General features: G+C 66.4%; 100 protein-coding genes, 1 tRNA gene and 2 pseudogenes (1 of these 103 cut by a window edge). 66 read left to right on the top strand and 37 right to left on the bottom strand.

The annotated features are described in order from the left end of the window. Positions 1-983, bottom strand: partial view of a malto-oligosyltrehalose trehalohydrolase gene (treZ, locus tag ACWETB_RS03840; protein ID WP_452209381.1) — the 5' portion only. Its footprint begins 859 nt before the window's first position; the window shows 983 of its 1,842 coding nt (coding positions 1-983); it begins with the start codon at positions 981-983; its stop codon lies off the left edge, out of view. A 325-nt stretch (positions 984-1,308) separates the two neighbouring features. On the opposite strand from treZ, the gene ACWETB_RS03845 reads away from it, so the two are divergent. The 9 genes from ACWETB_RS03845 to ACWETB_RS03885 all read left to right on the top strand — a co-directional run bounded on the left by ACWETB_RS03845 (position 1,309) and on the right by ACWETB_RS03885 (position 10,738). Then, positions 1,309-2,109 carry an MlaE family ABC transporter permease gene (locus tag ACWETB_RS03845; RefSeq protein WP_452209517.1) on the top strand — a complete coding sequence of 267 codons (801 nt, stop codon included), beginning with the start codon at positions 1,309-1,311 and terminating at the stop codon, positions 2,107-2,109. A gap of 1 nt (position 2,110) precedes the next feature. Next, positions 2,111-2,977 carry an ABC transporter permease gene (locus ACWETB_RS03850; protein WP_452209383.1) on the top strand — a complete coding sequence of 289 codons (867 nt, stop codon included), beginning with the start codon at positions 2,111-2,113 and terminating at the stop codon, positions 2,975-2,977. A gap of 10 nt (positions 2,978-2,987) precedes the next feature. After that, positions 2,988-4,289 carry an MlaD family protein gene (locus ACWETB_RS03855; protein ID WP_452209385.1) on the top strand — a complete coding sequence of 434 codons (1,302 nt, stop codon included), beginning with the start codon at positions 2,988-2,990 and terminating at the stop codon, positions 4,287-4,289. Then, positions 4,286-5,317, top strand: a complete 1,032-nt coding sequence (locus tag ACWETB_RS03860) for an MlaD family protein (RefSeq protein WP_452209387.1) — start codon at positions 4,286-4,288, stop codon at positions 5,315-5,317. Before ACWETB_RS03855 ends, ACWETB_RS03860 begins: the two co-directional genes overlap by 4 nt. Positions 5,318-5,325: 8 nt before the next feature. After that, positions 5,326-6,306, top strand: a complete 981-nt coding sequence (locus ACWETB_RS03865) for an MCE family protein (protein ID WP_449744015.1) — start codon at positions 5,326-5,328, stop codon at positions 6,304-6,306. A gap of 68 nt (positions 6,307-6,374) precedes the next feature. Then, a complete protein-coding gene (locus tag ACWETB_RS03870; RefSeq protein WP_449744016.1) occupies positions 6,375-7,436 on the top strand; it encodes an MCE family protein in 1,062 nt (353 codons plus the stop codon). Then, a complete protein-coding gene (locus ACWETB_RS03875) occupies positions 7,433-8,578 on the top strand; it encodes an MlaD family protein (protein WP_449743919.1) in 1,146 nt (381 codons plus the stop codon). The genes ACWETB_RS03870 and ACWETB_RS03875 overlap by 4 nt, the downstream gene beginning before the upstream one ends. Next, a complete protein-coding gene (locus tag ACWETB_RS03880) occupies positions 8,575-9,747 on the top strand; it encodes an MlaD family protein (RefSeq protein ID WP_449743920.1) in 1,173 nt (390 codons plus the stop codon). The genes ACWETB_RS03875 and ACWETB_RS03880 overlap by 4 nt, the downstream gene beginning before the upstream one ends. A 43-nt stretch (positions 9,748-9,790) precedes the next feature. After that, positions 9,791-10,738, top strand: a complete 948-nt coding sequence (locus ACWETB_RS03885) for a hypothetical protein (protein WP_452209389.1) — start codon at positions 9,791-9,793, stop codon at positions 10,736-10,738. 75 nt (positions 10,739-10,813) lie between these two features. Here the strand turns inward: ACWETB_RS03885 and treY are convergent, their stop codons facing one another. The 4 genes from treY to ACWETB_RS03905 all read right to left on the bottom strand — a co-directional run bounded on the left by treY (position 10,814) and on the right by ACWETB_RS03905 (position 18,922). Continuing rightward, a complete protein-coding gene (gene treY / locus ACWETB_RS03890) occupies positions 10,814-13,120 on the bottom strand; it encodes a malto-oligosyltrehalose synthase (RefSeq protein ID WP_449743922.1) in 2,307 nt (768 codons plus the stop codon). Between the two features lie 3 nt (positions 13,121-13,123). After that, positions 13,124-16,024 (bottom strand): glycogen debranching protein GlgX, encoded by a 2,901-nt coding sequence (glgX, locus tag ACWETB_RS03895; protein ID WP_452209391.1) that lies wholly within the window; start codon positions 16,022-16,024, stop codon positions 13,124-13,126. 100 nt (positions 16,025-16,124) lie between these two features. Further along, entirely contained in the window at positions 16,125-18,302 is a 2,178-nt protein-coding gene (locus ACWETB_RS03900) for an acyltransferase family protein (protein WP_449743924.1), read from the bottom strand. Between the two features lie 44 nt (positions 18,303-18,346). Further along, complete coding sequence (locus ACWETB_RS03905; protein WP_452209394.1) at positions 18,347-18,922, bottom strand: TetR/AcrR family transcriptional regulator; 576 nt, start codon at positions 18,920-18,922, stop codon at positions 18,347-18,349. Positions 18,923-19,063: 141 nt separating this feature from the next. On the opposite strand from ACWETB_RS03905, the gene ACWETB_RS03910 reads away from it, so the two are divergent. From ACWETB_RS03910 to ACWETB_RS03935, 6 genes are read left to right on the top strand one after another with little or no spacing between them, the layout of a single operon-like run. Next, positions 19,064-20,359 (top strand): adenosylmethionine--8-amino-7-oxononanoate transaminase, encoded by a 1,296-nt coding sequence (locus tag ACWETB_RS03910; protein WP_452209395.1) that lies wholly within the window; start codon positions 19,064-19,066, stop codon positions 20,357-20,359. After that, the gene (locus tag ACWETB_RS03915; protein ID WP_452209397.1) at positions 20,356-21,555 is read left to right on the top strand and encodes an 8-amino-7-oxononanoate synthase; all 1,200 of its coding nucleotides are present in this window, start codon (positions 20,356-20,358) and stop codon (positions 21,553-21,555) included. Before ACWETB_RS03910 ends, ACWETB_RS03915 begins: the two co-directional genes overlap by 4 nt. Further along, positions 21,552-22,337: a dethiobiotin synthase gene (gene bioD / locus ACWETB_RS03920; protein ID WP_452209399.1), complete on the top strand. Its 786-nt coding sequence runs from the start codon at positions 21,552-21,554 to the stop codon at positions 22,335-22,337. Before ACWETB_RS03915 ends, bioD begins: the two co-directional genes overlap by 4 nt. After that, entirely contained in the window at positions 22,337-23,374 is a 1,038-nt protein-coding gene (gene bioB / locus ACWETB_RS03925; protein ID WP_449743928.1) for a biotin synthase BioB, read from the top strand. The genes bioD and bioB overlap by 1 nt, the downstream gene beginning before the upstream one ends. 12 nt (positions 23,375-23,386) lie before the next feature. Beyond that, positions 23,387-23,656, top strand: a complete 270-nt coding sequence (bsaP, locus tag ACWETB_RS03930) for a biotin synthase auxiliary protein BsaP (RefSeq protein ID WP_452209401.1) — start codon at positions 23,387-23,389, stop codon at positions 23,654-23,656. Then, entirely contained in the window at positions 23,653-24,267 is a 615-nt protein-coding gene (locus ACWETB_RS03935) for a DUF2567 domain-containing protein (RefSeq protein ID WP_452209403.1), read from the top strand. Before bsaP ends, ACWETB_RS03935 begins: the two co-directional genes overlap by 4 nt. Here ACWETB_RS03935 and ACWETB_RS03940 read toward each other — a convergent pair. Together ACWETB_RS03940 and ACWETB_RS03945 are read right to left on the bottom strand one after the other, a co-directional pair. Continuing rightward, positions 24,251-24,937: an NrtR DNA-binding winged helix domain-containing protein gene (locus ACWETB_RS03940; RefSeq protein WP_449743931.1), complete on the bottom strand. Its 687-nt coding sequence runs from the start codon at positions 24,935-24,937 to the stop codon at positions 24,251-24,253. The two genes, ACWETB_RS03935 and ACWETB_RS03940, sit on opposite strands and share 17 nt — an antisense overlap. A 15-nt stretch (positions 24,938-24,952) precedes the next feature. After that, positions 24,953-25,423, bottom strand: a complete 471-nt coding sequence (locus ACWETB_RS03945; protein WP_449743932.1) for a LuxR C-terminal-related transcriptional regulator — start codon at positions 25,421-25,423, stop codon at positions 24,953-24,955. Between the two features lie 446 nt (positions 25,424-25,869). On the opposite strand from ACWETB_RS03945, the gene nadA reads away from it, so the two are divergent. Together nadA and nadC are read left to right on the top strand one after the other, a co-directional pair. Further along, positions 25,870-26,943 (top strand): quinolinate synthase NadA, encoded by a 1,074-nt coding sequence (gene nadA, locus ACWETB_RS03950; protein WP_452209406.1) that lies wholly within the window; start codon positions 25,870-25,872, stop codon positions 26,941-26,943. Positions 26,944-26,947: 4 nt separating this feature from the next. Next, entirely contained in the window at positions 26,948-27,865 is a 918-nt protein-coding gene (gene nadC, locus ACWETB_RS03955; protein WP_449743935.1) for a carboxylating nicotinate-nucleotide diphosphorylase, read from the top strand. Between the two features lie 495 nt (positions 27,866-28,360). On the opposite strand, the gene ACWETB_RS03960 is transcribed toward nadC, so the two are convergent. Continuing rightward, positions 28,361-29,620 carry a DUF4303 domain-containing protein gene (locus tag ACWETB_RS03960; RefSeq protein WP_452209408.1) on the bottom strand — a complete coding sequence of 420 codons (1,260 nt, stop codon included), beginning with the start codon at positions 29,618-29,620 and terminating at the stop codon, positions 28,361-28,363. Positions 29,621-29,833: 213 nt separating this feature from the next. Between ACWETB_RS03960 and hisD the strand changes: the two genes are divergently transcribed. The 21 genes from hisD (at position 29,834) to ACWETB_RS04065 (ending at position 55,308) form a co-directional block, all read left to right on the top strand. Further along, positions 29,834-31,180 (top strand): histidinol dehydrogenase, encoded by a 1,347-nt coding sequence (hisD, locus tag ACWETB_RS03965; protein ID WP_452209410.1) that lies wholly within the window; start codon positions 29,834-29,836, stop codon positions 31,178-31,180. Then, positions 31,177-32,316 (top strand): histidinol-phosphate transaminase, encoded by a 1,140-nt coding sequence (locus tag ACWETB_RS03970; RefSeq protein WP_452209412.1) that lies wholly within the window; start codon positions 31,177-31,179, stop codon positions 32,314-32,316. Before hisD ends, ACWETB_RS03970 begins: the two co-directional genes overlap by 4 nt. Before the next feature lie 6 nt (positions 32,317-32,322). Continuing rightward, entirely contained in the window at positions 32,323-32,970 is a 648-nt protein-coding gene (gene hisB, locus ACWETB_RS03975) for an imidazoleglycerol-phosphate dehydratase HisB (RefSeq protein WP_452209520.1), read from the top strand. Further along, entirely contained in the window at positions 32,967-33,614 is a 648-nt protein-coding gene (gene hisH / locus ACWETB_RS03980; protein WP_348804026.1) for an imidazole glycerol phosphate synthase subunit HisH, read from the top strand. The genes hisB and hisH overlap by 4 nt, the downstream gene beginning before the upstream one ends. Next, positions 33,611-33,889, top strand: a complete 279-nt coding sequence (locus ACWETB_RS03985; RefSeq protein WP_452209414.1) for a hypothetical protein — start codon at positions 33,611-33,613, stop codon at positions 33,887-33,889. The genes hisH and ACWETB_RS03985 overlap by 4 nt, the downstream gene beginning before the upstream one ends. A 74-nt stretch (positions 33,890-33,963) precedes the next feature. After that, positions 33,964-34,707 carry a bifunctional 1-(5-phosphoribosyl)-5-((5-phosphoribosylamino)methylideneamino)imidazole-4-carboxamide isomerase/phosphoribosylanthranilate isomerase PriA gene (gene priA / locus ACWETB_RS03990; RefSeq protein ID WP_348804024.1) on the top strand — a complete coding sequence of 248 codons (744 nt, stop codon included), beginning with the start codon at positions 33,964-33,966 and terminating at the stop codon, positions 34,705-34,707. Then, a complete protein-coding gene (locus ACWETB_RS03995) occupies positions 34,704-35,591 on the top strand; it encodes an inositol monophosphatase family protein (protein ID WP_348804023.1) in 888 nt (295 codons plus the stop codon). Before priA ends, ACWETB_RS03995 begins: the two co-directional genes overlap by 4 nt. Further along, the gene (gene hisF / locus ACWETB_RS04000; protein WP_348804021.1) at positions 35,588-36,388 is read left to right on the top strand and encodes an imidazole glycerol phosphate synthase subunit HisF; all 801 of its coding nucleotides are present in this window, start codon (positions 35,588-35,590) and stop codon (positions 36,386-36,388) included. Before ACWETB_RS03995 ends, hisF begins: the two co-directional genes overlap by 4 nt. 3 nt (positions 36,389-36,391) lie before the next feature. Next, the gene (gene hisI, locus ACWETB_RS04005; RefSeq protein ID WP_452209417.1) at positions 36,392-36,802 is read left to right on the top strand and encodes a phosphoribosyl-AMP cyclohydrolase; all 411 of its coding nucleotides are present in this window, start codon (positions 36,392-36,394) and stop codon (positions 36,800-36,802) included. Between the two features lie 2 nt (positions 36,803-36,804). Then, positions 36,805-36,984, top strand: a complete 180-nt coding sequence (locus ACWETB_RS04010; RefSeq protein WP_348804019.1) for a tautomerase family protein — start codon at positions 36,805-36,807, stop codon at positions 36,982-36,984. After that, positions 36,981-38,585 carry an anthranilate synthase component I gene (locus ACWETB_RS04015; protein ID WP_348804017.1) on the top strand — a complete coding sequence of 535 codons (1,605 nt, stop codon included), beginning with the start codon at positions 36,981-36,983 and terminating at the stop codon, positions 38,583-38,585. The genes ACWETB_RS04010 and ACWETB_RS04015 overlap by 4 nt, the downstream gene beginning before the upstream one ends. Next, positions 38,578-39,360, top strand: coding sequence for a TIGR02234 family membrane protein (locus ACWETB_RS04020; protein WP_452209420.1), 783 nt, complete (start codon positions 38,578-38,580; stop codon positions 39,358-39,360). The genes ACWETB_RS04015 and ACWETB_RS04020 overlap by 8 nt, the downstream gene beginning before the upstream one ends. 108 nt (positions 39,361-39,468) lie before the next feature. After that, entirely contained in the window at positions 39,469-40,287 is an 819-nt protein-coding gene (gene trpC, locus ACWETB_RS04025) for an indole-3-glycerol phosphate synthase TrpC (protein ID WP_452209422.1), read from the top strand. A 60-nt stretch (positions 40,288-40,347) separates the two neighbouring features. After that, entirely contained in the window at positions 40,348-41,628 is a 1,281-nt protein-coding gene (gene trpB / locus ACWETB_RS04030) for a tryptophan synthase subunit beta (protein ID WP_452209424.1), read from the top strand. Further along, entirely contained in the window at positions 41,625-42,446 is an 822-nt protein-coding gene (gene trpA, locus ACWETB_RS04035) for a tryptophan synthase subunit alpha (RefSeq protein ID WP_452209426.1), read from the top strand. The genes trpB and trpA overlap by 4 nt, the downstream gene beginning before the upstream one ends. A gap of 33 nt (positions 42,447-42,479) precedes the next feature. Further along, positions 42,480-44,246: a prolipoprotein diacylglyceryl transferase gene (gene lgt / locus ACWETB_RS04040; protein WP_452209428.1), complete on the top strand. Its 1,767-nt coding sequence runs from the start codon at positions 42,480-42,482 to the stop codon at positions 44,244-44,246. Between the two features lie 248 nt (positions 44,247-44,494). Beyond that, positions 44,495-49,066: a glutamate synthase large subunit gene (gene gltB, locus ACWETB_RS04045; RefSeq protein ID WP_452209430.1), complete on the top strand. Its 4,572-nt coding sequence runs from the start codon at positions 44,495-44,497 to the stop codon at positions 49,064-49,066. Then, entirely contained in the window at positions 49,059-50,564 is a 1,506-nt protein-coding gene (locus ACWETB_RS04050) for a glutamate synthase subunit beta (RefSeq protein WP_449743949.1), read from the top strand. Before gltB ends, ACWETB_RS04050 begins: the two co-directional genes overlap by 8 nt. A gap of 179 nt (positions 50,565-50,743) precedes the next feature. Further along, positions 50,744-52,177 (top strand): pyruvate kinase, encoded by a 1,434-nt coding sequence (gene pyk, locus ACWETB_RS04055; RefSeq protein WP_449743950.1) that lies wholly within the window; start codon positions 50,744-50,746, stop codon positions 52,175-52,177. A 267-nt stretch (positions 52,178-52,444) separates the two neighbouring features. Further along, the gene (locus tag ACWETB_RS04060) at positions 52,445-53,323 is read left to right on the top strand and encodes an acyl-CoA thioesterase (protein ID WP_452209432.1); all 879 of its coding nucleotides are present in this window, start codon (positions 52,445-52,447) and stop codon (positions 53,321-53,323) included. A 152-nt stretch (positions 53,324-53,475) separates the two neighbouring features. Next, complete coding sequence (locus ACWETB_RS04065) at positions 53,476-55,308, top strand: AMP-dependent synthetase/ligase (protein ID WP_452209434.1); 1,833 nt, start codon at positions 53,476-53,478, stop codon at positions 55,306-55,308. Here the strand turns inward: ACWETB_RS04065 and ACWETB_RS04070 are convergent. Together ACWETB_RS04070 and ACWETB_RS04075 are read right to left on the bottom strand one after the other, a co-directional pair. After that, complete coding sequence (locus tag ACWETB_RS04070; RefSeq protein WP_452209436.1) at positions 55,292-56,026, bottom strand: DUF998 domain-containing protein; 735 nt, start codon at positions 56,024-56,026, stop codon at positions 55,292-55,294. The two genes, ACWETB_RS04065 and ACWETB_RS04070, sit on opposite strands and share 17 nt — an antisense overlap. A 93-nt stretch (positions 56,027-56,119) precedes the next feature. Then, positions 56,120-56,437: a hypothetical protein gene (locus tag ACWETB_RS04075; protein ID WP_452209438.1), complete on the bottom strand. Its 318-nt coding sequence runs from the start codon at positions 56,435-56,437 to the stop codon at positions 56,120-56,122. Here ACWETB_RS04075 and ACWETB_RS04080 point away from each other — a divergent pair. Next, positions 56,436-56,708 carry a hypothetical protein gene (locus ACWETB_RS04080; RefSeq protein WP_452209440.1) on the top strand — a complete coding sequence of 91 codons (273 nt, stop codon included), beginning with the start codon at positions 56,436-56,438 and terminating at the stop codon, positions 56,706-56,708. The two genes, ACWETB_RS04075 and ACWETB_RS04080, sit on opposite strands and share 2 nt — an antisense overlap. Positions 56,709-56,957: 249 nt before the next feature. Here the strand turns inward: ACWETB_RS04080 and ACWETB_RS04085 are convergent, their stop codons facing one another. Together ACWETB_RS04085 and ACWETB_RS04090 are read right to left on the bottom strand one after the other, a co-directional pair. Beyond that, entirely contained in the window at positions 56,958-57,878 is a 921-nt protein-coding gene (locus ACWETB_RS04085) for an MBL fold metallo-hydrolase (RefSeq protein ID WP_452209442.1), read from the bottom strand. Between the two features lie 3 nt (positions 57,879-57,881). Then, positions 57,882-58,700, bottom strand: coding sequence for an SDR family oxidoreductase (locus tag ACWETB_RS04090; RefSeq protein ID WP_452209444.1), 819 nt, complete (start codon positions 58,698-58,700; stop codon positions 57,882-57,884). A gap of 120 nt (positions 58,701-58,820) precedes the next feature. On the opposite strand from ACWETB_RS04090, the gene ACWETB_RS04095 reads away from it, so the two are divergent. After that, a complete protein-coding gene (locus ACWETB_RS04095) occupies positions 58,821-59,216 on the top strand; it encodes a YchJ family protein (RefSeq protein ID WP_452209446.1) in 396 nt (131 codons plus the stop codon). Positions 59,217-59,231: 15 nt separating this feature from the next. Here the strand turns inward: ACWETB_RS04095 and ACWETB_RS04100 are convergent, their stop codons facing one another. From ACWETB_RS04100 to ACWETB_RS04150, 11 genes and pseudogenes are all read right to left on the bottom strand, one after another. Then, positions 59,232-60,611 (bottom strand): DUF1731 domain-containing protein, encoded by a 1,380-nt coding sequence (locus tag ACWETB_RS04100; protein ID WP_452209448.1) that lies wholly within the window; start codon positions 60,609-60,611, stop codon positions 59,232-59,234. Between the two features lie 81 nt (positions 60,612-60,692). Next, complete coding sequence (pcaC, locus tag ACWETB_RS04105) at positions 60,693-61,082, bottom strand: 4-carboxymuconolactone decarboxylase (RefSeq protein WP_452209450.1); 390 nt, start codon at positions 61,080-61,082, stop codon at positions 60,693-60,695. 234 nt (positions 61,083-61,316) lie between these two features. Continuing rightward, positions 61,317-61,610 (bottom strand): hypothetical protein, encoded by a 294-nt coding sequence (locus tag ACWETB_RS04110; protein ID WP_452209451.1) that lies wholly within the window; start codon positions 61,608-61,610, stop codon positions 61,317-61,319. 125 nt (positions 61,611-61,735) lie between these two features. After that, positions 61,736-62,368 carry a DUF2461 domain-containing protein gene (locus ACWETB_RS04115; RefSeq protein ID WP_452209453.1) on the bottom strand — a complete coding sequence of 211 codons (633 nt, stop codon included), beginning with the start codon at positions 62,366-62,368 and terminating at the stop codon, positions 61,736-61,738. A 102-nt stretch (positions 62,369-62,470) separates the two neighbouring features. Then, positions 62,471-63,208, bottom strand: a complete 738-nt coding sequence (locus ACWETB_RS04120; RefSeq protein WP_452209455.1) for a GntR family transcriptional regulator — start codon at positions 63,206-63,208, stop codon at positions 62,471-62,473. Positions 63,209-63,325: 117 nt separating this feature from the next. Further along, entirely contained in the window at positions 63,326-64,006 is a 681-nt protein-coding gene (locus ACWETB_RS04125; protein ID WP_452209457.1) for a phosphonatase-like hydrolase, read from the bottom strand. A gap of 59 nt (positions 64,007-64,065) precedes the next feature. Next, positions 64,066-65,217: a TIGR03364 family FAD-dependent oxidoreductase gene (locus ACWETB_RS04130; RefSeq protein WP_452209459.1), complete on the bottom strand. Its 1,152-nt coding sequence runs from the start codon at positions 65,215-65,217 to the stop codon at positions 64,066-64,068. 215 nt (positions 65,218-65,432) lie between these two features. After that, positions 65,433-67,674 (bottom strand): annotated as a pseudogene (locus tag ACWETB_RS04135) (molybdopterin-containing oxidoreductase family protein). Between the two features lie 73 nt (positions 67,675-67,747). Continuing rightward, complete coding sequence (locus tag ACWETB_RS04140) at positions 67,748-68,641, bottom strand: NAD(P)-dependent oxidoreductase (protein WP_452209461.1); 894 nt, start codon at positions 68,639-68,641, stop codon at positions 67,748-67,750. Positions 68,642-68,667: 26 nt separating this feature from the next. Then, positions 68,668-69,471, bottom strand: coding sequence for a hydroxypyruvate isomerase family protein (locus ACWETB_RS04145; RefSeq protein ID WP_452209463.1), 804 nt, complete (start codon positions 69,469-69,471; stop codon positions 68,668-68,670). 185 nt (positions 69,472-69,656) lie between these two features. Continuing rightward, on the bottom strand, positions 69,657-69,989 hold the full coding sequence (locus tag ACWETB_RS04150) for a hypothetical protein (protein WP_452209526.1): 333 nt from the start codon (positions 69,987-69,989) through the stop codon (positions 69,657-69,659). Here ACWETB_RS04150 and ACWETB_RS04155 point away from each other — a divergent pair. The 5 genes from ACWETB_RS04155 to ACWETB_RS04175 all read left to right on the top strand — a co-directional run bounded on the left by ACWETB_RS04155 (position 69,870) and on the right by ACWETB_RS04175 (position 73,402). Beyond that, a complete protein-coding gene (locus ACWETB_RS04155; protein WP_452209522.1) occupies positions 69,870-70,196 on the top strand; it encodes a DUF5995 family protein in 327 nt (108 codons plus the stop codon). The genes ACWETB_RS04150 and ACWETB_RS04155 overlap by 120 nt on opposite strands. Before the next feature lie 145 nt (positions 70,197-70,341). Further along, positions 70,342-71,094 (top strand): glutamine amidotransferase, encoded by a 753-nt coding sequence (locus tag ACWETB_RS04160; protein WP_452209465.1) that lies wholly within the window; start codon positions 70,342-70,344, stop codon positions 71,092-71,094. Positions 71,095-71,163: 69 nt separating this feature from the next. Next, on the top strand, positions 71,164-71,685 hold the full coding sequence (locus ACWETB_RS04165) for a flavodoxin domain-containing protein (RefSeq protein WP_452209467.1): 522 nt from the start codon (positions 71,164-71,166) through the stop codon (positions 71,683-71,685). A 168-nt stretch (positions 71,686-71,853) separates the two neighbouring features. Then, positions 71,854-73,182, top strand: coding sequence for an ammonium transporter (locus tag ACWETB_RS04170; RefSeq protein ID WP_452209469.1), 1,329 nt, complete (start codon positions 71,854-71,856; stop codon positions 73,180-73,182). A 1-nt stretch (position 73,183) separates the two neighbouring features. Continuing rightward, entirely contained in the window at positions 73,184-73,402 is a 219-nt protein-coding gene (locus ACWETB_RS04175; protein WP_348803982.1) for a hypothetical protein, read from the top strand. Positions 73,403-73,476: 74 nt separating this feature from the next. Here ACWETB_RS04175 and ACWETB_RS04180 read toward each other — a convergent pair whose 3' ends face one another. Further along, positions 73,477-75,507, bottom strand: a complete 2,031-nt coding sequence (locus ACWETB_RS04180) for an amidase (protein WP_452209471.1) — start codon at positions 75,505-75,507, stop codon at positions 73,477-73,479. Next, positions 75,504-76,541: an agmatine deiminase family protein gene (locus ACWETB_RS04185; RefSeq protein ID WP_452209473.1), complete on the bottom strand. Its 1,038-nt coding sequence runs from the start codon at positions 76,539-76,541 to the stop codon at positions 75,504-75,506. The genes ACWETB_RS04180 and ACWETB_RS04185 overlap by 4 nt, the downstream gene beginning before the upstream one ends. A 145-nt stretch (positions 76,542-76,686) precedes the next feature. Between ACWETB_RS04185 and ACWETB_RS04190 the strand changes: the two genes are divergently transcribed. Then, positions 76,687-77,349 (top strand): TetR/AcrR family transcriptional regulator, encoded by a 663-nt coding sequence (locus ACWETB_RS04190; RefSeq protein ID WP_348809960.1) that lies wholly within the window; start codon positions 76,687-76,689, stop codon positions 77,347-77,349. A 100-nt stretch (positions 77,350-77,449) separates the two neighbouring features. Next, entirely contained in the window at positions 77,450-78,100 is a 651-nt protein-coding gene (locus tag ACWETB_RS04195; RefSeq protein ID WP_452209476.1) for a phosphoribosyltransferase, read from the top strand. Between the two features lie 38 nt (positions 78,101-78,138). Here ACWETB_RS04195 and ACWETB_RS04200 read toward each other — a convergent pair. Further along, positions 78,139-78,530 (bottom strand): annotated as a pseudogene (locus ACWETB_RS04200) (long-chain fatty acid--CoA ligase); the annotation flags it as partial. A gap of 241 nt (positions 78,531-78,771) precedes the next feature. Between ACWETB_RS04200 and ACWETB_RS04205 the strand changes: the two are divergent. After that, entirely contained in the window at positions 78,772-80,337 is a 1,566-nt protein-coding gene (locus ACWETB_RS04205) for an MFS transporter (protein ID WP_452209478.1), read from the top strand. A 630-nt stretch (positions 80,338-80,967) separates the two neighbouring features. Here ACWETB_RS04205 and ACWETB_RS04210 read toward each other — a convergent pair. The 3 genes from ACWETB_RS04210 to ACWETB_RS04220 form a co-directional block, all read right to left on the bottom strand. After that, positions 80,968-81,945 carry a M56 family metallopeptidase gene (locus ACWETB_RS04210; protein WP_452209480.1) on the bottom strand — a complete coding sequence of 326 codons (978 nt, stop codon included), beginning with the start codon at positions 81,943-81,945 and terminating at the stop codon, positions 80,968-80,970. Continuing rightward, entirely contained in the window at positions 81,942-82,346 is a 405-nt protein-coding gene (locus ACWETB_RS04215) for a BlaI/MecI/CopY family transcriptional regulator (RefSeq protein ID WP_348809964.1), read from the bottom strand. Before ACWETB_RS04215 ends, ACWETB_RS04210 begins: the two co-directional genes overlap by 4 nt. A 115-nt stretch (positions 82,347-82,461) precedes the next feature. Further along, positions 82,462-82,686 (bottom strand): DsbA family protein, encoded by a 225-nt coding sequence (locus ACWETB_RS04220; protein WP_452209482.1) that lies wholly within the window; start codon positions 82,684-82,686, stop codon positions 82,462-82,464. A gap of 105 nt (positions 82,687-82,791) precedes the next feature. On the opposite strand from ACWETB_RS04220, the gene ACWETB_RS04225 reads away from it, so the two are divergent. The 4 genes from ACWETB_RS04225 to ACWETB_RS04240 are packed head-to-tail and all read left to right on the top strand — an operon-like array spanning position 82,792 to position 86,923. Further along, entirely contained in the window at positions 82,792-83,367 is a 576-nt protein-coding gene (locus tag ACWETB_RS04225) for a hypothetical protein (protein ID WP_452209484.1), read from the top strand. Positions 83,368-83,375: 8 nt separating this feature from the next. Then, positions 83,376-85,268 (top strand): hypothetical protein, encoded by a 1,893-nt coding sequence (locus ACWETB_RS04230; RefSeq protein WP_452209486.1) that lies wholly within the window; start codon positions 83,376-83,378, stop codon positions 85,266-85,268. Between the two features lie 13 nt (positions 85,269-85,281). Continuing rightward, entirely contained in the window at positions 85,282-86,259 is a 978-nt protein-coding gene (locus tag ACWETB_RS04235) for a hypothetical protein (RefSeq protein WP_452209488.1), read from the top strand. 19 nt (positions 86,260-86,278) lie between these two features. After that, a complete protein-coding gene (locus tag ACWETB_RS04240) occupies positions 86,279-86,923 on the top strand; it encodes a TetR/AcrR family transcriptional regulator (RefSeq protein ID WP_348809975.1) in 645 nt (214 codons plus the stop codon). Positions 86,924-86,990: 67 nt separating this feature from the next. On the opposite strand, the gene ACWETB_RS04245 is transcribed toward ACWETB_RS04240, so the two are convergent. Then, positions 86,991-87,064, bottom strand: a tRNA-Leu gene (locus tag ACWETB_RS04245). Between the two features lie 144 nt (positions 87,065-87,208). Between ACWETB_RS04245 and ACWETB_RS04250 the strand changes: the two genes are divergently transcribed. The 8 genes from ACWETB_RS04250 (at position 87,209) to ACWETB_RS04285 (ending at position 96,690) form a co-directional block, all read left to right on the top strand. Next, positions 87,209-87,835 (top strand): ANTAR domain-containing response regulator, encoded by a 627-nt coding sequence (locus ACWETB_RS04250; protein ID WP_348810010.1) that lies wholly within the window; start codon positions 87,209-87,211, stop codon positions 87,833-87,835. Between the two features lie 165 nt (positions 87,836-88,000). Beyond that, positions 88,001-89,221 (top strand): ABC transporter substrate-binding protein, encoded by a 1,221-nt coding sequence (locus ACWETB_RS04255; protein ID WP_452209490.1) that lies wholly within the window; start codon positions 88,001-88,003, stop codon positions 89,219-89,221. Between the two features lie 86 nt (positions 89,222-89,307). Further along, on the top strand, positions 89,308-90,354 hold the full coding sequence (locus ACWETB_RS04260) for a branched-chain amino acid ABC transporter permease (protein ID WP_348809977.1): 1,047 nt from the start codon (positions 89,308-89,310) through the stop codon (positions 90,352-90,354). Continuing rightward, positions 90,351-91,568, top strand: coding sequence for a branched-chain amino acid ABC transporter permease (locus ACWETB_RS04265; RefSeq protein WP_348809978.1), 1,218 nt, complete (start codon positions 90,351-90,353; stop codon positions 91,566-91,568). Before ACWETB_RS04260 ends, ACWETB_RS04265 begins: the two co-directional genes overlap by 4 nt. Next, positions 91,565-92,536 carry an ABC transporter ATP-binding protein gene (locus ACWETB_RS04270; protein ID WP_348809979.1) on the top strand — a complete coding sequence of 324 codons (972 nt, stop codon included), beginning with the start codon at positions 91,565-91,567 and terminating at the stop codon, positions 92,534-92,536. The genes ACWETB_RS04265 and ACWETB_RS04270 overlap by 4 nt, the downstream gene beginning before the upstream one ends. After that, positions 92,520-93,305, top strand: a complete 786-nt coding sequence (locus ACWETB_RS04275) for an ABC transporter ATP-binding protein (RefSeq protein ID WP_452209493.1) — start codon at positions 92,520-92,522, stop codon at positions 93,303-93,305. The genes ACWETB_RS04270 and ACWETB_RS04275 overlap by 17 nt, the downstream gene beginning before the upstream one ends. Before the next feature lie 150 nt (positions 93,306-93,455). Next, on the top strand, positions 93,456-96,116 hold the full coding sequence (gene polA, locus ACWETB_RS04280) for a DNA polymerase I (protein ID WP_348810011.1): 2,661 nt from the start codon (positions 93,456-93,458) through the stop codon (positions 96,114-96,116). Positions 96,117-96,174: 58 nt separating this feature from the next. After that, positions 96,175-96,690 carry a hypothetical protein gene (locus ACWETB_RS04285; RefSeq protein WP_348809981.1) on the top strand — a complete coding sequence of 172 codons (516 nt, stop codon included), beginning with the start codon at positions 96,175-96,177 and terminating at the stop codon, positions 96,688-96,690. Between the two features lie 37 nt (positions 96,691-96,727). Here ACWETB_RS04285 and ACWETB_RS04290 read toward each other — a convergent pair whose 3' ends face one another. Genes ACWETB_RS04290 through ACWETB_RS04305 form a run of 4 tightly spaced genes read right to left on the bottom strand, consistent with a single transcriptional unit; the run spans position 96,728 to position 100,509 of the window. Beyond that, positions 96,728-97,336 carry a TetR/AcrR family transcriptional regulator gene (locus ACWETB_RS04290; protein ID WP_348809982.1) on the bottom strand — a complete coding sequence of 203 codons (609 nt, stop codon included), beginning with the start codon at positions 97,334-97,336 and terminating at the stop codon, positions 96,728-96,730. A gap of 36 nt (positions 97,337-97,372) precedes the next feature. Then, positions 97,373-98,980: an amidohydrolase gene (locus ACWETB_RS04295; protein ID WP_452209495.1), complete on the bottom strand. Its 1,608-nt coding sequence runs from the start codon at positions 98,978-98,980 to the stop codon at positions 97,373-97,375. A gap of 26 nt (positions 98,981-99,006) precedes the next feature. Continuing rightward, positions 99,007-100,299: an APC family permease gene (locus tag ACWETB_RS04300; RefSeq protein ID WP_452209524.1), complete on the bottom strand. Its 1,293-nt coding sequence runs from the start codon at positions 100,297-100,299 to the stop codon at positions 99,007-99,009. Continuing rightward, entirely contained in the window at positions 100,300-100,509 is a 210-nt protein-coding gene (locus ACWETB_RS04305; RefSeq protein ID WP_452209497.1) for a hypothetical protein, read from the bottom strand. It lies immediately after the preceding gene. Between the two features lie 169 nt (positions 100,510-100,678). Here ACWETB_RS04305 and ACWETB_RS04310 point away from each other — a divergent pair, with 169 nt between their 5' ends. From ACWETB_RS04310 to ACWETB_RS04330, 5 genes are all read left to right on the top strand, one after another. Beyond that, positions 100,679-101,740 carry an isocitrate/isopropylmalate dehydrogenase family protein gene (locus tag ACWETB_RS04310; RefSeq protein WP_452209499.1) on the top strand — a complete coding sequence of 354 codons (1,062 nt, stop codon included), beginning with the start codon at positions 100,679-100,681 and terminating at the stop codon, positions 101,738-101,740. A gap of 117 nt (positions 101,741-101,857) precedes the next feature. Next, complete coding sequence (locus ACWETB_RS04315) at positions 101,858-102,790, top strand: ABC transporter substrate-binding protein (protein WP_452209501.1); 933 nt, start codon at positions 101,858-101,860, stop codon at positions 102,788-102,790. Positions 102,791-102,795: 5 nt separating this feature from the next. Then, entirely contained in the window at positions 102,796-103,761 is a 966-nt protein-coding gene (locus ACWETB_RS04320; RefSeq protein ID WP_449743984.1) for an amino acid ABC transporter permease, read from the top strand. Beyond that, positions 103,748-104,530 (top strand): amino acid ABC transporter ATP-binding protein, encoded by a 783-nt coding sequence (locus ACWETB_RS04325; protein ID WP_348809987.1) that lies wholly within the window; start codon positions 103,748-103,750, stop codon positions 104,528-104,530. Before ACWETB_RS04320 ends, ACWETB_RS04325 begins: the two co-directional genes overlap by 14 nt. 194 nt (positions 104,531-104,724) lie before the next feature. Continuing rightward, on the top strand, positions 104,725-107,124 hold the full coding sequence (locus ACWETB_RS04330) for a protein kinase domain-containing protein (protein ID WP_452209503.1): 2,400 nt from the start codon (positions 104,725-104,727) through the stop codon (positions 107,122-107,124). A gap of 13 nt (positions 107,125-107,137) precedes the next feature. Here ACWETB_RS04330 and ACWETB_RS04335 read toward each other — a convergent pair whose 3' ends face one another. The 3 genes from ACWETB_RS04335 to ACWETB_RS04345 all read right to left on the bottom strand — a co-directional run bounded on the left by ACWETB_RS04335 (position 107,138) and on the right by ACWETB_RS04345 (position 109,766). After that, positions 107,138-107,983 (bottom strand): class I SAM-dependent methyltransferase, encoded by an 846-nt coding sequence (locus tag ACWETB_RS04335; protein ID WP_348807510.1) that lies wholly within the window; start codon positions 107,981-107,983, stop codon positions 107,138-107,140. 33 nt (positions 107,984-108,016) lie between these two features. After that, a complete protein-coding gene (locus ACWETB_RS04340) occupies positions 108,017-109,126 on the bottom strand; it encodes a class I SAM-dependent methyltransferase (protein ID WP_348807509.1) in 1,110 nt (369 codons plus the stop codon). A 79-nt stretch (positions 109,127-109,205) separates the two neighbouring features. Further along, positions 109,206-109,766, bottom strand: coding sequence for a 2'-5' RNA ligase family protein (locus ACWETB_RS04345; RefSeq protein WP_452209506.1), 561 nt, complete (start codon positions 109,764-109,766; stop codon positions 109,206-109,208). 201 nt (positions 109,767-109,967) lie between these two features. Between ACWETB_RS04345 and rpsA the strand changes: the two genes are divergently transcribed. After that, positions 109,968-111,443: a 30S ribosomal protein S1 gene (gene rpsA, locus ACWETB_RS04350; protein WP_348807507.1), complete on the top strand. Its 1,476-nt coding sequence runs from the start codon at positions 109,968-109,970 to the stop codon at positions 111,441-111,443. Positions 111,444-111,515: the final 72 nt, after the last annotated feature.

The following is a 111,515-nucleotide window of genomic DNA, read 5'->3' on the forward strand; positions in this document are numbered from 1 at the left end:
GGCAGGATCATCCGGGGATCGTTGAGATCGGACTCGGCGATCAGCGACAGCGGCCGTCCCAGTTCCTCACTCAGGGCATCGGTGGAGATCGCGAGGGCCTCGAGAAGTGGAACGGCACGATGGTCGACGAGTGCGTGCACCGCGTCGAGTCGGAGCGCGTCGACGTGGAACTCGCTGAACCAGCGCAGGGCATTGCCCAGGATGTAGCGTCGCACCTCGTCCGAGTCGGGGCCGTCGAGGTTCAGTGAGGCGCCCCACCCGGTCGATCCGGCGCCCAGATAAGGCCCGAAGTCCGGCAGGTAATTCCCGGACGGTCCCAGGTGGTTGTAGACGACATCGAGGACCACCCCGAGGCCGCGGGTATGGCAGGCGTCGACGAATCGGGCGAAGGCGTCGGGGCCGCCGTAACTCTCCTGCACCGCATACCAGCCGACGCCGTCATAGCCCCAGTTGTGGGTGCCGTTGAAGGCGTTCACCGGCAACGGTTCGACGAAGTCGACGCCCAATTCCACCAGGTGATCGAGCTGGTCGATGGCCGAGTCCAGGGTGCCGTCCGACGTGAACGTACCCACATGCATCTCATAGATCACCGCCCCGCGGACGCTGCGCCCCGCCCACTGCGTGTCATGCCAGATCGACTCGTCGACGACGTGCAACGCCGACAGGCCGTGCACCCCGTCGGGCAGCCGGGTCGAGCGCGGGTCGGGGATGGGTGTCGTCGCATCGTCGACGAGGAAGCCGTACCGCAGGCCGGTCGTGTCGATGCCCGCCGTGTCGAGTCCGGCCACCGACGACGCATCCATCCGGAACCACCCGTGCCCGTCGGGCACCATCGGCACCTCCACGCGCGGCGGTGAGCCGGCATTCGTACCGGCCTCCGGCCCGGTGAATACCGCGGCCAGCCGGTCGGCGGCCGGTGCCCAGACGCGGATGTCGGCCGGAACGGGCGGGGGAGCGAACGGCGACGAGACGAACCCTGACACAAATCTGTCGGGACGTTTCGTGTGTTTCGGATGACTTTGGTCGTCCGTCCCAGTTATTGTGACGTCGTCCACATGAGGGTGACAGCTCGCCGGGCGATCGGACAGTTGTTCGTTCACCCGCTTCAAGGTATTGGGTTCGGCGGATCAACGCAGGCCAGGAGTGCTGTGACCAACTGCATAAGCGCGGCGCAGTGTGCTGTACATTACTGCGGGCCACGCCTGCCATGGGGGGCGCGATGGTATTCGGACGATGCAGGGACGGGTATTGAGCACAGAGACGCAGGCCTCGCCGCACAGCGAGGAGGCGCCGCTGAAGCGGCGGGGGATGGCGTCCTCGTGGTTTCATGACCACGTCGTCGCCAGCTTCGACACCTTCGGTCGTCAGCTCGCCATGTTCGTCGAGGTCTTCAAGGTCCTCATCGAGGACATCGTCAAGCGGCGGTTCCCCTTCGGCGAGTTCATCCGCCAATGCGCGTTCATGTCCAGCACCTCTGTCTTCCCGACGTTCCTGGTGGCCATCCCCATCGGCGTCATCGTCTCGATTCAGGTCAGCAACATCGCCGGACAGATCGGCGCGACATCGTTCTCCGGTGCGGCCACCGGCCTGGGCGTCATCCGGCAGGGTGCGCCGCTGGTGACCTCGCTGCTGCTCGCCGGTGCGGTCGGGTCGGCGATCGCCGCCGACCTCGGCTCCCGGACGATCCGCGACGAGATCGACGCGATGCGCGTGATGGGTGTCAATCCCGTACAACGCCTCATCTCCCCGCGACTGCTCGCGACCATGGTCGTCAGCTTCCTGCTCTGCGGCTTCGTCTGCTTCGTCGGATTCATCACCGGCTACGTCTTCAACGTGTACTTCCAGGGCGGCACCCCGGGCAGCTACACCGGTACCTTTGCGTCCTTCGCCGGGGTCTCGGACCTGTCGTTCGCGCTGGCCAAGTCGGTGATCTTCGGTGCGATCGTGGCCGTGGTCGCCTGCGACCGCGGCCTCAACACCAAGGGTGGTCCGGCGGGCGTGGCGAACTCGGTGAACGCCGCCGTCGTCAACTCGGTGCTGCTGCTGTTCACCGTCAACGTCGTCCTCACCCAGCTGTTCGCCATCCTCGTCCCGGCGAAGGTGGTGTGACATGGCCGCCTCCCGGTATGTACCTCCCGTGCTGCGGCCGCTCGCGGCCACCAAGGTCGTCTACGAGGGTCCGCGCGACGCGCTGGTCCAGATGGGCCACCTCATCACCTTCCTGGTGCGCTCGATCGGCGCGGTGCCGATCGCGTTCACCCACTACCGCAAGGAGGTGTGGCGGCTGCTGGCCGACGTCGCCTGGGGCAACGGCGCGATCGTGGTCGGCGGCGGCACCGTCGGCGTGATGGTGATCCTCGGCGTGATGGGCGGCGCGACCGTCGGCATCGAGGGCTACACGGCGCTGAACCTGCTGGGTATCTCGCCGGTGACCGGCGGCCTCTCGGCCTTCGCCACCACCCGCGAGATCGCCCCGCTGCTCGCCGCGACCGCCTTCACCGCCCAATCGGGATGTCGTTTCACCGCCCAGCTGGGATCGATGCGCATCAGTGAGGAGATCGACGCTCTCGAATCGATCGCGATCCGTCCGCTGCCGTACCTGGTGACCACCCGGATGTCGGCCGCGGTGCTCGCGATCGTCCCGCTCTACTCGGTCTCGCTGGCCGCCAACTACATTGCCTGCCAGGTGATGTACCAGCTGCAGAGTGGTAAGGGTGCCGGCGACTATCTCGCCTACTTCGACTCGTTCATCCTGTCCACCGACATGCTGTACTCCTTCATCAAGGTCGTGGTCTTCGTGCTGCTGACGACCTTCATCCAGTGCTATTACGGGTACTTCGCCTCGGGCGGACCCGAGGGGGTGGGGGTCGCCGCGGGACATGCGATCCGGTTGGCGATCATCGTGATCGTCTTCGCGAATCTGGTCATGACGCTGGTGTTCTGGGGAACATCGCCCGGCATCAAGATCTCGGGATGAGGGGGAACCGATGCTGATCGCCACCGATGGCCGCAACCCCTCGCTCGTGCAGTACCTGCTGCGTGGGCTGGCGTTCCTGATCGTGCTCGTCATCGTCTTCGTGCTGCTGTTCATGCGATACCAGGGCGTGTTCACCTCGACGGTGTCGGTCTCGGCCAAGCTCACCGACGTCGGCGACGGGCTGACCACCGGGGCCGACGTCCGGTACAACGGATTCATCGTCGGTCAGGTGAAAGGCGTAGCGGCCTCCGGCGAGACGGGCGCCAAAGGCATCGCGCTTCGCCAGGTCGACATCGACGTGCTGCCCGAGCAGGCCGAGGGCATCCCGGCCAATGTCACAGCCCGCACCGTCCCGTCGAATCTGTTCGGTGTGAACTCGGTGGAACTCGTGCCGCCGGCCACTGCGTCGTCGGATCACCTGTCCTCCGGTGCGTCGATCCCCGCCGACGCGTCACTGCCCACCATCAAACTGCAGGACGCGCAGAATCAGCTGCGCACATTGCTGCAGGCGGTCCCACCCGAACAGCTCGCCGGTGTCCTCGGCACCATCGCCGACGCCCTCAACGGCGGCGGCCAGACCTTCGGGCTGTTCGTCGGCGTCCTCGACAACTACTTCAAGACCCTCAACGCGCAGTTCCCGCCCGGAGCGCCGTCGGGATTCGAGAACTTCGACAACTCCGTGCGCGGCCTGTCGGAATCGGCGCCCGAATTGCTCGACACCCTGGGCCGCAGCGTGATCCCGGCGATGACGGTCACCGAGAACCGCGACAATCTGACGGCGATCCTGTCGGCCGGGCAGGGATTGACCGACCAGATCCAGGCGCTGTTCGCCGCCAACGGTGATGCCGGCAAGGCGGTCGTCGCCGACGCGAACCGGATGCTCGGTGCGGCCGTCTACGAGCCGAATTCGCTGCCCTATGCCCTGACCGCGTTGAATAATTTGGCGGCCCGGGTGCTGACCGTGTTCACCGGTGTGAACGGCCACCCTCAGCTCAACATCGGGGTGAGTTTCTCGGCCTTCCAACGCTATACGCGACAGAACTGCCCGGTGTACAACGGTGGACCGTACGGCCAGACCCGTGGCCCGGGGTGCGTCGGTCCCGGCACCGGTACCGGCCCGACGAGTTCCGGTCCGTTGATGGTGTACCCGCAGGGTGGGATGCGTCAGATGACCTTCCCGGCCTCGGTCACCACCGCCGCCGACAACCGGACCCTGAGCGCCGCGCTGAATCGCACGCCGACCGCCGCCGACACGCTGATGCTCGGGCCGCTGGTGCAGACGGTGTCCACCGAGACCGGAGGCGGGCGATGAGCGCGGGCGCTACCACCATCCGCAAACCGTTGATCGGCTTCTCGCTGTTCGCGAGCATCGCGTTGCCGCTGACCTACATCATCTATTCGACGCTGGAACGCTCGGTGCCCGGCGACACCCACGGATACACCACCTACTTCCGCGACGCCTCCGGCCTCGCCAGTGGTGACGACGTGCGCATGGCCGGAGTGCGGGTGGGCCGGGTCAGTTCGATCGACCTCGACGACGGCCGCGCCAAAGTGACCTTCGAGGTCCAGACCGATCAGCCGATGTACACCACCACCAAGGCGGCCATCCGCTACCAGAACCTGATCGGCCAGCGCTACCTCGCACTCAGTCTCGCCGACGGGGACGCACAGCCGCTGCCGGTGGGGTCGACACTGAAGCAGCCGTCGGAGGACTCCTTCGACGTCACCAAACTCCTCGCCGGATTCCAGCCGGTGTTCGAGACGCTGACGCCCGAGCAGATCAACGACCTGTCCAATGGTCTGGTCCAGGCCTTCCAGGGCGACACGGTGTCGCTGTCCTACACCGTGGCCCAGGTCGGCAAGTTCGCCTCGGACATGTCCAACCGTGACGTCGTCATCGGCGCGATCATCGACAATCTCAGCGGGGTGCTGCGTGACCTCTCCCGTCAAGGTGACCAGGTCAGCACGCTGATCGACAGCCTCAAGAATGTGATCGCCAACCTCAATTCCAACTCGTCGGCACTGGGCACCGCGGTCACCCAGATCGGCCAGACCGCATCCGGATTCGCCGATGTGCTGACGCAGACCAGTGGCAACCTCGCGGCGGCGGCGACCTCGGCCAATCAGGCGACCGCCACCCTGATCGGGGAGGGCGCCAAACTCGACGGACTGGCCACCAACCTGCCGATCTTCCTCGGACACTTCCCGCTGGTTCTCGGAGAGGGCGCCTACCTGAACATCTACGCCTGTGACCTCGACATCGCGATCGGCGACGTGCTGTTCCCGCCCGGGATCATCAACAAGATCGGCGGCACCCAACACTCGGTGGTGTGCCGATGAGAAGCCGCATGCGCCGCAGCTTCGACCGCAACCGCCGACTCTGGTACGGCCTCGGCGGTGCGATCGTCATCGTCGTGGTGATCCTTGCGATCACCGGGATCGGTGAGGCCGACCTCGGGAAGAAGACCTACACCGCAGATTTCGCCCAGGCCGGCGGAATCCGGCCCGGTGACAAGATTCGCGTCGCCGGCATCGACAAGGGTGAGGTCGCCAGCACCGAACTCGCCGGCAATCACGTCCACATCGTGATGAAGGTCGACAACGACGTCGTGGTGACCGCCAACGGCTCCGCCGAGATCAAGATGTCCACGCTCCTCGGGCAGCGCTACATCGATGTGTCCCTGGGTAATTCGCCGGACCTCGCACAGAACGGGGTGATCACGGAAACGCGCGTGCCCTATGACCTGAACAAGACCATCGAGGAGGGCACCCCGATCCTGCAGGGGGTGAACGACGAGGACTTCGCGCAAAGCATCAAAACGCTGAACACCCAACTCGCGGGTGCTCCGGCGGTCACCAAACCCACCCTCGATGCGCTCACCCAGATGTCGGAGATCATCACCAACCGCAAGGACCAGATCAATCAGCTGGTCGCCGACACCAAATCGGTCACCTCGATCGTCGAGGACTCCCAGACCCAACTCGCGGTGATCGTCGGGCAGGGGGCACAGCTGGCGCAGAAGATCGTGGCCCGGCAGGCGCTGGTGACCCAACTGCTCGACGGCATCGCCCAGATCACCGAGCAGGCCCAACTCGTCGCCGCCGACAACGCCAACCAGTTCGCGCCCATCATGGCCAACCTCAACACCATCTCGCAGGGCCTGGAGAAGAACCGCGACAACCTGCGCAAGATGCTCGAGGTGTTGCCGGTGACCGCGCGCCTGACCAACAACGTGATCGGAGACGGCCCCTACGCCAACGGCTATCTGCCCTGGGGCATCTTCCCGGACAACTGGCTCTGCCTGGCCCGGGTGGTGGACGGATGCTGACCGACACAGTTCAGACGGGCGTGAGCGCGGACGGCGCCGCACGTCGGCGCCCGGCGACCCTGATCGCGATGATCCTCGTCGCCGTCGGCGCGCTGTCGGGATGCTCGCTGATCCCGGCGAGCTGGACCGTCGCGGCCGATCAGGCCATCGAGATCAGCGCCTACTTTCCCAACACAGCGGGTCTCTACACCAGCAATGACGTTGCGGTGCTGGGCATGCCGGTCGGCCAGATCACCAAGATCGAACAGCAGGGCAGCCGCGTCAAGGTGACCTTCACCGTCGACAAGGACGTGCCGATCCCGGCCGATGCGCAGGCCGCGATCGTCAACACCTCGATCGTGACGACCCGTCACATCGAACTCACCCCCGCCTACACCGGTGGCCCGAAACTCGCCGACGGTGCGGTGATGCGCAAGGAGGGCCTGAGCCCCGTCTCGGCCGGTGATCTGTTCGACGCCGTCGACAAGCTGGTCACCTCGCTGTCCGGCGATGCCCCCGGCAAAGGCCCGGTGGCCGACCTGATGGACATCACCACCGGCATCACCGAGGGCAACGGGCAACGCCTGCAAGAGGCCATCGACCAGTTGGGGAGTGCCTCGCAGATCGTTTCCGGCAACGGTGACGGCCTCGTCGACATCATCAAGTCGGTGCAGACACTCACCGCCGCATTGGTCGCGAACTATCCCAAGATGAAGGCGTTCTCGAGTTCCATCAACGACGTGAGCGAGATGCTGGGTCGGCAGTCGCCGGGTCTCGTGGCCACCCTCGGCGACCTCAACCAGGCGCTGCTCAACACCTCGGAATTCCTGCGCAACAACAGCGGGACCATCAGCGCATCGTCGGCGCGGTTGGCTGCACTCGCCGAGAACCTCAGCGACTTCTCCCGACAGGTGGTCGAGACCATCGACCTCGGGCCGCTGCTGTTCCAGAACCTGAGCAATTCGGTGTCGGCGGAGCAGGGGGCCTGGCGCGCCCAGGTGCTGTTGGACAAGTCGCTGATCGACACCCAGCTGCTGTCCCAGTTCTGCCGGGCCATCAATCTGCAGAAGAACGGATGTCAGACCGGCCAGCTCCAGGACTTCGGTCCGGACCTGGGGATCTTCAACGGGCTTCTGGAGTTGAGCAAATGAGCCGCCGTCTCTGGTCGCCCGACGTCGCGCGTCCCCGTCGCTGGGCCCGAAATTCCCTGCTCGCCGGCATCGTCGCGGCGATGCTGGCGGTGTCGGGTTGCGGTGTGCTTCCCGGCCTCACCGTCGAACAGATCCCACTGCCCGCACCGGGTAACCTCGGCGAGACCATCGAGTTGACCGCGAGTTTCGACAACGCGCTCAATCTGCCGACCCGGGCCAAGGTGAAGCTCTACGGCAGTGACGTCGGTCAGGTCACCGGGATCCGCGCCGACAACTACCAGGCCATCGTGACGATGGAGGTGAGCACCAGCGCCAAGGTCCCGGTCGGCACCGGAGCCGAACTGCGCCAGGCGACTCCGCTCGGTGACGTCTTCGTCGCGTTGCTGCCGCCCGCGGCGGCGCAGGGCCGCTACATGGCCGACGGGGACACCCTCACCGGCCCACGGTCGGCGGCCGCGACGGTGGAGGACCTCTTGATCAGCATCAGTGGACTCGTCGACAGTGGATCGCTCGGGTCGACCCAACAGATCCTCACCGAGCTCAGTGCGGCCGTCTCGACGAGTCCCGATGACCCGCAGGAGCTCAACGGCGCCATCGAGGGGATGACCACCGCGATCGTGAAGCTGAACCAGAACGCCGCGGCCGTCGACCGGTCGATGGCCAACACGCGGGTCCTCACCACCGAGTTGGCCGACGGCCGCGCCCAGATCATGGCGTCGATCAACAAGTTGGCACCGGCCTTCAACGTCATCAACGATCAGATGCAGCTCATCCTGACGACGCTGGACAAGACCAACACCGTCACGGCGGCGACCAACGACTTCCTCACCAACGATCGTCAGAACCTGATCGAATTGGTCGATCATCTCGCCAACGTCCTGGCCCAGTTGAACACCGCCGCACCGACGCTCGGCGGTCTCGCCGACAACCTCGCGGCATTGACCCCGAAGTGGGTGAAGGCGACCAGTTCCAGTGCGGCGGCACTGTCGGCGAAGGTGTACTACCTCAATCCGGGCGCCGGATTCGATTCGGCCAGTAGACTTCCCGAACTCGGCGATCTCGACTCGGCCGGTCAGTCGCTGCAGCAGACGCTGCAACGTCTGATCGCCCGGCTCACCGCCACACAGGGGTGCTGCGGATGAGCGGGATCTTCGGTTTTCTCCGTAAGCACTCGGTGCTGCTGGGCAACCTCGCCCTCATCGGGGTGATGTTGCTGGGGCTGTCCTACCTGGCCTTCGGCGCTCTGCGGTGGCAGCCTTTCCAGGGGCACTACGGCCTCACGATCAACTTCCCGGTCTCCGGCGGTCTGCAGGACACCTCGCGGGTCACCCTGCGCGGAGTGGAGATCGGTGACATCGAATCCATTCACGTGCAACCGGATTCGGTGCAGGTGAAGGTGTCCATCGATGACGACGTGAAGATCAACCGCAACACGATCGTTGCGGCGCTGGGACTCTCGGCCGCGGGTGAGCAGTACGTCGACTTCCAGCCGGCCACCGCCGACGGCCCGTATCTGGCCGACGGGGACACCATCAACGTCAATCAGACGCAGACGACGGTGCCGTTCCCGCGGTTGCTGGAGACCTCGCTGGGGGTGATCGACCAGATCGACCCGGCACAGTTGACCGCCGTCGTCGACAACCTCGACGTCGCCCTCAACCCCGACAGCGAGACCAATGATCTGCGTGTGCTTTTCGACGCGGGCGGCACCATCTTCGCCGACCTGTACCGGGTGCTGCCCCAGACCACCAAGCTGATCCAACAGACCGGCACGATCTTGCAGACGACGGCACAGATCCAGCCGGACCTCGCCGGCACCGTCAACGCCGCCAGCGAGATCGTCAACGCCGCGGTGGCCTCCGACCGGGAGATCCGCACCTTGCTGGGCAAGGGCCCGCAGCAACTGACCAGTCTCACCGGGTCATTCAACGAGATGCAGGACCCGCTCACCGATCTGCTCGGCCAGTTCCGCGACATCGCCCATCAGGGTGCGCTGCGGGCGCCGGCGATCGTCAATCTGCTGCCCTCGATCCGGGACGCATCGATCAAGAGCCTGACCATGTTCCACGACGGTGCCTGGTGGGCATTCGGGTCGATTTATCCGCGGCCCTACTGCGACTACCCGATCACGCCGACGCGGCCGACCAAGATCCTCGAACTCACCGTTCCGACGAATCTGTACTGTGTCACCGAGGATCCCAACCAGCAGATCCGTGGCTCGGCGAACGCACCGCGACCGCCGGGTGACGACACCGCCGGGCCGCCACCGAACTACGACCCGAATGCGCGCACGGTTCCGCTGGACAAGTAATTGGCAGACGAGTGACATCCATCGTGCGGACGGAAAGCTGTGCATGACAGGCGAGAAGAACGACGGCGAGAACAACGACGGGGACCCCACCATCGACACCACCACCAGTGACGCCGACACCGGTGACGCCGACGGCTCGTCGACACAGCAGGTCTCGAAGGCGACGGCATCCCTGACGAAGGCGCAGGGTAAACCCGTTCCGCGGTCCAAGACCGCCAAGGCCAAGCGGACGTCGCCGGTCGCCGAGGGCGCCGAGGCGGCGGCCGAGGCCGTCGATGAGGACGTTGCCGCCGATGACCTCGAGACCTCGACTGCCGACACGGTCCCGTCGTCGGCGCCCGCCGACCGGGACACGAGCAAGGGCAAGGGCAAGGAATTCTCGATCACCTTGTCCTCGCGCTCGCTGCTGCGCGTGCTCGGGGCGATCGTGGTGGTCGCCCTGATCGCGGGGGTGGCGGTACTCGGGTGGTTGTATTACTCGGATCAACAGCGACTCAAGGCTTTTGACGCGTCCAAGCAGGTGTCCGAGCAGTTCGTGACGCGGCTGGTGACGACGATCAACCCGGGCAACACCGACAAATACAAGGAGATCCTGGGTCCGTTGTCGACCGGGGCGCTGCGGTCCCGATTGGAACAGGATCGCGCCGCCACCGAGCAGAACAGTCAGGCCCTCGCCATCGAGGCGACCTCAAAAATCGTGTCGTCGTCGGTGGCGTCGTTCGACACCGACAGCGCCAAGACCACGGTGATGGCCGAGGTGACCGCACGCTCGGCGCAGATCCCGAACGGCGAGACCCGCCTGATGATCTTCATCCTCGACCTCCAGAAGGTCGACGGCAATTGGCTGGTGTCGGACTTCAGCGGGCCGCCCGGAAGTGAGAAGAGTGGCGTCGTCGATCCGTCGCAGTCCCTGCCGGGGCAATCCACGCCGAGCTCGAGCGCACCGGCACCTGCCCCGACCGAGACGCCTGCCCCGACCCCGGCCGGGTAGAGGGCGCGCCGCGGCCGGCGAGCAACGGGTCAGCGGCGAGTAACGGGTCAGCGAAGAGCAACGGGTCAGGGACGATCAGCGGGTCAGGATCGCCACCGGCGCGACGGCACGGAGATCTGCGACGCTGACCGAGCCGGAGTGGGTGGCGCCCGACACCGCATCGAGCCAGTCGCCCGGCGGCAGTGTCAGCATCGTCTTGGCGCCGTCGGGGGGCAGCAGACTGTGGGTGAATCGACTCGTCGCGACGATCACGCGAGGGTCGACCTCCCCGGTGACACCGCGGCCGAACGCGACCACGTGGTCCGATGCCGGGCCCTCGGCCAGGATCGGCCGGTAGTCGCCATCCGGTCCGAACGCGGCGGCATGGGTCGACCGGACACCGAGCGCGGCCTGTACGAGTCGGACCTTGGGGTGGTCGGTCGAGCGGCGGTAGTCCACGGGGCGTCGATTGTCGGGGTCGACCAGTGAGTCCTCGAACCACTCGGTGCCCTGATAGATGTCCGGCACTCCGGGGCCGAGAAGGGCGATGGCCTTGCGCGCCAAGGACTCCTGTTCCCACGCCGGCGCCAGCCGGGAGACCAGCCCGGTGATCACCTCGGCGGGCTCGCCGGTGGTGATCGTGTCGATCCAGGTGGACAGCGCCGACTCGAACTGCTCGTCGACCTCGGTCCAGGTGGTTTTCAGAGCGGCCTCGCGTGACGCCTTGCGGGCGTAGTCGACGAGTCGGGTCCGCAGTTCATCGGTCACCGCGCCGTCGGTCGGCCAGACGCCGAGGATGTTCTGCAGCAGGAAGTATCCGGTGAAGTCGTCGGGAGGCGGGGTCGCGGCCCAGATCCGGCGGATGGTCATCGACCATCGCTCCGGGACCTGAGCCAGCAGCGCGACGCGTGCACGGACATCCTCGCCACGCTTGGTGTCGTGGGTGGAGCTCGCGGTCATGGCGCGGGGCCACTGCCGCGCACGGATCACGTTGTGCCGGTGGAAATCGTGCAGGGACAACGCCGGATCGGCGGGATCGGCGCCCACCTCCTGTGCGGACACCAGCCGGGCGGTGCGATAGAACAGGCTGTCCTCGACGCTCTTGGCGGTGACCGCACCACAGGTCTGGGCCAACCTCGACGTCGCCGCACCCGGGGTTTCGGTGGTGCGGATGATCAGCGCCATCGAGTCGGCGAGGTCCGGGCGGCGGGCGACGATCGCGTCGGCCGCGGTGACCAGGCGGGACCGCAACGACGGATAGTCGGCGCGATAGACGCCGAGGTCGGCGATGAGTTCGCCGACCGCATCGGCCACCGACGCCGCATCGACACTCGGATCGGAATGGGTGAGGGCACGAACGAGACGTCGGTGCTCGGCGGGAAACATGGTCTGCAGGGTGGTGATCTTGCGACTGCGTTCGGTCGCATGCAGCCAACGGGCATCACCGGCCACCCCGGTGACGTGTTCGTGGATCTCGCTGAGTTCGACGATGCCCGACGGGGCGGTGAACAGCGCCTCGATGACCCGCAACTGGTCGTAGCCGGTGGTGCCGTCGACGGGCAGCGTCGGCTCGAGTGCCTCGTCGGCGGCGAGGATCTTCTCGATGTAGAGCAGTCGATCGGCGCCGATCTCGCCGCGGAGGCGTTCGAGGTAGCCCATCGGATCCCACAGGCCATCGGGATGATCGACGCGGACACCGTCGATCAGATCGGCATCGAGGAGATCCCGAAGCCACGCATGCGTGGCGTCGTACACCGCGGGGTCCTCCTGGCGGAGACCGGCGAGTTCGTTGACGGTGAAGAACCGTCGGTACCCGATGAGGCCCGAGTCCCACGGGACGAGCCGATAGTGTTGGCGCGCATGCACTTCTTCGGGTGTTCCGCCCAGGGTGCCGGGGGCGGTGGGGAAGGCGTGGTCGTGATATCGCAGGATGCCGTGGGCGTCGACGGTCAGCGGTGTCAGGTCGCCGTCGGAGGCGAGCACCGGAAGTGCGAGTGCCCCGTCGGCGCCGTTGTCGGAGGAGAAATCGGCGTCGAAGTACGTCGCATAGCGTGATCCCGGGCCGTGGCGCAGCAGATCGGCGAACCACGGATTGCGCAGGGCCACCGCAACTCCGGTGTGATTGGGGACGATATCGATGATGATTCCGAGCCCGAGTACCGACGCGGCCGCCCGTAGTGCCCGAAGCCCCTCGCGCCCACCGAGTTCCGGTGCCACCTGGGGTGGTGGAACCCAGTCGTAGCCGTGCGTCGAGCCGGGCATCGCCGTGCCGATCGGTGACAGGTACACGTGACTGACGCCGAGGTCGGCGATGTGCTCGAGGATTCCGACGACGTCGGCGAACCCGAAATCGGGCGTCAGTTGGACACGGTAGGTGGCGATCGGTTCCGGGCGCGTGACCATCGATCAGCGTTTGTTTCGCAGGACGACGAGTGATCGGGCACGCACCGCGAACCTGCTTCCGCCGCCGACCGACTCCAGATCCGACACGCCGGTCGGGCTGGCGGTGTTGAGTACGCCGTGCCAGCCGGGGCGCAGGATCGAAGGCAGGGTGAACTCGATGTCCTCGTAGTGGGCGTTGAGGCAGATCACGAAGTGGTCATCGAGGATCCGCTCACCCCGCTCGTCCTTCTCTGCAATCCCGTTGCCGTTGAGGAAGACTGCGAGACTCTTGCCGAATCCGCTGTCCCAGTCGGCGGTGGTCATCTCCTGACCCGACGGCGTCAGCCAAGCGATGTCGAGCGACTGATGACCCCAGCGGATGGGTTTGCCGGCGAAGAACCGGCGGCGCCGGAACACCGGATGGGCCGTCCGCAACGCGATCGCCCGCCGGGTGAATTCGAGCAGGTCCGCGTTCTCCTCCGCGAGACTCCAGTCCATCCACGACAATTCACTGTCCTGGCAGTAGACGTTGTTGTTGCCCAACTGGGTTCGGCCGATCTCGTCGCCGTGGGCGAGCATCGGCGTGCCCTGCGACAGGAACAGGGTGGCCAGGATGTTGCGTTGCTGCCGGGCGCGCAACTCGAGGATTTCCGGATCGTCGGTGGGTCCCTCCACACCACAGTTCCAGGATCGGTTGTGGCTCTCTCCGTCGCGATTGCCCTCACCGTTGGCCTCATTGTGTTTCTCGTTGTATGACACCAGGTCCCGCAGCGTGAAGCCGTCGTGGGCGATGACGAAGTTGATGCTGGCCAGTGGTCGGCGTCCGGTGGCCTCGTACAGATCCGATGATCCGGTCAGGCGGGAGGCGAACTCGCCCAGGGTGGCCGGCTCACCCCGCCAGTAGTCGCGGACGGTGTCACGGTACTTGCCGTTCCACTCGGTCCACAGCGGTGGGAAGTTGCCGACCTGATAGCCGCCCTCCCCGACGTCCCACGGCTCGGCGATGAGCTTGACCTGACTGACCACCGGATCCTGCTGCACGAGATCGAAGAACGCCGACAGGCGGTCGACGTCGTGCAGTTCTCGGGCCAGTGTCGACGCCAGGTCGAAGCGGAAACCGTCGACGTGCATCTCCAGCACCCAGTATCGCAGCGAGTCCATGATCAGCTGCAGGGTATGCGGATGACGTCCGTTGAGGCTGTTGCCGGTTCCGGTGTAGTCCATGTACATCTCGGCGTTGCCGTCGACGAGGCGGTAGTAGGCGGCGTTGTCGATCCCGCGGAATGCGATGGTGGGGCCGAGGTGGTTGCCTTCGGCGGTGTGGTTGTACACCACGTCGAGGATCACCTCGATGCCGGCTTTGTGGAACGCCCGTACCATCGCCTTGAACTCGGTCACCGCGCTGCCCGGCTGTGCGTGATTCGAGGCGTAGTCGGCATGCGGGGCGAAGAACCCGAAGGTGTTGTACCCCCAGTAGTTTCGCAGCCCCTGATCGAGCAGCACGAAGTCCTGCATGAACTGATGGACCGGCATCAGTTCGATGGCGGTGACACCCAGCGACTTGAGATGGTCGATGATCACCGGATGTGACAGGCCCGCGTAGGTGCCGCGGAGGTTCTCCGGGATGCCCGGATGGGTCGCCGTCATCCCCTTGACGTGGGCTTCGTAGATGACGGTCTGATGGTAGGGCAGGCGTGGCGCGCGATCGTTCTGCCAGTCGAAGAACGGGTTGATGACCACCGACAGCATCGTGTGACCGAGCGAATCGAGTTGCGGCATCGATGGACTCGGCTCGGGGTCGTGGTATTCCGGCGTCGGCGGGATGGCGGGCTCGGGTTCGACGATCTCCTCGTGTGCCACCGGTGGATCCACCGTCTCGATCACCACGTCGGGCGCGGTCACCTCGTCGGCGGTGGTGTCGTCGTCTGTCGCGTCATCGGTGTTGCCGTCGACCGCCGGGTCGTCGACTTCCGTTGCAGCCGAATCGGTGTCGTCGCCAGTGGTGCTCAGCGTCTCGGCCGGGGCGTCGCCCGCGTCGTCTCCTGCGGAAGTCGCGACGTCCGCCTCGTCGCCCACGCTCAACGGTCCCCCGACCTCCGCGGCCTCGTCGGAGGCGGGTGGCTGATCGGCGTCCACCGACTCCGGTGTTCCGGGGTCGTAGACGGGGATCTCCTCGGTCGTCGAGGGGTCGGTGCCGGGCAACGGATAGGAGAACAGCGATGCGTCACCGTCGAACTCGCCGTGAAAAGCCTTGCCGTACGGGTCGAGCAGCAATTTGCTCGGATCGCACCGCATGCCGTTGGCCGGATCGTAGGGACCGTGTACCCGGTATCCGTAGAACTGGCCGGGGCCGACGTTGGGCAGGTAGCAATGCCAGCAGTACCCGTCGACCTCCTCGAGTCGGATGCGGCGCTCGTTGCCGTCGCGGTCGATGAGACACAGGTCGACCGCCGTCGCGATCTCGGAGAACAACGAGAAATTGGTGCCGACCCCGTCGTAGGTGGCGCCGAGCGGGTAGGCCTGCCCCGGCCAGACGTCGATCGGATCGGGTTCGGGGGCGACCAGCGGCTCGGCCTGCTCCGGTGCCTTGACCGGACTCTCGGTCGGATGGGGTGCGGTGCTGGTGCTCAGCGGTGCGGCCGTCGTCGGGCTGTCTGTGATGACGGCGGCGGGTTCGGGGGATGGTGCGGAGGCGGGTTCGGCGTCCGGGACCGCGGTTTCTGCTGGGGCGGCGGTTTCTTCCGGGGCGGATTCCGACTCGGGCCGGGTCGATTCGGTCGGGGTCTCGTCCTCGGTCGGCGGGGTGACCTGCTCGGCGTCGAGCGCGTCGCCCGTGGGATCCTCGGCTGCGGCGGCCTGCCCGGTCGTCGCTGCCTGGTCATCGCCGGTGGATGGTGCGGACGTCTCCACCTTCGGTGAGTTCATTCCACGACAGTAGTCGCGATGGTGTCGGCGTTCATCTCGGAACGGTCTGCGTCCGGGCGTACGTGATACCCGTCCCAATCGGGAGTCCCGAGTTGCGCGATCAGGGATCGTGATCGGTCGTCCAGGGCAGAACGCGGCCCAACTGGCGGCCCAGACCGTCGGTGAGGCTGCGGACGTATGTGGCGCTGAGATGATGCCAGTCCTTGTAGACGATGATGTTGCCGACGATCGCGGGACACCGGTTCGCGTCGCACAGTCCGTCGGAGAGGTCGAGGGCGTGAAAACGGCGGTTGCGCTGTGCGTATCCCGCCGCCGGGTCAATCCGGTCGAGTGCCTCGGCACGGTCGGTCCCACACGTGTCGGCGGTCCCGCCGTCGGACAGACAGGTCGGGGTGTCGATAGCACCGTCGGGGCCGTGCGGCCAAGGGGTGTCGCGGATTCCGATCACCTCGATGCCGGCGTCGGTGAAACGCTCGAACACCGGTGAGTAGGTGGACGGCATAACGTCTCCGGGGGCGCCCACACGCGGCCTGGTCGATGTGGTGACCACCGCGTCCGGGCGGTCGGCGACGATCCGGTCGACCACGCGCCGCGACCAGTCGCGGCACTGCGGGTAGGGCACCCCGTTCTGGAGTCGGGGTGTCCGCTCCGTCGACAGAGGGCATCCCATCTTCAGGTACGTCGTGACTTTGAAGTGGTGCCGTGACCCCAGCAGATCCAGGGCGGTGATCCACATCTCCGCGTGCGATCCACCGGCCAGTGCGATGGTCCGCGAGGCGGTGGGATCGCCGTATACCCCCACATGGATACGTGGATCCTCGAAATCGCTCATGACGCCGTCGGTCGAGGTCGCCGGAAAGTCCTCGATGACCTCCAGCGGGCTGGGTTGCGGCTCGACGGCCGGCACCGGAACGCCGTCGAGCAGGGCCCGGGCTCCCGGATACAGCCGTGGGTCGAGATCGGCGGTGTCGACGTGGACGGCGGCGACGTGCTGCGACCACAGGCGCACGCCGACTCCGCCGGCGACGGTGAGGATCACCAGGACCGTCGCCAGCACCGGGGCGTAGCCGAGAGGGCGACGTCGCGCGGGGGTGGCGCGACGCGACGGGTCACCGTGCCCCGGTCGTTCGTTCCGCAGTGGACCTTCACGCAGTGGATCCTCGATGTATCGCTTGGTCAGCCACGCCAGCATCACCGAGGCGGTCAGCACGGCGGCGCCGGCGAGGATCGACGCGTGATCGGTGCCGCGCCACGAGAGATAGAAGATCAGCAGCGGCCAATGCCACAGGTACAGCGAGTAGGCGATGGCGCCCAGCCACACCGGCCAGGGTGAGGCGAGCACCCGGTTGAGGAGGGGCGGTGAGTCGTCCACGCGGGCGTGCCGTCCGCGTGGTGGGCGCTGCGCGGTACCCGCCCAGATGATCACCAGTGTCGAGCCGACCGGAACGAGTGCCCACGGGCCGGGGTAGGAGGCGACGCCGTCGATCCACCACCCGCAGGTCAGGATCAGTGTGAGCGCGGCGGTCGCGGCGACGGTCCGCAGCCATCGCGAGACCCGCCAGGTCGGCATCCACACCGCCAACAGTCCGCCGGCCAGCGGCTCCCACAGCCTCGAGAGGGTGTCGAAGTAGTTCCACTGCTGATTGACGTCCATCCGCACCGTCGCCCACCAGAACGACACGACCGCCATCGTGAGCACGGCGACGCCCGCGATCGCCCGAATTGTCGCCGGTCGTGCCGGCGATGCGAACAGGCGCGCACCGAGGCCGATCGCGCCGGTGTAGGCCAGCGCGACGAGCAGGGTCGCCAGGAAGAACTGGCCCTGCACCGACATCGACCAGATGTGTTGCAGCGGACTGTTCGCCGAGCTCGCCGCGAGATAGTCCTGGGAGTTCAGGGCGAGATACCAGTTCTGGTAATAGAGCGCACTCGCGGTCAGTTCCTGCCCGATCGCGTTCCACCGGGTCTGCGGGAGGACCACGATCGTCAGGACGAGGACGGCGAGGAGCACCGTCGCCAACGCCGGGAGCAACCGCCGCCCCAGGCGCACCAGCCGTGGCCACGGGTTGACCGCGGCGCCGATCGAGACGTGGGGTTGTTGTGCGTCGATGGCATGGCGCAGCAGGGAGCCCACGAAGAAGTAGCCCGACAGGGTCAGGAAGACGTCGACACCGCCGGACACCCGGCCGAACCAGATGTGGAACACCGCAACAAGGGCGATCGCGATGCCCCGGAGGCCATCGAGATCGGTGCGGTGAGCAGGGGTGGTGCGAGCCACGGTGGGCGGAACGGCTTTCGTCGAGACGGTGTCGCCTCTCGACGCTAGCGGTCCGCGGGCACCTGCGCTCCGGATCGGCGGCGCGCGCCGTCGAGGATCACCTCGAGGCCGTCGCCGAACTCGGTGTCGAATTCGCGGCCGGACGGGCCGGTGACGCCGAGCCGTTCCATCTGGGCGCGGGTCTGTTCCTCGATGGTCAAGCCGATGACGAGCTGGCAGATGGCGGTGGCGACCGCGCGTGCATCTCGTTCGTGCAGGTCGCCGCCGGCGGCCGCGGCCGCGATGTCGTCGGCGACCGCGCGGTCGGACAGGCCGCTGGCCCAGCTCGAGGAGACCACCTCGGCGCTGTCGGGCACGCGCAGGAGGGCCGCGCGCATTCCGACGGCCAGGGCCCGCAGGCGCTGGTCCCACGGCTGCGCCGGATCGGGGCGGGCAACCTCCGACAACAGATCGTCGGCCAGCGCGGCCAGGAGCGTCTGCTTGTTGGGGAAGTGCCAGTACAGCGCGTTGGGTCGGACGCCGACCTCCGAGGCGAGGCGGCGCATCGTCAGATCCGCCAGGCTGTGGTGGATGAGCACGTCACGGGCGGCGGCGAGGATGTCGGCGCGGGAGTTGCTCACAGGCACAGGGTAGAGGGCGCGTCGAAGCGGGCCCACGGCGGCCTGTACACCGTCCAGGAAAAGTCCTGTACAGTGTTCAGGCAGTCGAGCGGTGTCGCCCATCACACCGCGTCCAGCACCCGTCACCAGAGGAACTCCACCGTGGACCAGGCAAGCATCAGTCGCATCGATGCGCAGCACATCTGGCATCCCTACGGGGCCATCCCGGCCGCCTCGGAGCCGCTCGTGGTGCGTGCCGCCGACGGCGTTCACCTGCATCTCGCCGACGGTCGCAGCGTCGTCGACGGCATGAGCTCCTGGTGGGCCGCGATCCACGGGTACCGCCATCCGGTCCTCGACGACGCCGCGCGCCGACAACTCGACTCGATGTCACACGTGATGTTCGGCGGCCTCACCCACGAACCCGCCGCTCGTCTGGCACAACTGCTCGTCGACATCACCCCCAGTGGGCTGCAGAAGGTCTTCTTCTGCGATTCCGGGTCGGTGTCGGTGGAGGTCGCCATCAAGATGGCCCTGCAGTTCTGGCGTGGCCGCGGTGAACCGGGGCGCACGAAACTGCTCACCTGGCGCGGCGGATACCACGGTGACACCTTCGCGCCGATGAGCGTCTGCGACCCCGACGGCGGCATGCACTCGATGTGGACTGACGTTCTCGCACAACAACTTTTCGTTCCCGCGCCACCGGCCGACCACGATGCCGCGTATGTGGCCGCCGTCGCGGAGACGGTACGCGCCCACCGTGACGAGCTCGCCGCGATCATCGTCGAACCGGTCGTGCAGGGCGCCGGCGGAATGCGTTTCCACGACCCCGGATACCTCGCCGACCTGCGCCGCATCTGTGACGATCACGATGTCCTGCTGATCTTCGACGAGATCGCCACCGGTTTCGGGCGCACCGGGGAGATGTTCGCCGCCGACCATGCCGGGGTCGTGCCCGACATCATGTGCGTCGGCAAGGCGCTGACCGGCGGATACCTCACCTTGGCAGCGGCCCTGTGCACCGACGAACTCGCCGCGGTCATCAGCGCCGGTGAGGCCGGGGGACTGGCCCACGGCCCGACCTTCATGGCCAATCCGCTCGCCTGCGCCATCGCGGTGGCCTCCACCGAACTGCTGCTCGCCGGCGCGTGGCGCGTCGACGTCGCGCGCATCGGCGACAGCCTGCGTACCGGCCTGGAACCGCTGCGTGGAATCACCGGCGTCGCCGACGTGCGCGTGCGCGGCGCGATCGGCGTCGTCGAACTCGACCACCCCGTCGACCTGGCCGCGGCGACGACGGCGGCCGTGAACGCCGGGGCCTGGCTACGCCCGTTCCGCAACCTGATCTACGCGATGCCGCCCTTCATCTGCACCGCCGACGACGTCGAGGTGATCACCCGCGGCATGCGGGCCGCCGTCGACGCCAGTCTCGCCGTACCCGCCGGAGGTCACCCGTGACGACGCTGAACCCCACCACGACCGCCGCCACCGGCGAATCGGTCGCCCTGTCCTGGCTGCACAACGCCGCCCGTGCCACGAAAGAGGCCGGGCTGCACCGCGAACCGATCGTGCGGACCGCCGGCGCGGGCCTGCTCAACCTCGCCTCCAACGACTATCTCGGGCTCTCGACTCATCCGCACGTGATCGATGCCGCTCGGTCCGCGGTAACGCAATGGGGCGCCGGCTCGACCGCATCGCGACTGGTCGTCGGCACCACCGCGGCGCACGTCGACTTCGAGCACGAGATCGCCGACTTCCTCGGATTCCCTGCCGCGCTGATGTTCTCGTCCGGCTACCTCGCCAACGTCGGGGCGATCACCGCCCTCGTCGGACGCGGCGATCTCATCGTCTCCGACACCGGAACCCACGCCTCGCTCATCGACGGCTGCCGGCTGTCGCGGGCACGGGTCGCGGTGGTCGACCGCGGCGACGTCGCGGCTGTGCGCGCGGCACTGGCCGACCGTGCCGAAGAGCGTGCCCTCGTCGTCACCGACTCGATCTACAGCGTCGACGGAGCCGCCGCCCCGGTGTCCGAGTTATACACCGCTGCACGTGAATTCGGTGCCGCACTGCTCGTCGACGAGGCTCACGGCCTCGGTGTGCGCGGCCCGGGCGGTCGGGGAGTGATCGCCGAGGTCGGCCTGTCCGGCGCACCCGACCTCGTCGCCACGACCGTCGCGTCGAAGTCCCTGGGCGCACAGGGTGGTGTGGTGCTCGGGCCGGCGGTGTTGCGTGATCACCTGACCGACCGCGCCCGCACCTTCATCTTCGACACCGGTCTCAACCCCGCCGCCGTTGGCGCGGCCCACGCCGCACTGCACATCCTGCGGGCGCAACCGGATATGCCGCAGCAGCTGCGCCACAACATGATTCGCATGGCCGATCTTCTCGACGTGGCATTGCCCATCGGCCCGGACGGCGCGGTAGAGACCTCGGCGGTGCTCTCGATCATCATCGGTGACCCGCAGCCCGCGGTCGCCGCGGCCGCCGCCTGCCGGAACGCCGGGGTGCTGGTGGGGTGCTTCCGCCCGCCGTCGGTGCCGCCGGGTACCTCCCGCTTGCGGCTGACCCTGCGCGCCGATCTCGACGACGCCGACATCGACCACGCCGCCGACGTGGTACGCGCGGCGCTGCACGAGGTGGGTGCGCGATGACCCTCGATCCGTGGTGGAAGCCCACCCGGCCGGTCGCCGGCCGGAGCCTGGTGATCACCGGCACCTCCACCGACGTCGGCAAGACCATCGTCTCCGCGGCACTCGCCGCGACCCTCGACGCCGCCGGCACCGACGTCGCCGTCTGCAAACCCGCGCAGACCGGTGTCGGACCCGACGAGCCGGGCGATCTGGCGAGGATCACCGCCCTCGCGGGCGACCTGCCGACGTGGGAGGGGGCGCGGTTTCCGGATCCGCTCGCCCCGGAAACCGCCGCGCACCGCGCCGGATTACCGCAACTCGACATCAACGACGTGGTGCCCGGGGTGGCCGACGTCGTCGGCAACCATCGGCTCACCCTCATCGAGGGCGCCGGCGGTGTACTGGTGCGACTCGCCCCCGGGTTCACGATCCTCGACGTGGCACGCGCTCTTGGTTCGTCGGTCCTCGTCGTCACCCAACCGGGACTCGGAGCGCTCAACCACGCCGAGCTGACCGTGGCGGCCGTCCGCGCGGCCGGCGTCGACGTCGCCGGCCTCGTCATCGGATCCTGGCCCGCCGCTCCCGATCTCGCGATGCGCTGCAATCGACACGACCTCCCGCGCCTGACCGGTGTACCGGTCGTCGGCGTCCTGCCCGAGGGCGCCGGCGCGATGTCGGGTGAGGCATTCCGCTCCGCGGCACCCACCTGGTTCGACGCCGATTGGATCACCGCGATCCGCACCCAAGCGACTTCCCCGCAGACCACCCTGACCGACGACAGCCACCTCGAAGGAATCTTCTGATGACCCAGGCCCCGATAGCCCCCGCCACCGTCGACGCCGACACCGCCGACATCCTCACCGTCGCCCGCGAGCAGGTCCTCGAACGCGGCGAGGGCCTGACCCGGGAGCAGGTGCTCACCGTGCTCCGGTTGGGTGACGACCGCCTCACCGAACTATTGCAGCTCGCGCACGACGTGCGGATGCGCTGGTGCGGCCCCGAGGTCGAGGTCGAGGGCATCATCTCGCTGAAAACCGGTGGCTGCCCGGAGGATTGCCACTTCTGCTCACAGTCGGGGTTGTTCGCCTCGCCGGTGCGCAGCGCCTGGATCGACATCCCGTCGCTGGTCGAGGCGGCCAAGCAGACGGCGAAGACCGGCGCCACCGAGTTCTGCATCGTCGCCGCGGTCCGCGGCCCGGACAAGCGGCTGCTGAGCCAGGTCGCCGCGGGCATCGAGGCGATCCGCAACGAGGTCGACATCCAGATCGCCTGCAGCCTGGGCATGTTGACCCAGGAGCAGGTCGACCAACTCCGCGACATGGGCGTGCACCGCTACAACCACAACCTGGAGACCGCGCGCAGCCACTTCCCGAACGTCGTCACCACCCACACCTGGGAAGAGCGTTGGGACACCCTGCGGATGGTGCGCGACGCCGGCATGGAGGTCTGCTGCGGCGGCATCCTCGGCATGGGGGAAACCCTCGAGCAGCGTGCCGAGTTCGCCGCCGACCTCGCCTCGCTCGATCCCGACGAGGTGCCGCTGAACTTCCTCAACCCGCGGCCGGGTACCCCGTTCGGTGACCTCGACGTGTTGCCGGCCGCCGAGGCGCTCAAGTCGGTCGCGGCGTTCCGTCTGGCATTGCCGCGCACCATCCTGCGTTTCGCCGGCGGTCGCGAGATCACCCTCGGCGACCTCGGCGCCAAGCAGGGCATCCTCGGCGGTATCAACGCCGTGATCGTCGGCAATTACCTGACCACGCTCGGTCGTCCTGCCGAGGACGATCTGGACCTGCTCAGCGATTTGTCGATGCCGATCAAGGCACTCAACGACAGCATCTGATTACCTGGTGAGATGAGAGCAACCACGATGAGTGCCGCCGCGGCGGCGACCGACATTCCCGGTCCGCTCGACGAGCCGCATCGCTACGGCGTCTACACCGGCATCGAACTGGAGATCCAGGCGCCCGACGCGGTGCCGACCGCGGCACGCCTCGGCCTGGAACCGCCACGGTTCTGTGGCCGGTGCGGTCGGCGGATGGTGGTGCAGGTCCGTCCCGACGGCTGGGATGCGCGGTGTTCGCGCCACGGCACGGTCGACTCCAGTGAGTTGGGACGCCGGTGAGCGAGGTGGCCGGCGCTGCAACCGTCGCGCCCGCGATCGAGACGCGCCCGCGCATCCGGCATCGAACACCTGCGACCCTGCTGGCCGCCGTCGGGGTCGTCGTGCTGTTCGGCGTCATCGCGGGTGCCGTGTGGGCGGTCGCCACACCCGGGGCCTCCGCGGTGAAGGGCCGCACCCAGGTGTTCATGGTCGACAGCATCGCCGGGGTCGCGACATTCGCGTTCGTGATGTTCGGCTTCGGTGTCGTCGCCGCGATCGTGACGTGGTTCGTCGCGTCGGGCTGGCGCGGCCTGCCCGGTTACGCCGCGATGCTGGCGTCGACGGTCTTCGGTGGCGCGCTGGCCGGTGTCGTCGGTTCGGCTTTCGCCGCGCGACGCTTCCCGAATCCGGATTCGTTCGGAGTCGGGGACGTGTTCACCGCCGTCCCACAGCTCTGGCTCGACGGCGTGACCCGCGGATCACCCAGTGGCCCTTGGATTCTGCTGATCTGTGCGCCGCTCACCGCGACAGTGGTGTACCTACTGGCCGCCATCGTGAGCCGACGCGGTGACCTCGGGGTCGGCGACGGCCGGATCGAGCAGTCCGACGATGCGATCACATCGGTGGTTTGAGGGTCGCGAACTCGTCGGTGACGCGCAACTGCGTGTCGGCGAATGCGTAGAGCGCCGGCGGGCGACCTCCGGAGCGGCCAGTGCGGCCCAACGTTCCGGTGGCCACCACCACACCGCGGCGGCTCAGGATGCGCAGCAGGTTTGTGGTGTCGACGCGATACCCGAGTGCGGCGCCGTAGATCTCGGAGAGTTCCGACATCGGAAACCCCGAGGGCGCCAACGCGAATGCGATGTTGGTGTAGGACAGCTTGGCCGCCAGGCGGTGCCGGCCTGCGTCGATGATGGCGGCGTGGTCGTAGGCCAGGGACTGCTCGGCAAGAGTGTCGACCCGGTGCCACGCGGCCGTCGGCGGGAGCCGGGTTGCCGCGTCGGTCGGCACCAGACCCAGATAGGTCGACGCGATCGTCCGCACCTCGGGGACCCGCCCGGGATCGGAGAACACCGACAACTGCTCGAGGTGCGCGACCGTGGTGACGTCGAGGTTCTCGGTGAGAAAGCGACGAGCGCTGGCCGACAGGGTTTCGGCGGCACCGGCAACGTCACCGCCCGGCAGCGACCACGGTGAATTCTCGTCGGTCCGCCACAGCAGGACAAACAGGTCGGGCTGGCCACCGGGGGAGATCGGGCGCACCTGGAAGACGACAGAGAGCACCTCGACCCGCAGCGACATGCGCTCGATAGTAGGTCAGAGGTCGTCGAGGACCACGAGTCCGTCCTGGATGGCCCGTGCGACGAGCGACGCCTTGGTGCGTGCGGTGCGGCCGGCTTCGGCGTACTTGACGCGGATGCGGGCGAGGTGGGTGTTGACGGTGCCCACCGAGATCATCAACTGGGTGGCGGCCTCCGACTTCGAGTCCACGAGCAGCCAGGTGCGCAGCACCTCGACCTCCCGTGTGGTCAACGGGACCGGGGTGTACTGCGGGGACGTCGGCTCACTGGGGACCGCCCGCAATGCCGCCGGTGGCGCCATCAGATCGGCGGCTGACCCAGGCCGACGGGCGGCGAGGCGGTCGAGGGCCTCCTGACGACGGCGCATCGCCTGCAACGGCGTCGAGTACGCGCGGCGGACACCGAGGACCGGGCGCGGCGGAACCGCGGTCGGGATCTGTCGATGACTCGGGCCGTCGGAGGTGTTGGCATTGCGCGAAGCGGTCATGATGATCATGTCTCCTGGGGCAGGTGAGCGGGGGTTTCTTCTGCTACTGCGGTGCGTTATGAACGCTACGGAGCGAAACGATCGCGCAAACGCGTAGTGGACTACTTGGAATGCGCTTGGAACTACTCGACCCCGCGTTCGCACCCGCGCGACCAGCCGGATCCCGCCACGGCACAGACGGCGCTCGCCACGGCACTGACGGCGCTCGCCACGACGTTGACATCGCCGTCCGCCACGTCGACAGCGCTCTCCACGACACCCCGTGTTGTCGCTGTTCGGGCGCTTCGTCACCGTGAAGCGGCGCGGCGGCATCGGGCCGGAATGTCCGCGCGCGTGCCGGTGTTACGATCATCACCAGGTTTTCGATCACTAGTCGAAAACCGGCTCGAGGCGCAGACCGCGCCGAGACCACGCCGCCGCCCGGCGGCAGGGAGATGGAGTGGCAGATGAGCATCACCAGCGACCGCGCCGCGGTGACTGACGCGACCCTGATAGACGCACCGGGTCTCATCGATGCGCAATGGGTCGACGGCCCCGGTGGCTACTCGGGTGTCGAGCCGACCCCGGAGTGGGCAGAGGAGATCCGTCGCCTCGCACGCGCGCGCAACGCGACCCTGCTGGCGCACAACTACGAACTGCCGGCGATCCAGGACGTCGCCGACCACGTCGGTGACTCCCTCGCTCTCTCACGCATCGCGGCCGAGGTCGACTCCGACGAGATCGTCTTCTGTGGGGTGCACTTCATGGCCGAGACCGCCAAGATCCTGAGCCCCGACAAGCGGGTTCTGATTCCCGACGCCCGCGCCGGGTGCTCGCTCGCCGACTCGATCACCGCCGACGAACTGCGCGAGTGGAAGGACGAGTTCCCCGACGCCGTCGTGGTGTCCTATGTGAACACCACCGCAGAGGTGAAGGGACTCACCGACATCTGCTGCACCTCGTCCAACGCCGTCGACGTCGTCGCCTCCATCGACCCCGACCGTGACGTCCTATTCCTGCCGGATCAGTTCCTCGGCGCACACGTTAAGCGCGAGACCGGCCGCGACAACATCCACATCTGGGCCGGCGAATGTCACGTCCACGCCGGCATCAACGGCGACGAGCTCACCGAGCAGGCGGCCGCCCATCCCGATGCCGATCTGTTCATCCACCCCGAATGTGGTTGTGCCACTTCGGCTCTCTATCTGGCCGGTGAGGGTGCGGTGCCCGATGACCGCGTCCAGATCCTCTCCACCGGCGGAATGATCGACGCCGCCCGCGAGACCGGCGCCAAGCAGGTTCTCGTCGCGACAGAGATCGGCATGCTGCACCAGTTGCGCAAGGCGGCCCCGGGTATCGACTTCCAGGCGGTCAACGATCGCGCATCGTGCCCGTACATGAAGATGATCACGCCGGCCGCGCTGCTGCGCGCGCTGCGTGAGGGTCGCGACGAGGTGTTCGTCGCCGACGACGTCGCCGAGCGCGCTCGTCGCAGCGTCGAGCGGATGATCGCCATCGGTAATCCCGGTTCGGGTGAATAGGGCTGTGTCGCAAAATAGTTCATCGTCGCAGGGATTCGTCGGCCAACTCGTCGCCGACGACAACCTCGACCTCGCCATCACCGACGAGGTCCGTGCACTGATCCGCACGGCGCTCGACGAGGACCTGCGCTACGGCCCGGACGTCACCACCGCGGCGACGGTCCCCGCCGATGCGGTGACCGACGCCGCGGTCGTCAGTCGCGCCCACGGCGTGGTGGCAGGCCTACCGGTGGTGGTGGCGGTACTCGACGAGGTCATCGGGTTCGGTGCCTACGAGGTCACCGCGCAGGTGGCCGATGGCACTCGGGTCGCGCCCGGCGACACCGTCCTTGCCGTTCGTGCGCCCACCGCACCGTTGCTGACCGCAGAGCGCACGGCACTGAATCTGGCGTGTCACCTGTCCGGTATCGCCACCGCGACCGCCCACTGGGTCGACGCCATCGCCGGAACCGCCGCCAGGGTTCGCGACTCGCGAAAGACACTGCCCGGCTTGCGTTATCTGCAGAAGTACGCGGTGCGCGCAGGCGGGGGAGTCAATCACCGGATGGGTCTCGGCGATGCCGCCCTCATCAAGGACAACCACGTCGCCGCCGCGGGATCGGTGAGTGCGGCGCTGGCCGCCGTGCGATCGGCCGCCCCGGATCTGCCGGTGGAGGTCGAGGTCGATTCGCTCGACCAACTCGACGAGGTGCTCGCATTCGAGCCGCAGTTGGTGCTGTTGGACAACTTCGAGTTGTGGGCGACCCAGATGGCGGTGTCCCGCCGCAACAACCGGTCACCGCAGACGAAGCTGGAGTCGTCAGGAGGCCTGACGCTCGATCAGGCCGCCGACTATGCCCGTACCGGCGTCGACTATCTGGCGGTCGGTGGGCTCACCCACTCGGTGATCGCACTCGACCTCGGCCTCGACATCCCGAGCTGACGCCGTCGCGCGTCGATCAACGGCAAGGGCGCAGAACATCGGCGGTGTCGTGGCCGACTTCGACGACATGTGGCGTTCGAGACGAGGAGACCTGGAGCCGATCAGGTATCTGCTTCGATACCGGGTTGGGGACACCTGGGTGCGGTTCCACACGTTGCCGGGCGCCAAACGGTCCCCGCGCAACGACGCCGAGCGTCCGCGACACGACCACCGAAGATCAGGTACGCGAGCGTCGCATCCGTAGTGGCGGCAACCCACGCAACAGCCGAATCAAACGAGTCCAGGCCGGCGGCCGGATCCACGACCGTCTCGACACCTCCTGAACCAGGCCGCCCACCGGACCGGCCGGGCCGCGCCTGCCGCAGAAACGTTGTGGCAGTGGGGAGTTCCAGATTTACCTTACGAGGGTCCCGACACGGTCCTCCGCTATCGCTCCGGACCGGCTCGACCAGCGGGTCGGTCGCCTCGACCAGCCGGAAGCCGGTTCGTCCTTTGTCACGTCCGGCGGTCGGCAAAGATGCTTCGGAGCAACGGCACTTGGGCGGTGATCTCCGGGTCGGGATCGTTCTCCAACTCGGCGAGGGAATCGAGAAAGCGTTGGCGTCCGGCACCGTCGAGCGGTGCGTGCAACAGGGTGAAGGCAGCGTGGCGTCGGATGATCGCCCAAGGGGAGCGCAGACCGTCGAATAGGGCGGCGACATCGCCCACCGGCACGTCGTGATGTCGGGTCACGCCAGTGCCCATCACGCTCACGAGCGCCCGCTCGATCTCCGGGTGCGCAGTGAGAGCCGCCTCGAGCGGCCGATAGTCCAGCGGATGGTCGGGATCGAGGGCGCGGTAAGGCCCACCGAAGACGTCGTATGCGCCGGGATTGAGAGAGTCGAATTGCGTCACAACGATGTCCGTGTGACCCAGAGTCACGAGCGGGCCCGCCGACCATCGTGACGCGGACTCATCACCGCGGGCAGTGCGCATCCTCGACGTCAGATACTCGACAACGTCGGGCCGGCTGATGCGTATGCGGTCGATGACGAACATCCACCGCCACTCCGGGACGTCCGTCGTCTCGCGAACTCGGCTCATGATCGCGTCGAGAGCGAGGTCGGGTTCGGCGCGACCGAGAGCGATCAACGCTTCGCGCGACTCCTCCCAACCCAACGGGGCATCACTGCTCGTCGCATCCGCGATCAACAGATCGCACCACTCACGGACCTGTTCAGTCACCGGGAGTCCGGCAATACGATCGCGTTCCACCTGCGCGGCGTCGAGATGCGGGAAGTGGCGTCGGAGTTGAGCCTTGCTGATGCACTTGGCGACAAGTTCCTCGGCCTCGTCGACCGCGACCACGAGACACGTCTTGTCGATCACACCGGCGGCCGCGAGTTGCTTCCGCGCCGACTTACATGCCGCGATCACCGACCGATAGAAGCGGGCCTTGACCTTGTCGAAGTGATCGTCATCCCCGTCTCGGGCTGACTTCGACAACAATTCGCTCCACCGCTGGTCCACGTCGGAGGGTTCGCGGGACCAGTCCCAGTCGTAGGGGTGCCACCGTAGGTCGGCGTCGGTGGCCTGCGCGGACTTCTCGCTCGCCACTCCGATCAACGGCCAGGCGATTATCTCGCCGTGCGCGTAGAAACCGAAGACGGCCGCGCCGTAGATCGTTTCGTCTCGATGTCCATCTCGGAACTCTGATACCGCCCGCACGATCGCAAGTCGGATGTGCTCGGTCAGCCCCGCCCAATCGAATGCCACGCGGCGAGCGTAGCGGCGCGCACGGTCGGACACGTTGGTGGGCGGGACAGGAGGATGCGAACCACGTTGAGGCCGGTGGGTCGCATGTGACGAGTGACATGAAAGGTGTTCGCTATGGGTCCCCGAATCCGAGCCGCAGGTGTGGCGTGAAACCCGCTGGCCTGCGACCCGTATCCTGGTTGGGTAAATCCACCAGCCGACCAGGAGTGACCCATGCTCGCCCGAACCGACCTGCGCGGAAGCGCGCCGACGCTCGCCGAACTGCGTCGCGCGCTGCCTCGTGGGGGAACCGACGTCAACGCCGTACTCGACACGGTGGCGCCGGTGGTGCATGCGGTCGCCGATCTCGGAGCCGAGGGCGCCCTGGACTACGGGCACAAGTTCGACGGTGTGCGCCCGGCATCGGTGCGGGTGCCCGCCCAGGTGATCGCCGATGCCCTCGAACGCCTCGACCCGGCGGTCGCCGATGCCCTGCGTGAGTCCATCACCCGGGCGCGGCTCGTCCACGCCGATCAGCGTCGCGAGACCACCCGCACCCAGGTCGTCGACGGTGGCATCGTCAGCGAGAAATGGATTCCGGTCCGGCGCGTCGGCCTCTATGTCCCCGGCGGCAATGCCGTGTATCCGTCATCGGTGATCATGAACGTGGTCCCGGCGCAGGAGGCCGGAGTGGGATCGCTCGTAGTCGCCTCGCCGCCGCAGAAAGACTTCGGCGGATGGCCGCACCCGACGATCCTCGCCGCCTGTGCACTGCTCGGAGTCGACGAGGTATGGGCGGTCGGAGGCGCACAAGGCGTCGCGTTGCTGGCCTACGGTGGCACCGACACCGACGCCGCCGACGAACCCGGAGGCGTCCTCGATCCGGTCGACCTCATCACCGGACCCGGCAACATCTACGTGACCGCGGCCAAGCGTCTCTGTCGTGGTGTCGTCGGCGTCGACGCGGAGGCCGGTCCCACCGAGATCGCGATCCTGGCCGACGCCACCGCGGTCCCCGCGCTGGTCGCCGCCGACCTCATCAGTCAGGCCGAACACGACGTGCTGGCCGCCTCGGTGCTCGTCACCGACAGTGTCGAGCTCGCTGACGCCGTCGACGAGGCGCTGGAAACCCAAGTGGCGCAGACCAAGCACCGCGAGCGCGTGACAACGGCCTTGTCCGGCAAGCAATCCGGGATCGTCCTCGTCGACGACGTCGAGGCCGGTCTCGCGGTGGTCGACGCCTACGCCGCCGAACATCTGGAGATTCAGACCGCCGATGCCGCCGCGGTCGCCGATCGTGTGCACAACGCGGGAGCGATCTTTGTCGGCAACTACGCGCCGGTGAGCCTCGGCGATTACTGCGCGGGATCCAATCACGTTCTGCCGACCTCGGGTTCGGCCCGATTTGCCTCCGGGCTGTCGGTGCAGACCTTCCTGCGTAGCGTGCACGTCATCGACTACGACGAGGCCGCATTGCGTGACGTTGCCGAGAAGGTGGTCACCCTCGCGCAGGCCGAAGACCTTCCGGCGCACGGGGATGCCATCACCCGCCGGTTCGCGACCGAGAGGTCCGTGCAATGACGGCGGTCAGCGATCCGCAGACCCCGGGCGCATCGATCACCGTGGCCGATCTGCCGTTGCGTGACAATCTCCGCGGTAAAACTGCCTATGGCGCACCGCAATTGAAGGTTCCGGTCATTCTCAACACCAACGAGAATCCGCACCCGCCGTCGCCGGCCCTGATCGACGATCTCGCCGAGTCGGTACGTGCCGCAGCCACCGACCTGCACCGCTACCCCGACCGCGACGCGATCGCCCTGCGCACCGAACTGGCCGACTATCTCAGCGCCGCCACCGGTGTTCGGCTGAACGTGAACAACCTCTGGGCCGCCAACGGTTCCAACGAGATCCTGCAGCAGCTGCTGCAGGCGTTCGGTGGTCCCGGGCGCAGCGCGGTGGGTTTCGTGCCGAGTTACTCCATGCACCCGATCATCTCCGACGGCACCGATACCACCTGGCTCGAGGCCAAGCGCAACGCCGACTTCTCCCTCGACATCGACTACGCCGTCGCCGAGATCACCGGTCGGCAACCCGACGTCGTGTTCGTGACCTCACCCAACAATCCGACCGGGGCGTCCATCCCGAACCAGGGACTGCGGGCGATCGTGGCGGCCGCCCCCGGCATCGTCATCGTCGACGAGGCCTACGGAGAGTTCTCCGAACAGCCCAGCGCCACCGAACTCATCGACGAATTCCCGGCCAAGGTGGTGGTCAGCCGCACCATGAGCAAGGCGTTCGCCTTCGCCGGTGGACGTCTCGGCTATCTTGCGGCCTCGCCGGCCATCGTCGAGGCCCTGCAGTTGGTGCGCCTGCCGTATCACCTGTCGGTCCTCACCCAGGCCGCCGCCCGAGCCGCGCTGCGTCACAGCGACGACACCCTGGCCGGCGTCGAGAAGATCATCGCCGAACGCAAGCGGGTCGTCGACGACCTCGAGGCGGCCGGCTTCGACGTCATCGACTCCGATGCCAACTTCGTGCTGTTCGGCCGGTTCGCCGACGCCCCCGCGTCGTGGCAGCGTTACCTCGACGACGGAGTGTTGATCCGCGATGTGTCGATTCCGGGCTACTTGCGTGTCACCATCGGACTGCGCGACGAGAACGACGCCTTCCTCGACGTCAGTCGCCGTCTGGCCGCCACCGATCTGGAGAATGGGTAAGTGACAGTGCAGGATTCGACCACCTCGTCGGCGACGCAGTCGGCGCCGCGCATCGCACGTGTCGAGCGGGCCACCAAGGAGTCCTCGATCACCGTCGAACTCAACCTCGACGGCACCGGCAAGACCGACATCTCCACCGGGATCGCCTTCTTCGACCACATGCTGAACGCCTTTGGCCAGCACGGCAGTTTCGACCTGACCGTGGCGGCCCAGGGCGACGTCGACGTCGAGGGCCACCACACCATCGAGGACACCGCGATCGTGCTCGGTCAGGCCCTCGGCCAGGCACTCGGTGACAAGAAGGGCATCCGCCGGTTCGGTGACTGCTTCATCCCGATGGACGAGACCCTCGCCCACGCTGTCGTCGACGTGTCCGGCCGGCCGTATTGCGTGCACACCGGCGAACCCGATCACCTGCTGACCGCGGTGATCGGCGGCTACCCGGGTGTGCCGTACTCGACGGTCATCAATCGGCACATCTTCGAGTCGATCGCCCTCAACGCCCGGATCGCCCTGCACGTGCGGGTGCTCTATGGCCGCGATCAGCACCACATCACCGAGGCCGAGTTCAAGGCCGTCGCCCGCGCGCTCCGTGAGGCCACCGAGTACGACCCGCGCACCTCGGGTGTGCCGTCGACCAAGGGAGCCCTATGAGCACGACCGGCCCGGACGTCGTCGTCCTCGACTACGGCTCCGGCAACCTCCGGTCGGCGCACCGGGCCCTCGAACGTGTCGGCGGTCAGGTCACCGTGACCAGCGACTTCGATGCTGCACTCAACGCCACCGGACTCGTCGTCCCCGGCGTGGGTGCATTCGCGGCCTGCATGGAGGGTCTGCGGGCGGTCAAGGGCGATCGGATCGTGGGCCGACGCCTCGCCGGTGGCCGCCCGGTGCTGGGGATCTGCGTGGGCATGCAGATCCTCTTCGAGCAGGGTGTGGAGTTCGGCGTCGAGGCGGACGGGTGCGGCGAGTGGCCGGGCGCGGTCACCCGGTTGCCGGCGCCGGTGTTGCCGCACATGGGCTGGAACACCGTCGACGCCCCCGACGACTCCGTACTGTTCCACGGCCTCGACGCCGATACCCGTTTCTACTTCGTGCACTCCTACGCCGCGCAGACCTGGGAGATGGACAACGACGGCACCGCACTGCGGGCACCGAAGCTGACCTGGGGGGACTACGGCGGCAAGTTCCTTGCCGCCGTCGAGAACGGACCACTGAGCGCCACCCAGTTCCATCCGGAGAAGTCCGGTGACGCCGGGGCCCAGCTGCTCCGCAACTGGATCGAGAGTCTGTCATGACCGAATCACCCAAGACCCCCGACACTCCGGCGGAGGAGTACCGCTTCTCCTACGGGCGGTTCGTCGTCTACGTGCTCGGTGCCGGCGCCATCGTCCTGGTGCTGTTCATTCCGATCATCCTCGGCATGGCCAAATGGAATCCGACCGCCGGACTCGGCTCCGCCCTGGTCGCGGTGCTGGCCATGATCGCCGCGATCGGATTCACCTCCCGCTATCAGATCGGCAAGGCGGAGAAGGCGATTCGCGCTTCACGCGGCGAAGGTCCACCGGACTAGGCGACGTCGCACCAGACAACGGTCGGATTCTCGACCCGCTCCGGATACTCAACACAAAGGACTCACCAACTTCCATGGGAACCACTCTCGAACTGCTGCCCGCCGTCGACGTCGCCGACGGGCAGGCCGTACGCCTGGTGCAGGGCGCCGCCGGCACCGAAACCTCCTACGGCTCACCGCGTGAGGCCGCACTCGCCTGGCAGCGGGACGGCGCCGAGTGGATCCACCTCGTCGATCTGGATGCCGCGTTCGGTCGCGGCAACAATCGCGACCTGCTCGCCGAGGTCGTCGGCGAACTCGACGTGAAGGTCGAACTGTCCGGCGGTATCCGTGACGACGAGTCCCTCGACGCCGCGCTGGCGACCGGCTGCACCCGGGTCAACCTCGGAACCGCAGCCCTCGAGAATCCGCAGTGGTGTGCCCGCGCGATCGACAAGTACGGCGATCGCATTGCCGTGGGCCTCGACGTGATCCGAGAGGGCAACTCCTACCGGCTCCGTGGACGCGGCTGGGTCACCGACGGTGGTGACCTGTGGGAGGTCCTGGAACGTCTCAACGGCGACGGATGCGCTCGCTACGTCGTCACCGACGTGTCCAAGGACGGCACCCTCGCCGGCCCCAACCTCGAACTGCTCGCCGAGGTGGCCGCCGCGACCGACGCGCCGATCGTCGCCTCCGGTGGCGTGTCCGCGCTCGACGACCTCGTCGCGATCTCCGGGCTGGTCGATCAGGGCGTCGAAGGCGCCATCGTCGGCAAGGCCCTCTACGCCGGGCGGTTCACCCTGCCCGAGGCGCTGACGGCGGTCGGCGGCCGGTGACCGGAGGCGCCGACCTGGATCTGCCGCGACTGCTCGACGTCGCCGGCACGATCCTCGACGGAGTCGGTGATCAGTTCGTCGCGGGTCTGGGTGCCCCGAGCGCGGTCCGCAAGGGCGACACCGATTTCGCCACCCAGGTGGATCTCGATCTGGAACGCCGGATCTCCGGCGAACTGGCGCAGCGCACCGGAATCGGCGTCCACGGTGAGGAATTCGGTGGTCCTCCGGTCGACGAGGGCGCCGTCTGGGTTCTCGACCCGGTGGATGGCACCTACAACTACTCGTCGGGGATTCCGCTGACCGGGATTCTGCTGGCCCTGCTCGTCGACGGCCAGAGCGTCCTTGGGCTGACCTGGTTGCCGCTGACCGGTCAGCGGTTCGCCGGGTACGCCGGCGGCCGGCTCCTGTGTGACGGCGAACCGGTCGACGCGCGACCGCCGGAGTCGTTGTCGCAGTCGGCGATCGGCTTCGGACCGTTCAACGTGGGGCACGGTGGGCGTTATCCCGGGGCACGCCGCGCCGAATTGATCCGCGCGCTGTCCGGGCGGGTGGCGCGGCTGCGGATGACCGGAAGCACCGGAATCGACATGGCGTATGCCGCGACGGGTGCGTTCGGTGCATCCATCGCCTTCGGGCGACACCCGTGGGACAACGCCGCCGGGGCGGCGCTGGTGCGCTGCGCCGGGGGAGTGGCCACCGATCTGTCCGGGGCGGACTGGACGGTCGCCTCGCCGTCGCTGGTGGCCGGCGCCCCCGGAATTCACCGGGAGGTGATGGCCGTTGTGAACGAGGTGTTCGGCGTGGACCGGCTCGACACCGCCGGCTCGGCGCAGGCGCAGTCGCACGAGAAGGCGCCGACGCAAACGAAGGAGCAGAGCTCATGACCTTGGCGGTTCGTGTCATTCCCTGCCTGGACGTCGACGACGGTCGGGTGGTCAAGGGCGTCAACTTCCAGAACCTGCGTGATGCCGGTGACCCGGTCGAACTGGCGGCGCGCTACGACGCCGAGGGTGCCGACGAACTCACCTTCCTCGACGTCACCGCATCGAGTTCGGGACGGTCGACGATGATCGAGGTGGTCGGGCGCACCGCCGAGCAGATCTTCATCCCGCTCACCGTCGGCGGCGGAATCCGGACCGTCGACGATGTCGACACCATGTTGCGTGCCGGCGCCGACAAGGTCAGCGTCAACACCGCCGCGATCGCACGCCCGGAGGTGCTCGCCGAGATGAGCCGCCGCTTCGGGTCGCAGTGCATCGTGCTGTCGGTGGATGCCCGGACCGTGCCCGCCGACGGCGCACCCACCCCGTCCGGCTGGGAGGTCACCACCCACGGTGGCCGGAAGGGCACCGGCATCGACGCCGTCGAATGGGCCCGGCGCGGACAAGAATTGGGCGTCGGGGAGATCCTGCTCAACTCGATGGACGCCGACGGCACCAAGCAGGGATTCGACCTGCGGATGCTGCGCGCGGTGCGCGCCGCGGTCGACGTCCCGGTCATCGCCAGCGGGGGCGCGGGAAAGGTCGGCGATTTCGCCCCGGCCGTCGAGGCCGGCGCCGACGCGGTTCTGGCCGCCTCGGTGTTCCACTTCGGCGAACTGACGATCGGCGAGGTGAAGGATGCGATGGCCGCGGAGGGCATCACCATTCGCACCGCACGAGACACCCCGATGGAGGTCTGAGACATGGCGTTACCACCGGAACTGGCGGGCAGGCTCGAGCACAACGCCGACGGTCTCTTCGCGGCCGTCGCCCAGGAACGCGAGACCGGCATCGTGCTGATGGTGGCGTGGATGGACGACGTCGCTCTGGAACGCACCCTGCAGACGCGGCGGGCCACCTACTACTCGCGGTCCCGTCAGGAGTACTGGGTCAAGGGGGAGACCAGCGGGCACACCCAGTCGGTGCACGACGTCCGCCTCGACTGCGACGGTGACACCGTCCTGCTCGTCGTCGACCAGGTCGGCGCGGCCTGCCACACCGGCAATCACAGCTGCTTCGACACCGACTCGCTGCTGTCGGAGTTCGCGGCTGCCGAGGCCGTCGGGCCTGAGACAATCGAGGCAGCACACGAAACCACGAAAGGCGGAGGTTAGTCATGCCACTGATCCAGATCTCGCAAACCCCCGGATTGTCAGACCGGGTCAAGCGCGAGACGATCGCCGCGGTCACCGACGCCTACGCCCGTGCCACCGGCAAGAATCCCGACTCGGTGTGGGTCACGATCAACGAGATCCCGCGGGGCCAGTGGGGCGTGGGCGGAGAGCCCCTCGGATGAGCGACACTGCCGCCGACGAGCACGCCGGCTCCCACCGAGCCGCGGCCGATCACGCCACGACCACGACCCTCGCGGAGTTCCTCGACCTCGCCGCCGATCACCGGGTGGTGCCGGTGACCCGCAAGGTGCTGGCCGATTCGGAGACCCCGCTGTCGGCATACCGCAAGCTCGCCGGAGACCGCGAGGGCACCTTCCTGCTGGAGTCCGCGGAGAACGGACGCAGCTGGTCGCGGTGGTCGTTCATCGGTGCCGGCGCACCGTCGGCGCTGACCGTCGTCGACGGCAAGGCGAGCTGGTGGGGTGCGGTTCCGGCCGGAGCCCCGGTCGACGGCGATCCGCTGACCGTGCTGGCCGAATCGTTGCGTCTGCTGGCCACCGATCCGCTGCCCGACATGCCGCCGCTGACCGGCGGATTCGTCGGGTTCATGGCCTACGACATGGTGCGCCGGTTGGAGCGTCTGCCCGAGACCACCGTCGACGATCTGCATCTGCCCGACCTGATGATGCTGTTGGCCACCGATCTCGCCGCTGTCGATCACCACGAGGGGACGATCACCCTGATCGCCAACGCGGTGAACTGGGACGGTTCCGACGACCGCGTCGAACAGGCCTACGCCGACGCCCTTCAACGTCTCGACCGGATGACCGAGGCCCTCGCCGCCCCTGCCCCCTCGACGGTGTCGTTGTTCGACCACCCGACACCCGACTACCGGGTCCAGCGCAGCCGCGAGGAGTATCACGAGATCGTGCGTGACCTGGTCGGCGAGATCGAGGCCGGTGAGGCGTTCCAGGTGGTGCCGTCGATGCGTTTCGAAATCGACAGCGACGCCGACCCCCTCGACGTGTACCGCGTGCTGCGAGCATCCAATCCCAGCCCGTACATGTATCTGCTGCGCATCCCCGGCATCAACGGCGACCCGTTCACCGTGGTCGGATCCAGCCCGGAGGCCCTGGTGACGGTGCACGACCGGGTCGCCACCACGCACCCGATCGCCGGTACCCGATGGCGTGGCGCGACCGAGGAGGAAGACCAGCTCCTCGGGAAGGGTCTGATCGAGGACGAGAAGGAGAACGCCGAACACCTGATGCTCGTCGACCTCGGCCGCAACGACCTCGGCCGGGTGTGCCGACCGGGCACGGTGAAGGTCAGCGACTACCGGCACATCGAGCGATACAGCCACGTGATGCACCTGGTGTCGACGGTGTCGGGGACCCTGCGCGACGACAAGAACGCACTCGACGCCGTCACCGCCTGCTTCCCCGCGGGAACTCTCACCGGCGCGCCCAAGGTGCGGGCGATGGAACTGATCGACGAACACGAACTCACCCGTCGCGGTCTGTACGGCGGCATCGTCGGCTACCTCGACTTCGCCGGCAACGCCGACACCGCCATCGCCATCCGCACGGCCCTGATGTCGCGGGGACGGGCATACGTGCAGGCCGGCGGTGGCGTGGTGGCCGACTCCGACCCGGACTACGAATACAACGAGGCACGAAACAAGGCGACCGCCGTCCTGAACGCGGTGGCGGCGGCGTCGACGATGCGACGCGTCGGCACCGCCACCGGCGGCGGCGTCGCGGAGATCTCCGACGATGACTGACGACTCCACACCCACCGATCCGGACGGCACCACCGAACCGGCAGGCGCCGCCGGCACGGACACGACCGACACCGCCGACACGACCACCACCCGGGCCGCCCGCGTGCGACGCACCAAGATCATCGCGGCGATTCTGCTGGGACTGGGCGCCCTGTTGTTCTGGGTGTCGTCGCGGCTGACGTGGGCGACGGTGTTCGCCGGCGACGGCATGTCCCCGGACCGTTACATGACCGTCAAAGGTGCCGACTGGAGTCCGTGGCTGACCCCGCTGGCACTGGTGTTGCTGGCGGCGATCCTCGCGGCGTTCTCGTTGCGCGGCTGGGGGTTGCGGGTGCTCGCCGTGCTGGTGGCCGTGGGCGGCCTGCTGGCGGCGTTCCCGGCGTTGTCGATGGTGACCAGTTCGTCGGATTCACTGTATGCGGCGCGGGCCATCGACCTGGCCGACAAGTACGTGGTGCGACTGACCACGACCAACGGCTGGGTTGCCGCGGTCGTCATCGCCGGTACCGTCTGCTGCGTGCTGGCGGGCATTCTGCTGCTGCGCGCCGCCTCCGGTGCGGCGATGTCGTCGAAGTACACCACGCCGGCGGCACGGCGGGAGGAACTCGAACGGGAGATCTTCGCCGAGCACAAACGACGCAAGGCCGCCGCCGATAACGCGGAGGACGCCGACAACTCGGCGACCGACGGCACCGCCGCCACCGGAAAGCAGGCCAACGAACGCATGATGTGGGACGCGCTCGACACCGGCATCGATCCCACCGATCAGCGGTGATGGGCCCGTCCCGCGGCCGATCCGCCTGATGTTCGCCCCGGTCACGATGGCTCCGAGGCGTCCGTCTACCCTGGTGGAGGCAAGATCGTCGAAAGGTAACCAGCTGTCGTGAGCATGCCGAACGTCCTCGAGTCGATCATCGAGGGAGTCAAGGCCGACGTCGCCGCGCGTGAAGCGGTCGTCGATTACGCCGCCGTCAAAGCGGCCTCCGAGCAGGCCACCGACCCCAAAGACGTGATGGCCGCGCTCCGACAGCCCGGTATCGGGGTGATCGCCGAGGTGAAGCGCGCCAGCCCGTCGAAGGGTGATCTGGCGACCATCGCCGATCCGGCCGAATTGGCCACCGCCTACGAGGCCGGTGGCGCGCGCATCATCAGCGTGCTGACCGAGGAGCGACGATTCCGCGGCTCTCTCGCCGACCTCGACGCGGTGCGTGCCGCGGTGAACATTCCGGTGCTGCGCAAGGACTTCATCGTCGGGCCGTACCAGATCCACGAGGCCCGCGCCCACGGTGCGGACATGATCCTGCTGATCGTCGCCGCGCTGGAACAGAATGTGTTGGCGTCGCTGCTCGACCGCACCGAGAGTCTGGGCATGACGGCACTCGTCGAGGTGCACACCGAGGACGAGGCCAATCGCGCACTCGAAGCGGGTGCGTCGGTGGTGGGCGTCAACAATCGCAATCTCAAGACCCTCGAGGTCGACCGTGACAATTTCTCGCGGATCGCCCCGGGGCTCCCCACCAAGGTCATCCGCGTCGCCGAATCCGGCGTTCGTGGTACCGCCGACCTGCTGGCGTTCGCGGGTGCCGGCGCCGACGCGGTACTGGTGGGCGAAGGGTTGGTGACCAGCGGTGACCCGCGCACCGCGGTGTCCGAGCTGGTGACCGCCGGAACCCATCCATCTTGTCCGAAACCTGTTCGCTGACAGCCTCATTCGGCGTACGCCGGATGCGGCCGTGGTGACGTGACTGCAGTGAGGTCTCCTGTGACGATCGAATTTCCTACGGCCAGTAAGGGTGTGGCAACCCGCACGTCGATCGAACCCGACGAGGGCGGGCATTTCGGGGAGTACGGTGGCCGGCACGTCCCCGAGGCGTTGATGGCCGTCATCGATGACGTCACCACCTCGTATGAGAAGCTGCGCAGCGACGATGGCTTCCTCACCGAACTCGATCGGCTGCAACGCGATTACGTCGGGCGCCCGTCGCCGCTGTACGAGGCGACCCGGCTGAGCTCGGAGGCCGGCGGAGCGCGGATCTTCCTCAAGCGAGAAGACCTCAACCACACCGGATCTCACAAGATCAACAACGTGCTCGGGCAGTTGCTGCTGGCGCGCCGGATGGGCAAGTCACGCATCATCGCCGAGACGGGCGCGGGCCAGCACGGCGTCGCCACCGCCACCGGATGTGCCCTCTTCGGCATGGAATGCATCATCTACATGGGCCGCGTCGACACCGAACGACAGGCACTCAACGTCGCCCGGATGCGGCTGCTCGGCGCGTCGGTCATCGCCGTCGACACCGGCTCGGCCACGCTGAAGGACGCCATCAACGAGGCACTGCGTGATTGGGTCACCAATGCGCACAACACCTATTACTGTTTCGGTACCGCGGCGGGCCCACATCCGTTCCCGATGCTGGTCCGCGATCTGCAACGCATCGTCGGACTCGAGGCCCGTGCTCAGATCCTCGAGCAGGCCGGACGCCTGCCCGACGCGGTGACCGCGTGTATCGGCGGCGGCTCCAACGCCATCGGCATCTTCCATCCGTTCATCGACGACACCGGTGTGCGATTGGTCGGCTACGAGGCGGCCGGCGACGGCGTCGAGACCGGCCGGCACGCGGCCACATTCACCGGCGGTACTCCCGGTGCGTTCCAGGGCGCCTTTTCCTACCTGCTGCAGGACGAGGACGGCCAGACCATCGAATCGCATTCGATCTCGGCCGGTTTGGACTATCCAGGGGTCGGACCCGAGCATGCCTACCTCAAGGACATCGGGCGGGCGGAGTATCAGCCGATCACCGACACCGAGGCGATGGAGGCGTTGGCGCTGCTGAGCCGTACCGAGGGCATCATTCCCGCGATCGAATCGGCGCATGCGGTGGCCGGCTCCCTCAAGCTCGGCCGTGAGTTGGGTGAGGGCGCGATCATCGTCGTCAGCCTCTCGGGTCGCGGTGACAAGGATGTCGACACCGCCGCGCGATGGTTCCACCTGTTCGACGAGCCGACCGACACCGACACATCCGAAGGAGCGCACGCCCGATGACCCCGAGCACCATCGCCCACGTCGGTCCGTCCCGGCTGTCGCCGGTCTTCGAGAAGTGCCGCGAGCAGGGTCGCGCGGCGCTCATCGGCTACCTGCCCGTCGGGTACCCGACTGTCGCCGCGTCGATCGATTCGTTCACCACGATGGTCGAGGCGGGCTGCGACATCATCGAGGTCGGCATCCCCTATTCGGATCCGGTGATGGACGGCCCGACCATCCAGGAAGCCGCCGACCTGGCATTGACCAACGGGGTGCGGGTCCGGGACGTGTTCACCGCGGTCCGCGCCATCACCGATGCGGGTGGGCAGGCGGTGGTGATGAGCTACTGGAATCCGATCCTGCAGTACGGCGTCGAACGCTTCGCCCATGATCTCGCCGAAGCCGGCGGAGCCGGACTGATCACCCCCAACCTGATTCCGGAGGAGGGCCAGCCATGGCACGTCGCCTCCGACGAGTACGGCCTGGACCGCATCTACCTGGTCGCGCCGTCCTCGACCCCGGAACGGCTCGCCCTGACCATCGACTCGTGCCGCGGATTCGTCTACGCGGCATCGACGATGGGTGTCACCGGTGCCCGGACCACCGTGTCGAACGCGGCGCCCGAACTGTGCGCGCGGGTGCGGGAGTATTCCGACATCCCGATCGGCGTCGGACTCGGTGTCCGCAGCGGTGCGCAGGCCGCCGAGATCGCGTCCTACGCCGACGGCGTCATCGTCGGATCGGCACTGGTCAGTGCTGCCGAGCAGAGCCCGGGTGCCTTGCGTGCGCTGGTTTCCGAGCTCGCCGATGGTGTTGCGCATCCGACCCCACCGCGGTGAGCAGGCCGTCAGCGGTCGGCTAGGGTGTCAGGCGTGATCGCGCCGACAACGACGTTGCTCGCCTACATCCCGAGTCCACCGCAGGGTGTGTGGCATCTGGGCCCGGTCCCGGTACGTGCCTATGCGCTATGCATCATCGTCGGCATCATCCTGGCCGTCTGGTGGGGGGACCGCCGGTGGATCGCACGCGGGGGACAGCCCGGTGAGGTCCTCGACGTCGCGATCTGGGCCGTCCCGTTCGGATTGATCGGTGGCCGGATCTATCACGTCCTCACCGACTGGCAGATCTACTTCGGCGATGGTGGGAAGTCGCCCATCGACACCCTCCGAATCTGGGACGGTGGTCTCGGAATCTGGGGCGCGGTGATCTTCGGTGCCCTGGGCGCCTGGATCGGGTGTCGCCGACACGGGATCAAGTTGCCGGCCTTCGGCGATGCGATCGCCCCGCCGATTCTGCTCGCACAGGCCATCGGTCGCCTCGGCAACTACTTCAATCAGGAACTGTACGGGCGCGACACGACCGTCCCGTGGGGCCTGGAGATCTTTGAACGTTCCGACGGCTATCAAACCGGTCCCGGACTCATCAACGGCACCTCGACCGGTCAGGTGTACGCGATAGTCCATCCCACCTTCCTCTACGAGATGGTGTGGAATCTGCTGATCGTGCTGGCCCTGGTGCTGATCGATCGCCAGTTCCGCATCGGCCACGGGCGTCTGTTCGCCCTGTATGTCGCCGGCTACTGCGCCGGCCGGTTCATCGTCGAGTTGTTGCGCTCGGACACCGTCTACACCTTCATCGCGGGAATCCGTATCAACGTCTTCACCTCGGCATTGCTGTTTGTGGCGGCAGCCATCTACTTCGTGGTGGCGACCAAGGGCCGTGAACGTGGTCTGGAGATGTACCACGCGGGCCGCGCCGAGGAACTCGAGGCGCTCGGCGCCGTCGGATACGTCGACGAGTACGAGTACGACGAGGACGACGAGGACACCCAGGACGACGAGGACACCCAGGTTCAGGCCGACGAGGTAGACGAGGTAATGGACACCGAGGAGTTCGACGACGACGCGCAGACAACCGATGCCGGCGACGACGCGACGGATACCCAGGTGATCGCCAAGGGCCTGGCAGAGGCCGACGAGGAACGTGCCGTCGAGTCCGACACCGACAGCGCTCCCGAGAACACTGACAGCGCTCCCGAGGTCACTGACAGCGCTCAGTCGGACGTTGACAGCGCTCCCGAGGACACTGACGGCGCTCTGTCCGACGTTGACGGCGCTCTCGTGGACACTGACAGCGCTCCCGAGAACACTGACAGCGCTCAGTCGGACGTTGACGGCGCTCCCGAGGACACTGACAGCGCTCAGTCGGACGTTGACGGCGCTCTCGAGGTCACTGACAGCGCTCAGTCGGACGTTGACGGCGCTCTCGAGGTCACTGACGGCGCTCAGTCGGACGTTGACGGCGCTCCCGAGGTCACTGACAGCTCTTCCGATGCCCCCGAGTCTGAGGCCGACGTGATCCACGTCGATGACCCGGTCGACGACTCGGAGATCATCGAGGGCACCGGTGAGGTCGCCGACGCGACGGCCTGGACGCCGCCCGAATCGGACACGGCCGCGGAGCCTGACACCGACGCGGAGCCTGACACCGACGTGGAGCCTGACACCGACGCGGAGCCCGACACCGACGCGGAGCCCGACACCGAGCAATCGGGCGATGATGCCGACCGCGATCCCGCAGCCTCGGCGAACGCGACGCCGCCCGCCGAATCCGCGGACCAACGGTCTTCCGACTCCTGACGACGCCCGCGGTCACTGTCCGACGTCACAGTCCGACGTGCCCGTCTGGCATGACCGTCCGACTGCACTGTCGGACAACGTCTGCCGCGCCGACTGCAACGAGCGCACCATCGCCGCGCGTCAGATAAGGTGGAGTCTCACCGTTTGCGGCAGCCCATGTCCGCGGAACGGACACATTGCTCCACGGGCCAGCGCTGTCCCAAAGGACATCATGCATGCGATTCGACTCGAATCCAGTGGAGGTAGTGATGTTGTTTTCGGCGCTTCCGGCGAAGCAGGGACTGTACGACCCCGAGGCAGAGGTCGATTCATGTGGCGTGGCGATGGTCACCAATATCCATGGACGTCGCTCTCACTCGATCGTTGCCGACGGCCTGCTGGCTCTCGAGAACCTGGAACACCGTGGAGCGGCGGGCGCCGAGGCGAACAGCGGTGACGGCGCGGGCATCCTGATTCAACTACCCGACGAATTGTTGCGTGGCTCGGTAGATTTCGACCTGCCACCGGCCAACCCGGACGGTTCCAACACCTATGCGGCCGGCAACTGCTTCCTGCCCGCGGACCCGGCACTGCGTGAGGTCGCGATGGCGCGGGTCACCGATCTCGCGGCCGACGAGGGCATCACCGTGCTCGGATGGCGTGAACTGCCCGTCGACGTCGAAGGCGCGGACATCGGCGAAACCGCTGTCGACTGCATGCCGTACATGGCGCAACTGTTCGTGACCGTCGACCCGGCCACCGGAAGTCCGCGCCTGGGCGGCATCGATCTCGACCGCGCGATCTACCCGTTCCGCAAGCAGGCCGAACGCGTCACCGCCGACATCGAGGAAGCGGGTACCGGCCTGTACTTCCCGTCGTTGTCGAGCCGGACGATGGTCTACAAAGGCATGCTCACCACGATGCAGCTGCCGCTGTACTACCCGGATCTGCGCGACGAGCGGTGCATGAGCGCCATCGCCATCGTCCACTCGCGGTTTTCCACCAACACGTTCCCGTCGTGGCCGCTCGCGCATCCGTTCCGGTTCGTCGCCCACAACGGCGAGATCAATACCGTCCGCGGCAACCGCAACCGGATGCGTGCCCGCGAGGCACTCCTGGACACCGATCTGATCCCGGGCGATCTCAAACGCGCGTTCCCGATCTGCACGCCCGAGGCCTCCGACTCGGCCTCCCTCGACGAGGTCCTCGAATTGCTCCATCTCGGTGGTCGCAGCGTGCCGCATGCGGTGATGCTGATGGTCCCCGAGGCGTGGGAGAACGTGCCCGTGATGGATCCCAAGCGTCGAGCTTTCCTCCAGTTCAACGGGTCTCTGATGGAGGCGTGGGACGGACCGGCCTGTGTGACCTTCACCGACGGCACGGTGGTCGGCGCGGTCCTCGACCGCAACGGCCTGCGCCCGGGTCGCTGGTGGCAGACCCGCGACGGCCGCGTGATCCTGGCCTCCGAGGCCGGGGTCCTCGACGTACCGGTCGACGACGTCGTCTCCAAGGGCCGCCTCGAGCCCGGCAAGATGTTCCTCGTCGACACCGCGCAGGGACGCATCATCCCCGACGAGGAGGTCAAGGGGGATCTGATCCACGCCGAGCCCTACGACGAGTGGCTGCACTCCGGCCTACTCGACATCGCGACGCTGCCGAGCCGGCCGGTGTACAAGCCCAACCACGACACCGTCGTGCGGCGTCAGGTCACCTTCGGATACACCGAGGAGGACCTGCGGGTTCTGCTCACCCCGATGGCGGCCTCCGGCTACGAACCACTCGGTTCGATGGGCACCGACACCCCGGTGGCCGTCATGTCGCAGCGGTCGCGGTTGCTCTACGACTACTTCGTCGAACTGTTCGCCCAGGTCACCAACCCTCCGTTGGACGCGATCCGCGAGGAGATCGTCACCTCGATGGCCCGTGTGATGGGGCCCGAGCAGAATCTGCTCGACCCGACCGCCGCGTCGTGCCGGCAGATCCAGCTGCACTGGCCGGTCATCGACAACGATGATCTGGCCAAGCTCGTGCACATCAACGACGACGGCGACAACCCGGGGCTGTCGGCCAAGGTGCTGCACGGTCTCTACGAGGTGGCAGACGGCGGGCCGGGTCTGGCGGCCGCGTTGGAGGATCTGCGGACCCGGTCGTCGCAGGCGATCGCCGAGGGGCACCGTACCCTGGTCATCTCCGACCGTCACTCTGACCGCGAACATGCGCCGATCCCGTCGCTGCTGGCGGTCTCGGCGGTCCACCACCACCTTGTCCGCACCAAGGAGCGCACCAAGGTCGCGTTGATCGTCGAGTCCGGTGACGCCCGCGAAGTCCACCACATCGCGTTGCTGATCGGTTTCGGTGCCGCCGCGGTCAATCCGTACCTGGCCCTCGAATCGATCGAGGACCTCATCACCGAGGGTGAACTGACCGGTGTCGCACCGAGCAAGGCGATCCGCAACTACATCGAGGCGCTCGGCAAGGGCGTGCTCAAGGTGATGAGCAAGATGGGTATCTCCACCATCAGCTCATACACCGCGTCGCAGGCATTCGAGGCGGTGGGCCTGTCCTCGGCGGTGGTCAAGGAATACTTCACCCGCACCGTGTCTCGCCTCGAGGGGGTGGGCCTCGACGAACTCGCCGAAGAGGTCCGCCTCCGGCATCATCGCGCCTTCCCGGAGAACGCCACCGAACAGGTCTATCGGCGTCTTGAGGTCGGCGGCGAGTACCAGTACCGGCGTGAGGGGGAACTGCACATGTTCACCCCCGAGACGGTGTTCCTGCTGCAGCACGCCACCAAGACCGGGCGTGACGAGGTCTTCCAGGAGTACTCCGACAAGGTCGACGCACAGTCCCGCAAGGGCGGCACACTGCGCGGGCTCTTCGAGTTCGATCTCGGCGCAAAGGATCCGATTCCGCTCGACGAGGTCGAACCGGTCGAAGCGATCATGAAGCGCTTCAACACCGGCGCGATGAGCTACGGGTCGATCTCCGCCGAGGCCCACGAGACGATCGCGATCGCGATGAATCGCATTGGCGGACGGTCGAATTCCGGTGAGGGTGGCGAGGACACCGACCGCCTCTACGATCCGGAACGACGCAGCGCCGTCAAGCAGGTCGCCTCCGGCCGGTTCGGTGTCACCAGCGATTACCTGATCAACGCCACCGACATCCAGATCAAGATGGCACAGGGTGCGAAACCCGGTGAGGGTGGCCAACTTCCGGCCTACAAGGTGTACCCGTGGATCGCCAAGACGCGGCACTCCACCCCCGGGGTCGCCCTGATCTCGCCGCCGCCACATCACGACATCTACTCCATCGAGGATCTCGCCCAGCTGATCCACGACCTGAAGAACGCCAACTCCGACGCCCGGATCCACGTCAAACTGGTGTCGGCCGTCGGTGTCGGCACCGTTGCCACCGGCGTGTCCAAGGCGCACGCCGATGTGGTGCTGATCTCCGGATACGACGGCGGCACCGGCGCGTCGCCGCTGACCTCGCTCAAGCACGCCGGCACGCCGTGGGAGATCGGCCTGGCCGATGCTCAGCAGACGTTGATGCTCAACGGATTACGTGATCGCATCACGGTTCAGTGCGACGGCGCGCTGCGCACCGGACGCGACGTCATCATGGCGGCGCTGCTCGGTGCCGAGGAGTACGGATTCTCCACCGCACCGCTGATCGTCACCGGCTGCATCATGATGCGGGTCTGCCACCTCGACACCTGTCCGGTCGGTGTCGCGACGCAGAACCCCCAATTGCGTTCGCGCTTCACCGGTCAGGCCGAACACCTGGTCAACTTCTTCCGGTTCATCGCCGAGGACGTCCGCAAGTATCTCGCCCAGCTCGGCTACCGCACACTCGACGAGGCGATCGGTCAGTCGCAGCGCCTGCACACCGATTCGGCTGTGGCGCACTGGAAGAGCAAGGGTCTCGACCTGAGTCCGATCTTCCGTCGCGTCGAGGACAAGGGCCCCACCCGTCGCGTGCGCGGTCAGGATCACGGCCTCGACAAGGCGCTCGACCAGACCATGATCCAACTCGCCGAAGGCGCACTCGAGGACGCCCACCCGGTCACCCTCGAATTGCCGGTCCGCAACGTCAACCGCACCGTCGGCACGCTTCTCGGTGCGGAGGTCACCCGCCGCTACGGTGCCGAAGGACTCTCCGAGGACACCATCACCGTCAAACTGACCGGCTCGGCGGGCCAGTCGCTCGGCGCGTTCCTGCCGCCGGGCGTGACCATCAATCTCAGCGGCGACACCAACGACTACGTCGGAAAGGGACTGTGCGGCGGGAAGATCGTCGTCGCACCCGACCCCGAGGCGTGGTTCATCGCCGAGGATCAGGTGATCGCAGGCAACACCATCCTGTACGGCGCGACGTCGGGTGAGGTGTACCTGCGCGGAAAGGTCGGGGAGCGGTTCTCGGTCCGCAACTCGGGTGCGACCGCGGTCGTCGAAGGCGTCGGCGACCACGCCTGCGAGTACATGACCGGCGGACGGGTGGTCATTCTCGGCGCGACCGGACGCAACATGGCCGCCGGAATGTCGGGCGGTATCGCCTTCGTCTACGACCTCGATCCGTCGAAGGTCAACTCGGCGATGGTCGAGTTGATGCGGCCCGACCCCGACGACCTGCAGTGGTTGCACGAACACATCGCCAAACACACCGAACTGACCGGTTCGGCGATCGGCGCCTCGATGCTGGCCGACTGGCCGCGTCGATGCCTGGCCTTCACCAAGGTCATGCCGACCGATTACAAACGTGTCCTCGACGCGGCCCGCATGGCCGAAGCCGAAGGGCGCGACGTTGATTCAGCGATCATGGAGGCGGCTCGTGGCTGACCCACGCGGATTCCTGGAAATCTCGAAGAAGGAAGCGAAGTATCGGCCCGTCGCCGAACGCGTACATGACTGGGGCGACGTCTACGAACACGCCGACAATCCGCTGAAGGTGCTCGCTGAGGTGAGCGACCAGGCACGGCGCTGCATGGACTGCGGAATCCCGTTCTGCCACTCCGGAACCGCGGGCTGCCCGCTGGGCAACCTCATCCCGGAATGGAACGACCTGGTCCGTCGTGGCCGCTGGGACGCGGCCAGCGCACGCCTGCACGCCACCAACAACTTCCCCGAGTTCACCGGCATGGTGTGCCCGGCGCCGTGCGAGGCGGCCTGCGTGCTGTCCATCTCGGAGCCGACCACCGGCGGCAGTGTCACCATCAAGCGAATCGAGAAGACCATCGCCCACGAGTCCTGGGCCGAAGGCATCATCGGGCCCGAACCGCCGGCGATCAAGACCGGTAAGTCCGTGGCCGTCGTCGGTTCCGGACCCGCCGGGCTCGCCGCCGCCCAGCAGCTGACCCGCGCCGGTCACGACGTCACCGTGTACGAACGTGACGACCGGATCGGCGGCCTGCTGCGTTACGGCATCCCGGAGTACAAGCTGCAGAAGTCCGACATCGACCGACGCGTCGCCCAGATGCGCGCGGAGGGAACCGAATTCGTCACCAGCTGCGCCGTCGGGACAGACCTGAGCGTCGCCGACCTCCGCGCCCGGCACGACGCGGTGGTCCTCGCCATCGGTGCGATGGCCGCCCGCGACAACCCGGTCCCCGGTCGGGAACTCAACGGCGTGCACCTGGCGATGGAGCACCTGGTGCCCGCCAACCGCGAATGCGAGGGTGACGGACCGTCGCCGATCACCGCCAAGGGCAAGCACGTGGTGATCATCGGTGGCGGCGACACGGGAGCCGACTGCCTCGGCACGGCACACCGCCAGGGCGCGGCCTCGGTGGTGCAGTTGGATTACAACCCCGAACTGCCATCGGATCGGGACGACACCCGCTCACCTTGGCCCACCTGGCCGCTCATCATGCGCACCTCCAGTGCCCACGCCGAAGGCGGCGACCGCAAGTATCAGGTTGCGGTGCAACGCTTCCTGGGTGACGACGACGGCAACGTGACCACCATGGTCCTCGCCGAGGTCGAGGTAGTCCGCGAGGCCGACGGCCGCCGCGTCATCACCCCGGTCAGCGAGGAATTCGAAATCCCCTGTGAATTGGCGCTTTTCGCCATCGGTTTCGCCGGAGTCGAGCGAGGCCCCCTCCTCGACGACCTGCAGATCGAACCCAACCGCCGTGGTGCCCTGTCCTGCGGAAGTGACTGGCAGACCGACGCACCCGGCGTCTACGTGTGCGGAGACGCCCACCGCGGCGCATCTCTGGTCGTGTGGGCCATCGCCGAGGGACGTTCGGTGGCACGATCGGTGGACGAGTTCCTCATGGGCGCCTCGGACCTGCCGTCGCCGGTGCGGCCGGCTGCGTTGCCCCTGTCGGTGCGCTGACCGCGGAGTAGCCCAGACCTCACACCTCGGCACGCCCGGCCGCGGTGTGAGGTCATGAACACAATGAACCGTTGCCACCGGCGATGACCTCGGGCCCCGCCCGAACGCCGAGTGGCGGGGTGATGACGAGTCGTCACTTCCCATAGAGAAGCCACCACGACGGGACTAAGGTGATCACCGTGACACGCCGTACCAAGATCGTTTGCACCCTGGGCCCCGCGACCAACAGCGAGGAACGTCTCAAAGAACTCGTTGAAGCGGGAATGGACGTGGCGCGACTGAACTTCAGTCACGGCAGCCACGACGATCACCGGTTGGTCTACGACCGCGTCCGCCGCGCCAGCGACTCCGTCGAGAAGGCCGTCGGCATCCTCGCCGACCTTCAGGGCCCGAAGATCCGCCTCGGGAAGTTCGTCGACGACGGAGCCCTCAACGGCGAGGTGATGTGGGCGACCGGTGAGGAAGTACGAATCACCGTCGACGACGTCGTCGGCACCCACGACCGTGTGTCCACGACCTACAAAGAACTCGCCCTCGACGCGCAGGTCGGTGACCGACTCCTCGTCGATGACGGCAAGGTCGGACTGTCGGTCATCGCGATCGACGGCAACGACGTCGTCTGCACCGTCACCGAAGGCGGCCCCGTCAGCAACAACAAGGGCCTCAACCTGCCCGGCGTCAAAACCTCGATCCCCGCGCTCAGCGACAGAGACATCAGCGACCTCGAGTTCGCACTCACCCTCGGCGTCGACCTCGTCGCACTGTCCTTCGTCCGCGGACCCGCCGACATCGAACTCGTCCACGAGGTGATGGACCGCGTCGGCCGACGCGTCCCCGTGATCGCCAAACTGGAAAAGCCGGAAGCCGTTGACAACCTCGAAGCCATCGTCCTGGCCTTCGACGGCGTCATGGTCGCCCGCGGTGACCTCGGCGTGGAACTTCCCCTCGAACAAGTGCCACTCGTCCAGAAGCGAGCCATCCAGATGGCGCGCGAGAACGCCAAGCCGGTCATCGTCGCAACCCAGATGCTCGACTCGATGATCGAGAACTCACGCCCCACCCGCGCCGAGGCCTCCGACGTCGCCAACGCCGTACTCGACGGCGCCGACGCCGTCATGCTCTCCGGTGAAACCTCCGTCGGCAAATGGCCCATCGAAACCGTCCAGACGATGACCCGCATCTGCAAGGCCGTCGAAGGTGGATCACGGGACGTACCACCGCTCTCACACGTTCCCCGCACCAAACGCGGCATCATCTCCTACGCCGCCCGCGACATCGGAGAACGGCTCGAGGTCAAGGCCATGGTCGCCTTCACCCAATCCGGCGACACCGTCAAACGCCTCGCCCGCCTCCACTCCCGCCTACCTCTCCTGGCCTTCACCCCGACCCAGGCGGTCCGATCTCAACTAGCCCTCAGCTGGGGAACCGAAACCTTCATCGTCGACCACGTCGACACCACCGACCACATGATCGACCAGGTCGATCACCAACTGCTCCGCATCGGACGCCTCAACGTCGGTGACGTCGTCGTCATCGTCGCCGGCGCCCCACCCGGAACCGTCGGATCGACCAACATGATCCACGTCCACCGGATCGGCGAACAGGACCACTGAGTCATTGGCGCGGACTCCGTCCGCCGTGCCGCGGGCCAAAGGACCGCGTCTTCCTCCTCGTCGCTTCGCTCCTCGCCCTTCGTCGTGCAGACGCGGCGCGCCCGGTGAGCGTGGCGGGGGCGTTGCCCATTTCTAGCCATTTCTGACGTAGCCACGTCCGGTGACCTGCGGTTTTGTCGACGCGTTGGCGTCTGGGGTGCTAGAAATGGGCAAGGTCGGGGCGGCCTGGGGGCGGTGGCCTCGTCTTCACGTCCTAGGCTCTAGGTCATGACTGCGGAAGTGGCCGGTGACCTCGGCAAGCTGCTCCAACTGCTCGATGTCGACCAACGCGACGAGAACCTCTTCATCGGCCAGCACCCGGAACAGAAGACCGCGCGCACCTTCGGTGGGCAGATGCTCGGACAGGGTGTCGTCGCCGCGGCTCGTACCCTGACGCGGGGAAACCCGCCCGTGCACGCCCTGCATGCACACTTCATCCGCGGCGGTGACGTCAACCAGCCGATGGAGTATCACGTCGACCGTTTCCGCGACGGCAAGTCGTTCGCCAACCGCCAGGTGACCGCGAAGCAGAACGACGAAGAGATCTTCACAATGCTCGTCGCATTCCAGGACAACACCGCCGGTCTCGAACATGCCGTGGAGATCCCGCAGGTGCCCTACCCGGAGGAATTGCCCACTCTCGGTGACCATTTCAAAGGTTTCGAGGATCGGATCGCGACCTTTGTCGACGCACTGCACCCCATCGACATCCGCTTCGCCAACGACCCGTCATGGAAGATGCGCGAAGCCGGGGAGACCCTGCGCGACAACCGCGTCTGGATGAAGACCGACGGCCAGATGCCCGACGACCCGATCATGCACGTCGCCGCAATGTGCTACGCCTCCGACACCACCGTGCTCGACTCGATCATCACCACCCACGGACTGTCCTGGGGAATCGACCGCCTGTTCGCGGCGACCGTCAACCATTCGATGTGGTTCCACCGCGACTTCCGCTTCGACGAATGGATGCTTTACGCCACCCGCTCACCGGTGGCCACCGGGTCCCGTGGCATGGGTTCCGGACGGTTCTGGATGCGCGACGGCACGCTGGCCACTTCGGTCGTGCAGGAGGCCCTGATCAAGTACTTCCCGCCCAAGAAGTAGCCAGCCACGCCGACTCCGATGCACCTCAGGTGAGACAGTTCCACCTGGTGTTTTTACCTTTGCATTACCAAATCGGCCGAAGCCTCCAGAAACCGTGGACTGCTGACTAGTGTGATGAGCAACACTGTCAGCAGCCTTCCGGGGGGTTCACGATGTCCAAGTCCGAAATCATCACCTTTCCGCACGAGAGCGGCGTCGACGTCGCGACCTTGCCCGCGGCCTTCCAGGCCTCGATCGCACTGCACCCGACCAAGGTCGCGTTGCGCACCGTCGGCGGTATCACCGAGATCAGCTGGGCCGAATACGGCCGACGGGTCAAGGCCATCGCACGCGGTCTCGCCGCCGTGGGTGTTGCCCGCGGCGACACCGTCGGCATCATGCTCACCAACCGGCCCGAGTTTCACCTCGTCGACACCGCCGCCTTACACCTGGGAGCCATCCCGTTCTCGATCTACAACACGAGTTCACCCGACCAGATCGAGTACCTCTTCGGCAACGCCGAGAACCGCATCGTCATCACCGAGCAGGTGTTCCTGCCGGCGATCAAGGCGGCAAGCACCTCCGTGGACACCATCGTCGTGGTCGACGGTCCGGCCGGCGGTGCGATCACCCTTGACGAACTGGAGGGGTCGGGTTCAGCGGACTTCGATTTCACCGCGGCATGGCAAGCGGTGGAACCCGAGGACCTCGCCACCCTCATCTACACCTCGGGAACCACCGGCCCGCCCAAGGGTGTGGAGATCACCCATCGCAACATCGTCGCCGAACTCGCTTCTCTCGCAGAGGTTGTCGACGTCGGCTTCGACGATCGGGTGATCTCCTACCTGCCGGCCGCACACATCGCCGACAGGGTGTCCTCACACGCGGCCAACATGGCCCGCGGCATCCAGGTGACCACCGTCGCCGATCCCCGCGAGATCGCCGCGGCACTCCCCGAGGTGCGTCCCACATTCTTCTTCGGCGTCCCGCGTGTCTGGCAGAAAATCCGCGCCGGGATCGAGGCCAAGCTGGCCGAGGAGACGAGCCCGATCAAGAAGAATCTGGGCGCCTGGGCGGTCGCGCGGGGAGCGGCCGCGGCCCAGGCCCAATTGGACGGCACGTCACAGGGAGTCGTGGCCGGGCTGCAACACGGGCTCGCCGACAAGCTGGTGCTGCACAAGGTCCGCGAGGCCATCGGCATGGACCAGATCACCTTCGCCGGGTCGGGTGCGGCGGCCATCCCGGCCGAGGTGTTGCAGTTCTTCCTGGGGCTGGGTATTCCGGTGCTCGAGGTGTGGGGCATGTCGGAGACCACCGGTGTCTCCACGATGACCACCCCGGACGACATGGCGATCGGTACCGTCGGCAAGCCGGTGTCGGGTGTCGAGGTGAAACTCGCCGACGACGGGGAACTGCTCATCCGCGGTGCCGTGGTGATGCGGGGCTATCGTAAACAGCCCGACAAGACCGCCGATACCATCGACGCCGACGGTTGGCTCGCCACCGGCGACATCGCCGAGATCGACGGCGCCGGCCACGTTCGGATCGTCGACCGGAAGAAAGAACTCATCATCAACGAGGCGGGAAAGAACATGTCGCCCACCAACATCGAGAACGCGATGAAGGCGGCGTCGTCCCTGATCGGTCAGGTGGTCGCCATCGGCGACGCCAAACCGTTCGTCTCCGCGCTCGTTGTTCTCGATCCCGACGCCGCCGCTGCCCGCGCCAAGGCGCTGAACATGCCCGACGCCGACATCGCCGCGCTGTCGTCGCACCCGAAGGTGGTCGAGGAGGTGGTGACCGCCGTCCGGACCGGGAACGGAAAACTCTCCCGCGTCGAACAGGTGAAGCGACTCACCATCGTCCCCGCCGCGTGGGAGCCGGGCGGTGCCGAACTGACCCCGACGATGAAGCTGCGACGCAAGCCGATCGCCGACAAGTACGCCGAGCACATCGAGTTGCTCTACGCCACCGACTCCGATCCGAGCGTCATCGATCTGCGGTGATACCTCTCGCCCGAACGCGATGCCGACGGCGCTGACCGGCCGCTGTGCCACCCCACAGCACAGCGGCACCCCACAACACCAGGAAGAGTGACATCCCGCCGACCTGGATGCGCTGGGCGAGGCCGAGTCGGTAGTCGCCGTGGGCGTTGTCGGCGGCGAGCATCCACACCGTCGCGACGGAGATGGTCACCAGCACCGCGAGTCCCCACACGCGCAGCACCGGCCAGTTGCCCTCGCGCCACGCCGAGGTCACCGCCAGGATCATCGCGGCGAAGATCGCGAATACCGCCACCGTGCTGGTCATGGCGTGGACGTGGTGAAGCTGCGGGAGCAGACCACTGGGCTCGGACGGGCAGTTGGGGTCGACATTCGGGATGCACTCGATCGGTGAGAGCGCGTCGGTGATGGTCGCGACACCGAAGACGGCGAGGGCGACCACCCCACCGCGTCCGTAACCGCCGGTGACCGCCGGACGCGGAATCCACAGCACGGCTGCAGCGAGCAGCGCACAGATGCTGGTGATGATGTCGCCGGCGACATAGACACTGCGGTGCGGCCGGTGAGCGGCGTCGAGTTCACTGAGGAAGCTGCGCAGCGGATCCAGCGGTGTGGCCCAGAAGAATTCCAGAACCCATGAGGAGTAGCAGATGCCCGCGGCGGCGATGAGGACGCCCGCGACCGCCAGTCGTGTCCGGGACGGCATCCGGTTGATCGGCATTCGGCCAGACTAGGGGATCGGCCGGCATCACCGGCCGATCGGTGCCCCGCAGGCAGTGCTCGTGTCTGCGAGTGCCGGGTTGTCTGCGGTGCCTCAGGCCACGCGGCGATCCGCGGCCTCGACGTCGCGGAGTTGGCCCGCGGGATCGACGACCATGATGACCGGTCCCATCATGTCGGTGGCGCGTTCGATGAGCGAGTCGATCTGGGTGGGATCCGACGGATCGCAGACGACCGCCCAGACCCGATCGTGGACGCCGGCGTCGATGTAGGGGACGAGGTCGCGAGCCTGGCGTCCGGTGACCACCAGATTGCGGTGTGATCGTAGGACCTGATCGATGATGGTGTGCGCGCGCAGGGAGCCGTCGGTGACGACGAGGACGGTGTCGGTGTGTCGGCGTGTGGTGTGCATGTTCTCAGTTCACTGCGTCGTGCTGGGCCGTGGCCGTGACGACCCTGGCAGTTGGCTGCACGTCGTCACGTTCGGCCGGTTCGCCGACATTTATCACCTCCGGCGCTACGTCGGTCACGTGATCGGCACGGACGACCATCTGAATCCGACGTGCGCGGCCGATCATCGCCGCATCGAAGAGTTCTACCGACTGACCCCGCCGGGCCCCGACGAGTACGACCGTGAGTTCGTCGCCTCGCTCAACGCCGACTCCCTCGTCCGGAGTTTGTGAATACGTTCAACCTGCCTGCGCGCCTTCGTCTTCCGGTGGCCAACGGGCCGGCGGCCTCGAGGCCTTCACCGCGCAGGCCTACACCGACAGCGATGTCGAGATGGCGCGCCTGCGTGCGGCCTACGGGATGACCCACGACATGGTCGACACCGCTCCCCAGGAGCAACCGGCCCAGCCGGTGACCCCGAGGGCATGTCTCTAAGTTGCCCTTGCGGGTCTGGATCCCCGCAGCTGCCATGGGAGACAGCCCTACGTCCGGCAGTATCGGCCGGGCTCGACCTCGCCGACCTCGCCGGCTCCGATGAGCCGCTCCAGATGCATTGTGGCCGTGCGACGTTCGACGGCGTTGACCCATGGTAGGTCGACGTGTGGGCGATACACGAGCCGGTGGGCGACGATCTCGTCGAAGGTGCGGGGTTCGACGAGGAACTCCACGAGTCGCGCCTCGCGTTCGAGGATGCGAGAGCGATACGCGGCGAGCCGGGTGGCGAACTCCGCGCGTCCGGTGACCACTCCCTTGTGGTGAAACGTCCCGTACCAGCGGGCATCGATCTCGCCGACCCGGTCGATCGAGGTCAGGAAGTCGTCGACGCTCGACCCCATGTCGCCGTACATTGGGCCGAAAGACGTCAGATCGATGTCGGCGAGGTAGAGGAACCCGTCGGGTTCGATGAGCACCCCGCAGTGACCGGCGGTGTGGCCGGGAAGGTGGATGACGGTCGCGGTGTGATCGCCGAGGTCGAAGGTGTGACCGGCATCGATGCCGATCACACCGGGCCGCTCGGCCGGCAGACCGTAGTCGGTGAGCAGCGCGTTCGACATGGCCTCGAGTTCGTCGGGCTCGAGGCCGTACCCGGCGATGAGGACGTCCAGTGACCCGACGGCGGGTGCGTCGAGATCGTGGGCGTAGGTGTCAGCGTCGAAGTGACGCAACCCCGCGATGTGGTCCTCGTGGGCGTGACTGATCAAGACGGCATCCGCGCCGACCGGATCGCGATCGAGCGCCAGCGACGGGTCGATGACGAGGGTGCCCTCAGACCCCCGGACGACGACGCTGTTGCCGTAGGGCACCACGCCACCGTTGGCCGCGGTGAGAACCGTGACGGTGCCGTAGTGGTGCTCGGTGAACGGTACGTCGGTGGGCGGTGTATCGGTGGGCGGTGTCGGCACGGTTCAGCCCTGGGTTCCGATCGTGGCGACGACGCCGCCGTCGACCAGTAGGTCGGTCCCGGTGACGAACGACGAGTCCGGGCCGAGCAGAAACGCTGCCGCGGCGGCGATGTCGTCGGCGGTGCCCACACGCCCGGTTCCCGATGAGGCGATCATCGCGCGCATCGCTTCGCCGCTGGGGCCGGCGAGTTCTTCCTGACCCATGGCGGTGGCGATCACCCCGGGGGAGATGCTGTTGATCCGGGCGCCGCGCGCACCCCAGGTCCGGGCTGCGGCGCGCACTCGAATGTGGTTGGCCTGCTTGGCAATTCCGTAGGCCAGGGCCGGATTGGTGCGCACCTCACCGCCGAGGGTGGGCAGATTCAGCAGGTCGGCGACGGCGGTGGTGGCCAGAGCGGCGACCTGATCCGCCGGGAGCGGCGGGAACATGTGGCCGGCCATGCTCGCGATCACCACGCCGGTACCGCCGGACGCGATCACGCCTCCGAACGCCTCGAGCGACGCGGCGACACCGAGCAGATCGACGTGGAGGATCGCCTCCGCGGAGGCCTGCACCGGCGAGAGACCCGCGGTGTACACCACCTGTGTGACGGAACCGAGTTCGGTCGCCTGCGCGGCGAGTGCCGACACGGAATCGACGGACGACACGTCGACCGGGTGACCGCTGACGTCGAATCCCTCCGCGGCCAGGGTCGCCACGTGCGCGTCGAGTGCCTTCTCGTTGAAGTCCGACAGCAGCACGCGCCGGCCACCACCCTGTCGTCGCGCGATCGCCAGGCCCATCCCGCCGGCTCCGACAATGACGACGACATCTCGTTGCATGACAACCCTTCATCTCCACGATTCTCGATGACGAGAAATCTTCCCGGCGACGGCGACGATGTCAAGGACGCGACACCCGGCGCCGCCCACCCGTGGGGACCGGCGACGTAGTCTGTCAGGGTGCGAACCGTCGATCGAGATGCCAGGTGTCCGTGCACATCTGGGCTGACCTTCGAGGACTGTTGCGGACCGGTCCTCGCCGGGCGGCGTCGGGCGCCGACCGCCGAGGCGCTGATGCGTTCCCGATTCACCGCGTTCGCGGTGGGCGACGGCGATCACCTGATGGCGAGCTGGCATCGCTCCACCCGTCCCGCCGACGTCGATCTCGACGACACCATCGACTGGTATCGCCTCGATGTCCTCGACACCGTCGGCGGCGGGCCGTTCGACACGACCGGGCAGGTCCGATTTACCGCGTTCTACCGGGGCCCCGGCGGAAGGGCGACCATGACCGAGCACAGTCGATTCGAGCGGGTGGACGGCTCGTGGTTCTACCTCGACGGAGACCAGCTGTAGCCGCCGAGCCCCCGGTCAGCTCGGCAACAGGTCGGCCAGCGCGTCGTCGAGGGTTGGATGGGTGAATCGGAAACCGGCGTCGTCGAGAACCTGTGACCGGGCGCGGCGCCCGGTCAATCCGAGTGCGGGATCGGTGCGCAAAGCGATGGCGCCGATCTTGAGTACGGCACCCGGGGTCGGCGGTGACGGCGGACGATGGACGGCACGGCGCAGCGACGCCATCAGATCGCAGTTGCGCACCGGGTGGGGACTCGCACCGACGACGATGCCGTCGGGGATCGTGAGGTGCGGGTCGAGTCCCAGCGATCCCCGCGCCACCGCGAGCCAGTCGTCGACGTGAATCCAGCTGAACCACTGCCGGCCGGAACCCACCCGACCGCCGAGACCGAGCTTGGCCAGATCGGTCAGCCGCTTCATGGCCGGGGCCTGACCGTCGAGAACGATCGAGGTCCGCAGGATCACCAGGTGGTCGGTGTTGGCGCCGGCCACCGCGTCCTCCCATGGCTGCGCGACACCGGTCATCTGCGGAAGTCCGGCGGGCACCGGAGTGGTCTCGGTGCACCATGACTCGCCCATATCGCCCCAGATGGCCGTGGTACTGGCCTGCAGCCACCGCTGCACCGGCGTACTCCGCTGCTTGGCGGCCTCGACCAGCACGCGGGTGGCATCGACGCGAGAGTCACGCAGCGCCGCCACATTTCGTTCGGTCGGACGACAGTCGACGAGTTTGCCTGCCAGGTTCACCACGGCCATCCGGTCCGGTGCGGTCACCTGCGACGTCCAGGAGCCGAGTGTGCGTGCGTCCCACCGTTCCTGCCGGAACGGGGACGAGTTGTCGATGGTGCGGGTCAGCACCACGGGCCGGTGTCCACGGCAGACGAGATCGGCGGCGAGGTGGCGGCCGAGTGCTCCGCTTCCTCCGGCCAACACCACGGTGAGAGAGTCCGGTCCGGGTGCCACACCCGCCAGCTGTGCCAGCCGGGCAACGTCAGCGCGATCGGTCAGTTGCGGCTGGCCGGACAGCCCGGTTCGTGCAATCGGTCCGAAAGATGCTGTGGTGGAGATTGTTTCGGTGAAAATGCAGCCACCGTCGGCGGGCTCCAGCAGAAAGTCGATGACCGCCGTCCCGACCGGTTCGGGCTGGGTGAGCTGAAGATGTCGAGCCGGTTTGACGGCGGTGATCGTGAACGGTGGAGCGAGTCGGCGATGGGCCACCGCCACGAGCGGGCGCGTCGAGGTGAAGTCTCCGGTGGTGCCGAGCGTGACCGGTCCGTCGAGGGTGATGGTGCGATATCCGCTGTGCCATTCCGGAAGTCGTGTCGGGTCGGACAGGACCGACCAGACGTCGTCGGGTGAGCAGGCGAGGAACTGGGCGTACGACCGGGCACTGGGCATGACACACGGTAGGCAGACGATCCGGCCCGCGTCGCCGTCGTATATCTCACAGTGGGGTTGTCCACACGCTGACGCGTGCGTTCACAGTTCCTCGGCGAGAACCTCACTCGCGATCCGAAATGCGGTATCGGCATCCGGTACGCCGCAATAGATGGCGCTCTGCAGGATCACCTCACTGATCTCGTCGACCGACAACCCGTTGCGGCGGGCGGCCCGGAGGTGCATCGCGAGTTCCTCGTGATGGCCGCGCGCGATGAGAGCGGTCAGCGTGATCATCGATCGACTCCGACGATCGAGTCCGGGCCGGGTCCAGATGGTGCCCCAGGCATAGCGGGTGATGAACTCCTGGAACTCGCGGGTGAGGTCGGTGATCCCGGCACTCGCGCGATCCAGATGGGCGTCGCCGAGAACCTCGCAGCGCACGGTCATTCCGGACTCGTAGGGGTCGTTGTACGCCTCGGCGCCGCTCACACGATGGCACTCCTCGGAGGTGGTTGCGGGTTCGGTCCAGGGTCCGATCGACCAGGGCGTCGGTGGCCCCGAGATACTCGGCCGACGCCGCCCGGCCGGTGAGGCCCGACATCGCTTGCTGTTCGGCAAGAATGCCTTGGGCGGCAGCAAGATCGGTGGCCGACCTCCCGGGATCAAAGCGCAGGCCGGAGAACAGATCGGCGGCCGGGGATGCGGCGGCCACCGTGTGGCGCGTCAGTGTGCGCAGGGTGGCCCACTCGGCATGCCGGCCGCCGTCGGATCGCCGTCGAGACTTGCCGCGGATGCGGTGTGCAGTGTCGCTCCCAGCCCGGGGGCCTCGACGGCGACGCGGCGAAGCACGTCGGTGAGCACTGGATTGTTCTTGTGCGGAATCGTCGACGAGCCGCCACCGGAGCCCTCAGAGAACTCCCCGATCTCGGGTCGACCGGCGACGGACAGGTCGCCGCCGATCTGGACAACCGGGTTGTGTTGCTTCGTCAACTCGAGACGGTCCGGCGGAACGGGCACGCACGTCTCCTGGCCGCACTGTCGGTGGCGGCGCGCGGAAGCGGGCGGCAACTCTGAGCTGTCGAGTGGGCGCCGTTTCGCGTCGAGAGTGCGCCGCGCCGCTCGTCGCCGGCCTGCCCTCCCGATCAGGCGTTGGCGTGTCGCAGGATCCAGTCGATGAGCGTCGTCGTCTCGCGCCAGTCGGCGCGTACCACGTCGACGAGTTCGGACGTGTGGATGACCGGTTCGAAGCCATGATCGCGCGTCACGGTCAGGGTCTTGTGACGGAGGAGTTCGATGCGGGGATGGTCTTTCGGATAACCGCGGGGTGCGGTCTTGAGACGGTCGCCACCGACGTCCCAGCCGGCTTCGGCCAGTGCCGTCATAATCCGCTCCAGTTCCCGCCCCGACCGCTCGTTGTCGATCGCGGACCTCAGTGCCGACAACCTCTCGGAGCCGAGGTCGTAGACGCCACCGCCCACCCGCACACCGGGTGCGCCGATCTGCACGTAGTACCCGGTGGCCGGCGCGACCGGCACGTAGGCGCCCTGATGAGTTTTGTACGGCGACTTGTCCTTTGAGAAGCGGACATCGCGGTACGGGCGAAACATCTTGGCCTCGCCGAACTCCCCGGCGAGCGCATCGGTGAGGGCTGTCATCGGTTGCGCCACCGCGCTCCGGTACACCTCCTTGTGTGCCTCCCAGAACGCCTTGGTGTTGTCGATCTCGAGGTCGTCGTAGAAATCGAGTGCGGCCTCGGGGAACCCGTCAAATGTCATGTCGCCCTTGAGTGTGCTCGGGATGGTGGAGGTGACGCCGGTCGAAGTCCCCACACCGTACTGTCGGCCGGGACGGTGCCGCGACCCGCAAGTGGGTAGCCGTCATTCGGGGCCGCCGACGTCCATCGTGTTCATGATCGAGAACGTCACCTGGTTGGGTCGGTAGCGATCATCGGAGTACTCGAAGGGATGGCCCTGCGAGTCGTAACTCGTGCGGCGTTCCCGCAACAGTGGCGCTCCCGGATCGATCTGCAGGTTGTCGGCGTCGACGGGGTCGGCACCAACCGCGTCGATTTCGTGACGCATCGACGCAAACTGCACGCCGTGCTCGACGAGATGATCGGTGATCGATCCGGTGTCGGGATCGAAATCGAACAGGCTCGCTCCGGCATCGAGCGTGAATCGGCTGCGTTCGAGGAGCGCGGGTACTCCGTCGAGGGTGCGTAGCCGGACGACCTCCACGATGAAGTCGTCGGCGGTGATGGACAGTGCGTCGGCGATCTCGGCGGTCGTTCGCGTGCGTGCGACGGTCAACGTGTGATTGCCGGGGCGGCGTCCGGTGGCGACCGCCCACTGCGAGAAGGGGGTGAACGACGACAAGGTCTGGGTGGGCCGGTGCGGCCGACGCACGCGCGCCGGCCGTCCTCGGGACGTGTGGATGTAGCCCTCGGTCCGGAGTTTGTACAGCGCCTGACGGATCGGACCCCGGCTGACCTGCCATTGATCCATCAGGGCCGTCTCGGCGGGTAGTTCGTCGCCCGGCGCGAGTTCACCATCCGCGATCTGACTGCGAAGGGCGTCATAGACCTCCATGTACCGCGGAGACCGACCAGCGGACATCAACACCTCCCGGGCTCTGGGCGTCGAATGGACACCTTGTCGACGTGTCTACCCACCTTATCGGCCGCCGGTCGCACCGGCGGACCGTCGTGTGTGGCACGGTGCCCGGTGCCCGCCTCAGGTGCGGATGAGGTGCGCGAGATCGGCCACCGAGTCGATGACGTGATGTGCTCCGGCGGAATGGAGTCGGGCCTCGTCGTGAGCTCCGGAGGTGACCCCGACGACGATCCCGGCCCCGGCGCGCAGTCCGGTGGTCACATCCGACGAGGTGTCCCCGACGACCATCATCGCGTCGACGGCACTGGTGCGGGTGGCGATGACTGCGGCGAGCGCCATGTCCGGGTGGGGCCGTCCGCGTACCGTGTCGGTCGGGCACACGACGGCGTCGGCGATGGCGTTCCAGCCCAGATCATCGAGTATCGCGGCCTGGGTGCTCTCGGCGAATCCCGTGGTGAGAGCAATCTTCACACCCATCTCGCGGCACCGGGAGAACAGTTCCTCGGCGCCGGGCATCGGGCTGCTCTTGCCCTCGGCGACGAGGTGGGCGTAGGTCCGTTCGAACTCCTTGTTGGCGGCCTGCGCCTGTTCCTCGTTGCCCTTGGCCAGGTGGCGGAAGACGGTGATCTTGGACTGGCCCATCGTCGCGGCGACGTAGTCGAGCATCTCGGCGCGGTCGGCGTCGGTGGCCGACAGGCCGGCGTGTTCGTCGGCGGCCAGAAACGAGGTGACGACGAGTCCGTCGTCCTGCACGGTGGTGCCGGCCATGTCGAAGACGATGAGTTCGGTGGGGGTGGACATGGATTCCTCTCGGGGTAGGGGGGTGAGGGTCGGGGTGACGGGTGTCGGTCGTGAACGGATCAGGCGGGCGTCGGTTCCGGGGTACCCAGTGCCGCAGCGACGCTGGCCTCGGCGAGGCCCAGGCCGGTGGTCATCCCGATCCCGCTGGTCACGGTGACGATGTGGGTTCGGGGGAGTGGTTCCTCTCGAAGGAACTCCCGCCCGGGTGCGGTGGCGTACACGCCCTGCCAACGCTCGACGACGTCGATGTCGTTGACGTCGAACAGTTCTCGAGTCACCTCGAGGAGTGCGGCGAATCCGGCCTCCGACTGGAACCCGACGTCATCGATCTCGCGGATGTGGGTGTCACCGATCAGCAGCGTGCCGTCGGGTTGTGGCGTGTACATCTGGTGCAGATCCAACGCCGTGTGGTCGGGGTGGGCCGCATGCAGACGCCGGCCCACTGCCGAGGAGGACGGCATCGACGCAAAGCCGCTGTAGCGCAACAGTGACCAGCCGGTGAACAGAGGTGTTGAGAGTGGGAACCGCAGTGGCACTGACGCTTTCATCATGTGTAGGCGGCACCGCTGAACCTGGACGTGGTCGGCGAGGTCCGGGAAGAGCCGATCGATGTCGTGGTTGACGGTGATGAATGTGGTGCCCGCGCGCAGATCACCTCGAGACGTGTGGACCATTCCGGGTGCGAAGCCGGTGGCGGCGGTCCGCCAGAAGAAGTCCACCCCGACCGATGCGAGCCACCGGGCGATATGCGGGACGGCGGTACGTGGGTCGACCTGAAGATCTGCGGGCATGAACGCGCCGCCGACCACGTCGTTGGTCCGTGCCGGGACCCGGTAGAGAATCTCCTCGCGGGTGAGAACCTGCACGCGGGTGGGTCCGCGCTGCTCCGCGAACTCGCGGAGGACCGCGAGCTCGTCGTGGTGGCGTGCGATCACCGTCGTTCCGCGTTCGGCGGCCCAGAAACCCGCCGACCGCGCGAGCGCGAGCCAGTGCCGGCGACCGGTGTCGGCGTAGCCGCGTGCTTCACCGGATTGTGCGGTAATGCACGCGTGTCCGAAGTTGCGAACGGAAGCGCCCACGACGGTCGCGGTCTGGTCGACCACGGCAACCGGCAGTCCCCGCGCATGTGCGTGATAGGCGTGCGCGAGGCCGACGAGCCCTGCTCCGACGACGACGACGTCGTATTCACCTGCTGTTGATGACGCGACCATGGTCCCACTGTCCTGAGGTTCGAAATTGAAGTCAATACCTTCCGGAAAGAAAGGTATACAGGTGCGGTGGACCGTCGACGAATCTCACGTGAACGTCGTTTCGCCGGGGAGAATTCTCGGCGTGGGTTTGCTCCGGGAGCCGAGATGTACCGCCCGATGTCAGGCGTCGCGTCGGTGAGGGAAAGCCTGCGGTGACGTTCCGGCTCGCCCGTCCGTCATCGGGCCGAGGACGCCGACCTCGCTGTCGGCGACGAGGATGCGCGGTCCACCGGCATGACCTGAATCGGCACCCCGGTCATGTTGGCCATTCCGGCCAGTCGTTCGAGGTCCTCCGGGTCCGAGGAGATCAGGGCATTGACGTTGACGCCACCGGATCCGAGATCGGTCTCGGCCGCCGCATTGGCCTTGCGCCATCCGCCGGAACCGTTGTGGCCCCAACCGTGGGGGATGGCCGACCACGCCGGGTTTGATCTGGTCGGTCAGGGTGACGGGCAACGAGATACTGCCGTGCCGCGACGTGACGGTCACCAGCTCGCCATCGCCGATGCCGCGGTCGAGGGCGTCCTGGATGTGCATCCGGGCGCAGTGTGTTCGCCCGCCCCGAAGTAACAGGGGAGCATTGTGCTGCCAACTGTTCTCCGAGCGGATCTCACGCATTCCGATGAGACGCAACGGGAATCTTTCATCGCCGACGTCGTCGAGGCGATCGAGTTCGGCGAGGATCTCCGGAGCGTCGAGACGGACCTTCCGGTCGCGGTGGGTGATGGTGGTGCGCAGTTGGCCGGGGCTGAGCCCGTCGGCGACCACGGTGCCGTGCGGGAACTCGTCGATGAGCCGTCGATAGGTCAGACCGCCGCGGCGCAGGCCGAAGCGATCTCCCCCGATTCCCAAGCGAATCACCAGATCCGACACGCGACGCGGGGTGAGCAGACCGCCGACCGCCCGCGACACCTTGGTGCCGACATGCATCAAGGCGAGGAGGGGACTGTGTCGAGCCAACGCCGCGACCAGGTCGTTGATCACCGTCCATTCCTCCCGTGCCTCGCCCATCGGTGCGATGACCGCCTCGGTGGCCTGTTTGAACGGGGTGGTGAACAGTGCCTGGAACGGGAGCAGGAAATCGGCGCGCTCGTACATCGTGGTCGCCGGCAGGATGTAGTCGGCGTGCGCATTCGTCTCGTTGCGGTAGATGTCGAGGGACACCATCAGCTCGAGTTCGCCGAGCGCACTGCGTAGTTCGTCGCCGTTGGGGACCGACAACACGGGATTGCCCGCCGACACGAACAGCGCACGCAGTTGGCCGCGCCCCGGCGTCATGATCTCCTTGGCCATCACCGACGCCGGGGCGGTACCCAGTACCTGCGGTAGGTTGCCGATCCGGCTGCGTCGGCCCGCCCAGGTGAAACCCGGGACGTGCGCCAAGGCGCCGATCGCCAGTCGCTGCCCGGGAATCCCCAAGTCGCCGAACATACTTCCGCCGACCACATCCAGATTGCCGGCGACCAGGTTCACCATGTCGAGCAGCGCGGTCGTCAACGTTCCGGTCCGGCCCAGCGAGGTCCCGATGCGTCCGTAGACCGCGGCGCGTTCGGTGCGTACCAGTCGCCGGGCGATCTCGCGCACGGTGTCGGCATCGATGTCGGTGCGTGCGGCGGTGTCCTCGGGTGCGAAGCCCGCTGCGGTGCGCGTGAGGGCGTCGACACCACGGGCACGTGCGCGCAGTTCGTCCACGTCGACGAGTTCCTCGGTGAACATCACGTTCAGCAGTGACAGCAGGAACAGGGCGTCGGTGTCCGGGGTGATCGGCAACCAGTCGAATTCGCGCGCGGTCTCGGTGCGTCGCGGATCGATCACGAGCACATCCCCGCCGCGTTTGACGATGGCGTGCAACCCGTCGCGGATGCGAGGTGAACTCATCACGCTGCCGTGCGACACGATCGGGTTGGCGCCGATGATGATCAGGAAGTCGGTGCGGTTGATGTCGGGAATCGGTGCGGCGAGGGGGTTCCCGTAGAGAAAGTGACTCGCCACGAAACGATTGTTCACATCCTGGGAGCCCGCCGAGTACATGTGTGGAGAGCCGAGCAGACTCATCGGCGCCGCCGTCCACAGGGTGTGTCCGGTGGAGAAGGTCGCCGGATTGCCGAAGTACCACCCGATCGACGAGTTGCCGTGCGCGCGCTGTACCGCGCCGAGGCGGGTACGGATGTCGGCGAGCGCGCTGTCCCACGTCACCTGCTCGAAGTCGCCGTCGGGGGTGCGCCGCAACGGATGCAGCACCCGATCGGGATCGTTGACGATCTCGGTGAAGGCGATGCCCTTCGGGCAGGCGAAGCCGCGCGAGAGGGGATGTTGCTTGTCCGGGCGCAGTGCGACCAGCCGGCCGTCCTCGACGGTGGCGATCATGCCGCACAGTGGCTCGCAGATTCGGCAGTAGGTGGGTTGATCCGTCCGCATGCCGGGGCTCCTCGTGAGACGACGTTTCTGGCAACGAGTGTTGCACGATTTGCCGTCGGTGGTGGCCGATCGGTCAGGCGGAGGGATCTGATAGACGCCCGGAGAGCCGCTCGACACCGCGGAACAGCGCCGAATGGTCGAGCCCGCCGTCGCCGTTGGCGCGCGCCGACGCCATCAGCGACGCCACCAACGAACCAACCGGAAGCACCACACCGGCACGGCGTGCCGCCGCGGCCATGTTGCCGAGGTCCTTGTGGTGCAGATCGATTCGCCCGCCCGGTGTGAAGTCGCGGTCGAGCATCCGGGTCGCCTTGGTGTCGAGCACCGCCGACCCGGCCAGCCCTCCGCCCAGGACCCGAACCGCGGCCGCGGTGTCGACGTCCTGCGCCTCCAGAAACACCAGTGCCTCGGCGAGGGCCTCGATGTTGGCGGCCACGATGAGCTGGTTGGTGGCCTTCACCATCTGGCCGCTGCCACTCGGTCCGACATGGGCGATCGTCGCGCCAACCGCCTCCAACACCGGGGTCGCCCGGGCGAATGCGTCCTCGGTGCCGCCGACCATCACCGATAGCGTGCCCGCGATCGCGCCCTCCTCACCGCCGGATACCGGAGCGTCGAGGAAGGCGTGACCGGACATCGCGGCCTTGTCGGCCATCGCCACCGCGACGTCCGGCGCGATGCTGGAGAAGTCGATGATCACGGTGTTGGGTGCGGCGTGGGCGAGAACCCCGTCGTCGGCGGTGAGCACCTGCTCCACGTCGGCGGCGTCGGGCACCATCAGCGCGACGACGTCGACTCCGGACACGGCCTCGGCGATCGAGCCGGCCGCCGCTCCGCCGGCATCGGTGAGAGCGTGGGCGCGCGAGGGTGTCCGGTTGTGACCGATCACGGTGTGCCCGGCGCGGACCATGTTGATCGCCATCGGGCTGCCCATGATGCCCAGGCCGATGAATGCGATTGTCGCCATGGGTGATTCCTCCCTAGGGTCGGTGGTCATGCCGGGAAGTCCGATATCCAGTCGAATGGATCGGCGCGGGTGGCCCGGTACTCCAGGCTGATCCAGCCCAGATAGGACTGCGTGTCGAGGATACGCAGACACCGTGCCAGATCGAGGTTTCCGGTGCCCGGTTCGCCGCGTCCTGGTGCATCGGCGACTTGGACGTGTCCGACGCGACCGGAATTGACCGAGAGCACCTCGTCGAGGTCGTCACCGTTGACCGCGAGGTGATAGAGGTCGGCGAGCAGCATCACGTTGTCGACGCCGTGCTCCCGGCGGACCCGATCGCAGACGGCGACCGCGTCGGCGGCGTGCCGAAGGGGATAGGCCGGTATGGCGCTGAGGGGTTCGACGAGGATCGTCGCACCGATCGCGGCCGCGGCATGCGCGGCGATCGCGAGGTTCTCCGTCGCGAGCCCATCCTGTGTGGCTGCCTCGAGGCCTGCGACGCGATTGCCGTACAGGGCATTGAAACCGACTGTGCCCAGCCGTTTCCCGATATCCGTGGCCACGTCGACACTGTCGCGGAACTCGGCGGAGTGCCGCGGGGAAGACAGCAGGCCCCGGTCACCGACGGCGAGATCACCGGCGGCGAGGTTCAGATGGGTCAACCGGACGCCGGCATCCTCGACGGCTGTCACGAACGCCTCGACATCGCGATCGGCAGGCACCGTGACGTCGAACGGCCACCAGAATTCGACGGCGTCGAAGCCGGCGTCGCGGGCGTGCCGTGGCCGGTGCAGCAGTGATGCGTCGGTGAACAGAATGGAGCAGTTGACCGTCAGGCGTCGCCGGTCCACGTGGTCAACCTGCCGTCGGCGATACCGCGGGCAGGGGCCGATCCCGGTACGAAATGTCTTGTGCCTCTGCGCTATCGACAGACAGAGTGCCGGGAGTGTGCGGTGTGGACCGTGTCTTCATGTGATCAGCGTACGGAGGTGCCGACTGTCGGTGCAGCAGGCAGGCGAACCGGCCCCGACATCGCTCACCCCGGGCGGGCACCGGATCTGCCGTTGGGAGGATGGGCATTCGGGCATCCGCAGCGGATAATCATGCCCACCTGTCCTGCAGTTGTCGCGCCGCCGGACCCGATCCCGGCCGTCACCACCATCGACGAGGTGGTGGCCCTCGACGGCGTCATCGCCTGGGCCGTCCGGCCGCGAGTCGGCTCGGCTACTTCGCGGCCCTGTACAAGCGGATCACTCTCGCCGTCGGCGTCGCCGTCGAGAACGGGGGGTTCGACGACGGTCCGCGGATGGATCGTCTCGACGCCGCGTTCGCGTCCCGCTACCTCGACGCCCTCAACGGGCACTTTCACCCGCAACGGTTTCCGAAACCGAGCCGGCCGTGGCGCCAGCGCGGGGGAATGCGGGCTGGTCCGGGCACACGGACCGCACCTCCGCGATCTGGTCGCCGCAGGGGGACTCGTCGTCCGGTAGCCGGATTCCGCCGGTTGGGCCGGGTCACCTCCCGTCCCGGGTCGAGCCCGACGAGGCGAAGCCGAGGAGGTGTCGAGACCCGGTGAGATGACGCGGCGAACCGCCCACCCCCGCGGCCGACCCACAGTGGTTCCGCCCGGACGGGATGTGCGGCCGCACAGGTAGAATGGGAAGGTCCGCGTTGATCGGAGCGCGCCGGACGAGGCAGTCGGAGCTCCGGTAGCGAGAGCCATGTCCACCACTGCGCCGTACCTGCTCCTGTCCATCCGTGCCGAACCCGACGCGGCGGCCGACGAGTACGGTTCGGTGCTCCGGCTCGGCGAGCTCGCCCCGTCCGAGTTACACGGGATCAATCTGACACAACGCATGTTGGGGACAATCGACCTCGACGAATGGTCGGGGATAATCCTGGGCGGCGGCCCGTACAACGTCAGCGATCCGGCGGGGGACAAGACCCCCACCCAGCGGCGCGTCGAGAGTGAACTCGTGGATCTCCTCGGGCGCGTCGTCGACGCCGACTTCCCTTTCCTCGGTTGCTGTTACGGTGTGGGTGCACTGGGTGCGGTGATCGGCGCGACGATCGATCGCAGCCATGGTGAGCCCGTGGGGGCGACAACGGTGAGCCTGACCGCCGCCGGCCACGATGATCCGCTGTTTGCCGGCCTGCCCGACACCTTCGATGCCTACGGCGGACACAAGGAGGCGGCCTCGGCATTGCCCGAGTCCGCCGTCCACCTCGCCACCTCACCTGCGTGCCCGGTGCAGGCATTCCGGGTGGGCGCGAATGTGTATGCCACACAGTTTCATCCGGAGCTCGACGCGGACAGCCTGGCGACCCGCATCGACGTCTACCGCGACTTCGGGTACTTCGATCCGGAGTCGGCCGAGTCCTTGAAGGCCTCGGCGCGTGAGCATGATGCCCGGCATCCGGCGATGATCCTGCGCCGTTTTGTGCATCGTTACCGTCGTATGACGTCCGGGTGAGCACGATCCACGGAGAGCCGGGGACGTTGGCCTCTTCTCCGTCGGGACGTCGTGCGCGATCATAGGGTGATGACGTCATCGGTACTCGTCGCGTACGCCAGCGCGGACGGGTCGACCGCCGAAGTGGCCGAACGTCTCGGTGAGCACCTGAGCGAGTCGGCCATGTCGGTGAGCGTCGCATCGGTCGCCGATCGCCCCGACCCGTCGTCGTTTGATGTCGTGGTCGCGGGTAGCGCCATTCACAATGGTGACTTCTTACCGGAGTTCGCCGCCTTCGTCGATGAGAACGAGCAGGACCTGCGTCAACGACCGGTGTGGCTCTTCTCGCTGGGGATGGGACCGACGTTGCGCGGACCGATCGGCGCGATCTTCCGTACCAAGGTGCCACCGGCGATCGCAGCTCTGCGGGACCGGATCGACGCGGTCGAGTACCACCCGTTCGCGGGAAGTTTCGGCCGCCCACCCGAACGTCGGTTCCGAATGGTGATGTGGGCCATGGGTGCTCGTCCGGGGGATCACCGCGACTGGGATGACGTCGAGAAGTGGGCCGCCACGATCGCGGCACATCCGGTGTCGCCGACTCGGCGGTGACCCGAACTCCCTGGGCGACTCGTCGGATCAGAGGTTCGTCCGGTTTACGTCGTTTTTACTGTTCGGGAATCATCGCGAGACGAACACTGCCCTAAGGTCAGATCTGCGTACACCGTCGGTACGCCTTGAACACTGATGTGAAACCTTATCGTTCAGCGGAGGTCTGCCTTGCCACCGGAAGTCGATGATGCTTTGACGACGATGACGTCGGTCAACAATGAATTTTTCTACTGGGTCTCGATCGCGTTGATGATGTTCATCCACGCAGGATTTCTCGCCTATGAGGTCGGCGCGTCGCGCTCGAAGAACGTACTGGCCACCGCCATGAAGAACCTGCTGGCCTTCGCGACGATCGTCGCATCGTTCTTCTTCGTCGGTTGGTTCCTCTACAACGCCATGCCCAGCGGCTTCATCGAGTTCAACGACGCCGCCAAGGCCGCGTTGCCGTGGAGCGACAACATGGGCCCCAACGTGCAGGACTCGTCGAGCGGCATCTTCTGGGGAGCGTTCGCACTGTTCGCCGCCACCACCGGATCGATCATGTCCGGTGCCGTCCTCGAACGCATTCGCACCAGCGGGTTCCTGATCCTGACCGTCATGGTCGGTTCGGTCGTGTGGATCATCGGCGCGGCCTGGGGCTGGCACGGTGCGGGATGGATGCTCACCACAATGGGCTTCCACGACGTGGGTGCGGCCGGATGCGTGCACACCATCGCCGGGTTCGCCGCGCTGGGAATCCTCCTCAACCTCGGGCCACGGGTGGGCCGTTTCCGGGAGGACGGCACTGCCGTCACCATCCGGCCCCACAACCTCCCGCTCACCATGGTCGGGTTGATGCTGATCTTCGCCGGGTTCTTCGGCTTCCTGATGGGTTGCGTGATCTACGGTCCCGGTGGCTATGCGACGATCTACGGCAGTCCGACCACGTTGTCCGCCTTCGCTTTCAACACGCTGATGGGATTGGCGGGCGGAATCATCGGCGCCTATATCGCTTCCCGCGGTGAACCGTTCTGGACCATCTCCGGTGGACTGGCCGGTGTAATCGGAGTGGCCTCGGGAATGGACCTCTATCACCCGGCTCTGGCCTTCATCCTCGCGCTCGCCGCCGGTGCGCTGGTGCCCTACATCGGAAAGCTGCTGGAGCGCTTCAAGATCGACGATGTCGTCGGTGCCGTCGCGGTGCACGGTGGGATCGGTCTCTACTCGGTGGTCATGGCCGGCGTCTTCCTGGCGGGCTACCCGAATACCGATGGCAATCCGAGTATTTCGCTGTGGGGGCAGTTGGTCGGAGGTCTCGTGTTCGTGGCGATGGGGTTCATCCCGGCATATCTGGTGTCCCTCGGACTCAAGAAGGTCGGTCTGATGCGCATCCCGCCGGAGGTCGAGGAGCACGGACTGGACCTGGCCGAGGTTCCGGCAACGCCCTATCCGGAAGGCATTCCGGTGACCGCGATGCGCACGGAGACAACGGTACTGGTGATCGAGGAGGCGAACTGACATGTTCAATCCGATTGATTCCTACGACGACGCCGATGTGGTGTACACCTTCGGTGGCAACTCGGTGGGCGTCTGGGTGGTGTTCATCCTCGCGGTGGTTCTGTTCGTCGCCTTCTTCGTCAAGATGATCCGGCACGAGAACCACGCCTACAAGTCGATGATCGAGCACACCCCGATCGAGAAGGGCCCCGCCGCCGAGGGAGAACCGCCGGTCTACTAAAGCGCTGTCAACGCAGCCGAGGGCGCTGTCAACTCCGATCGGGTTGACAGCGCCCTCAACGTCGTTGACGGCGCTCAGGCGATACCGCCGACGACGAGATACTCGGCGGTGGCGGTGCCGCCGGCCGAGGTCGCGACCGCCATCACGATGGCTCCGTAGGGCTCGCGCCACTGGGAGTGGCGACGTTCGAGTTCGGCTGTCGGGATCTCGGTGGTCGCCGTGAAGTCGTGCCCGTCGCGGTGCGGCGCCACGGCCTCACCGTTGACGAATATCTGGAGCAATGCGGCGTCGGTGGTCCCGGACACCTCGATCGTGGTGACGTCACCCGAGATACGTGCGTCCGCGTGCACCGACAGGGCCGGCGTCGGGCCGCCGGTCGATGGGGCGGGCCGACGGAGCCCCGGAAGTTCTGGCGTCGACGACGGTGGCATGCGTCGGCGCGACAGCTGTTCATAGGCCCAGCCGTATGCCAACAGGGCGTTGTCGCTGTACGCCCGACCCGCGAAGGTCAGGTTGACCGGCATGTCGATGTCGGCCATCGTCCCCATCGTGACGTTCACGGTCGGGACGCCGTAGTGCCGAATCATAGTGTTGCCGGTGGATACCCACACGCCGTTGGCCATCGCCCGCGCGTGCGAGTCCGCATTGGTGTCGGCGTCGGCCGCGCCCACATCGAGCGCCGACGGAAACACCAGCGCGTCGAGACCGAGGTCATCGAGCCACTCCTCGAGGTCGATGCGACGCAACTCTTCCAGACCGCGCACACCCTCGGCGAGATCGGGGATCTCCTCGAGTGGGGTGATGCCACGGGCCGCGCGGGCCGGGTACTCGCCGATGTCGAGGTTGTAGCGGGCGTAATAGCCGACGAGTTCGTCGGGGATGGCGCCATCGGGGAGCGGGAAGATCATGTCGCAGTCCACGTCGGCCAGCCGATCGAGGGAATTGTCGCCGGTGGCCTGCAGAAAGTCGTTCCACGACCAGGTGGTCAGATCCCACATCTCCGCGTCGAAGAAGCCGCCCGGCAGAATGCCGCGGGCGTATCCGTCGCGGGCGCTCGGCCGGTCGAGTTCGTAGTTGGTCAGAGCCGGGAAGTCGACCTCGACCACGGTCGCACCGGCTTCCTCCAGATCGGCCCGCGCCCGCTCCCACAGTGCGATGACCGATGGGCGAGGCGTGATCGGCCAACCCGCCTCATCGTCGTCGCCCAGCAGGATACGTGGAACACCGAACCGCCTGCCCCGCAGCGATTCTGGATCGCGGAGGTCGGTATAGGAGGGTGGCCGCACCTCGGACGCGGCCGGCAATGCCACCCATGGTTGGGTGCGCCAGAAGTCGCCGCGGGTCTGCGGATCGTCGACCACCAGCACGTCGAGGAGCACCAGGAGGTCGTCCATGGTGCGGGTCTGGGGGACGACGACGTCCATCGTGGGGGTGAGCGGCCAGTTGCCGCGCACCGAGATGACGCCACGTGACGGGGTATAGGCGGCGAGCGCATTGTTCGACGCCGGTGAGCGCCCACTCGACCAGGTTTCCTCACCCAATCCGAATGCCGCCATGCTCGCCGCCGTCGACACCCCGGAACCGTTGGACGAACCGGACAGATACGCGGCCGCGAGAAACCTTGGGTTGTAGGGGCTTTCAGCGCGTCCGTAAACACCCCGTTGCATGCCGCCGTTGGCCATCGGGGGCATGTTGGTCAATCCGATGCAGATCGCGCCGGCACGTCGGAGTTGCTCGACGGCAAAGGCATCCGATCCGGCGAGAAGATGCTCGAATGCGGGAGAGCCGGATGCGACAGGTAGCCCGGCCACCCGGTAGCTGTCCTTGGCGGTGTAGGGAATCCCGTCGAGGGGGCCGCGGGACTCGCCGCGCGCCCGGCGCTCATCGCTCGCGCGTGCCTCGGTGAACATCTCGGGGTTGAGGACGGGTACGGCGTTCAGGGCCGGTCCGTGCCGGTCATACCGTGCGATTCGATTGAGGTACCCGGCGACGAGTTCGACACTGGTCACGGTACCGTCGGCCAGGGCCGCACCCAGTTCGGCGACTGTCGCCTCGACCAGCGGTGGTGTCGAGATGTCGCCGGCGGTCGGGATGGCCGTGCTCATCGGGTGGACCCGGCGGCCGGTTGCTGCTGGGTGATGCAGTGGATGCCACCGCCTCGGGCGAGGATCTCCCGCGCGTCGATGGTGACGACGCGGCGCCCGGGATACGCCGAGGCGAGGATCTCCGCGGCGTGCGCGTCGGCGGCCGGTTCGCCGTAGCCGCAGGCGATCACGCCGTCGTTGACCACGAGGTGATTGATGTAGCTGTAGTCGACGAAGCCATCCGCGTCGCGAATGGTCTCCGGTGCCGGCAGGTCGACGATGGTCCACGGGCGTCCGGCGGCGTCGGTCGTGCCCGCCAGGAACTCACGCAGATCGAGCATCACCTGATGGTCGGGATGCTCGGGGTTGTTCTGCTGGTGCAGAAGCAGCGTGCCGGGGGAGGCGATGGTGGCGACCATGTCGATGTGCCCGCGGGTACCGAACCGTTCGTAGTCGCGGGTCAGTCCCCGCGGCAGCCAGATGACCTTTTGCGCCCCGATGGTGCGTTCGAGTTCGGCCGCGATCGTTTCTTTTGTGGCATAAGGGTTTCGGTGCGGATCGAGCTGTACGGTCTCGGTGACGAGTACGGTGCCCTCACCGTCGACGTGAATGGCGCCGCCCTCCTGGACGAGCATCGAACTGATCACCGGTACGCCTGCTCTTGCGGCCACGAACCGACCGATCCCACGGTCGTTGTCCCACTGCGCCCAGTCCTGCGCGCCCCAGCCGTTGAAGGTCCAGTCCACGGCGGCGAGGTGGCCGGTGGTGTCGTCGATGACGAATGTCGGGCCGATGTCGCGCATCCAGGCATCGTCGAGAGGGGCTTCGATGATCTCGACGGTGTCGGCGAGCATCGCGCGGGCGCGGGTCATCTCGGTGGGGTCGACGACCACGCTCACCGGCTCGAAATCGACAACGGTGTTGGCCACGAGACTCCAAGCCGCATAGGCGGTCTCGGCCTCGGATGCGCTCTCGGTCAGGGTGGTATTGGTTCTGGGGAACGCCATCCACACGCGCTCGTGCCGAGCTGTCTCGGCGGGCATGATCCACGACATCGGTGAAGCCTCTCATTATTGATCGACTGGTCAATAACAATCAGAGTAGGTCTCCGGAGGGGTGGCGTCAAGAGAAACCGGGAAATTATTGGCCAATCGATCAATAGTTGTTGACTCGGCGACCTCGTGCGTCGATGATCGCTGCATGGGACAGGTATCAGGTGATGTGCGTCCTCGGGCCGCGCGCAAGTCGCCGGCCGAACGTGCGGCCGAGATACGCGCGGCTGCAAGCGATCTGGCGAGGGAATCGGGTCTGTCCGCGCTGACGCTGCGGGCGGTGGCGGCGCGAGTCGGCGTCGCACCGGCTCTCGTCGCGCATTACGAGCCGAGCATGGACGAGCTCGTGGCGGCCACCTTCACGACGATCACCACCGCCGAGGTCGACGAGATCGTGGAGATCATCGAGGATGGCCCGACCGCCACCGAGAAGCTGCGGCTGCTCATCGCAACGTTGCTGGAACCCTCGCGTGACGAGGTCACCGCGGTCTGGGCCGACGCCTTCAGTCTCGGGCGGATCAACGAGGCATTGGCGGCGGCGGTGCGCGCGGTGATGGACTCCTGGCAGGCGCTGGTGGTGGGCATCATCGATGACGGAACCGCCGCCGGTGAGTTCACCACCGACGAACCCGGAGACGTCGCGTGGCAGTTCCTCGGAATGATCGACGGCGTCAACGCGCACGCCCTCGTGCACTATGTCGGCGCACCCGACCGGGGCAGACTGGTTCGTCGTGCCATGGAACATGAGCTAGGACTGAGACTCGGCGCTCTGGGCGGCGACGAACCGGCGCACCCCACCGACATCGCGTGACGCGGCACGGATCCGCACCCGCCCGGTGGATAATCGTCGGTGTGGCGGCCTTGGTACGCGCAACGTCGGTATCTGGGGCGTCACGCACCTGAGGAGGTCGATGATGACCCGACGGCGATATCGGGATCGGGAGCAGGCCGGGCGTGTGCTCGCCGATCACTGTGGCGCACTTCGTGATCGATCGGCCGTGGTCCTGGCGCTACCGCGTGGTGGGGTTCCGGTGGCCGTGCCGGTGGCGAAGTATCTTCATGCTCCGCTGGATGTGTACATCGTGCGGAAGCTCGGGGTGCCCGGTCAGCCGGAACTGGCCGCGGGCGCGATCAGCGGTGATGGGGTGGTGGTCACCAACGACGACGTCATCCGGGCCACCGGCACATCGTCGGAGGATCTGCAGCGCGTCATCGACACCGAACGTGCCGAACTGCAACGGCGTGTCGTCGCCTACCGCGGCAGCCGGCCCGCCGTCGACGTTCGCGGGAAGACCGTGGTAGTGGTCGACGACGGGGTCGCCACCGGAGCGACGGCGCGGGCGGCCGTCGGCGCGCTACGACGATCCGGCGCAGCGGATGTGGTGATCGCAGTGCCCGTGGCCCCACCCGACGCGGTGGCCGGCCTCGCCGAGGTGGCCGAGGTCATCTGCCCGCTGCTGCCGCGGGACTTCCACGGCGTAGGGGGCGCCTACGACCATTTCGAGCAGCTCACCGACCAACAGGTCTGCGCGTCCTTGGCTCAGGCCGTGCAGGCTGAGTGACCGCCCGAGGTGTGGGACTCCGATGACTCACCGGGCGCTCACGAGATTCCGCGGAGATCGATAACGTGGTCGGCAACCTCGTCGTCACAGAGCGCGACGATGTGCTCGGCGTACTTCTCGGCAATGGGCTTGCGCCGCAACTTCATTGTCGGAGTCAGTTCGTCGCTGCCGGGGTCGAGGCCACCAGTGCGGAGATGTAGGGTTTGCCGTCACCGATGGCCACGACCTGTCCGATGAGTGACGACGCCGCTTTCATCGCGTTCTCGACGTTGGTGGGCGACATGTTCTTTCCGGACTCGTCGATGATGAGATCCTTCTTGCGGTCGACGATGGTCAGGAACCCGTCGTCGTCGAGTGTGCCGATGTCGCCGGTGGCCACCCAGCCGTCGGGATCGATCGTCTCGGCGGTCTTCTCGGGGTGATGCCGGTATGCCGGAAATGGTCATCGAATCGTAAAGAATGCAGGTGGATAGTGATTTTGCGAAGAAGGAGATAAGGCGCCGGTGGCCGGATGCGGGTGTGAGGAAACCGAGGATTTCCCGGGCACTGTGGCGAGCGGGCGTGGCCGGGTAGGCTAAGTGGAGTCCACACCTCCGGTAGCTGCGGCGGATGGCCGGCAATCGACGGAATCCGACATGGCACCGAGCCACCTCGACGCAAGCGAGTCGTGAATGTCCTCTCCCACATCGCCGCAGAACCCAGCACCTGAGAACTCGCCATACCAGAACTCCGTGCCCCCGGCCGAACCCGACCCCCGGCGCTGGAAAGCGTTGGTCTTCATCTGCATCGCGCAGTTGATGGTCGTGCTCGACGGCACCGTCGTCCAGATCGCGTTGCCCGATGCCAAGGTCGATCTCGGTATCAGCACGGCCAATCAACAGTGGGTGATCACCGCCTACGCCCTGGCATTCGGAGGTTTGTTGCTCTTCGGTGGTCGCATCGCCGATCTGTGGGGGCGCCGCCGGGCGCTGATGGTCGGCCTGGTCGGATTCGCCGCCGCCTCCGCACTCGGAGGGGCCGCGGTGAACGAGGCCATGCTGTTCGGTGCGCGGGCGTTGCAGGGCGCGTTCGGCGCGCTGCTGGCCCCCGCTGCACTGTCGTTGCTGACGGTGATGTTCACGTCGCCGAAGGAGCGGGCGCGAGCGTTCGGCATTTTCGGCGCCATCGCCGGCGGCGGCGCCGCCATCGGGCTGTTGCTTGGTGGGCTGCTGACCCAGGTCTTCGATTGGCGCTGGACCATGTACATCAACGTGGTGTTCGCCGCGATCGCGCTGTTCGGTGCCATCGTGGAAATCAAGGAACCGGCCCGTGCCCACGACCACGCCCCGGGACTCGACATTCTCGGTGTGATTCTCGGCGGAACCGGTCTCGCACTGGTGGTGTACGGATTCAGCCGAGCCGCCGAAGAGGGCTGGGGCGACACCGGCACGATCATCTGCCTGGTCGCGGCCGTCGTCCTGCTGGTGGCCTTTGTGGCCTGGCAGGCACGCAGTCCGCATCCGCTCCTGCCGTTGCGGGTTGTCGCCGACCGCGCCCGCGGTGGCGCCTACCTCAGCGTTGGACTGGCGACGATCGCGATGTTCGGCTCATTCCTGTTTCTCACGCTCTATATGCAAGTGGTGCAACACTATTCACCACTGAGCGCGGGCGTGGCCTTCCTCCCGATGGTATTCGGGATGCTGCTGGGCTCCACCCAGATCGCGGCCCGCCTGATCACCCGGGTACCCCCACGATTCCTCATCGTCCCCGGTGCCCTCCTCGCCTCCTGCGGCATGCTGCTGCTCAGTCAGATCTCGGCCGACTCGACGCGCTACTGGTCCGTGGTGTTCCCGGCGTTGCTGGTCCTCGGCATGGGGATGGGCACGGTCTTCATGACGTCGATCAACCTCGCCACCTACGGCGTCGAACCGCGTGATGCGGGCGTCGCTTCGGCGATGGTCAACACCTCGCAGCAGGTCGGCGGCGCGATCGGCACCGCACTGTTGAACACCATTGCCGCCACCGCCGCCGCCTCCTACGTGACCGGCCACTTGTCGTCGGTTCACGGTCCCGCGGACATGGCGACCGTGCAAGCCCAGGCACTGGCCCACGGGCAGAGCACCGGCTTCTATGTGGCCGCAGCGATCCTGGCGTCCGTCGCGGTGGTGGCAGGAGTGCTCATCAACGTGCGGCGTCCGATCGGGGAGGCACACGGTCCTGCAGCTGAGGTTGTCCTCGACGGTGCCACGGGTGTGTAGTGCACTGTGGGTGTCGTCCGTCGGGGGTGCCGGATGACGAGACGTGACGAGGCGAGTCCTATCCGGGGTGGACTGAGGGCTGGGGAAGTCGCGCTTGCGTTGAGCGTGGAGATTCGAACGGGAATCACTTCCCTTCCCCGCCGGAAGACGGATGACCGTCCGGGGCGGAACACGACGCACTGCGCACTCGATGAGTGTGCGGAACCGACGAGTGTGCTTGTCGGCAACCAATTCATCACCGGCGAGGGTTCCGTAGTATACGGCTGATCCGCTGTTCGGAGTACGACCTCGCGGGTGAGTGCAGTGTCCCAGGGCGGTCCGGAGGCTATGTCGGCCAACCGGTTTGACGCTTGGTGAGTCGGTCGTGACCGGTGCTGAATCGTCAGCAGCGGTGGATTCGCGCCGACGACGCCGATCTCGCACGGAGCGCATCGATCGTGAGAATTACACGGCGAGAGTCACATCCGTCATTCGGGTTCAACCGCGCCGTGCAGATGACGTGGGACCCGCGACCACCGGCGGCGGATCGTCATCACCGGTGTCGTGTCCATCGTGTCCACGGTCGCCTCGATGATGGCCGGCCGCGGCTTCCCGCTCCGCGGACCCCGTCCACAACCGCAAGGGAGGTGCTCAGGGGGCCCACAGGCAGGTGCCGGCCGCCAAGACGTATGAGCCGTAGGCGCCTGCCGTGAGTGTCGTGGACAGCGCCGCGTAGATACCGATCATCGTGGTGGCGGTGACGCCGCGCCAGGTGAGGCGCGGCGTCACCGCGACCAGCTGCTCGACCCGGTTGGGTCCGGCTACGTGGAGAGCGCCGATGAGTTCTTGGCCGCGTTGCTGGTCGTCGAGTTTGAGTAGTGCACTTGCCAGCGCGGGTGTGCTCACGGCGCGGCGTGCGGCGTTGTCGGCGGCGATCTCGAGATAGTGGGGGATCGCCGAGAGGGCGGCGTCGACCAGAGGTACCCAACGCACGGGTGCGCTGAGTGCGGTCGCCACTGCCATGATCCCGTGATGACGTTGCCGGAGATGGGCCCGCTCATGAGCGAGGACCGCGTGCAACTCATCCCGGTCGAGTAGTCCCAGCGCCGCATCGCTGATGAAGATGCCGCCATCGCGGTGGGCGAGAGCGAACACCGTCGCTTCGGTGCGGTCGAGTAGGCGTACCGATGCGTTCGCGACATACCGGTGGTGCGACGACGCCCGAAGCGCAGCAGCGGTGACGCGTGCGCGGCGTCGTGCCCGGTAGGCGTGGCGCGCGGTGACGTAGAGCCCGGCGGCCCCGGCGAGGAGAGGGAGGATGAGCAGGACGACGGTGGGCAAGCCGGTATGAATCGTCGGCCCGTCGAACGGGCTCGCGTGTGCCAGGCAACGCCGGCACACGTTGGTGGCGCCCGCGGACAACACTCGCGGACCGGAGAGAACCCAGGCGAACACGGGCCCGATAGCCAGCGCGGCCGCGATCCAGGACGCGATGATCCCGATGAGGGCCACCGCCGCGGCCAGCGGTGTGCGGGCCAGGGCCGGCGCCGCCCATCGGAGTGCACGAGGACCCAGCATCGACCACGCGATGATCAGCGGGGCGACAGTGCAGATCAGGGCGAGTGTCATCGCGCGTCCGGCCTGTCTTCCGAGTGGTCGGCCAGGTATCGGCGTAAGACGTCGACGTCATCGGGCGACAGGGTCTCGACGAAGTGAAGCATCGACGACTCCCGGTTGGTTCCGGGCGCGTTGAGCGCATGCTGCATCAGCTGGGCCGCGTGCTGCTCCCGATCGTGGACTGCCTTGAATCGCACGCCCCGTCGTCGGCGTATCGGGGTCACCATCCGTTTGCGCTCCAGATTCCGCAGGACCGTGGCAATGGTGGTGTAGGCCGGAGATCCGGGCGAGAGGTCGATGATCTCGCGGATGGTGAGCGCGCCGTTCTCCCACACGATGTCCATGACCTGTTGTTCGAGAGTGCCGAGGCGGACCGGCTCGGCGGACGGCGATGGAGGATGGCGCTCACTCATCGACGTTCATCGCCACTGTCGGTCGACCTGCCCATGGCCCCGAGTATGCCGTAGAGTCGACTATCCCGCATAGTCGATGGCTCGCTGTTGTGTGGGGACACGACGTGCGTGCCGGTCACCTCTGCGCACGGACGCCGTCGATCACGTCGACGTAGGGCTGCAACTCAAAGCCCCCGAGCAGTGGTGTGCCGTTGATCCAGAACGCCGGTACCGGGGGGATGAAGAGGCTTTTGGCCAAGGCCAGGTCGGACTCGATCTGCGCGTCGAATCGGGAGCCGGTCGTGTCGCGGGCGAAGCGTTCGAGATCCCGGACCCCGGCCCGCTGAGCGAGTGTCGTCAACGATTCAGGGGTGAGATCAGCTCGTCCCTGCTGCGGAGCGGCTTCCATGAGTTCCGGTGCCGGGATAAGCAGACACCGGTACTTAACACATGTAAAGTTGGCGCTGTGGCGAACGTACCGGGCACGACCGAACTATCCGATGGCTGGCGATTCATCGGTGCCGACGAGATCGATGTGTCCGGTCGGATGTTGTCGCAAAGCGCTGTCGCGGCAGGTGTACTCGTGCCGCGAATGCCGGCCACCAGCCTCAAAGCGCGACGAGATGCCGGGCTCTATGCGGACGACCCCTACGTCGGGGATCATCTGACGCGAATCGATCAGGAACTGTGGAAGCGGGACTGGTATAGCCCGGACCTTCTATTCGAAAGCAACGCCCCCGACCGGGTCCGTCCGGAACCCGACACAGCGAACCGGCAATTCCGCATCATTCTGTCGAACACCTCTGATCACCTGGCATTCTTCACCCGGATACAGATGTGTCGACCGGACACCGCTGCGGAAATCCTGCCGAGTCACCACAGCGATAACTTCGTCACTGTGTATCCGCACGAACCACTCGAGGTCACCGCGCACTTCGAGCGGCAGGTGCTGCCGGCGGGTGACCCGACACTGGCGGTGACGCAGGTCAACGGCGTTCGGGCCGGAGCCCCAGACAGCCATACCGCTGCGATCGCTCCCTGATGGTCGAGGTGAAGAAGTCCGCGGATGCCGGGCCTGCGCTGCTCGTCATCACCCTGATCGTGATGGTTACCGCGGGTGGTATCGGCATGGTGTCGGGACTGGGCCGCGCATCGGTGCTGGCCGCCATGGTCGGTTTGTTCTGCCTGTTGCCCGCATTCGTGGGCGCGTTGCGCCCTGACCTCAGACGAATGGCATGGCTGGGCCCGTGTGCGCTCGTATCGGCAACCGTGCCACGCTTCTTGGCGTCGTGGCACTACGCGGCGGGGGTGGCCGGGCTGGTGGCCGTTCTGTTCGTCATCTCCCTCCTTCCGGCCGCCGGTACGCGTTTTCGCGTTGCTGCGATAGGCATGTCCTTCATCGCCATCGGTGGTTACGGCGTCGCGCTTCCCGTTGGCACCCCCGACCTCGATGTGGTGTGGGCGGTTGCGCTGGGCATTGTTGTCGCGCTGACGATTCGGATCATCGTCGGAATCGCCGATCCGAGCGGACGCACACGCGAACAGATCGTTGCGCCGTTGCGGCCGGGCGGCATCGACACCGTCGAGGTGATCGGGACCTGGGTGAGCGATCGCCCGTCGGTGTGGACCACCGAGGTGTTGGCGCGGTCCTTTGGCTACCGCCGCGTCGTCGCAATGGTCACTCATCTTGCGCACACTGCGCCGGGAGCGGCGAACTGCGCAGTGGACCGCCGATTGTCGGTACTCGGCCTACAGGCGAGCGCCGTCGCCGACATCGTGACTGCTCGGAAGACGACGGATGCCGTCCCGGTGGATCTCGACCTCGACTCGGACGGGATTGCCGCAGTGCCAGAGCAGATGTCGACGCTCCTGGCGCAAGCTCGCACACACCTGATCGCCATCCAGAACTGTGCGTTCCAACGTGACGCTACCCGGGTGGAAGGCTTCGGCGACCTACGCCGCACCCTCATCGGTGGCCGTCTGGCCTCGGTATTGCGGCCGAGCCCAGGGGTGCTTGCGGAGGCGCTGACAAAATCAGTTGGCATCATCGTGGCCGCGGCCACCGGACTGCAACTGGCTCAGCCCGCCTTCGCAAACACCTATCTCAATGCGGTGGTCTCGATGATGCAGCCGACCTGGGCGGCCACTGTCGAGCGTGTGGCGTACCGTCTTCTCGGTTGCATCGTTGCCGTTGTCCTTGTGGTCGCGACCGCGCTCCTGCTTCCGCCGCCGGCGATGTATCTTGTTGCGCTGGTTGGTCTGTTCGCACTCACCTGGTTCATCAGCAGCCATCCCATAGTGTCCAACGCCGGTGGCGTCGCGATGAGCGTCGCGCTGACCACGACAGGCAGACACACCGAGCCACTCGACACGCTTGCACAGTTGGCTGTCATGCTCGGTGTCGCGTCGGCCATCGTCATCGTCGTCAGCGTGCCCGCGGTGATCGCCATGCGCCGTAGGACGCCCGCGAGCGAGGCCGCACGCGCGGTCGGTGCGTTGGTCGAGGCGCTCGCCGATATCGAGGACGCGACTCCGCGGACTCGCCTTCGAGCCTTTGTGGGCGCATCCGTCGCGAGTCGGCGGCTGCGCAACGAAGCCTACGGAATGACGTCCCACGACCGCGATGCACTTCTCGATCTTGCCGGCCTCATCGATGCGGTGGTGCTGCTCATGCTGGTCGGTCCGGTCGCGATGTCAACACCGCCTATCAAAACGGCAGCGTTGCGAGATCTGCTGATACCTGACTCGGCCGGCGCTCTCGGCTCGGACAAAGAACTGGTACCCGGTGCCGCCGACGAATCCGGCGAACTCGGGGCAGTCGTCGAGATATGTGTCCGTCAGATCGTGACGACCGTGACGTCGCTGGCTCCTGCCGAGGCGCCCGGCGACGGTTCGAGCTCCGAGAGTCGATGGGAAAGGCCGACAAATGGTTCGACGCTCTGACGGAGCGCTACTGGTGAATGCCCTGGTGATGATCGCCATCATCACGATCCTCGCGACACGTGCGTACCTGGCGGCCACCGGGTTTCCACAGATCGGCGGTAAGACGCTCCACATTGCGCATGCATTGTGGGGAGGTGCGGCCATGGTGTTTGCAGTGTTGCTGTTGTTGTGGTTCGGCGGACGGCGTGCGCGGACCATCGCCGTAGTGCTCGGTGGCATCGGTCTCGGGCTGTTCCTCGACGAGGTCGGGAAGTTCGTGACGAAGACCAACGACTACTTCTTCGCGCCGGCGGTATCGATCATGTATGTCGTCCTGGTCGTTCTTCTGCTCATCAGTCGTGCGATTCAAGACCTTGGCCGACACAACGCTGGTGATGACCTCACCGAGGCCTATTTTCGGATCGGCGAGGCGGTCAGTGTGGGTGTGTCCGACCGTGAGAGGCAGGAGATCGACGTCTTGCTCGCCTCGGCGCGATCGGAGGGCGTCAGCGCAGAGGTCACCGCGCATGCCTCGGCGGCCCTCGCCGATGTGGCACCACGAACGCCGGGTGCAGGGGAGCGGTTGGTAGCCAAGGCCTTGGTCGGTCAGCACAACTTCGTCGTCGGGGCTCGGGTGACGGCGATCATCGCTGCGCTCTTGACGATCTTCAGTCTCGCGGGGCTGGTGTCGGCAGCTTTGACGATCTCCGACGACACCGCTCGTGGCACCGGGGTCGCTGTTACCTCAATCGGTCAGTTCTGCGGTTCGGCACTCGCTTTCGGCCTGTGTGTCGCTGCCCTTGTCACCCACGTCCTGCGCCGTGGCCGGCTGTGGCCACTGCGGATGCTGAGGGCTGCTGCACTGACCACCATGCTCCTCACCGAGGTATTCGACTTCGTCGACGAGCAATTCGGGGCGCTCATCAACGTGGGGGTCGGATTGGTTGCTCTCGCTGTGTTCAGTTCCCGGCTGTGGCAGCTCAGGAGGGCACAGCTCGTCGACGCGGGGTGACCGAGGCGGCGTGCTAGACATGACTGGTGTCTACTTGGGGTGTTCGGTGACCCAGCGGTTCTCGGCAGCTGAGCGTCGAGCGCAGATCGTCGCGACAACTCGTGCGATGATCGCCGATGAGGGTGCACGGAGCGTGACGCTGCGTGCGGTGGCGCGTCGCTGCGGGATGACAGCACCGGGCATCAAGCACCACTTCTCCACGATGACCGATCTGTACCGCGAGGTCATCGATCAGTTCAATGACGAACAGAACGCGATCGTCGAGCAGATCGCCACCGCTGCAGGCGATGACATCACGCTGATCGGTCTCGCCGATGCCTTGGCCGCGTACTACTCCGAGCACTCTGATGAGACCCGGAACTTCGATCTGCTCGAGGCTGAGGCGATGGCTCCGGACCACCCGGCGCACGGTCTGTATCCGGTGCCTGCTATCCGTCCGCTTGCGGTGACCCGATACTTGGCGGAGCGTGACTACGAGGCCCCCGAGATAGTCGTGATGATCCTGAGCCTCGCCGTGGACGGCCTGCGGTTCCGCTGGCTTCAGAAGCGCGACGGAGTCGACATCTGGGCCGACTGGCTCGAGGTCCGCGACGAACTGTTCTCCTGTTTCGCAAAAAAGCCGTCGGCACCTCCGGATCCGCCGTTGATGACACCGCGCCGGTGAGATTGGCGTCTCCACCTCGGTGGATCTGACGCTGACCGCAGAAACCCGCGGAACCGGGGTTTCGTAGTGCCCTCGGTGAGACTCGAACTCACACTGGACGGGTTTTGAATCCGTTGCCTCTGCCAATTGGGCTACGAGGGCGTGCTGCCTGTTGGGGGCTGCAGCAGTCAAGTCTAGATGATCAGCCGGAGACGGTGACAGCCGGTACGCTTCGGTGCATCGCCCGTCGAGTGCGGGGGGTGCGACCTGGTGTTTTCAGGTTCCGAACTCAATGCGGAGGAGGGGATGGTGACGGTGGTTGACAGTGCGTCGGTGACGCCGGCCGGACAGCAGACAACACATAAGGTGCTTGTCGCAGAAGATGACTCTCTGATCCGGATGGACCTCATCGAGATGCTGCGCGAGGAGGGGTACGACGTCGTCGGCGAGGCCCCCAATGGGCAGGCGGCGGTCGATCTGACGGAGAAGCTGTCCCCGGACCTGGTGATCATGGACATCAAGATGCCGGTGCGCGACGGGATCGATGCGGCCGCCGAGATCGCGAGCAAACGCCTGGCGCCGGTGGTGATGCTGACCGCGTTCAGTCAGCGTGACTTCATCGAGAAGGCCCGCGAGGCCGGGGCGATGGCCTATCTGGTCAAGCCCTTCACCAAAGCCGATCTGGTGCCGGCGATCGAGGTGGCGGTCAGTCGCTACCAGGAGCTGCGGGAGCTGGAGAAGGAAGTCGCGTCGATGGCCGACCGGCTGGAGACCCGCAAACTGGTCGAACGGGCCAAGGGGCTGCTGATGGAAAAGCAGTCGCTCTCGGAACCCGAGGCGTTCAAGTGGATTCAGCGGGCCGCGATGGATCGTCGTACCACGATGAAGGCTGTCGCGCAGGTCGTGGTGGAGACTCTGGGTCCGCAGGAGTAGGACGACACCACTCGTAAATTCTGGGAAAACGTGCAGCGCGTTGTCGTGGGAGTTTGCCGTCAAAGCATCGCACGTACGCATTTGTGGGTCTATGTTTTCCCAAGGTCTGCTCAGTAGATCTCTCGACCGTGGGGTCGGGCTGGCTCTCGGAGAGAGGTAGTAACAATGCACCGTCGCGTGACGACAGTTGCACTGGCGACGACGCTGGCAGCTGTGCTCGCCGTCTCGGCATGTAGTAGCAAATCCACCGACTCAGGGTCCGAATCCAGCGGGGCCGCAGGCTCCGGGCTGACGATCTCGCCTGTCGCCCAGATCAATACGCAGGGCCAGGAACAGCCATCCGTCGAAGAGGCCAACGCGCTCAATCCCGCCGAGCCCGGTGGCCAGACCTGCGAACCCGCGACTATCGCCATGGCGGGAGCTCTCACAGGTGCCGACGCCGCCCTGGGCATCAACATCAAGTACGGTGCCCAGCTCGCGGTCGACCAGCACAACAAGGCCAACCCGAACTGCCAGATCACGTTGAAGACCTTTGATACGGAAGGTGATCCGCAGAAGGCGACGCAGGTCGCCCCGCAGATCACCAACGATGACTCGATTATCGGCCTCATCGGTCCAGCTTTCTCCGGTGAGACCAAGGCGACAGGCGGAATCTTCAACCAGGCCGGACTGGTGTCGGTGACGGCGTCGGCCACCAACCCGAGCCTCACCAACAACGGTTGGAAGACCTTCTTCCGAGGCCTGGCCAATGACGATGTGCAGGGACCCGCGGTCGCGAACTACCTGACCGGCGATCTCGGAAAGCAGAAGGTCTGCGTGATCAAGGACGACACCGACTACGGTGCCGGACTCGAGGCCGCCGTCACCAAGGCTCTCGGCTCCAAGGCCGACGCAAGTTGCTCGGGTGACGTCAAGAAGGGTGAACGTGACTTCTCGGCTGTGATCTCGAAGGTCACTGCGGCGCAACCGGATGCGGTGTTCTACGCCGGTTACTACGCCGAGGCTGCGCCGCTCGCGCAACAGTTGAAGACCGCAGCGCCGGACGTGACCTTTGTGTCGGGTGACGGGGCGAATGATCCTCAGTTCACCGCGCAGGCCGGCGACGCCGCCAAGGGTGCGTACCTGTCGTGCCCGTGTGGTCCGGCTCCGTCGCAGTTCGCCCAGGAATACCAGTCGGCGTTCAACCAGGCCCCGGGCGTGTACTCGGTCGAGGCCTACGACATCGCAGCGATCATGATGAAGGGCATCGAAGAGGGCAACAACACCCGCCCGAAGCTCCTTCAGTACATCGGGCAGTACCGCGGAGCCGGTCTCGCGCGCCAGTACTCCTGGCAGGACAACGGCGAGCTCTCGACGTCACTGATCTGGATGTACGAGGTCAAGTAGCACTCCACCGCACGCACTCGGTGCGTCCGCGTCGCCGGCCGGCGTCCGGACGCACCGAGTGCTGTGACTCTGGGCAAAGGAGATGAATGACCACCACATATCTGGTGGCCGAGACGACAACGACGGTCGCATCGACCATCGGCTTCGATGTGCACTCACTGATCGACAGTTTCTGGGTGCTGACCATCGAGGGGCTGACCTATGGTTCGATCTATGCCTTGGTGGCCGTCGGTTACACCCTCGTCTATGGCGTACTGCGGCTGATCAACTTCGCGCACTCCGAGGTGTTCATGCTCGGGATGTTCGGTACCTACATCGGCCTCCTGATACTGGGGTTCAGTCCATCCGGCGACACCTATGCCGAGGGCACCGTGATGACGGTGATCTATCTGGTGCTGGCAGGGCTCTGCGGCATGGTCGTATCCGGCGGTGCCGCAGTGGGCTTGGAGTTCGTTGCGTACCGTCCGCTGCGGCGTCGCAATGCGAAACCGCTGGCGTTTCTCATCACGGCGATCGGCATGTCGTTCGTGCTGCAGGAGTTCGTGCACTATGTCCTGCCCAAGGCGCCGGTCGACCCACCGCTCGGCGGGTCATCGGCTCAGCCAACCATTCGACTGGTCGAACCGGTCAAGGAGTTCACCATCTTCGGTGCTCCGGTCACCAACCTGACCATGGTCATCATCTTGTCGGCGATCGTGCTGGCACTCGGCACGGACTTCATGATCAATCGAACTCGGCTCGGTCGTGGAATCCGTTCGGTCGCACAGGATCCCGACGCGGCCCTGCTCATGGGGGTTTCTCGTGAGCGGATCATCGTCGTCACCTTCCTGATCGGTGGTCTCCTGGCCGGTGCCGCGGCGTTGCTCTACACGCTGCGCGTGCCCAACGGGATCATCTTCAACGGCGGATTCATTCTGGGCATCAAGGCGTTCTGCGCAGCGGTCCTCGGCGGGATCGGCAACGTGCGCGGCGCGCTGCTCGGTGGACTCTTGCTCGGCGTCATGGAGAACTACGGATCAGTACTGTTCGGCAACCAGTGGAAAGACGTCGTTGCCTTCGCTTTGCTCATCCTCGTCCTCATGTTCCGTCCGACGGGCATCCTGGGGGAGAAACTCGGGAAGGCGAGAGTATGACGACGCACTCGGTCGGCAACACAACGCCGAAGAACCCGGATCGCCGCGGCATCGGCGATGCGATCCGAAGCTGGTGGGACTCGCTACCGCGCGTTCAGCAGTGGCTGGTCGGGGTGCCGCTCATCGTCCTGCTGGCCCTGTTGCCGGTCATCAATCCACCATTGATCACCACGACCGCCACCAATTTCGGTGTTGTCATGGCAACCTTCGCGATGACCGCGTTGATTGCCATCGGCCTCAATGTGGTTGTGGGCCAAACGGGACTCCTCGACCTCGGATATGTCGGCTTCTACGCGGTGGGGGCGTACACGGTGGCGCTCATGACGAGCCCGTCCAGCCCCCTGTGGGGAAGTCCGGATCACGGTTTCTTCTCGGGTCCGTGGGCATGGCTGGCGTGTGTCCCTCTTGCCATTGTCGTCACGGGCATCACTGGCCTCATTCTCGGCACGCCGACGCTCCGTGTGCGGGGTGACTACCTCGCCATCGTGACCCTCGGCTTCGGCGAGATCGTGCGTCTGCTGGCCGACAACCTCACCGAGATCACCAACGGCGCGTCGGGTCTGCAGGGTGTGCTCTTCCCCGAGTTGCACCGGACTGCCGAGAGCCCGGACGGTGTCTTCTCCACCGCGAACAACACCTCGACCCTCAATTACGGCGTGTGGTGGTACTGGCTGGGAATTGTGGCGGTGATCATCGTGCTCATCGTCATCGGCAACCTCGAACGCAGTCGGGTCGGCCGATCGTGGGTGGCGATTCGCGAGGATGAGGATGCCGCCGAGATCATGGGCGTCCCGACCTTCAAGTACAAGCTGTGGGCATTCGTGATCGGCGCAGGCATCGGCGGATTGTCGGGCGCGGTGTACGCGGGCCAGGTCCAGTACATCGACCCCAAGGCGTTCACGGTGATCAACTCGATGTTGTTTCTCTGTGCCGTGGTTCTGGGTGGGCAGGGCAACAAACTCGGCGTCATCGCGGGTGCGTTCATCATCGTGTACCTGCCTGCTCGGGTGCAGGGCGTCGAGGTCGGTGGGCAGGCTCTGAGCGAGTTCAAGTACCTGTTCTTCGGGATTGCGCTGGTCGTCCTCATGGTCTTCCGGCCACAGGGACTTTTCCCGGCCCGTGCCCGGCTGATCACCTTCGGCCGGCAGGTCTACTCTGCGGTTCAACGCAACCCAAAGCCCGAACCGTCGGGTAGCGAGGAGGCCCACGCGTGACACACCGATCGCCCGACAACCCGGACCAGCCATTCGATCCGACTCCGGACAATGCGGAGCAACTGGCCGACGTGGAGGCCGACCCGGAAGCCACGACGGTGGTCGATCCCGCCGAGGTGATTCCGCAACTGGCAGACCCGGAGATGGTGGCCGAAGTTGTTGCGCCGCAGCGAGAGATCGCGGCGGAAGAGGGTGAGATCCTCCTGAAGGTAGAAGGGCTGACCGTCGAGTTCGGCGGCCTCGCTGCGCTCGATGACGTCAGCTTCGACATCAAACGCGGTGAGATCCTCGGGCTGATCGGCCCGAATGGCGCCGGAAAGACCACCTGCTTCAACGCGATCACCGGTGTGTACCGACCGACCAGCGGGATTGTCACATTCGACCAAGCACCATTGGGAAAACTCAAGCAGCACAAAATCACTCGACGGGGGATCGCGCGGACCTTCCAGAATGTCCGCCTCTGGGGCGAGATGACGGCGCTGGAGAACGTGTGCGTCGGGACGGATGCCCGTCACAAGACGTCGGTCTTCGGTGGCATCTTCCGGACTCCGCGGCACTACCGCGAGGAGCGGGACGCCGTCGATCGCGGAATGGCGTTGCTCGAGTTCGTCGGGATCGGGCCTCGTGCCGCGGAGAAGGCGTCGAACCTACCCTACGGCGACCAACGACGACTCGAGATCGCGCGGGCACTGGCGACCGAACCCAAGCTCTTGTGCCTGGACGAGCCGGCGGCCGGGTTCAACCCGAGCGAGAAGACGGCGTTGATGGGCCTGATCCAGAAGATCCGCGACGACGGCTACACCATTCTGCTGATCGAACACGACATGCGTTTGGTGATGGGCGTGACCGACAGGATCGTCGTGCTGGAGTTCGGGCGCAAGATCGCCGAGGGCAGTCCACGCGAGGTTCGTGACAATCCCGCGGTCGTCGCGGCTTACCTGGGAGTTCCCGATGACGAAATCGCTTGATCCGCAGGACTCCGAGAAGGGCGACGCCGTCCAGACGTCGACGTCTGCGGCGGCGGTCCTCGAGTTGACCGACGTCGTGGTCCACTACGGTCGGATCCGCGCTCTTCATGGGATCTCCTTGCATGTCAAGGAAGGCGAGCTGGTCACCCTCCTGGGCGCGAACGGCGCCGGGAAGTCCACCACCATGCGGGGAATTTCCGGGCTCAACAAGCTCAGCGCGGGTGACATCAAATTCAACGGTGAATCGATCACCCGCTTGGCGCCGCATGAGCGCGTCGCCCGCGGGATCATCCAAGTTCCCGAGGGGAGACGGATCTTTCCCGGGATGACGGTGCTGGAGAACCTCGACATGGGGTGCTACGGCAGGAGGTTCCCCAGCAAGGCGGCATACAACGATGCGCTGGAGCACGTCTTCGACGTCTTTCCCCGGTTGGGGGAACGTCGCAAGCAATACGGCGGCACGATGTCCGGCGGCGAGCAACAGATGCTCGCGATCGGTCGCGCTCTGATGGCCCGCCCGACGTTGCTACTCCTCGACGAACCGTCGATGGGTCTGGCTCCCATGGTGATTCAGCAGATCTTCCGGATCATCGCCCAGATCAACGAGAGCGGCACCACGATCCTGCTCGTCGAACAGAACGCTCAGCAGGCCCTGAGCCGGTCCGACCGCGGCTACATCCTCGAGACCGGAACGATCACCAAGGAGGGCGCGGGCAAGGACCTCCTGGTCGACGACGCCGTCCGGGAGGCGTACCTGGGTGTTGCCTGAGCGGGGTGATCCCGGGATCGGTGTGGCGAACCGTGCGGAGTGCTGTCAGGGGTCATCACTAGACTCGCAGGGGTGAGTCCAGCGACGAATGTTTCCACCGGCCCGGACAAGAAGAGCGCTCGGGGCAAGGCCGATACACAACCGGTGTTGATGCTGCTCGACGGGCATTCGTTGGCCTACCGTGCCTTCTTCGCGCTGCCCGCGGAGAACTTCCAGACCGAGACCGGCCAGCACACCAACGCGGTGTACGGCTTCACCTCGATGCTGATCAACCTGCTGCGTGACGAGGAACCCACGCATATCGCGGCAGCGTTCGATGTATCCCGCAAGACCTTCCGCTCCGACATGTACCCCGAGTACAAGGCGCAGCGCTCGAAGTCGCCGGACGAGTTCAACGGTCAGGTCGACGTGACCAAGGAGGTCCTCGATGCGCTGGGCATCCAGGTCATGGCCATCGAGGGCTACGAGGCCGACGACATCATCGCCACCCTGGCCACCGAGGCCGAGGCGCAAGGGTTCAAGGTGCTCGTCGTCACCGGTGACCGTGACTCGCTGCAACTCGTCGACGACTCGGTCACCGTGCTCTACCCGAAGAAGGGTGTGTCCGAGCTGACCCGCTTCACTCCCGAAGAGGTGGAGAAGAAGTACGGTCTGACGCCCGCGCAATATCCCGACTACGCGGCACTGCGCGGGGACCCCAGTGACAACCTGCCGGGCATTCCCGGTGTAGGGGAGAAGACCGCCTCCAAGTGGATTCGCCAGTACGGTTCGCTGGCCTCCCTCGTCGATCACGTCGACGAGGTGAAGGGCAAGGTCGGAGACGCGCTGCGGGCCAATCTCGCATCGGTGCAGACCAATCGGCAACTCACCGAACTGATTCGTGACATGCAGCTGCCGGCGGGGCCACAGGACCTGGCGCGGGTCGGCTGGGACCGTGACCGCATCCACCGGCTCTTCGACGATTTGGAATTCCGCGTCCTGCGCGATCGGCTGTTCTCCACCTTGAGCTCGGTGGTGCCCGAGGCCGAGTCGGGCTTCGACCTCGACGGTTCAGTACTCGGCGCCGGCGAGGTCGGCGAATGGCTGGCCGAGCATGCCCGCACCGGACGTGCCGGGCTGACCATCACCGCCCCGCACACCGTCGTCGGTGCCGACGTCAACGGCATCGCGATTGCCGCGGCCGACGGAGTCTCGGCATATGTGGACATCACCCAGCTCGACCCGGCCGACGAGAAGGCCCTCGGTGAGTGGCTCGGCGACACCGAGATCGCCAAGGCGCTACACGAGACCAAATGGGCCATCCACGCCCTGCGGTCGCGCGGATGGACGCTGCGCGGCGTCACCAGCGACACCGCCCTGGCGGCCTATCTCGTCCGTCCCGGGCAGCGCACCTTCAATCTCGACGACCTCGCGTTGCGGTACCTGCGGCGCGAACTACGCGCCGACGACGGCTCCGGGGATGCGCAACTGTCGTTGCTCGATGACGATGGCGGCCTGGGGGAGCAGGCCGAACATCACATGCTCGAGGCCCGAGCCGTCGCCGAACTCGCCGACGTCCTCGACACCGAACTCGACCGCATCGACTCCCGCGCGCTGCTCACCGAGATGGAACTGCCGCTGCTGTTCGTCCTCGCCGACCTCGAGGCTGCCGGGATCGCCGTCGACGTCGAGCATTTCGGTGATCTCGAGGAGGAGTTCGCCGAACGCATCCGCACCGCCGCCGAGGCCGCCTACGAGGTGATCGGGGAGCAGATCAATCTCGGCTCACCCAAGCAGTTGCAGACGGTGCTGTTCGACAAGCTCGACATGCCCAAGACCAAGAAGACCAAGACCGGCTACACCACCGATGCCGACGCCCTGCAAACCCTGTACGAGAAGACCGAGCACCCCTTCCTGGCGCACCTACTCGAACATCGTGATGCGACCCGGTTGAAGGTGACCGTCGACGGGCTGCTGAAGTCGGTGGCCGACGACGGTCGCATTCACACCACGTTCAATCAGACGGTGGCCGCGACCGGACGTCTCTCGTCGACCGAACCGAATCTGCAGAACATCCCGGTCCGCACCGACGCCGGTCGCCAGATCCGGCGTGGATTCATCGTCGGTGAGGGATTCGATGACCTGATGACCGCCGACTACAGCCAGATCGAGATGCGCATCATGGCGCATCTGTCGGAGGATGCCGGCCTCATCGAGGCGTTCAACACCGGTGAGGATCTGCACAACTTCGTCGGGTCCCGTGCGTTTGGGGTTCCCATCGACGAGGTGACCACCGAGATGCGGCATCGGGTCAAGGCGATGTCGTACGGACTTGCCTACGGGCTCAGTGCCTTTGGGCTCGCCGCCCAACTGCGCATCAGTCGTGACGAGGCCAAGGAACAGATGGAGGCCTACTTCGCCCGGTTCGGCGGGGTGCGTGACTACCTCCGCGACGTCGTCGCCGAGGCACGTCGCAACGAATACACCGCGACCCTGTTCGGGCGTCGCCGCTACCTGCCCGACCTCAACAGCGACAATTGGCAGCGACGCCAATCGGCGGAGCGGATGGCCCTCAACGCGCCCATCCAGGGCACCGCCGCCGACATCATCAAGGTGGCGATGATCAACGTGCACAAGCGGCTCGCGGCCGAGGGGTTGCGGTCGCGGATGCTGCTGCAGGTGCATGACGAACTCGTCGTCGAGGTCGTCGACGCCGAACGCGAGCAGGTCGAGACGGCCGTCCGCGAAGAGATGGGTTCGGCGATCACCCTGTCGGTGCCACTGGAGGTGTCGGTCGGTTACGGCCGGTCCTGGGACGACGCCGCGCACTGAGGCTGACTTCTTGAGAATGAACGGCTACGACGAACCACCGCGGCAACGATCACCCTGGGTGATCCCCGTGATCGTGGGACTGGTGGTCGGGGTGATCGTCGTCGGTGCGGTCATTGTCGGAGTGAAATTATCTCGGGGACAATGGAACTCGGTGGGCGCCGACTCGGGTTCGGGATCGACCACGAGTACCGTCGTGATCACCGAGACCGCCCCTGCGACACCCACCAGCACCACCATCGAGACCACCGCACCGTCGCCTACCGACGGCCCGGACAGTTCCGATGACGGCCCAGACGATTCCGGCGGTACGAACGGCGACGGAACCGGCGCACCGGACCTGCCCGTGCCGCCGATCGCCGACACCGAGTGGTACGCACAATTCGGCGCCTTCGATGACTACGGTGGCGCCGAGTCCGTCCGCGACGAACACTACGGTTCGCTGATCCTGCCGGGTGAGATGGTGGGGTCGTCGAGCCGTTACGTGGTGGCCCGGCCGACCCGGTCCCGCAGTGACGCGGAGGACGTGTGCGCGCAGTTCTCCGACGGCGCGTGCATCGTCAAACACCGGAGATGACATTGGGCCTGGTTGACGAGAGGTTCGCCGACGCCGATCAGACCAGTTCGCGTTCCAATCCGGAGATCACCAGGTCGACGGCGAAGGCGAACGACGAGTCGGCGCGTGCGACCCCCGTCGGGGCCGACCGGGCGGCGCGGGCCAGAGTTGAATCATCGGGAAGTTCGGAGACCGCCCAGACCTCTTCCGGCGCCGCGAGGTCGAGGGCGGAACCGAGTGCGACCGTATCGAGCAAGGTGATGATGTCGATGATCCGGTCGAGGTGAAAACCCGATCCGAAGAGTTTGTCGGCGAGCCGGTCGTAGCCCTCGAGTACCTCGGGTGCCCTGACCGTCTGCGCCGTCAGCGCACGCACCAACTCGGGGTGGGCGCCAAAGGCGTTCCGGTAGCTGATGAGCCACTGCCGGACGGTCTCGGTCCACGGAAGTGACCAGTCGACGTGTTCGGCGAGTTCGGCGGCCACCGACCCACGGATGAGTTCCAGAAGGTATTCCCGGCTCGGGATGTGGTGATACAGCGACGACACCGCGACACCGAGATCTTTGGCGATGCCCGGCATGGTGAACGAGCCGCGATCATCGAGAGCCGCGAGTGCGGCCCGCGCAATCGAGCCCGGGTCGAGGAGTGGGGACTTGGGACGTACCACGCCTCCACCCTAGGGCCTGTCCCCGAGGTGCCGTCGTCAGACGGACACCGCCTGGTGGGTCGGCTGCCCGTCGACCATGGTGAGGACGATCGGGGCGTCGGCGACCTCGTCGGCCGGTGCGGTCAGGGGATCGACGGCGAACGCGGTCAGGTCGGCACGCGCACCGACGGAGATTCGGCCGGCGTCGGTGGAGCCCTGTGCGCGCGCCGCGTGGATGGTGTAGCCCTCCAGGGCCATCCGCGCGGTCAACCCCTGGGAGGCGAGAACGGGTGACTCGTCGTGATGCCCGGCTCGCCGCCGGAGCCGAGCATCGGCCATGATCGATCGCGCATCGAACGGTGCCACCGGCCAGTCCGATCCCAGGGCCAGGATGGCCCCGGCATCTCGAATGTCGCGGGTCCGGAACGCCCGACCGGCACGTTCGGCGCCCAGCCGCTGGGACCAGTTGTCGGTGTGATCAGCCCGGGTGTAATGCGTACAGTGCGTGGGCTGCATGCTCGCGACCACCCCGTCACGGGCGAACCGATCCACGAGGTCATCGGGCAACGTCTCGATGTGTTCGATCCGATGGCGGGCACCCGACGGGGTGGGGCCGAGACCGGCCAGACTGTCGAGGGCGTAGCGGATCCCTGCGTCCCCGATGGCATGAGTGACTGTCGGAACTCCGCGCTCGGCGAGATAGCGCACCGCGTGGCGGTACTCGGCCGGATCCGGCCACAAGGGTGCCGTCGACTCGCCGTGGGAGTCCGCGCGATCCAGCCACGCCGTGCCGTTGTCGATGGTGCCGTCGATCATGAACTTCACACCGTCGACCGCCCACCGTCGTCCGCCGGTCCGCTGCAGGTCGATGATGTGGTCGAGTTGGTCGTTCGCGAAACCCGGCATGCAGAACGGTGCGAATCGCAACCGAAGGGGTAGGTCGGCGGCATCCTCCAACGAGCTGACCAGGTTTCCGCTGTCGGCCTCGAAGTCCATTGCATTGCCGGCGGTGATCCCGGCGGCGGCCATCCCGGCGAGCACCTCACGCAGGCGCCGTCGACGATCCGACGCGGTGTCGGACGGCAACACGGCGCCGACCACCTCGATGGCTTCGAGTTCGAGCAGCAGTCCCGTGGGCACATCGTCGCTGCAGACGATCTCGGCGTTGCCCGCGAAGTCGCGTGGCCCGGTGACACCCGCGGCCCGCAGTGCCGCAGGGCCGGCGAGTGCCGAGTGGGCGTCGAAGAGGTACAGCAGGACCGGAACCTGATCCCCGAGGGCGGACACGATCGGGGCGTTGGTCACCGGGCCACCCCGGAAGATATTGGGATCGAGTCCCCAACCGCGAACCCAGCCGTCGACGGGGCGGGCGGCGCGCAGCGCGAGTATCAACTCGTCGATGCTGGTGGTCCCGGACAGGTCGATACCCGCCTTCATGTCGATCCCCAGGACGGGATGGATGTGCCCGTCGATGAGACCCGGTGTCAGCGGGGCATTTCCGAGATCGATGACCTCCGTGGACGGGGAGATGACCGATCTCATGTCGTCGCGGTCGCCGACCGCGCGGATGACGCCGTCGGAGATGGCCACGGCCGAAGCCGGGCGATCGGTGGTCATGGTGTGGACGGTGCCGGCGAAGACGATCGTGTCGGCGTGAGAGGTCATGAGTGCGTTCCTTGTCGGTGGTGTGCTCAGCGTTCGGCCGCGGCGTTCGGATCGTCGTAGAGACCGCCGATCCGCCGATACGTCGCGGGTCGTTTGATCCGGAAGTAGTGGGCCGCAACGGCCCCGCCGATCAAGACGATGCCGACCACACCGACCAGCGTGGTGTTGACGGCCAGGCCGTATCCGGTCAGCAGATCGATCTTGTCGACGAGCACCACCAGTCCGGTGCCCAGCATGATCGTGGCGGCGACACCCGCGCTGACCCCGACCCGTTCGACGCGTACCGCCTTCTTGCGGATGAAATAGCACACGACGGCAACGGACGTGATGACCTGAAGGGCGATGATCCCGACCACGCCGGGGGTGTTCACCAACAGGAGCAACTGGTAGTACGGATCGGCCCCGGCGATCGCGAGTCCGCCGACGACGACGATCGCGAACACGGTCTGCAGGGCGCCCGCGCGGGCCGGGGATTTGAACGTGGGGTGCGTGCGGTCGAGAACGCGGGGCAGGACGCCGTCGCGGGCCAGGGAGTACGTGTAGCGATTGATCGCATTGTGAAAGGCGATCTGTGACGCGAGTGCGCTGGTCACGATGAGCACGGACATGACATCGGTTGCCCATGTGCCGACGTAGGTCGTCATCGCCGAAAAGAACAGTCCGGCAACGTCATCGACTGCTGCCTGCTGGACCTGATCGGAGCCGAATGCCTGCGTGATCGACCAGACGACGAAGCAGTAGAACACCGCCATGAAGGCGACCGCCCAGTAGGTGGCCCGGGGGATGGTGCGGTCGGGGTTCCTGGCCTCGGAGCGGTAGAGCGCGGTCGATTCGAATCCCATGAAGGCGGCGAAGGCGAATGCGAGAACGCCGGCCATACCGGGTGCGAACACGGCTTTCGGTGTGAAGGACACGGCATCGATTCCATGGGCGCCGCCCTGTACCAGGATGGCCACCGCGAGCACGGCGAGGATGCCGCTCTCCAAGGTCAGCAGCACGCCGAGGAACTTGGCGCCGACGTCGATGCCCCGACGTCCGACAAACCAGACGATCGCGATCGCTGCCAACGCCAGCACCGGCCACGCCACGTGAACCCCGAACAACCTCTGCAGCGCGTCCTGGGTCTGAACCGCCATCAGTCCGTACACGCCGATCTGCAGCGCGTTGTAGGCGACGACGGCCAGGAACCCGGCCGCGAGTCCGGTGGATCGTCCCAGGCCGAGGGTGATGTAGGAGTAGAACGCGCCCTTACCGCCGGTGTGCCGGGTCATGGCCATGAAGGCGACGGCGAACACCGCGAAAGCGACCCCGGCGGCCAGCTAGGCCACCGGGGCACCGACGCCGCCGATCGCCAGGCCCAGGGGGGCCACGCCGGCCATGACGGTCAGGGGTGCCGCGGCGGCGACCACCATGAACGCGATGGCCGAGGCCCCCAGAGCGTTCTGTTTGAGGTCGACGCCGGCGGGAGGTGCGGAATCGACACCGATTCCGACCGAACTGGTGGGGGGAATGATGGAAGTCCGTGTCATGAAATAACTTTCGGCGTGGGCTGTGCTGAGTGATTCGGGACCGCTGCGCCGGGGCCGCCGTAACCGAATGATATTCGGTTAGAACAATGTGACCCATGCCCCGCAGTGCTGTCAAGACTCTTGGGAAGATTCGGAGATGACGAAATCGCAAGCCGTGAGAATCGGTGTCATGGACGGCGACGGCATCGGGCCGGAGATCGTGCCGGTCGCGGTGGCCGTCGCCGATGCCGCGGCGGCGCATGAGGGATTCGAATTCAATTGGCTGTCCTTGTCATTGGGGCGAGAGGCGATCGAGTCCCACAACACCCCGATACCCCAACAGACCCTTGACGCTCTGGACGGACTCGACATCTGGGTACTCGGCCCACATGATTCGGCGGGTTACCCCGAACGCTTCGCCGGCGATCTGACGCCCGGCGCGGTGATCCGGAAACGCTACGGCCTCTACGCCAACCTGCGCCCGTGCCGCGGGTTGCCCGGGGTGGGTGCGCTGGCACCCGACATCGACGTCGTCATCGCCAGGGAGAACTCCGAAGGGCTCTACGCCGACCGCAATATGGTGGTCGGGTCGGGGGAATTCATGCCGACCCCGGACATCGCGTTGGCGGTCGGGGTGATCACGCGGGCCGCCACCGAACGCATCGCACGGCAGGCGTGTGAGTTGGCGATGGGGCGGTCGGGGCGGCTGACGATCGTGCACAAGGCCAACGTGCTCACTCTGACGACCGGGCTGTTCCGCGACGTGTGCCGGGAGGTCGCCGCCGGATACCCCGACCTGACGGTGACCGACGCGCACGTCGACGCCATGGCCGCCCTGCTGGTGCGCCGGCCCGGCGACTTCGACGTGATCGTCACCGAGAATCTGTTCGGCGATATCCTGTCCGACCTCGCCGGTGAACTCGCCGGGTCGCTCGGCATGGCCGGCTCGATCAACTGCTCGGACACCGTCGTGATGGCGCAGGCATCGCACGGCGCGGCGCCCGACATCGCCGGGCGCGGTGTCGCCAACCCGATCGCGATCATCAATTCCACCGTGATGGCGCTGCGGTGGTACGGCAGACGCAGTGGTGAGGAGCGGTTGAGCCGCGCCGCCGACGCCATCGATGCGGCGGTCGCGTCCACGCTCGCCGACGGCGTGTGCACTCCCGATCTGGGTGGTGCGGCGACTACGGCGCAGGTGGGCGAGCGAGTGATCGCTCACCTGGACGGTCAGATCGGCTCAGCCGGTTAATCTTTCGTAACCAACCGGTGAAGTGGGCGTTCAGGCAGTAAGTTCAGACGCGAGGGGACATGGCAGTTTCGATTGGTTCAAACCTGCTCCGATGTCGGGGCGTGAAGGGGATGTGTGATGCGCGAGCGTTCAATCCGATCAGCGGCGATGAGGCTGCCGGGGATTCTCACGTTGCTAATGGCGGTGATCGCGCTGGTGGTGGCGGGTTGCTCGAACGACGAGTCGACCGAGGGGAGCGGCGGTACCACCGCAATCCAACCCATCACCGTCGACGTCGCGAAGCAGGCCGACATCGCAGCGCTGCTGCCCGCCGAGATCGCACAGTCCGGACAGCTGATCGTCGGCGTGAATGTGCCGTACGCCCCGAATGAGTTCAAGGACAGCAGCGGTCAGATCATCGGCTTCGACGTCGACCTGATGAACGCCATCAGCAAGGTCCTCGGCGTCACCCCGGTCTACAAGGAGGCCGACTTCGACAAGATCATTCCGTCGATCCAGGCAGGAACCTTCAACATCGGTATGTCGTCGTTCACCGACAACCTCGAGCGGCAGCAACAGGTCGACTTCGTCACCTACTTCAATGCCGGCACTCAGTGGGCGCAGCAGGCCGGTGGGAACATCGACCCGAACAACGCCTGCGGCAAGAAGGTTGCCGTGCAAGCCACCACGGTGCAGGACACCGATGAGATCCCGGCGAAGAGCAAGGCATGCACCGATGCGGGTAAGCCGGCCATCGAGAAGGTGAAGTTCACCGATCAGTCCGAGGCGACCAACGCCCTCGTGCTTGGCCGGGTGGACGCCATGTCGGCGGACTCACCGGTCACCGCGTATGCGATCAAGCAGGCCGGCGGCAAGATCGAGGCGGCCGGAGAGGTCTTCGATTCGGCGCCGTACGGGTATCCGATCGCCAAGGGATCGCAGCTCGCTCAGGCTGTCCAGAAGGCCGTTCAGTACCTGATCGACAACGGCCAGTACAAGACCATCACCGAGCATTGGGGAGTGCAGGCCGGAGCCATCCCGACCGCGGTCATCAACGGCGCAACGAGCTGACCGGGGTGAGCTCACCGGCAACCGGTCCGATCGGTGTGGGTTCTGACGATTCGTCAGGACCCGCACCGATCAAGGCGGTACCACTCAAGCATCCGGGGCAGTGGGTTGCCGCGGCGATCGTCCTCGTCCTGCTGTTCTTGTTCGTCTACGGCGCCGCCACCAACAGTGCCTACGGATGGAGCACCTACGCGAAGTACCTCTTCGACACCCGCATCCTCGAAGGTGTCGGGTACACCCTCGCGTTGACCGTGCTGTCGATGGTGATCGCCATCGTGCTCGGCGTGTTGCTGGCGGTCATGAGACTGTCGCCGAACCTTGTTCTGCGGTCGGTGTCCTGGGTGTATCTCTGGATCTTCCGCGGCACGCCGGTGTACGTGCAGTTGGTGTTCTGGGGGCTCTTCCCGGCGCTGTACAAACAGATCGATCTCGGAATCCCGTTCGTCTACCAGTTCGCCCACTTCGACATCCAGTCACTCAACGCGGCATTCACCTTCGCGATGATCGGTCTGGCGCTCAACGAATCCGCCTACATGGCAGAGATCGTGCGCGCCGGTATCTCCTCGGTGGGCGAGGGGCAGACCGAGGCCTCGGTGGCGCTGGGGATGTCGTGGACCCAGACGATGCGGCGCACGGTGCTCCCTCAGGCCATGCGGGTCATCATCCCGCCGACCGGCAACGAGGTCATCAGCATGCTGAAGACCACCAGCCTGGTGACCGCCGTTCCGTTCAGCCTCGAGCTCTACGGCGTCGCGCACGATATTTCGGGTGTGAATTTCGAGCCGATTCCACTCCTGCTGGTCGCCTCGAGCTGGTATCTCGCGGTCACCAGCATTTTGATGGTCGGCCAGTTCTATCTCGAGCGTTACTACGCGAGAGGTGCCTCGAGGCAACTCACGGCCCGGCAGTTGAAGGCAATGGCGGCAGCGCAGAACAAGGTCGTCGTCGATGAGGAGAGCGATGAGCGTCGGTGACGTGAAGACGCAGCCCATGGTGCTGGCGGACCGCGTGTGCAAGAGTTTTGGGACTCTCCAGGTGCTCAAGGGCATCACTCTGGAGGTCGCGAAGGGCGAGGTCCTCTGCCTGATCGGCCCGTCCGGTTCGGGCAAGTCGACCTTCCTGCGCTGCGTCAATCACCTCGAGGTGGTCAACGCCGGACGCCTGTACGTCGACGGTGACCTCATCGGCTATCGGGAGCGTGGCGACAAACTCTACGAGATGAGCCCGAAGGATGCGGCCAAGCAACGTCGGGACATCGGGATGGTGTTTCAGCACTTCAACCTGTTCCCGCATCGGACGGCGCTGGAGAACGTGATCGAGGCGCCGACGCAGGTCAAGAAGCAGTCCAAGGACAAGGCCATCGCGAGGGCAAAAGAGCTACTCGACCGGGTGGGGTTGGCGGACAAGGCCGACACCTACCCGGCGCAACTGTCCGGTGGCCAGCAGCAACGTGTGGCGATCGCACGGGCGCTCGCAATGGACCCGAAACTGATGCTCTTCGACGAGCCCACCTCGGCGCTCGATCCCGAACTGGTAGGCGAGGTGCTCGGGGTGATGCGTGAACTCGCGGCATCGGGGATGACGATGGTTGTGGTCACCCACGAGATGGGTTTCGCCCGTGAGGTTGCCGATCAACTCGTCTTCATGGACGGTGGCGTCGTCGTCGAAAAGGGTGTTCCGCGTGAGGTTCTCGGAAATCCACAGCATGAACGGACAAAGGGTTTCCTGTCGAAGCTGTTATAAGAAATGGGTTGATTTCCATAACCGGGGAAGAGTGGCCGGGAAGCCCTGTTCCTTCGTTTGAATAACTATGTGCAGTACATTCTTTGGTGGTAAATGAGGGTGAACCGCCACCATTGTTCATGACTCTTCGCTACCGTGTTGATCGCGCTGATCGTCGCTTTTCTGCGCCTGGCGCGTCCACACGGAGGTAGATCATGCCACTCGAAACGGGTGCTGAATTCGCAGGCTATCGGGTCGTGCGTGCGCTGGGGTCGGGCGGGATGGGGGACGTCTACCTTGTCGAACATCCCCACCTGGGCCGGTTGGAGGCACTGAAACTCATATCTGCGCGTGGCGATGAGTCTTTCCAGCAGCGGTTCACCCGCGAGGCGCAAACGGCAGCATCTCTCAAACATCCCAGCATCGTCACCATCTATCACTACGGGGTTACCGACCAGGTTCCCTGGTTCACCATGGAATATATTGCAGGGGAGGATCTTTCACGTCATCAGCCGCTGCGTCCAGGCGACATCGGCACGATAGTCACGGCCACCGCGTCGGCGTTGGACTACGCGCACCAGCGAGATGTCGTTCACCGCGACGTCAAGCCGGGCAACATCATGATCACCCGCGACGGTCCGGGCACCGCGATCGAGCAGGTGACGCTGCTCGATTTCGGTATCGCCCGCCTCATCACCTCCAGCGCCCACTTGACAGCGACAGCCGCCTTTATCGGCACCCTGCACTACGTCGCACCGGAAATCCTCGACGGGAGTTCAGCCTCCGGCCGCTCTGATCAATACGCGTTGGGATGCACGGTTTTCGAGCTCTTGGCCGGACACCCCCCATTTGCCGGGGAACATCCCGGGGCCATCATGGCTGCGCACTGGAACTCGCCGCCGCCGCGATTGAGCGATGTGATTGCCGATTTTGCGCCTCTCGACGCTGCATTGGCCAGGGCGATGGCGAAGCGGCCGCCAGACCGCTACGCGTCATGTGGTGAATTCGCCGACGACATCCGAACCGGCCTCGCCCGACTGAACCCGAGCGTCCGTGACGCGACGACGGTCGTACGGCAGATCGGAGTCGCCGCGGTTGCGCCGATGGCCTCAGAAGCGACGTCGGCAACTCAGATTGTCTCGCGGCCCGCTCCGAGTAGTCGCCCCGTAACCGCTCCCCGGGTGGCGCCGCCGATCTCGAACCCTGGCATGCCGCCGATCTCGAACCCTGGCATGTCACCACTCTCGAATCCTGGAATGATCGACCCGAGGGGCAATTCCCCGTTCGCCAATTCCCCGTTCGGGCCGCCGAATCCGGCGAGCGGAGCGGTGTCCGGCGAATCGGGTCGCCCCACCGACGCACGTCGGGCGAGGCGTCGGCGAGTCATGATGATCGGCGTCCCGGTACTGGTCCTTCTCGTGGTCGCTGCGGTGGTGGCGGGGCTGGTCCTGTGGCCCGACGGCGAGTCGTCCGCTGACTCGATCGCCGGCGCGAATGCCGCACCCGTCGAACCAACACGTGTGTCCGAGATCATCCAGGTGTCGTTGGACGGGGTGCCGGTGGCGCACAACGCCTCTGACTCCACGCTGGACCCGGCGGGCGATGGGAAGGCGGTCTGCGGCTCATCGACGAAACTGGCGCTCATGGCGCCGTTGAGCGGGGCCCGCGCCGAAACCGCCAGTACCCTGCCGAACAGTGTTCGGATGGCGATCGATGCGCATAACTCGGCGAACCCCGAATGCCAGGTGGGCATCGCCCAGTTCGACACGCAGGCATCGGCCGACACCGCTGCCCGGGTGGCTCAGACCGCCGCCGCCGATCCGTCGATCATCGGCCTGATCGGCCCGTGGTCATCTGCAGAGTCTGCGGCGACGGGCCCTGTACTTGCGCCGGTGGGGCTTGCATTTGCGAGCCCGTCGGCAACGAGAAGCGTGCTCCTCGAGCAGAACTGGGGCAACTTCTTCATGGGCGCCGCGTACGAGGGGGTCCTCAACCGGGCAATCGCCCTCTATCTCCGGGGCGAGGGGTACCGCCGCGTATGTGTGGTCAGTGACGACGACGCGTACACCGCCGCCGCGGCGCGGATGTTCGCATCGAACCTCGGTGCCGCGGCCGACAACTCCTGTGTGATCACCGTGCCGGTGGGTAGTGAACAGTTTCCACAGCAGGTGCAGCAGGTCAAGAGTCAGGCACCAGACGCCGTCTTCTACCTCGGAGTGACCGACGAGGCGGCGCCATTCGTCGATCAACTACGCTCCGCGGGCCTGGCGGCGCCGATCTACGCCGGCGGCGACGGAGTGGTGAACCGATCGTTCTTCGCCATCACCGGACCGCAGGGATCGGGGGTACGCCTCACCTGTGAATGTGGCCCGGCCGCACCCGCATTCGTCAGTGAATACCGGGAGCGATATGGGCGGGAACCGCACTTCTTCGCCGCCGAGAGCTACGATCTGACGGCCATCATGCTCAAGGCGATCGATTCCGGGGTTCGTGACCGCGCGAGGATGGTGAACTTTCTGCGCAACTTTCACGGCGCCGGGATGGCCCGCGATTACGAATGGTTGGGCACCGGTGCGTTATCGCAGCCCACCGCGTGGATTTACCAGATCAGGTGAGGTGTGACCGGGATCAGTCGGGCTTCGTGCAGCAGAAGATCGCTGTACCCGGAAAGTAGCTGCCGCGCAACGGACTCCACTGTCCCCATTCGCGTTCCAGGTCGTCGGGCCACTCGGGTTCCACGATGTCGTCGAGAATCATTCCAGCCGAACGGATCTCGCGGACTCGATCACCGATCGTCCGATGATGCTCGACATAGGTGATCGTGCCGTCTGCGTCGACCTCCGAGTACGGCGTCCGGTTGAAGTAGGGGATGGCCACGGTCAGACCGTCCGGGCCGGGGTCGTCGGGGAACATCCAGCGCATCGGGTGATTGATCGAAAAGACCCACCGCCCACCGGGAATGAGGATGCGGGCGACCTCGGCCATCACGGTCGCGGAGTCGGCGACGAAGGGGACGGCCCCGAACGAGGAGAAGGCGATGTCGAACGAGGTGTCGGCAAAGGGCAGCGATTCGGCGTTGGCCTGAACCAGCGGCACCCGTTGCTCGCCGAATAGTTCCATCGCGGCGATGCCGTAGCCGAGCATGCCGCGGGACAGATCGGTGGCCACGACCTGTGCGCCGCGGGTCGCGAGCCATCGCGAGCACGGCGCCGAACCGCATCCCACTTCCAGGATGGTGCGTCCCCGAACGTCGCCGAGGAGGTGCGCATCGGCCTCGCGCAGATTCTCCGGACACCACACGAAGTCGCCGCCGGCGACGTCGGCACCGAGGAAATCCCCGTGCTCGCGGTGATACTCACGGCTTTCCAGATCCCACCACGAGCGGTTGGCCCGCTCGCTGACCGCCGAACCGATGTCGCCGAGGACCCGCGGTTGGTGCGGTGAATCGGGCGTCGACGGATCAGGAGAGTTCACGCAGCGAGTGTAGAGCGGGCCCGTCCCGGACGGTTATGCAATCAACTCGTAGAAGCGGAACAACGAGAAGTCATCGATCGGCAGGACTGCCATGTCGCCGAATCCGGCCTCCACCGCGTAGGTGCGCAGCGTCTCGGGTCGCATCACCGTGCCGGTGGCCGCCGACGGCGTCGACGACATGCCGTCCGGCAGGCAGATGAACAGCGAGAAGCCGTACATCAGGCGGTCGACCTCGGAGGCCGGCCCGGCGAACGCGGGGGAGACGGCCTCGTCCATGACGATCATCGAACCGCCGGGCGCGAGTGCCTCGCGCACCGCGCGGAGGACATCCACCGGACGCGGCATGTCGTGGACGCACTCGAAGGCAAACGCCAGATCGAACGGCTCGGCGTCGGCGAGGGTCGCGGCGTCGGCGAGTTCGAAGCGAACCCGTGCGGCCACACCGGCCTCGTCGGCATTGCCGCGGGCCGCGTCCACCGATTTCTCGTCGATGTCGAGGCCGACGAGGGTGGCCTCCGGGTAGGCGGTCGCCAGCGCGATCGTCGACCACCCGAAACCGCATCCGATGTCGGCGACGCGGGCACCCGGGCGGCGCAGCCGCCGGTCCACCTCGGGGACCGACGCCAACGCCGGCGCCAGCGCGCGCTCGAACCAGGGACGGTTCAGCGCCGACTGGCACTCCCGTGCGTCGACGCCGAACCGATGCCAGCTGACGCCGCCACCGCCGCGGTAGGCGTCGAGGAGTTCGGGGAGGCGGCCGAAGGCGGCAGCGAAGATCCGGGGCAGTTCCCCGAGATAGGCGAGACTGTGTCGGTCGAGCAGGACCTCCGCAGCGCCCGGTGACAGGGCGAATCGCGGCGGCGTGGTCTCGAGGCCGACGCTCACCAGCGCGTAGGCGGCCTGCATCTCCAGCCACTCGCGGGCGTAACGCGGATCAGTGCCTGTACGTCGTGCCAGATCGTCCGAGGTCGTCGGGCCGTGGTTGGCAAGCTCGGCGTACCAGCCCATCCGTTCCCCGATGTACACGCTCATGAACTCCGAGACGTGCAGGGCATCGGCGAAGAGTCGTTCGGCGACGGAGTCGGCGTCGGCCATCGCGAGGTTGTCAGCGGTGGGCGCATCGAGGGGACTGGGGTCGGTCATGGTCCCAGAGTCCGCTTGCCGCCACCGATAGTCGACCGTTTTGTCCGATCGATATACGACTCAGCAGGAGCAGATCGACTCAGCAGGCCCGACCGCCGACGATGTGCTCGGAGACCGTGTCGGGATCCCAGCGGCGCAGCGCGGTGATCGTGGCCGGTGCGTCCGGCGGCGCCGCGGCCGCGCCGAGAACACGCAGGACCTCCGGTACCGCGTCCACCTCGACGCGACGGGCCAGTGTCACGTGCGGCGTCCAGCGGCCCGGCCGGCAATGCTCGAACAGAGCAGACTCATGCCCGTCCGACGTCGCGTACTCGGCACCGAGCCGAACGATCGCCGAGTGCGCCGACAGCAGTTCCGTCCTCGGCACCACCAGGCGGGCGATGACGCGTCGGTGCCCGTCGCCGAAGACCACGATGCCGCCGAGCGACACCGGAAACGGCAGTCGCATCGCCACCGTGGACAGGGCCGGGTCGATGCCGGACGCGATGTGACCGGCGGCGATGGCGGTGATGTGCGGGCGATTGGTCGACGACCGGATCGAGGCCTGATTGGGTAGTCCGGCGTCGGCCAGGTCGGCCCATTGGTGCCGGATCCGCTGGTCAGAGACGTCGTCGAGGAGGAATTCCACCGAGTGCGCCACCGTTGCACCTCTCGTCGTGTCCGAGGTCTTCGGTGACCGTCGGCGTCGCGGAGGGCATTTGCCCAGCACAACGCCCCTGGAGTACCCTGATCGACGCGCGTGTGCTGAATCTCGCGCGGTTGCGTGTGCCCTCAGACAGGGCACGCCCCCCAGCACGACAAACTGTACCTACTACATACCTGTCCGGAGCAACTCACCAATATGCCGTCCTCCACCATCACCTCGCCGCAAGTAGCCGTCAACGACATCGGCTCGGCTGAGGACTTTCTCGCCGCCATCGACTCCACGATCAAGTACTTCAACGATGGCGACATCGTCGAAGGCACCATCGTCAAGGTCGACCGCGACGAGGTTCTGCTCGACATCGGTTACAAGACCGAAGGCGTGATCCCCTCACGCGAACTCTCGATCAAGCACGACGTCGACCCCAATGAGGTCGTCAACGTCGGCGACGAGGTCGAGGCCCTGGTTCTGACCAAGGAAGACAAAGAGGGTCGGCTGATCCTGTCCAAGAAGCGCGCACAGTACGAGCGCGCCTGGGGCACGATCGAGGAGCTCAAGGAGAAGGACGAGGCCGTCAAGGGCACCGTCATCGAGGTCGTCAAGGGCGGCCTGATCCTCGACATCGGCCTACGTGGCTTCCTCCCGGCATCGCTGGTGGAGATGCGTCGCGTGCGCGATCTGCAGCCGTACATCGGCAAGGAGATCGAGGCCAAGATCATCGAGCTCGACAAGAACCGCAACAACGTGGTGCTCTCGCGTCGTGCGTGGCTCGAGCAGACCCAGTCCGAGGTTCGCAGCGAGTTCCTGCACCAGCTGCAGAAGGGCCAGGTCCGCAAGGGCGTCGTGTCCTCGATCGTCAACTTCGGTGCGTTCGTCGATCTCGGCGGCGTCGACGGTCTGGTGCACGTCTCCGAGCTGTCCTGGAAGCACATCGATCATCCGTCCGAGGTTGTCACCGTCGGTGACGAGGTCACCGTCGAGGTTCTCGACGTCGATCTCGACCGTGAGCGGGTCTCGTTGTCGCTCAAGGCGACTCAGGAAGATCCGTGGCGTCAGTTCGCCCGTACCCACGCGATCGGTCAGATCGTTCCGGGCAAGGTCACCAAGCTGGTGCCGTTCGGTGCATTCGTCCGCGTCGACGAGGGCATCGAGGGCCTGGTGCACATCTCCGAGCTGGCCGAGCGCCACGTCGAGGTCCCGGACCAGGTTGTCGCCGTCGGCGACGACGCGATGGTCAAGGTCATCGACATCGACCTCGAGCGTCGCCGGATCTCGCTGAGCCTCAAGCAGGCCAACGAGGATTACACCGAGGAGTTCGACCCGTCGAAGTACGGCATGGCCGACAGCTACGACGAGCAGGGCAACTACATCTTCCCCGAGGGCTTCGACGCCGAGACCAACGAATGGCTCGAAGGCTTCGAGAAGCAGCGTGAGGCATGGGAGGCCCGGTACGCCGAGGCCGAGCGTCGCCACAAGATGCACACCGCCCAGATCGAGAAGTTCGCCGCTGCTGCGGCCGAGGCCGAGAAGGCCCCGTCGGACTACTCGTCGGCATCGGAGAGCCGTAGCGCGTCGACCTCGTCGTCGTCCTCGTCCTCGTCGTCGGCCGGTGGTTCACTGGCCAGCGACGAGCAGCTCGCCGCGCTTCGCGAGAAGCTGTCGGGCAACGCCTGATCGTGCCCTGACGTAAGTCAACTGAACTCCCCGGCCCCGCGAACGATTGCTACAGCAGGGCTTCATCAAGGG

The organism is Gordonia sp. NPDC003950 (genome assembly GCF_053605205.1).

Excerpts from the sequence above, each read along its gene's own strand:
- ACWETB_RS04190 (WP_348809960.1), top strand. The coding sequence starts at position 76,687 with ATGGGACAGGTATCAGGTGATGTGCGTCCTCGGGCCGCGCGCAAGTCG.
- ACWETB_RS03865 (WP_449744015.1), top strand. The coding sequence starts at position 5,326 with ATGCGCCGCAGCTTCGACCGCAACCGCCGACTCTGGTACGGCCTCGGC.
- ACWETB_RS04015 (WP_348804017.1), top strand. The coding sequence starts at position 36,981 with ATGAGCGACACTGCCGCCGACGAGCACGCCGGCTCCCACCGAGCCGCG.
- trpA (WP_452209426.1), top strand. The coding sequence starts at position 41,625 with ATGACCCCGAGCACCATCGCCCACGTCGGTCCGTCCCGGCTGTCGCCG.
- ACWETB_RS04215 (WP_348809964.1), bottom strand. The coding sequence starts at position 82,346 with ATGAGTGAGCGCCATCCTCCATCGCCGTCCGCCGAGCCGGTCCGCCTC.
- gltB (WP_452209430.1), top strand. The coding sequence starts at position 44,495 with ATGTTGTTTTCGGCGCTTCCGGCGAAGCAGGGACTGTACGACCCCGAG.
- ACWETB_RS04295 (WP_452209495.1), bottom strand. The coding sequence starts at position 98,980 with ATGACCTCTCACGCCGACACGATCGTCTTCGCCGGCACCGTCCACACC.
- ACWETB_RS04165 (WP_452209467.1), top strand. The coding sequence starts at position 71,164 with ATGACGTCATCGGTACTCGTCGCGTACGCCAGCGCGGACGGGTCGACC.
- ACWETB_RS04065 (WP_452209434.1), top strand. The coding sequence starts at position 53,476 with ATGTCCAAGTCCGAAATCATCACCTTTCCGCACGAGAGCGGCGTCGAC.
- ACWETB_RS04060 (WP_452209432.1), top strand. The coding sequence starts at position 52,445 with ATGACTGCGGAAGTGGCCGGTGACCTCGGCAAGCTGCTCCAACTGCTC.
- bioD (WP_452209399.1), top strand. The coding sequence starts at position 21,552 with ATGACCCTCGATCCGTGGTGGAAGCCCACCCGGCCGGTCGCCGGCCGG.
- ACWETB_RS04265 (WP_348809978.1), top strand. The coding sequence starts at position 90,351 with ATGACGACGCACTCGGTCGGCAACACAACGCCGAAGAACCCGGATCGC.
- ACWETB_RS04275 (WP_452209493.1), top strand. The coding sequence starts at position 92,520 with ATGACGAAATCGCTTGATCCGCAGGACTCCGAGAAGGGCGACGCCGTC.
- ACWETB_RS04160 (WP_452209465.1), top strand. The coding sequence starts at position 70,342 with ATGTCCACCACTGCGCCGTACCTGCTCCTGTCCATCCGTGCCGAACCC.
- ACWETB_RS04260 (WP_348809977.1), top strand. The coding sequence starts at position 89,308 with ATGACCACCACATATCTGGTGGCCGAGACGACAACGACGGTCGCATCG.
- glgX (WP_452209391.1), bottom strand. The coding sequence starts at position 16,024 with ATGAACTCACCGAAGGTGGAGACGTCCGCACCATCCACCGGCGATGAC.
- ACWETB_RS04100 (WP_452209448.1), bottom strand. The coding sequence starts at position 60,611 with ATGCCCAGTGCCCGGTCGTACGCCCAGTTCCTCGCCTGCTCACCCGAC.
- ACWETB_RS04075 (WP_452209438.1), bottom strand. The coding sequence starts at position 56,437 with ATGCACACCACACGCCGACACACCGACACCGTCCTCGTCGTCACCGAC.
- ACWETB_RS03970 (WP_452209412.1), top strand. The coding sequence starts at position 31,177 with ATGACGGCGGTCAGCGATCCGCAGACCCCGGGCGCATCGATCACCGTG.
- ACWETB_RS03940 (WP_449743931.1), bottom strand. The coding sequence starts at position 24,937 with ATGTCGCTGCGGGTCGAGGTGCTCTCTGTCGTCTTCCAGGTGCGCCCG.
- ACWETB_RS04315 (WP_452209501.1), top strand. The coding sequence starts at position 101,858 with ATGCGCGAGCGTTCAATCCGATCAGCGGCGATGAGGCTGCCGGGGATT.
- hisD (WP_452209410.1), top strand. The coding sequence starts at position 29,834 with ATGCTCGCCCGAACCGACCTGCGCGGAAGCGCGCCGACGCTCGCCGAA.
- nadA (WP_452209406.1), top strand. The coding sequence starts at position 25,870 with ATGAGCATCACCAGCGACCGCGCCGCGGTGACTGACGCGACCCTGATA.
- ACWETB_RS03945 (WP_449743932.1), bottom strand. The coding sequence starts at position 25,423 with ATGACCGCTTCGCGCAATGCCAACACCTCCGACGGCCCGAGTCATCGA.
- ACWETB_RS04120 (WP_452209455.1), bottom strand. The coding sequence starts at position 63,208 with ATGTCCGCTGGTCGGTCTCCGCGGTACATGGAGGTCTATGACGCCCTT.
- ACWETB_RS04180 (WP_452209471.1), bottom strand. The coding sequence starts at position 75,507 with ATGAGCACGGCCATCCCGACCGCCGGCGACATCTCGACACCACCGCTG.
- ACWETB_RS04070 (WP_452209436.1), bottom strand. The coding sequence starts at position 56,026 with ATGCCGATCAACCGGATGCCGTCCCGGACACGACTGGCGGTCGCGGGC.
- ACWETB_RS04080 (WP_452209440.1), top strand. The coding sequence starts at position 56,436 with ATGTTCTCAGTTCACTGCGTCGTGCTGGGCCGTGGCCGTGACGACCCT.
- hisF (WP_348804021.1), top strand. The coding sequence starts at position 35,588 with ATGACCTTGGCGGTTCGTGTCATTCCCTGCCTGGACGTCGACGACGGT.
- ACWETB_RS04205 (WP_452209478.1), top strand. The coding sequence starts at position 78,772 with ATGTCCTCTCCCACATCGCCGCAGAACCCAGCACCTGAGAACTCGCCA.
- ACWETB_RS03875 (WP_449743919.1), top strand. The coding sequence starts at position 7,433 with ATGAGCCGCCGTCTCTGGTCGCCCGACGTCGCGCGTCCCCGTCGCTGG.
- ACWETB_RS03850 (WP_452209383.1), top strand. The coding sequence starts at position 2,111 with ATGGCCGCCTCCCGGTATGTACCTCCCGTGCTGCGGCCGCTCGCGGCC.
- ACWETB_RS04185 (WP_452209473.1), bottom strand. The coding sequence starts at position 76,541 with ATGTCGTGGATCATGCCCGCCGAGACAGCTCGGCACGAGCGCGTGTGG.
- hisI (WP_452209417.1), top strand. The coding sequence starts at position 36,392 with ATGGCGTTACCACCGGAACTGGCGGGCAGGCTCGAGCACAACGCCGAC.
- bioB (WP_449743928.1), top strand. The coding sequence starts at position 22,337 with ATGACCCAGGCCCCGATAGCCCCCGCCACCGTCGACGCCGACACCGCC.
- ACWETB_RS04305 (WP_452209497.1), bottom strand. The coding sequence starts at position 100,509 with ATGACACGGACTTCCATCATTCCCCCCACCAGTTCGGTCGGAATCGGT.
- ACWETB_RS03985 (WP_452209414.1), top strand. The coding sequence starts at position 33,611 with ATGACCGAATCACCCAAGACCCCCGACACTCCGGCGGAGGAGTACCGC.
- ACWETB_RS04250 (WP_348810010.1), top strand. The coding sequence starts at position 87,209 with ATGGTGACGGTGGTTGACAGTGCGTCGGTGACGCCGGCCGGACAGCAG.
- ACWETB_RS04210 (WP_452209480.1), bottom strand. The coding sequence starts at position 81,945 with ATGACACTCGCCCTGATCTGCACTGTCGCCCCGCTGATCATCGCGTGG.
- priA (WP_348804024.1), top strand. The coding sequence starts at position 33,964 with ATGGGAACCACTCTCGAACTGCTGCCCGCCGTCGACGTCGCCGACGGG.
- ACWETB_RS04255 (WP_452209490.1), top strand. The coding sequence starts at position 88,001 with ATGCACCGTCGCGTGACGACAGTTGCACTGGCGACGACGCTGGCAGCT.
- ACWETB_RS03880 (WP_449743920.1), top strand. The coding sequence starts at position 8,575 with ATGAGCGGGATCTTCGGTTTTCTCCGTAAGCACTCGGTGCTGCTGGGC.
- ACWETB_RS03885 (WP_452209389.1), top strand. The coding sequence starts at position 9,791 with ATGACAGGCGAGAAGAACGACGGCGAGAACAACGACGGGGACCCCACC.
- ACWETB_RS04020 (WP_452209420.1), top strand. The coding sequence starts at position 38,578 with ATGACTGACGACTCCACACCCACCGATCCGGACGGCACCACCGAACCG.
- ACWETB_RS03870 (WP_449744016.1), top strand. The coding sequence starts at position 6,375 with ATGATCCTCGTCGCCGTCGGCGCGCTGTCGGGATGCTCGCTGATCCCG.
- ACWETB_RS04310 (WP_452209499.1), top strand. The coding sequence starts at position 100,679 with ATGGACGGCGACGGCATCGGGCCGGAGATCGTGCCGGTCGCGGTGGCC.
- ACWETB_RS04325 (WP_348809987.1), top strand. The coding sequence starts at position 103,748 with ATGAGCGTCGGTGACGTGAAGACGCAGCCCATGGTGCTGGCGGACCGC.
- ACWETB_RS04130 (WP_452209459.1), bottom strand. The coding sequence starts at position 65,217 with ATGGTCGCGTCATCAACAGCAGGTGAATACGACGTCGTCGTCGTCGGA.
- ACWETB_RS04010 (WP_348804019.1), top strand. The coding sequence starts at position 36,805 with ATGCCACTGATCCAGATCTCGCAAACCCCCGGATTGTCAGACCGGGTC.
- ACWETB_RS04140 (WP_452209461.1), bottom strand. The coding sequence starts at position 68,641 with ATGGCGACAATCGCATTCATCGGCCTGGGCATCATGGGCAGCCCGATG.
- ACWETB_RS04330 (WP_452209503.1), top strand. The coding sequence starts at position 104,725 with ATGCCACTCGAAACGGGTGCTGAATTCGCAGGCTATCGGGTCGTGCGT.
- ACWETB_RS03860 (WP_452209387.1), top strand. The coding sequence starts at position 4,286 with ATGAGCGCGGGCGCTACCACCATCCGCAAACCGTTGATCGGCTTCTCG.
- ACWETB_RS04195 (WP_452209476.1), top strand. The coding sequence starts at position 77,450 with ATGATGACCCGACGGCGATATCGGGATCGGGAGCAGGCCGGGCGTGTG.
- hisH (WP_348804026.1), top strand. The coding sequence starts at position 32,967 with ATGAGCACGACCGGCCCGGACGTCGTCGTCCTCGACTACGGCTCCGGC.
- rpsA (WP_348807507.1), top strand. The coding sequence starts at position 109,968 with ATGCCGTCCTCCACCATCACCTCGCCGCAAGTAGCCGTCAACGACATC.
- ACWETB_RS04125 (WP_452209457.1), bottom strand. The coding sequence starts at position 64,006 with ATGTCCACCCCCACCGAACTCATCGTCTTCGACATGGCCGGCACCACC.
- ACWETB_RS04175 (WP_348803982.1), top strand. The coding sequence starts at position 73,184 with ATGTTCAATCCGATTGATTCCTACGACGACGCCGATGTGGTGTACACC.
- ACWETB_RS04240 (WP_348809975.1), top strand. The coding sequence starts at position 86,279 with ATGACTGGTGTCTACTTGGGGTGTTCGGTGACCCAGCGGTTCTCGGCA.
- bsaP (WP_452209401.1), top strand. The coding sequence starts at position 23,387 with ATGAGAGCAACCACGATGAGTGCCGCCGCGGCGGCGACCGACATTCCC.
- ACWETB_RS04090 (WP_452209444.1), bottom strand. The coding sequence starts at position 58,700 with ATGCAACGAGATGTCGTCGTCATTGTCGGAGCCGGCGGGATGGGCCTG.
- ACWETB_RS04115 (WP_452209453.1), bottom strand. The coding sequence starts at position 62,368 with ATGACATTTGACGGGTTCCCCGAGGCCGCACTCGATTTCTACGACGAC.
- polA (WP_348810011.1), top strand. The coding sequence starts at position 93,456 with ATGCTGCTCGACGGGCATTCGTTGGCCTACCGTGCCTTCTTCGCGCTG.
- treY (WP_449743922.1), bottom strand. The coding sequence starts at position 13,120 with ATGGTCACGCGCCCGGAACCGATCGCCACCTACCGTGTCCAACTGACG.
- ACWETB_RS03845 (WP_452209517.1), top strand. The coding sequence starts at position 1,309 with ATGGCGTCCTCGTGGTTTCATGACCACGTCGTCGCCAGCTTCGACACC.
- ACWETB_RS03855 (WP_452209385.1), top strand. The coding sequence starts at position 2,988 with ATGCTGATCGCCACCGATGGCCGCAACCCCTCGCTCGTGCAGTACCTG.
- ACWETB_RS04340 (WP_348807509.1), bottom strand. The coding sequence starts at position 109,126 with ATGACCGACCCCAGTCCCCTCGATGCGCCCACCGCTGACAACCTCGCG.